The sequence below is a fragment of the Nitrospira sp. Nam80 genome (genome assembly GCF_965152575.1).
In genome coordinates, this window is sequence record NZ_OZ224216.1 from 345,108 (window position 1) to 459,562 (window position 114,455).

The following is a 114,455-nucleotide window of genomic DNA, read 5'->3' on the forward strand; positions in this document are numbered from 1 at the left end:
TAGCGACAAACGAGGAAAAAGTCACCCGGCGTCAGCGGCGGTCACTGCTCCATTTGGATGAGACCATGAGATCGATATTTCAGAACGACTTGAACATGTAACGGGTGCCGGCCTCCACAATCCAATTCATAGGCTCCGGCGAGATTCTTTCCCCAAATCCCGACCCCGGGAGGCAGATAGATCCCGCATCATCCCATCAGGTTCCGACCGACACAGTTGCCCCTGAACGGAACATCCACTCGAACGACGCTGTCGGAGAGGCGAGCCCCATGAGGCAGGTTCGCATATTGGAAGGAGGCCTGCACACGGCCCACGATCGCCGTCGGATCGGTGCCATATTTGGCGGCCAGTTTCCTCAGCCGCTCGGCTTCCTTTTCTGCTTCCGGTCTCAATCTGGGTCTCAGGATCGGCGGAAGGAACTTCGGTTCACCCGGCGAGCCTTCCGGTTTCGGCTCTGCTTCGGGTTCAGCCGGGCGGGCAAGATGCAATGGCGGTCATGTTTCTCAATGGGGGTCGGGATCAGTGGGATGTCTCCCAGATTCGGCGAGGGAAGGAGACTGTCAAAATTGACAGTCGGAAACTGGTTCAATCCATCTTCGGTAGACAGGGCGTCATGGTTGGGAGCGAATCAGTTCGTTACGAGAGGGTCGTGCCAGCCTCCGGCCGGCGCCACCCGCTCGTCGACATCGGGGGGTCCCCACGTCTGCGGCTCGTACTCGTAGACCGGCGTCCTCTGCTTCAGCACCGGGTCAATAATTCGCCATGCTTCTTCCACATAATCTTGGCGGGCGAACAAGGTCGCCTCACCGGCCATCGCGTCCGTCAGCACGCGTTCGTAGGCGCCCACCTCATCCGGCTGAGCATTGCGGCTCACCAAGGCTTCAATCACTTGCCCAACCGACTCGTCGCCGATTTTCGGGACCGTCATGCCCAAGGCGAAGGTCGTATCGGGATTGACGCGGAACCGAAGGTGATTCGGCGCCACATTCGTGGATAGGGATGTCGTCGGAGGGCGGTGGAGGCGAGCCAGAATCTCCGTGCACGTCACGGGCAGGCACTTTCCGGCACGGATAAAGAACGGTACCCCATGCCAGCGCCAGGAATTGATGTGCAGCCGCAGAGCCGCAAACGTTTCCACCTGCGAATCCGGGGCGACTCCTTGTTCGATCCGATAACCGCGGAACTGACCGCGTATGAGGCTGCCCTCGTCGAGAGACGGGATGGCCTTCAAGACCTTCACTTTCTCATCCCGAATCGATTCGCTGTCCATTCGGACAGGCGGCTCCATAGTCAGGTTGGCCAAGACCTGGAACAGATGATTCTGGATGACGTCGCGAATGGCGCCCGTCTTATCATAAAAGGCGCCTCGGCCCTGGATTCCGAAATCTTCCGCCATTGTGATCTGCACGCTTTGTACATGGGTCCGATTCCAGAATATTTCGGGGATCGCATTCGTAAAGCGGAAATACAGCAGGTTCTTGATCGGCCGTTTCCCGAGATAATGATCGATTCGGAAGATCGCGGTCTCCGGAAATATGCCGTACAGAAGCCGGTTCAGCTCCCGAGCCGAGACGAGATCGGTCCCGAACGGCTTCTCAAGGACGACGCGCGCGCCATGAACGCAGCCGGACTTCGCCAGCTGCTCCACCACCGTCGGAAACAGTCCGGGGGGAATCGCCAGGTAGTGCAGCGGCCGTTTCGCGGGACCCAGTTCTTGGCGCAGCGCCCGAAAGGTCGCGGCATCCTGATAGTCGCCGTCGACATATCGCAGCAACCGGCACAATTTCTCGAACGTTGCGGCATCGAATTCGCCGTGCTTCTCAATACTGTCCCGCGCCCGCGCGCGGAATCGGTCGATGTCCCACCCGCTTTTGGCCACGCCGATGACAGGGACATCGAGGCGGCCCCGTCGTATCATCGCCTGGAGCGACGGGAAGATTTTCTTATAGGCGAGATCCCCCGTGGCGCCGAAGAAGACCAGTGCATCCGATTGGACTGTCTCCACTACATGCTCCTCGTAACGCGGTGTTTCGAGAGGGCCGCCGAATGCGTGTGGCCGTCTGATCAGCGGGATTCACTGCGAAAGAAAGACCGACACTCCAAGCTAAGAGAGCCAGGCGTTGATGCCGGTGTTCCTCTCCCAAGATTTCCATTTGAAATATGGTGAAAACGAAATCCTGTCGTCAAGGCCCCTGTTTCCGAGACAAACTCGAACGGCGTGCTCTGTTCCGGAATGCGCGGCGCCAGGTCCGTCCAGATCATCCCTGCTCCGGCGTCCCAGAAGGGCATCCAACGGCCGAATGAAAGAAAGTTGTATTTCACGACAAGAGCCTCCGGCCGCTTCTGCCGGGAACGGCCTGGTGAAGCGAGCGAACAACGGTTCTACCACGACTTCGGCATTCCCTTGCCACCACCCGGATCCCAGCGAATCGGTCAGCACCATGCCCGCGCGCGGCAGGATGAAGACCGTGCTACGGTCGGATGAGAGAGCATCGCCCACCATGTTGCCTGCACGGCATCCGGCAGACTGCTCCATTGGCTTCTCGGTATTGCATCGTCCACGCATGACCTCCCGTCTCTTCAGTCCGCGCAATTCGCTGTCTTCTTCGTACGGTGCTCTCTTGAACGAGAGAGGGGCGATTACCATCGAAACCAGAAGGCCTTGAGAACCTACCCTCGGCGACGCGGATGGCGGATGTGGTGAAACGGGCCGAACGTCAATACACCAGCGGGATCTGCTGCGCCAATTGAGCCCGGATGGCCGCACGGATCTTGTTTTCGATCTGGATGAAGCGGGCGGTCTTGGTCGCAGGCAGCACCTTGCTGATCTTATCGGCGTACGAACGCTTCAGTTTCAGCTCCGATTCCTCCACGGAGAGGGCCTCATTCAACAGCTTCTTCGCCGTCTCGTTCGAAATGGTCCCTTTGCCCAGATTAAAGGCATCGGCGTACTCCTTGATGGTCCGGCCAAGTTGCTCGTTGATCTTCTCGAGCTCCTTCTGGTACTCGTTGTAGAGCGGCCAGAACTTCTTGCTCTCCGTATCATCCAGATCCATGTTTCCCGCCACAAGCAGTTTCTTGTCGGCTTCCACCTTTTGCATGAGGATTTCCATGTTTGTGTCGGCGGCACTGTTCGACGATTCCTGAGCCATCGCCGGCGCACTAAACACAACGATACCCACTATAAGCGTGATGAAAGCTTTCATGAGGTCTCCTCTCTGTTGGATTTCAACAGGTCCTTCTCACTGTGCCCGGTCGTTGAGCCGGGTCAACGGGAGGCACAGGATGCACTACTCTTCCGGCTTCGTGCAACCGGCATCGCCGCGGATCATACATCCCCGCCAGCGAAATTTCTTGGCCCAATAGTCCATGGCTTGCTCGACATCCTCCCACCGGTGCAACGGCTTCCAGGCATACTTCCCTCCGCCGCGCCAGACTTGGACCGGCTCCAGCAGCGCTTTGTCATAAGATTTGAACTTGTTTCGATCCGTGACGAAATAGACAAGAGTCGCCTCCGTCTCGTCTTTGGCTGGATGCAGCATCGAGTAATCCTTGAGAAATCCAGACGGCTCCGCCTTGCCAAAGCCGCCGGCCTGCTGGGAATGCGCGCAGGCCACGAGGCTTCCAAGACAGGATAGGATTACCAGCGCTCGTCGTACCATGGTATGCCTCCGTTTCTGTGATATCCGTCGCATGTCGTTCTCGATGTCCCGCGGCCTTCCGTCACACCCGTGCAGCGGATTGTGCCGCCATACGTGATCCGGCTCAACTGTCAAAACTGACAGGCATACCTCAATCTTGTTCCTTGTCGACTCGGAGAAATAAAGATCTTGAGTGAAATAAGAGTTTCAGATGACTGAGAAATGAATCATCCCCGTGGTAGCAGGAAACAGATATCGGCTGGTTGAAGGGCAGGCGGGACGCGCAGGGGACGAGGCGGATTTGTCAAAGGCCATACACAGGATGGCATAGGGGATTTGCGTGACTGGTTTCGCTGAACTGCGCCTGCAGCTTGCTGTGCCGGGACAGGTCGCGACAGAGCGCTCGTAACCGCATATACAGATGAATGAATCTGAAGTACGTAGAGTGCAGTGCACTATTTCATGCGGAGGGCGGCATGGCGCCGATTGTAGCTTTGAACGACTTGTATACCTAGAACCTCTCACGTAGAGTGACGGCAAGCGAATGTGCAAAGCGGTTGCACGGGTCTAGTGAATTACCATCCACTCCCGCGGGCATCGATGGACGAACCTATGTGTCTCAATACAGCTCGGTCGATGCGTGGCAGGGCGGTCCTGATCGTAATCCTCGTGATCGGTCTGGCCGTCGGAATCCTACTCGCCGTTCCGCTGATCCTCAACACGCAATGGGTCAAGGACGCCTTTCTCCAAGAGTTTGAACAGCGGACAGGCCATCGAATAGCGGCGGAAGACCTGGAACTTCATCTTTTACCTCGTCCCCGGCTGGACCTTCGAAAAATGGAAATCCTTGATCAACGGTCCCAGTTCTCTCTGTTCACGGCCGACCGTCTCGAGATCGCGTTTCAAGTCTGGCCGCTGATGGGAGGACAGACCGCGGCGGCCTATGTGGTCGTGGAACGTCCTCGCGCCACGATACGACGCGAGGAATCCGGGTGGACGCTCGGCGGCGGGATGCCGGTGGCCGCCGGTCAACGGACGGCCGCACCGCTGAATGTCCTGGCCGTTGCTCGAAACCTCCTGATCATGGACGGCATGCTCACGATGGTAGACGAGTCGCGGCCCGGGCAACCATCGCGTGTAGACCTGACGTCGCTGCTCTTCACCGTGAAGGAAGAAATACCGGGACGCAGGGCCAAGGTCCAGTTGTCCGGTGAAATGCTGCAGGATGCCGCCGGAAACGCCCTGTTCGCTGCCGACGCGTCCCTCGTAGTGCCGAACGGGACAGGAGGTGATGAGCCGCCGAACGCGGTTGTGCCCATGCAGGCCGAAGGAACCATCCGCCTCACGAATGTAAATCTTCGCCGCATCGCGGCCTGGGTCGGTTCGCTGCCTGTGCCGGCGGCATTTGTCCCGCCGGCACAAATTACCGCACACCTGCGCTTGGTCTCCCGCGCCGCCGGGTATGACCTCATCGTGAGCGATTGGAATGCCGGAGTGGCAGGCCTGTCCCTGCAAGGCACGACGACCCTGACCGGGCTGGGCACGGACGAGCCACGTGTAGACACGACCCTATCGGCCTCCTCCGTGCCGCTGAAGCAGGTGCTGAGTCAGGTGCCTCCCGAATGGCTACCGGTCGAGCTATCGAACAAGCTTGCGGAGCACGCCATTGATGGATTCCTCAGCCTCCACGACACCCATATAGAAGCGACGCTCGGAGACCAGGCTCGGTTTGTTGTTGCCGGCGCGGTCGAGATCAGGGACGGCCGTTTTCTGCCCGGCGGGGGCCATCCCGCTGTTCGAGATGTGTCGGCGACCGTGTTCTACGATCTTCAACAGATTCGCATCACCGGGTTTCGGGCCAATTATGGACCGGTCCGCTTATCGGATGGGACGGCGCTCGTCACCGACTGGAGAGGCGAACCGGTGGCCGATGTTCGCATTACGGGAGAGGCACGCGCCGGAGACACAATCGCCTTGCTCAATGACCGCAATAGATTCCCGCAGATAACCATGAGTCTGTCGCAGTTGGAGCAGGTGACCGGAGAGGTTCGGATGGCGGCACACTTGTCCGGCCCCCCCGGCGATCTAAGCCTGGTGGACATGTCGGTGATTATCCGCAACCTGGGATTTCGCCACGTGACTGTCGCCGTTCCCTTCCGGCAAATCCAAGCGACCATCAACTTCACCCCTACCGAGATCCTCGTGGATGAGCTGAGCGGTCAAGCAGGTTTCGCGCGAATCGAGGGCGCAGGCAAGGTCGCTCTCACCGGTGAGCCGTCGTTCCAGGGCATGCTTGTGAAAATTTCGGCTGATGGACGCGATATCCTTCCGATGTTGCAGCAGGCGGGCGCCGGAGAATTCAAGCCGCAGCTCGAAGGACCTCTCTTCATGACGACCTCCGTAACGGGCGCTGTTCGCATGCCTCGTTTCAAAGGGAGCTTGACATTGGATGGAGCCACCCTCGCCGTTCCACATGTGTTGATCAAAGACCAAGGCGCTCCGGCCGGCATTCGTTTCGACGGTGAACTGAATGAATCATACGTGCTCTCGCTTCGGAACTGCGAGCTGATCTTCCCGCCGATCAGACTTACCGGCAAAGGCCGCATCCGGTTGGACGAGGAGATGGATTTTCGAGCGAGAATCACGTCGGACGCGCTGTCGCTCGATAAACTTCCTACAGGTGTGTCTTTGGGGTCGATCAAAGCGGGGATTCTCAAGGCCGGACTCAAAATGGAAGGGAGAGCCGGGGACTCGGCGACATGGATCACCACCGGGCGGTTGTCTTTCAAGAACGGTGTGATGGAAGGCGAACAGTTTCAAGATCCTATCCGGAACATCGCCATGCGATTGCGTTTTGATGGAAGGAACATCGACATCCGGCGCCTGAGTTTCACCATCGGCAACAGCGATATGCGTCTCTCCGGATCGGTTGCCAACTGGATCGACATGCCACGGGCGAAGCTGGTCGTGGAGTCCTCTCAACTGAATGTCGAATCGCTGACGTTGATGCGGCCACAGGCCGGTTCGTCGTCATCCGTCTCAACGGATGCCTTTCCCATTCTGAGATCCTGGTGGACGAATGGTTTCGTCGAAGCCACGGTGCTGATCGACTACGCCTATTATGAGCGATTTCTCCTGTCCGGTTTTTCATGCCGGGTGAAGTTCGAACGCGGGGTGCTCACGATCGATCGGATCAGCGGTGATACGGACGAAGGCCACCTCGGGGGCCGCGTGGTCCTGAATATGCCGGAACGAGGCCCGCGTTCGATTCGAAGCACGTTCCGCGCGAGCGGTGTGCCGGTCGAGCGACTGTTTTCCCTCTTGGAGATGCGGCCTCGGATCAGCGGGTGGCTGGCGGCTAGCGGCAGGATTCAGGCGGAGTTCGGTCGCGAGCAGCTTCTTCGCGCGTCGATCAACAGCCGGCGGCCGATTTCCATTACCATTGAAGGGGGACGGCTCTTTTACGCGCCGGTGATTTCGAAGGTGCTGTCTGTGATGAATTTTCCCGCGCTGCTGAAAGGAAAGATCGACCTGACGAAGGATGGCATGCCGCTCAATCGGGTGAAGATCGTCTTCAACGTGGAGGACGGCATCATTCAAATCAATGAATTCATCATGGATAGTCCTATTATGAAAATGAGCATAACCGGCCGGTATGATTTCATCAGTGAAGAATTCGACGGGGTAGCAGTGACGAGTCCTCTAGGGGAATACTCGGATGTGCTCAAAAGCATTCCGTTGTTCGGCAAGTTGTTTGCCGGGGAGCGACAAGGATTTGATACCGCCATTTTCGAGATCAAAGGCCCCACGAAAGATCCCAATGTGGTGTACTTACCGGCCGAATCGCTGATGGCCGGCGCCAAGGGGACCGCGAGACTCGCCTTTGATCTCTTGGTCAATGCGATCACCCTTCCCAAAGAAGCTTTTGCGATGGCCGGAGATCTGTTCGTGGACGATGAGGAAGAGGGGCAGGGAGGGAATATGAGGAATGAGGAATGAGGAAGCACGCCTCATTCGGCTCGGGGCGGGCGGATATCCAGATCGTTCTTCACGCGTTTGACCCCTTTGACCTGGCGGGCCAGATCCGCGGCCCTCGCTTTCCGTTCCGCCTGTTCCACCGTCCCCACGAGCGTGACGACTCCCGCTTCCGTCGTGACCAGAATGTCGGTGAGTCCTCCGAACTGATCACCGGCCAGTTTGGCTTCCACTTCCTTGGAGATGGCGCTGTCGCTGTTGGCATCCATCAAGGCCGACCCGGTGGCCAGCGAACAGCCTGTGAGGATCACGCACAGCGCGCAGGCAATGGCCCACGATCCGGCGAGAATCCGGATGAGAGCGGCAAAGCCGGTCATGAGATGGAACGGGAAACGGATTGAAGTTCAAACAATGGAGGATCGAATACTGTCATAAATCGCTTCATAGGGTACATCCTGATCATTTCGACCGCCTCGCCTGAATCTAGCATTTCACCCAACTTTGTCTCAATGCAGTCAGGAGAACGCCCAGGGGCTTCTTGACAGTACAGCCTGCATTTCACAGAATCCCACTTCCGATCCTGTCAAGAAGGAGGCTCACTATGGCTCGACTGCGCGGACGGTTTACCAGCCGGTCTGATTGGCGGCAGGGTTCTCTATCATTGTCACCCATGCCGACCCGTGTCGTGTCGAATGAAGAGTTTGATCCCTATGAGCAGACCCCGGCGCAAGCGCGGGTCGAGCAGCTCATCGAGACTCATGGCCGGAGCGCGGCGCGGAAGTTGGGAATCGGCCGCCGCGACTTCCTGAGGACGACCGGAGGCATGGCGGCTGCCTGGCTCGCCATGAACAGCGTGTTCGGACGATTCTTCGACGTGCTCGATATCGAAATGGTTGAGGCGGCGGCGTTCACGGAACGGCAGGGCGAGCCATTTTTTATTTTCGACGTGCAAACCCATTACGTCGGGTCGCATTATGACCTGCAGGGTGACGAAGCCCGCCGGAAGGGAGCCGTGACGAAGGAGGCGTTGATGGCGCTCCGCCGGCGGGTCCGCGAGGCCGGGTGGAATCCGGCGCTCGTCGGGGATCGCGGTACGATCGACGATTTGTCCTGGCGGAACTTTTTAAAAGAAGTATTTTTAGACAGCGAAACCACCGTGGGGCTGATCAGCACGCCGCCCGGTCCCTATCCCCAGGAAGCGGTGGTGCCGCCGAAGGAAATGGTCCATATCCGCGATGAAATCAATCGGGTGGCCGGCTCGCAACGCATGCTGGCCCATGGATTAGCGACGCCCCAGCTCGGGCAGACGGATTTGGATTTCATGACGATGCAGGCGGAAGCGCTGAAGATCAACGCCTGGAAATGTTATACGGGTTCCTGCCCCGCCGGCTTCGAGCATGGCTGGTGGATGGATGACGAGAACATCGCCTATCCGATGCTGGAGCGAGCGAGGAAACTAAACATCCCGCGTGTCTGTGTCCATAAGGGCTTGCCGCTTGGCCCGGTTCCCGAGTACAACCATCCGCGCGACCTCATCAAGGCCGCCAAGGATTTCCCGGATATTCAGTTTCTGGTCTATCATTCCGGCCTGCGAAGTTCGGCCGACATCGACGCGGAGTTCGCCAAGACCGGCCGGATTCCCTGGACGACGGAATTCTGTCGAATGAAACAGGCCGAGCCGTCGATTCGGAACATCTATATGGAATTGGGATCGACGTTCGGGCAGTTGGTCACCACCGCGCCGGCCGTCTGTGCGCATCTCCTGGGCCAAATCATCGAGGCATTCGGCTCTGACCATGTCTTGTGGGGAACCGATTCCATTTGGTACGGGACGCCGCAATGGCAGATCGACTCGTTTCGCAGGTTCGAGATTCCCGACGAGATGATTGAGCGGCATCGCTACCAGGTGCTGACCCGGCAGATTAAAGAGCAGATCTTCGGGTTGAATGCGGCGAGGGTGTTCCAGATTGATCCACGGGCCAAGAGGCACGCGTTGCCACAGGACTCTCTTGAACGCATCAGAATGAGTTATCTGGAAGAGGGACCCTCGCCGAGCCATCGGCTGTATGGATGGGTGTCGGGATAGCGCACGTAAGGCCTGAAGCGGGAGCGTGAAGTTACACCTGGTAAGTTACATACAGCTCAGGTTCGAATAGTCTGAGGGAGGAAGCCTCACAAGAAACTGGACCTGTGGCATGCTGCGGTGAATTTGGCCGTCGTTCTATCAAGGCAAGAGTTGTCCAAACGAGGAACGTTTTCCCTGACGCCTAACGGAGGTATTGAACAGCATGAAGAGTGAGATTCTGTATCCCGGCGCATTTCCGATGGTCCGTGTGCATCTCACCGATGGAGAGGCCGTCAAGGCCGAATCGGGTGCGATGGTGGCCGCGTCACCGACCATTGATATTGAAAGCAAGATGGAAGGGGGCTTCTTGGGAGCCCTGTCGCGTAAGGTGCTGACCGGCGAGAAATTTTTCTTCCAGACCTTGCGGGCCGGCCGCGGGGCCGGTGAAGTCTTGTTGGCGCCGACCGTGCCCGGCGACATTATCATCATGGACCTGGACGGCATCAATGACTATATGGTGCAAAAAGACGGATTCCTGGCCGGATCCGAGGGAGTCAAAATCGAAAGTAAGATGCAGAGCCTGACCCGCGGCCTGTTGGGAGGGGAAGGCTTCTTTATCCTCAAGATCGGCGGGACGGGACAATTGATTCTGAACAGTTTCGGCGCGATCCATAAAACCGACCTCAAGCCGAATGAAGAATACATCGTCGATAACAGCCATCTCGTGGCCTGGACCGCCACAACCAGCTATAACATTGAAAAGGCCTCGTCGGGATGGATCGCCAGCCTGACCTCGGGCGAAGGATTTGTCTGCCGGTTTCGTGGACCAGGGGTCGTGTACATCCAAAGCCGAAACCCCGGAAGCTTTGGAACGTGGATACGGCAGTTCATCCCAGTATCCGAATAATTGGATCGTTGCACCATTTCATCAGAGAGTCATTGCACCAATGAACCAATGATCAATTGGTGTCTATTAAATGGTGCAATCCTCAAGAAGGACATTGATCATTGCATCATTGATTCAGTGAGGCATTGAACCATTGAGCCATTTTAAATGGTGCAATCTTAAATGGATCACTGATGCAATGAGGCTGATTCAATGAGCCACTCTCCCAACGCGCTCTGCTTCGGTGACGGCTTACCTGCGACCGGCGCACCCTGTTGTGTCGCGGTGACGCCGGAAGGGTTGTCGGTTGCTTCCAACGGGACGCCGGATGCCTCGTTGCCCGGCGTCATTCCTTTTGCCGCCCTGTCGGTTTCCGCCGGAGGCTTCGACCATGATCAATTGGTCGTCACGTGGGAACCGCGGGACTCTATTCGGACCCTGTATTTGAAGTCGCCGGATCTCATCATTGCTTTTCGGCGCGCAGCCCCGCCGGAGTTGAACGTCCATCTCGATCGCGCGGCTGAACAAGTGCGGCGGGCGCGGCATACGCATCGCGGGCTGTGGACGGCCGTAGTCGTATCGTTTATCGGCCTGGCATTGTTCCTATGGTTCGGGACCGACTTCATGGTCGAGTGGGCGGTCAAGCGGGTTCCCGTGGAGTGGGAAGAGCAAGTCGGAGCCGCAGCCTATCGGCACATGCTGTCGGGGAAGCCGATCATAAAGGAGGGGCCGGCCGTCATGGCGGTTCAAGAGATCACAAGCCGACTCACCGCGCAGGCGCCGGACAGCCCCTATCGATTTCAGGTCTCGGTCGTCCGGAACGACGTGGTCAATGCCTTCGCCTTGCCCGGGGGGTACGTGGTCGTCTTTACGGGGCTGATTCAAAAGGCTGAAAGCGGCGAGGAAGTGGCCGGCGTCTTGGGTCATGAGATCAGCCACGTGCTCGAACGGCACGGTATGGAACGGGTCGTGAAGCAGTTGGGTCTTGCCGCGATAGTGACCATCATTCTTGGAGATCAGCAAGGTCTCATCGGTCTCGCGCAGCAAGTGGGGATGGAGTTGGTGACGTTGAGGTTCAGCCGGGAGCAGGAGACGGAAGCCGATCTGTCCGGGCTGACGCTTCTCCGCAAGGCCGGCATTGCACCGGACGGCATGATCCGATTTTTCGACCGGCTTTCCGAGCAGGACAAGAATCAAGTTGAGCTGTTTTCGACCCATCCGATGAGCGCGTCGCGGGCAAAGCGACTGCAGACGGAGACGGCGTCACTGCCTGGAGGCCCGCGCGAACCGTTTACGTTTGACTGGAACCAGGTTCAGCAATCGCTAGCCCGCGCTATTGATGGCGGTTCGTGACGAAATCGCGGAGTTGCGTCGCGAGGTCCACGGCGCGAAGACTAATGAGGTGCGCCACGCGACGAAGAACGAGCGCCACGTTTGTGCGCGCCAGGCGGCGGAGAGGTACTTGGCCATCGACTTCGCGTATAGGTGCGTCGCCCCAGCGCTTGCGAGGTCGAGCGCCATCTGATTGATCTCGGGCGAGAGTAGACACCTTAATTGGGTACTTTCTCAGTGACCGTTCGAGTCGGCGATTGCAGTAGAAGCGTTCATGAATAGCGCGGGCTTAGCCCGTGATAGGGCGGAAGGTGCGAACTAATCCGAGGCTTCTGGCCAGGATCGGCGTCATCTCGGATACGCACGGCGTGTTTGACGATGCCGTCACCGAGCACTTTGCCGGAGTGGATCGTATTCTGCACGCCGGTGACATCGGCCGTGTGGCGGTCATTGACCGGTTGAAAGGCCATCGCGCCCGTGACGGCCGTATCCGGTAATGTGGACGGATTTGAGGCGAGCGGCTTTCCGCGCGAGCTGATCATCACGGTCGAAGGACGCCGGATTGCCCTGTACCATCGGCTGTATGAAGGCGGAGCGATGACCCGGGAGGGCCGCGCGTTTCTGGAGCGTGCCGGCGCGGACCTCTGCGTATTCGGCCATACGCATCGGCCGGCGATGGAACGCTTGGGCGACATGCTGCTGTTCAATCCGGGATCCGCGGGCCCGAAGCGATTCAGCCTTCCTCGCGGCATCGGATTGCTCTTGGTCTATCCAGACGTCATCGAACCGATGCACATCATGCTTCCGGATCGAGCGCGCTCCTCACTTGAATAGAATGTGGGACATGTAGAAAATGTGGTTCTATATCGCCGGGGCAGTAGCTATAATCGGTCCGTCACCGGTGGCCGACTGGTGGGATGCCTTATTCTTCAACAAGGAGGAGGATTTATGCTTAGACGCATGATGGTGTTCATGGGCGTGATGGTGATCGCGGCTCCGGCCGGCTTGGCATTCGCGGCAAATCCCGATACCGGTCCGGGATGCGGCCTCGGCAAGCTCGCGTGGGCGGACTTCAAGAACCAGAAAAACATCGCGCCTCAAGTCATGATGGCCACGACGAACGGCACGTTCGGCAGCGGCACGTTCGGAATCAGCTCGGGCACGTCGGGCTGCACGAATGACGGACAAGTCTGGGCCGATCAGAAGGTTACAATGTTCGCCTTGTTGAATTTCGAGAACTTGACGCAGGAAATGGCGCAAGGCAAAGGTGAACATCTCGTGTCGCTTGCCACTTTGATGGGTGTGCCGGAAGACCAGCATGGCGAATTTCTCGCCATGGCCCAGGAGCGGTATACCTCACTGGTTCAGGCTGGAGAAAACTCCTCCGCCGCGCTTGTCAAATCCTTGAATGACGCCATCGCGAAAAATCCCGTCCTCGCCCAAGCTTCCTCCCGCTAAGGAGCATCGAGGGGGCTTCGGTCATCGGACCGAAGCCCCCCCGGTTGTCGTCTTTTTTTTAAGCCTGTGCCTGTTCGGACCGGTGGCGGATCTATTCACGCTTATTGCCGAGGCCGGCGAGGACATGGACAAGGGGACCCTTTCTCGTCTCATCGCCCGCGCGCATGAATTGAAACTGGCGGAGCAACGGGAATGGCATCTGCTGCTGCACTATCGGGAGAATCTGTTCGGCGGTTACACCAGCGAACAGGATGATCCCGGTTTTTTCATGGCGGCGGAGGGCAAAACCAATCCGGTCGCCGAACTCGATGCGACGCTCAAACAGTTCCTTTCCCCCGAACTCGTCGGACGATCCGGGCAGCCGGCGCAATGCGCCTTCATTGCGCGCTACCATTGGTTGAAGGAGCATCTGGCGTTCAGCGATGGCGACATCCCTCCCTTCCGCTGCGAGCGGTTCGAACGGTGGTTTGCCGAGTTCGATACCGAGGCGATTTCGCTCATTTTCCCGTCCGCCTTCATGAACAATCCGGCCTCCATGTTCGGCCATACGTTTCTCCGGCTCGACCAACGGGGACAGACCGAGCAGACCCGCATTCTGGCGTACACGATCAACTTTGCCGCCGACGTGCCGCCCGGCCGCAATCTTGACTACGCCGTCAAAGGCATCTTCGGCGGCTACCGCGGCTACTTCTCCACGATTCCTTATTACATCAAGGTGCTCGAATATCGGGACATCGAGAATCGGGACATCTGGGAATACCGGCTGAACTTTACGCAGGAGCAGATACGGCGTCTGCTGATGCATGCCTGGGAAATGGGCAATGCGTCGTTCGATTATTATTTCTTCAAAGAGAACTGTTCCTACCACCTCCTGGCGCTGTTGGAATATGCCGACCCCGACCTCCATTTGACCGATCAGTTCCTTTTCTGGACGGTGCCGGCCGATTCGGTTCGCCTGATTGCGGAGCAGCCCGGCCTGGTGCGGGACATCGCGTACCGCCCGTCCCGCAGTACCCTGATTCGCCGGAAGCGCGAGCATCTCTCCCCCGGTGAATTTGGGCTTGTCCGCCGTCTGGTGAACGATGTGTCGCAGGTCGCCACCGCCCCGGATTTGAAGGCTCTTCCGGTGAACCGCCAGGCCTTCGTTCTCGATGTGGTCTCAGATTATCTTCGGTACAAGAGCGAATCGGATAAATCCGAGCACTCGCCCTATCGTGATCAAAACAGGACCGTGTTGGCGGCGCGAAGCAGTCTCAGAGTGCCGTCGGAGGATGTTCCGATCGCCCCGTTCGCGCAGCGGCCGGAGATCGGCCACCGCACCTCGCGGGTCAGCATCGGGGGAGGCTGGCGCAACGACGATACGTTCGAGGAACTGACGGCCCGTGTCGGCTATCACGATCTATTGGATCCGGAGCCTGGCTTTACGCCGGGAGCGCAGATCGAAGTGGGATCGGTGACCTTGCGGCACTACAACCGCGCCGATCAGACCAGAGTGGAGCGGGCCACCGTGTTGAACATGGTTTCTCTGGTGCCGGCCGATTCGTTATTTCTTTCGCCGTCCTGGAAGGTGAACCTCGGGATGAATACGATCCGGTACGGCGGCTGCGATCTCTGCAGCAATTGGAATTTCAACGCCGGAGTCGGGGCGTCGACCGTGACGCATATCTTGCGGCGTGAGTGGTACTTTGCCTTCGCCGAGGCCGATGCCAACTACAGCGACGTGTTTCAAGACAAACACCGCATAGGCGGCGGCGGAACGATTGGGATGCTGGGCGATGTGACCGAACGCTGGCGCATGTTGGTCTCGGGGAGTTACCTGCGCTATGCGCTCGGTGAGAGATCCGATGATTTTCGGTGGACGGTGGGCCAACGCTATACGCTGGCCCAGAATTGGGCGCTACGGCTGGAATATAATCATCGCGCGCACGACAACGACGTACTGTTCACCGTGCAGGCGTTTTTTTGAAATAACTCAGTGGTGGGCTAGTGGGTACGCTACGCCTGATGTGTGGTTGCATCTACAGATGCATCAGCAACCCTGTACACCATCCTTTTGTGTCACAGCGAAGGATTCGACCTTCTGAGACTGATCATAAGTTGCCACCGCGATACAGCTAGCACGCTCCATGACAGTTAATTCCAATGGCCATAGAAGAACTTCTGCGAGGCATAGCGTGAAAACGTCTGCCGCGATATAAAGTATAACCCTTGCCTTAGATGCTTGATGAAAACCCGATTGGAATTCGAAGGTATCCTGTTTCTGCCCGGTTGAATCGGTATCGGAGAATTTTGGTGCACCAAGTCGTGTTATAATCTCTGTGCGCCGCGATCCCACTCCTATACCCGTAATATCTGCCGGTCCTGGTTGAGACGCGGCCTTATAGACGGAACACCCAATCTCCGTGAGGAATACGACTGCCAGGCCTAAGGCTATAACATGTGATTTCATGCGGCGGACCTCACTGTGTTAAGATTTCTTTAGTGCATGTTCTGCATGCGCCAAGACGTGACTTCTTACAAAGCTAGCAGACATTTTTAACTTGGCAAGCAGCGATGTATGCCTAGTGTTTATACGTCCCCTATTCGACGCCATGCCTCTCCGCTAGTCTTAAACATTGACAAGGCTTGAGCCCTTACCTATACTCCGCCGAACAGGTCTCGGTTAGTGAGGTAGTTTCCCCAATCAATTCTTTTTAGAAGGAGGATGTATGAAGCGAATGCTGGTGGGCAGGGTTCTGGCTTCACTCTCTGTTGTGGCGTTTGCGCTCTCGCTATATGGATGTAGCGGACTAGGCGGGTATTATCAGCCGTCAGGTCTCTACCCAGTCGGAGGTGTCTACACCGAGACAACTTCCGGTAGCTTGATCATGGACAACGGCGCAACTCCCACGAAGGAAGGCAAAGCGTGCGGGCAGTGGATTGTCGTGGTGGGCACCGGAGATACCAGCATCGAAACCGCGATGAAAAACGGCGGCGTGAAGAAGGTCATTTTCGTCACCCAAACAGTCAAGAGCATCCTTGGACCGATCTATGGCGAAGTTTGCACGGTTGTGAAAGGCAACTGAGTGTAGGAGTTTCGCCCAGGCTGCGGGACATGAACGGTTTGTTCATGTCCCGCAGTGGAAAGCCGCTCAGCATTCGAGTCACATCCTGGAGCATCCCGAAGAAATCCAGCCTCCTTCTCTCTCCGCTGTATTAGTCCTGTTATTTCTAAGTTGCCATCTGCCGTTTGCGCCGCTTCAAGCTGCATTGGCGGCCGAGCAAGAGGATGTCTACATAGGGCTGTATTTCTTGAGTGGCTTTCCGATCGATCGGGATGCAAGGATGAAAGGGAATGCAGTTTCCGACACCGCCATCGCAAATGGATTTGGAGCCGGCCTCAAGGTGGGACTTTTCCCCGATTTCACCAAACGAATGGTTGGAATCGAATTAGAATCCCTCGGACATAGCAGCGAGATCTCATTTCAGCAATCATCTCAGCTCGCAACATCGCACACGAATCTTTGGATATTCGGCACGATGATCAATCTGGTGTTCCGTGTGCCCTTCGAGACCTTCATTCCCTATGTCGGCATCGGAGGTGGTTTATCCCAAGGGGTTCTGTCTCATGCCGATATTCCAGGCCGTGATGACAGAGACTTTGAAACATCTCCGGCACTCGGACATCAATTTTTCGCCGGAGTCCAGGCCAATCTGAACCAACGAGTATTCTGCTTCGGAGAATATAAGTACGTTGCAGCGAATTACCATTGGCAGGAGCTTTCGCTCGATTTTCGCGCTCAGTATGCTGTGATAGGCTTGGGTGTCCGCTTCTAGTCCCTGATATGAGTCTATTGGACCAAATCTTTGTCTATCATCCCCATCCCTGGGAGGATCGCAACTGGGCTCGCGCGATCGGCCTTCCCCTGCAAGACGTCTGGTTCGAATCAACGGATGGGACCAAGTTGTTTGGATGGTATGTGGAAGCCTCCAGGGCGTCGTCCGTGCTTATCTGGTGTCACGGGAACGCCGGGAACATCATCAACAGGTTGGAAAATCTGCGCGAGTTATACCGGATCGGACTCTCGGTGTTTCTGTTCGACTACCGGGGGTACGGGCGGAGCGAGGGCCGGCCGAATGAAGAGGGGTTGTATGGCGATGCGATGGCGGCCTACGACTATGTCATCCGGCAACGAAGGGTCACCCCGGACCGTATCGTGATATTCGGGCGGTCATTGGGCGGCGCGGTGGCCGGAGAATTGGCCGCCCATCGGCCTGCGTCGAGCCTGATCCTCGAGTCGTGTTTTCCCTCCATTGAAGCCGTGGCGAAGTACTACTATCACGGCATACCCGTGCATTGGCTGTTGGGCGCGTCCTTCAGACTCGTGGATCGATTGCCGGCTCTCTCCTTGCCGAAATTGTTTGTTCATGGGGACCGGGACGGCATCATTCCGTTGTTCTTGGGTGAGGAGACGTTTCAAGCCTCAAAGCCTCCCAAGGAGTTCTATCTCGTCAAAGGGGCCGACCATAACGACGTACCCTTTGTCGGCGGCCGCGCCTACTATTCCAGGTTACGCGACTTTATTTCCGCTGCACGAAATCAATAGGCCCGCTTCACGGACTGGCAAATCGGTTGGATTTTTTCGCCTCTCATCATCCCTGTCTTGCTCCGGATCGCCTGCCATTTTAACAGTCCACATCGTGTCTCCCGCGGCTTATATTTCCGGAACCCTGTGCCGACTTCCTAAACGGAAAGTAGATGACTGTCTCTGCATCCATAAGTAAAATGCGGAGGAAAAGAAAACCGGAAGTGACGAGACCGGTCTCGTTTTGATATAAAGTGCGGCGATTCTTTCGCGCCACTAGAGGACTTGGGTTGGCGCATGAAGACCAACCGCGAGTGGGAGGGATTGTGCAGCCAAAGCCGTCGTGGTTTGTCAGGTTCTGTGCGTGTGTCTGGGCGGTTGCAGTTGTCGGTTGTTCAAGTATGGGTTCCTCGACCATGCCGGTCGAGACGGCAATCACCGGTTCGACATCCCCGATCTATGGGCCGGCAGACGTAGAATCTCCGCCATCATCTCCGATCCACCTTGTCGCCGACCGCTCCACATCTCAAGTCAAAGCGCCGCCAAAGCCGTCAGCCGAACCGGAGCCTTCGTCCGAGCCCGACGAGTTCTACGATCCGTTTGCCAAAGAAGACGAAGGGGGCGGCGAGGAGGAATACGATCCCTGGGAGCCGTTGAATACGAAGATCTTTGAGTTCAACAGGCAAATGGACAAATGGGTTCTGAAGCCGGTGGCGCAGGGGTATAACTTCGTGATGCCGGATCGGCTCCAGGTCGGACTCCATAACTTCTTTAATAACGTGCGATTCACGCCGCGATTTTTCAATAACGTCTTTCAGGGCAAATTTAAGGGAGCCGGCATCGAGGTCGGCCGGTTTCTTATTAATTCAACCATCGGGCTTGCCGGATTCATCGATGTGGCCGAACGCATGAACCTCACGACACCGGAGGAGGATACCGGACAGACCCTCGGCGCATATGGAATCGGGCCGGGACCGTACCTCGTCATACCGCTTCTTCCACCGTTCACGGTTCGTGATTTTATCGGATACCTTGGAGACATTGCCTTGAATCCGATCAACTGGCTGGTCTTTCCCATTATTGAAGTGGAGGGTATCCCGTCGGTGGTCTCCCACCCCAATAGGAACTTCACAACCTTCGCGCAGCTCACCTGGAGGGTCGCCGACATTGTCAACGAGCGGTCGTTGAATCTCGATAAGTTCCAGGGAATCGAAGAGGCGACGCTGGATCTCTACGCGGCGGTGCGGAACGCGTATCTATCGAACCGGCGAAAGCAGATACGGGAATAGATCATATAGATAATGAGGAATGAGAAATTAAAAATTAGGAATGGCGGAGGGGTGTGAGGCTTCAATTCTCATTCCTAGTTAATTATTTTCAACTCCCGCCCGACGTTCGCGAAAGCGGAAGCAGCCCGCTCGAGTTGCGGGCGGGTATGCGCGGCGGACATCTGGATTCGGATACGAGCTTTCCCTTTCGGCACAACCGGATAGCTGAATCCCACCACATAGATACCTTCTTCCAATAGTCGATCGGCCATTTTCGTCGCCAGGGAAGCATCGCCCAACATGACCGGAATAATCGGATGCGTGCTCGGCACGAGCGTAAATCCCAAGGAGCGAAGCCGGTCGCGGAAGAAAGCGGTATTGTCGTGCAGCGTGGCTCGCAACGCATCGCCGCGGACGACCAGATCAAGCGCCTTCATGGCGGCGGCCGCAATCATGGGAGGCAAGGAATTCGAAAACAGGTAGGGCCGGGAACGCTGCCGCAACAGCTCGATGATCGCGTTGTGCCCGGTCGTAAAGCCTCCGGTCGCGCCGCCCAACGCCTTTCCCAGTGTGCTGGTAATCAAATCGACTCGGTCCGCCACCCCGAAATGGTCCGGCGTGCCCCGTCCGCGCTTTCCCAGCACTCCGGTGGCATGACTATCATCTACGACCACCGCCGCGTCATATCGGTCAGCCAAATCCACGATCCGGTCCAACTGTGCCAGATCGCCGTCCATTGAGAACACCCCGTCGGTGACAATGAGCCGCAATCGGCTCGACATCCCTTCTTCCAGCCGCGCTTCCAAATCATCCATGTCGCTATGGGCGTAGCGCAGGCGCTTCGCCTTGCAGAGCCGGATGCCGTCGATCAAACTGGCATGATTGAGCGCATCGCTGATGACGGCATCGCGCTCGTCGAGCAGCGGCTCGAACAGCCCCGCGTTGGCGTCGAAGCAGGAGCTGTACAGGATCGTGTCGCCGGTGCCGAAAAATTCAGAGAGCGATCTCTCCAGGTCCTTATGAAGTTGCTGGGTGCCGCAAATGAATCGCACCGACGCCATGCCGTACCCGGAGTCTTCCAGCGCGCGGCCGGCCGCCTCCTTGACGTCCGAGTCATTCGCAAGCCCGAGATAGTTGTTGGCGCAGAGGTTAATGACGTCGCGGTCGCGTACCCGCACGTCCGAGCCTTGAGGGCCGAGGATGTGGCGCTCGCTCTTGTACAATCCGGCGGATCGAATGTCCGCCAGGACTTCATCGACCGCCTTTTTGAATGAGCGATAGGCCATGATACGGGTCAGGCGCGAGGCATCACACGAGGCATGAGGCGTCGGGTCCTCGATACATCGATCCTCACGGCAAGAGCACCACTTTGCCGCATTGACCCGTTTGGATCAACTCAAATCCTCGAGCGAAGTCCTTGAGAGCAAATGTGTGAGTTATGACGGGCCTGATGTCGAGACCGGCTTTGAACAGCCCGGCCAATCGATACCATGTGCTGAACAGGCGCCTTCCGGTAATGCCGTACACTCTGATGCCCTTGAAGATAATGTCGTTGGCCAGATCACAATGGACCGGGCCGGACGGAATGCCGAACAGGGTCACCCGCCCGCCGTTCTTGACCGACTGAAACGCCTGATGCAAGGCCGTAGGATGGCCGGACATCTCGAGCGAGGCGTCCACCCCTTCGCCGTCCGTGATGTCCCTGATGGCCGCGGTGATTCGATCGCTCCTGTCCGACCGGGCATGCAAGACATGGTCGACACCGAGCTGCGTGGCGATGGCCAGGCGATACTCGCTCGTGTCTGTGGCGATGATACGCGCCGCCCCCGCGATGCGTGCCACGGCGGCGGCAAAGAGACCGGTCGGCCCGCATCCCGTAATCAGCACCGTGTGGCCGGTAAGATCTAATGTCCGCCAGGACTTCATCGACCGCCTTTTTGAATGAGCGATAGGCCATGATACGGGTCAGGCGCGAGGCATCACACGAGGCATGAGGCGTCGGGTCCTCGATACATCGATCCTCACGGCAAGAGCACCACTTTGCCGCATTGACCCGTTTGGATCAACTCAAATCCTCGAGCGAAGTCCTTGAGAGCAAATGTGTGAGTTATGACGGGCCTGATGTCGAGACCGGCTTTGAACAGCCCGGCCAATCGATACCATGTGCTGAACAGGCGCCTTCCGGTAATGCCGTACACTCTGATGCCCTTGAAGATAATGTCGTTGGCCAGATCACAATGGACCGGGCCGGACGGAATGCCGAACAGGGTCACCCGCCCGCCGTTCTTGACCGACTGAAACGCCTGATGCAAGGCCGTAGGATGGCCGGACATCTCGAGCGAGGCGTCCACCCCTTCGCCGTCCGTGATGTCCCTGATGGCCGCGGTGATTCGATCGCTCCTGTCCGACCGGGCATGCAAGACATGGTCGACACCGAGCTGCGTGGCGATGGCCAGGCGATACTCGCTCGTGTCTGTGGCGATGATACGCGCCGCCCCCGCGATGCGTGCCACGGCGGCGGCAAAGAGACCGGTCGGCCCGCATCCCGTAATCAGCACCGTGTGGCCGGTAAGATCTTCCGCGAGCGCGGCATCCACCGCATTGCCGAGCGGTTCCTGAACCGAAGCCAGCTCCGGCGGAATCTCGGCCGCCGTTTTCCACAGCACGCTTTCCGGCAGGACGACATACTCGGCAAAGGATCCATCGCGATCCACGCCGAGAATGCGATAGTTTTTACACACATGCGCCTGTCCGGTCCGGCATTGAAAACAGACGCCGCACGTGAGGTGAGATTCGGCCGCAACATAGTCGCCCGTTTTGACGAGCGTGACATCGGAGCCGATCTCCACGACTTCTCCGCACATTTCGTGGCCGATGATACGCGGCGGCTGAATGCGGCTATGCGCCCATTCGTCCCAATTATAAATGTGGGCGTCGGTGCCGCATAATGACGTGGCTTTGACCCGGATCACGGCCTCGCATGGCCCGGGCCGCGGATCGGGTCGCTCGGTGTGGGTGAGACCGGGACCGGAGGATGTTTTTACCAATGCGCGCATGGGCCATTATAGCAAGATCGTTCCAATGTCATAGCCATATGGGAAAAAACGAGTTGAACTGCCTGAGGGCACTGGGTAGGATGCCTCCATGTTTCCGGGGCGGAATACGGGCCTGGCAACGCGGGCGATGTTCGTGTGTCTCGCCACGGCTGTTTTCTTGGGCTCCAGTCTTCCCCTCTCATCCGGCGCCGCCAAGCAGACTTCCACACCGCCGCCGAAGCGGTGGATGCAGTTCGAATTGATGGAATCCGAAGCAAGCGGAGTGGTTCGCGTCGATAAAGATCTGGTACTTTCCATTACCGTCGGCGGCATTACGACGTCGTCCGACTCGATCCTGGCCATCATCGAATCGGCCGCTTTTCAAAGCCAGACCGTATCCCTTAATCAGGACTCAGACCCGACGACGTATCAGGGAACGGCGATTCTCGAACCGAATTTCGCCAACAAGAGCCTGACCACCGTACACCCCAAGGCGACCCGCATCCGTGTCACGCTGGCCCGCACGAAATCGACCGGCGTCGAAGAGTTCATGAAGCGCGATGTGTACATCACATTGGGTGAGCCGGCACAGGACGATGGAGACGGCGAGGACGATCCGGCGCCGCCCGTCGCGTCTGAGCCGAATGAGCAACAAGAGGGCTCGTCCTCGTCCAAACCGCCGGAGACAGGCCTGGTGTTCAACGTCACGATTGCGGAAGAGGATTTATTGCCGCTTCCCGAACCGGCCGAAGCGGAAGCCTATTGGAAGCAGGTGAGCGGTCTCATCAGTCGAAATTGGAGCCGCCAAGTGCGGCAGATCCGCCGGGCCCCCAGTGGAGAGACCGTGCGTGTCCGCTTCAAGCTCTACGGCAGCGGCGTGGCCCAGTTGATCCAAGTCGAGAAGGGATCCGGCGCGCGGGACATCAACGAAGCGGGCATTCAAAGCATCATCCATGCCCAGCCGTTTCCGCCCCTGCCGGCCGATATGAGCGGCGAACTCGTGGATGTGCATGTCCGCATGCGCACGGGAGTACGCATCGCGCCGGAAGATGTCCAGACGACGGTCGAAAGGAAACCGGCGAAGAAGCCGCCTGCCCCGAAAACTCAGGCGCAGCAATGATCGATCCCGCCCGGTCCCGCGCTTCGTAAATCCACCATAGAGGAGGACCTAATGAAGAAAGCTCTGTCCCTGTTCACGCTATTGTGCGCGGGCGCCTTCGGCTGGGTCGGTCTGACCCAAGCGGAAATGGCGCGGTATGATGTGGATCCGGAACATTCGACGATTGAATTTCGAGTGGCGCACATGGTCATTTCCAAAACCACCGGCCATTTCAAAGACTACACCGGGTTCATCGAGATGGACCCCGACGCGCAGAAAGTTCAGACGATAGAGGCGACCGTCAAGACCGCATCAGTGAATACCAATCATGAAAAGCGCGACACGCATCTGCGTTCGGCGGATTTCTTCGACGTGGAGAAGTATCCGACCATGACGTACAAACTCAAGCAATACCAAAAGAACGGGGATCACTATAGCGCCACCGGTGACCTCACTCTGCGCGGTGTCACCAAAGAGATCACTCTAACAGGCAACTTCAACGGCGTGACAAAAGATCCCTGGGGCAATGTCCGGGCCGGGTTCAATGCCGAAGGCAAAGTGAATCGCAAGGATTTCGGCATGGTGTGGAACAAGGCGCTGGACAGCGGAGGATTGGTGGTCGGCGACGACGTCTTCATCAAATTGGACATTGAGTGCATCAAGGCCAAGCAATAATCGAGGAATGATGTGCCATGCGGGCGATGGTGCTGGCGCATCCGGCGGCGGTCACGACCAATCCGTTGGTTCTTCAGGAGGTCACTCCGCCTGAACCGGGTCCGGGTCAGGTCAGGGTCCGTATCCATGTGTGCGGCGTGTGCCGGACGGACCTTCATGTCGTCGAAGGCGAGCTGCCTCACGTCCCGCCGAACATCATCCCTGGGCATGAGGTGGTCGGCATCGTCGAGCGGTTGGGCCGGGACGTGAGGGATCTGAAGGAAGGCGATCGGGTCGGCATTGCCTGGTTGCAGGCGACCTGCGGCCGATGCGAGTTTTGTCTGAACGGCCGGGAGAACCTGTGCCTGAGCGCGACCTTCACCGGATACCAGGTCAACGGCGGCTATGCGGACTATGCGGTCGTGGCGGCTCGTTACGCGTATCCACTGCCGCCTCGGTTCACGGACGAGGAAGCGGCACCGCTGCTGTGTGCCGGCATCATCGGGTATCGCGCCTTGCGGCTCAGCGGTATCAAGCCGGGCCAGCGCCTCGGCCTCTATGGGTTCGGCGCGAGCGCGCATATCGCGATTCAGATTGCGCGTGCGTGGGGTTGTTCGGTGTATGTTTGTTCGCTCAAGGAAGAGCATCGGACGCTGGCCCATGAATTGGGCGCGGTGTGGGTCGGCGGCTCGATGGACCAGCCGCCGGACAAATTGCACGGAGCGATCATCTTTGCACCGGCCGGCGAGATCGTGCCCACGGCTCTGCGCGCGCTGGACCGAGGCGGAACGCTCGCCCTGGCCGGGATTCATATGAGCCCTATTCCGGTCTTGGACTATGACCGGGACATATTCGGCGAACGGGTCATGCGAAGCGTGACCGCCAACACGAAACAGGATGGAGTGGACCTTTTGCGCGAAGCCGCCGCCATTCCCATCCACACGCATACCAGGCGGTTTGGGCTCGCGGATGGCAATCTTGCCTTGCAGGCATTGAAGGCCGGAACCATTCGTGGGGCGGCCGTTTTGACCATGGAGTGAATGGGCATTCCGTGACGCCTGGAAAGTGACCGCCTCGGCTATGTTAGGATAGCCATCATGCGATCTCCGCTTATTCTTGGGTTGACATTCTGCCTCTTTCTCGCATATCCCGTTTCCGGCCAGGCGCTTGAATTTACCGCGGATCAAATCACCAAGGCGGATGGCCGAACGCAAAAGGCTCACATTTATTACCGCGACAACATGTGGCGGATCGAGCACCACAACATGGGGCCGGTCAATGTGACGATCGTCCGGAAGGACAAACACCTGGTGTGGCTGTTGTTGTCCAGGATGAGACACTTCAAAACCGTGCCCTACGGGCCGGATCATGATCTTCAAGTATACGAGCGGTTGGATGGCGAGGTGTCGCGCGAAGAAATCGGAAAGGAAATACGGGAGGGCCACCCGACGGTCCTCTATGAGGTCACCGCGAAGCATGGAGAACGGACGGACGTGTACTATCAATGGGTGGCCATGGACATTCATTTCCCCATGAAATTGGCGCGCAAAGACGGAAGTTGGATCATCGAGTATCAGCATGTGAAGATGCGACCGCTTTCGGATTATCTCTTTCAGCTGCCGGTCAATTTTCAACCGCTCGAGGAGTTCGACCGGCCTTCCGACACAACACAATCGCCGGAGCCGTCGTGAAGGCATCGGCCGGTACGCCACCGTTACAGAGGAGGACATGAAGCCGTGCAAGTGATGAGAAGACTGTCGCCTGTTTTGATGTCCGGGCTGGGAATCGTGACCGTGTGGGGGGCCGTGTTCGCGTTGGACGTCAGCGACGTCACCAGGGAATGGACCCCGGAAGGGAAGAAGATTGCGGCGGAACGGGTCAAGCACCGGCCCTATGACGAGATGGTCCGGATCCCCGCCGGCGAATTTCTCATGGGCAGCAATAAGAAGGTCGATCGGAACGCCTATCCGGCCGAAATGCCGCAACGGAAGGTTTATCTGGATGCGTATGAGATCGACAAGTACGAAGTCACTACGGTGCAATTTCTCAAATTTGTCCTGGCTACGAATCGTGATCCGCTCATTGACTGGCAGTATGACGGCGGCAATTTTCAGGAAGAGATGGCGAGCCATCCGGTCATGCATGTGTCCTGGTTCGATGCGGATGCCTATTGCAAGTGGGCGGGCAAGCGGCTTCCGACGGAAGCGGAATGGGAAAAGGCGGCGCGGGGTGAAGACGGACGTGTTTATCCCTGGGGAAACCAGATGGCGGGCTTGTCACGGTCGAACTTCGGGCGTACGGGGTTGTCCGGTCCGGTGCGGGATCGCCCAGAGCGTCTCCTGCTGTACCCGCCGATTATTTCCGTGGATAAGTACGACAATGGCGTGAGCCCGTATGGAGTGTTTCAGATGTCCGGCAATGTGTCGGAATGGGTGGCTGATTGGTACGACCCGAAGTACTACGCGACCGCCCCGGAGAAGAACCCGAAAGGTCCGGAGACGGGCACACAGCGCGCCTTCCGCGGCGGTGGATGGATCGACAGTACGCCGACTGTTCGGGCGGCGCAGCGCAACGGCACCGACCCGGTCACGAAGATGAACTGGATGGGATTTCGGTGCGCCCGGGATGTAAAAGACGGGGGAGCGGAGCCGAAGCCCGACGAGCCAAGCAAGCAAACAAGCTTGCGGTAAAGATCCTTAGACCTACGCTTCGCTCAGTGCTTCGGCTCGACCGCGCTCAGCCTATGTCTTTGTTCGTTTGCGTTCGAGAATTGCTGCGGCCTGCTCGCTGGCTTCTTTGACCAGGATACCCATTTTAGGATGGGTCGGTTCCAAATCGACCGGAAGATCGTACTCGCGCAAGCGCTCGCTTGCGGTTGGACCGATTGATGCAACCACCATCCGGCCGCAGGCCTTCTTGAACTCTTCTCTCTTTCTATCTTGTTCCACCAACTGCATCACATGATCGATTTGAGCCGCATTCGTCACCAGCATCACATCCACCTGGCCTCGAAGGATCGAATCGATGAGCTGTTTGAGCGGAGCCGTGTCTTCCGGAAGAGCCCATTTATAGACAGGCACGGCGAAGACGTCCGCGCCGCGTTCCCGCAGCGCGTCGAGCAACTCTCGGTTTGACACGCCGTACTCTTGCACCGCTACACGGAGCCCTCTTACCGGTCGATAGGCATCCAACGTCGCGATCAAATCATGCCAGGTATTCGGCTCCGGGACTGTGAGGGTGGGCGAGAGCCCGAAGGCTTTCAGCGCTGCGACCGGCTTGGGCCCGCGCGCGATCAGCGCGGTATGGCGCAAGGCTTCGATAATATCGGGAAGAGCATGGCGCGTCTGCACAATTTCAAACAGGGTTTTGGCGCCGACCCCGGTGAGAAGGATCAGAATGTCGATCCGGTCCGTAAGCAGCCGCGCGCCGAAACGCAGGGCGGCGGAATTATCCTCGAGTGGAATCTCCCGGAGGGCCGGCGCGACGAGCGGGTTCCCGCCATAGCGACGAATCAGGCTTTCCATCTCGTTGGCCATGCGGCTCTCAAAGGCGGCGACGGCGAGACCTTGTAGGTTGGATTTGGTGGTTTGGTGATTTGGCGAAGTCATGATACTTGACGAGTTTTGGCGGTCTTGCGGGCCGTTGAGAATATTGCCAGAATCTCCCTCGCTTCTTTCATGATGTCCTTAATTTCTGCAGGTACGATTCCGGCTTCTTCAAGGAGTTCACACCAAAATAACGTCTCGTCTGCTTCTTCAACAACGATTCCAAGCTTCGCAATAAACTCGGCTCTGCATCGTCCTCGACAGGCTGCTCGTTAATTGCAGCAACAGCGGTTGCTGCTCGAAGCAACTGATCGCCAAGAATCTTTGCCTCCCTTCCATTCGTGAGCCGCTGGCCTAGTTCTTATTATGAGGAGCGCGAACCGTTTAGTTCACCGTCTCAGATCCTCCGCTCGAATGCTCTGCATACTTTACCAAGTCAGAAATCACCAAGTCTTACTTTGTCGCGCCGTCCGCGGCGCACCGGAATCCTGTTGACTCGTTTCTCTCCGTCGGGTCGCTCTCGACACGGGTGAAGATGCGGACCAGCGGTGTTTCCACCTGCCAGCCCGAACTCCGCAGCACTCGGCCTTTGCCGGTTTCCGGACCTTTCGGATTCTTCGCCGGGCTTTTTTCATAATAGTGAGCGTCATACCAATCATTGACCCATTCCCAAACATTCCCGGCCATATCATACACCCCATAGGGACTCTTGCCCGCTTCATAGCTACCGACGGGCATCAATGTCTTTTCTCCGATCCACCGTTGATTGTAGTTGAGATGTTTCGATGTCGGCTCGACATTTCCCCAGGGAAAACGCCAATCGTGGTTGCCTTTGGCGGCTTTTTCCCATTCGGCTTCGGTCGGGAGCCGGCGGCCGGCCCATTTGCAATAGGCGTCGGCATCTCCCCAATCGACATTGACTACCGGCCGATCGGTCAGCGATTCCGGTATAGCGGTTCCCTCCCACAGATTGCGAGTGGGATTCCTAGGATTCTGGGGCACCCGGTGATCGGTGGCCTTCACGAACGCCAGATACCGGCCGTTCGTTACCTCATATTTATCCATATAGAAGGCATCGACAAATACTTCATGGCGGGGATATTCATCCCGACCGCCGTCACGGTCGCCCGGCGGCACGCCCATCGGAAAAGAACCGGCCGGAATCAGAACCATCGAGGCGCCGTCCTTGCCTGTAATCTCCGCCGGCGCCGCTTTCGATTCTTCTGCATCAGAAAAGCCGGGGCTCATAATCATCAACAAACCGGTCAGCGCAACCGCGGCACGGCTTCGAAAAACCATAAAACATGACTCCTTCGTTAAGTAGACTGGAAAAGCAGATCGTACCACAGGCCCTCGGCCAAGTAACATGCCGAGATTCCGCGATTGGAGTCTGAAGAAGGAAAGCCTGCCGGCCGAGGAAAATCACTTTGGCGGCTGGCAGGTGTTTTCAACATCCTGCTACTATACGAGCGCTGCCATGGCGACACCGGCTCATCGTGGGTTACGACATCTGGCGCTTCGCGTGATCGACTTGAATCGGTCTCGTTTGTTCTATGAACGGTTCCTCGGGATGAAAGTAGTGTGGGAACCGGATCCCGAGAATGTGTATCTCAGTTCGGGCGCCGACAACTTAGCGCTTCATCAGATTCCGGCCTCCCAGCGCGATCGTTATCAGGCGGGCAGCGGGCAATTTTTGGATCACTTCGGCGTAATCGTGGAGAGCCGGGAGATTGTGGACGAGATGTTCGCCGACGTCGAGCGTGAAGGCGTTCGATACGGAGCCGTGATTGCCAAGCCTCCCAAACTGCACCGGGACGGCAGTTATTCATTTTATTTCACAGATCCGGACGGCAATGTGATCCAGGCCTTGTACGAACCGGACATCAGCCGTCTCGAATGGGTCAGGCGTCAAACGTGAGCGGTGAATGACGGGCTAACTCCGGACGCCTTCCTCCGAACGATTATGAGTATCTGGGACAAACTTTCTCGCGACCAGTATGTGGGGCTTGCACCCTGGGTTTGGGTGCAGCTGGAAAGCAATCAGCCCCCGGGGCCTTTTCCGTTCATCGGGGGGATCGCTCCGGAGGTCGTCGCCGCTCTGCAGGAGACACACGGTCTCTTGTTGAGTTGCGTGGAGACGGCGATCAGCGATGTGTTCGCGCGGCGGGCGCAACTCGATGATCCGCACACGAGGGAGCATCTGGAAGACGCCTATGCCGAATTGGTCAATTCCCGGCCGCATCTCGCCGCGCACATCCGGTGCGGTCGCAAGCCCGACGGCACGTTTCAGTGGGAATTCCCCCACGATCTCACCAAGTCGTCCGCCGTCGTCAATACCGGCCTACGAATCTTCCATGCGGTGAAGCGGCAAGCGATTCCGGTGGCGTTTGACCGCCCAATGGGTCCGGTCGTCGGAAAATTTTTAGGGATGCTGACAGGAACGCATCGAGCCGGTGAGCTGCGCACGGTCGTGTCCTCGGCCGGCCGTGAAGGGGAGCGGCTGCTGAGCCGCCTCATGGAGTTGTTCGTTCAATATGATTGTTTCATGGTGTCGGACCAGGCCGGCATCCGGGACCGCTGGCTGGAACTGACTAAGGATCGGGATACGATTCATCTCGGCCATGCCGCGGTCATGTATCGCCACAAGGAATCATTTTTTCTTTTCGACCCCTGGTTGCTGCCTTGGTTTGCCGAGTCGAACGTGCCCTCTCTCTGGGTGTCCCAATTGCCGAAGCCGGCCGGTATTTTTCTGACCCACGACCACGACGACCATGTCGATCCGCGCACCTTGCTCCATATGCCGAAGGATGTGCCGGTGACTATTCCGAGCCGGCGGAACCGCAAACGGCTCTTCTATGATTATGTGCCGTTGCTGAAAGAGTTGGGATTCTCGCGCATCATCGAATTAGCCCATGGGGAGGCCTGGCCTTTCGAGGGTGGGGCGGTCGTTTCCGTCCCGTTTTTTGGAGAAGACCCCTGTGATCTCGAAATGCCCCGTAACTGTTACCTGATTGCCGATCGGGGGCGCAATGTGCTCGTCCATGCCGACAGCGGCCCGACAAATAGCGGGCGCTCGGCCCTCAAAGATGGGGTGATCCAGCGATTGGTCCAAGAATTCGGCCCTATTCCATTGGTCTTGGCTTCGCAACAGCAGCTCTTGGAGGTCCGCACTTATGCCGCGCATGCCGCTCTGTCTCATCCCGGGCAATGGCTCGAAGTCGGCGAGAACGGCTATCTGACCAACGGATACCTGGCCGAACTATGCGCGACGGCGCAGGCGCAACTCTTCGTGTCGTATGCGACGGGAGGCGCCGATTGGTATCCGGATCATCTCTCCTTTATGTTCAGCCGGCGCAATCCGGCCCGAACGGCTCTCCTGACCGCCCATTGGGAACCGCCCGAAAAATTGAAAGAGCTTCTCGCTCCGCGAGGTTGCGGCTATCATTACACGCATGCTCTGGATCTCTTTCGGTTTTCCGACGGCGGTCAGGCCCAAGTGAGTTCGCTGGCCGACTCTCTCGCGCCGCTTTCTCTCTACCGTCTCGACCACGGAGATCCCCCGTTCCTCACGCAGGGCGGGCGCGCTTAACCGGATGTTCGTGAGGTCCGCCGGCTTCGTTCTTGCCTCTCAGTGCGACGCGTGAAGCGTCATTCGTGAATTCTCTCGCCGGCTCATGCGAAGACAGACGGCCCTCACCAATCACACCAGGAGTCATATGAGAGAATCGAATCGGATTGCTCCGTCTGTGCCCCGTGTCGCCGTGGTCGGCTCCGGCTATTGGGGAAAGAATCTCGTGCGGAACTTCCATGACGTGGGGGCATTAGCCGGAATCTGTGACAGTAATGATGAAACGCTGTGCCGGTTTGCCGAACAGTATCCCGGCTGCCGGATGTATCGGTCATTCGGCGAGGTGCTGTCCGATCCGTCCGTCCCGGCGGTCGCCATTGCGACCCCGGCCGAAACCCATGCAAACCTGGTGAGGGAAGCGCTGCTGGCGGGGAAGGATGTCTGTGTGGAGAAACCGCTCTGTCTCTCCGTGGAAACCGGCGAATCCCTGGTGGCATTGGCCAAAACCCAGGGCCGCATTCTGATGGTCGGGCATCTGCTCTGGTATCATCCTGCCGTTCTTCGGCTCAAGGAACTGATCGATGACGGCGAGTTGGGGCGGATTCAGTACATCTATTCCAATCGCCTGAACCTAGGAAAGATACGCCGGGAAGAAAACATTCTCTGGTCATTTGCGCCCCACGATATCTCCGTGATTCTGGGTTTGCTCGAGGACATGCCGGATGCGGTGCATGCCCAGGGTGGGAATTATCTCCACCAACGCATCGCCGACGTCACCGTGAGCTTGTTGTCGTTCCCCAGCGGCGTCAAGGCCCATGTCTTTGTGTCCTGGCTCCATCCCTTCAAGGAGCAGAAATTGATCGTAGTCGGGGATCGAAAGATGGCGGTCTTCGATGATCTGGACAAACAGGATAAATTGACGCTGTATCCGCACTCGATCGAATGGAAACATCAGCTGCCTGTGCCGAGCAAGGCGGAAGGACAATCCATTCCTCTGGACGCGCTTGAACCGTTGCGCGCCGAATGCCGGCATTTTATCGACTGCGTGACGACCAGGCGCACTCCGCGGACCGATGGTGAGGAAGGATTACGCGTGCTCCGTGTCTTGCAACAATGCCAGGATTCGTTGGATGTCCGGCCGTTTCTTTCCTCTCCGGCGGAACCATCCGTTCGCCGTGTGGCTCAGCCGCCGGGGTACTTCGCGCATGAATCGGCGTTCATCGATGAAGGCGTGGAAATCGGAAAGGGAACGAGCATTTGGCATGTCTCCCATATTTTGAAGGGAACAAAGATCGGCAAAGGGTGTAAGATCGGCCAAAATGTCGTGGTCGGTCCGAATGCCGTGATCGGCGACGGCGTGAAGATACAGAACAATGTGTCCGTTTATGAAGGAGTGACGCTGGAAAATGGGGTCTTCTGCGGCCCGTCGATGGTATTCACCAATGTCTTGAATCCGCGGAGCGAGATCCCGCGAATGATGGAGCTGCGTCCCACCTTGGTGAAACAGGGGGCCACGTTAGGCGCGAACTGCACGATTGTTTGTGGACACACCATCGGACGATATGCCTTCGTCGGGGCCGGAACGGTCGTGACGAAAGACGTGCCTGATCATGCGCTTGTCATCGGTACTCCCGGCCGCGTCGCCGGGTGGATGTGTCAGTGCGGCGTGCGATTGAAAATGAAGGGCGCATCTCTATATTGTGTGGAATGCAGGAAGCGGTACCGCAAGGGCGGCACCGGCCTGAAGTTGCTGACGGCGGATGCCGTGGCGGTCAAGAAATCGGTGGCATAGCAAGCGGGAACGAATGAATATGGCGGACTCACAGCACCTCACCCTGGTCACGGGCGCAGCAGGATTCATCGGATTTCATTTATGCCGGCGCCTCTTGGAGCGAGGCGATGCCGTGCTCGGGCTGGACAATGTCAATCCGTATTATGATGTCCGGCTCAAAGAGGCTCGTCTCGCGCAGCTTACCTCTCATCCGCGGTTCCGGTTCACGAAGCTCGATCTTGAAGACCGCGCCGGCCTCGAAGCACTCTTTGCCGCCTACCGGTTCCCGCGGGTCGTTCATTTAGCGGCACAAGCCGGTGTGCGTTACTCCTTGACCAATCCTCATGCCTACACGGGCAGTAATGTGGAAGGATTTCTCAATATCCTGGAAGGATGCCGACACACGAAGGTGGAGCACCTGGTCTATGCCTCGACCAGTTCGGTGTACGGAGGCAATACTCACATGCCCTTCTCCGTTCACGATAATGTCGATCATCCCGTGTCGCTCTACGCCGCAACTAAGAAGGCGAATGAGTTGATGGCCCACTGCTACGCCCATCTGTACCGCATGCCTTGCACCGGCCTGCGATTTTTCACGGTCTACGGACCGTGGGGACGTCCCGATATGGCCCTGTTCCTCTTTACGAAAGCGATCCTGGAGGGGCGGCCGATCGAGGTGTTCAATCACGGAAGAATGCAGCGCGATTTCACGTACATCGATGATATTGTCGAAGGGGTGATTCGCGTGCTGGATCGGCCGGCCGCTCCGGATGCCGAATGGATTGGCGACCGCCCGGATCCGAGCAGCAGTTCGGCACCCTACCGGCTTTACAATATCGGCAATCATCAACCGGTCGAGTTGTTGCGATTCATCGAGGTCTTGGAGCAGGCGTTGGGGAAAACAGCCGAGAAGAAGTTCCTGCCGCTTCAGGCGGGCGATGTGCCCGCCACCTATGCCGACGTTGCTGATCTGACACGTGATGTGGGATTCAAACCTGCGACGCCGATTGAAGTCGGCATCGAACGCTTCGTCGAATGGTACCGCGGTTACTACAACATGTGAGTGATCGCAATTCGTCCGTCTAGCGCGACAGGACCTCCGACACCCACCCCGTTCGATAGCGTGAAAGGAACCGGCAGAGGTCTTCGAACGCCTGCATCCCGTCCGCCACATCCATGCACAGGGGATGGGCCAGGATCGTTGCAATCCCGCCCAGGTTGTCGATTGCCCGCACGTTGTCCTGAACGATCTCCAACCAGTCATGGATGCTCACGCGTCCCGATAGTCGCTCGGGCGTCGTCCGTCCTGGCAGATACTTTCCGTGCAGCAGATGTTCATGGTCCGGCGCCGTATTAATGGGCAGTGAAAGCAGCATTTCGCTGAAGCGTTCCGGCGCAGTCGCCGTCGCCGACACATGGTCCGAGACGATTTCGATGCCCGCCTTCGTCAACAATGTGTAGGTATGCTGGTCATGCCGGTACGCATGGTTTCGCCACACGCGGATGCGTTTTCCGGTCAGGCGCTCGATGGCCCGCACGGTTTTGGCGATATCCCGTGCTTGGAAGAAAACCGGCCCGGTGACGCCGAGTCCGATCCGTTTCCACAACCAATGCATGGGCGAACGGAACGCGCAGTACGTATGGCCGCCTACCTCGCAATTCGGCATTCGGCTCAGTTCGGCGACGAGGGCCGGCTCTTGGCGGCAGGTTTTGCCGGTAATGAACAGCGTGACTTTCACGCCATGGCGTGCGGCAATCTCGCCATACCGCAGAGCAAGCCGGGCTTCAGAATAGGGGGAATACCACGTATCGACTCCTCGATAGGAATGATGATGAACGTCCCCCGTCAGGCAGATCATAGAAGCTCTCGATAGACCGCAACCGTGCGATCGACGGCACGGTCAAGGGAAAAATTGCCCACTACGTTCTCCCGGCCGCGTTGCGCCATGAGTCGCGCTTCGGACGGATGATCCAGCAGCCAGTGAATGGCCCGGCTCAAGGCATCGGTATTTTGCGGTTCGACGAGAAGACCGGTCTCCTGGTTGGCGATCAAGTTCGGAATTCCACCCACGCGGGTGGCGATGATCGGTTTTTCCATGGCCAGGGCTTGCAAGAGGACCTGGGGTGTCCCTTCGATCTTGAAGGATGGAAATACGAGGCACGTCATGGCGGCCAGGAGTTCCGGAATATCGGTACGGAAGCCGGTGAGGATGGCATGCTTCCGCAATCCATGCGTCTCCAGCAGTTCATCGGCTGTCCGGCGATCCCAGGGTGGTCCGTCGCCGACGAACAGGAACCGGGCATTCGGCCACCATTTCAGCACAGAAGGCGCCGCTTCCATGAGATAGCGGAAGCCCTTTCCCCTCTCCAGCCGGCTGACATACCCGATGATCGGAGCACCCTCTTCGAGATTGAACTCTTTGATGATGCGGTCGCCGCTCGTAAGAGGATGAAAGCGCGTGACATCGATGCCCGCAGGAATTTCGACCACTCGTTGGGGAGGGAGCCGGGGGATCCGGAGAAGGTCGTCTCTGATATCAGCGGAGGACGTAAGCACACGATCGGCCAAGCCGGTGTAGATCAAGCTTGAAAGAACGTTGGTCTTGACTGGTGTGCCGATGTGCCGGCTTCGGATGATCGGGATGCCGCGCAGCCTTGCGGCCGGCCCGCAGATCCAATGATCTTTCGACGTGTGAGTATGCAGGATATCGACATGATGGCGCCCAAGCAGCGACCAAAATCGAATCGTCGAGGGCAATTCGTAAGATTGGCGCATGCGGAGTGGGACCGTCGGGATGCCCTGTGCCGCCGCACGCTGTCCCAACGGAGCGCCGGGGTTACAGACAAAGGTCGATTCATAACCGCGCGCCCTGAAAAACGACGCCTCTTCCAGCATGCGGATTTCCAGCCCACCGTAGCCCATCGACGAGCAGGTATGCCACACGGCGGTCGATGAAGCGGGATCAGTTCGCATCCAGATAGTCGTGTCGGGAGATCGGGAAGCACATGCCGGCATCAGCGCCGACCTGGCGTCGTAGCGCCGATGCTATGAATAACTTACCGATCGCCGTACTGCAAGTGTCCTGATGTCCCTGCGCGATGGAGGTGACGGCAGAACATGCGCATGTTCTCCGCTGCGGGCCTTGCATCGGATCAATGGAAATGTTCAAATGGCAGAGACACAAAGAACTGGTGACGCCGGTGGATCAACATTGCAGAACAATACATGGTGTTCTATTGATCGGCTGCTTCGTGCTCGTGCTGTGCGGCACCACGGTCTCATCGGCAGAAGACACCTCTACCGATTCTCCGTCGTGGTCAAGCCTCCGTCAGAACGGCGGCAGTGGCAGTCCGTCGGCCATCGAACCTCTCTCTTTTCCCGACCAGAACCGCAGCGTCATCCGACAGGCTCCGGCCCTCACCGGTCGATTTCAACTCAAGGACCAGACCATCATCCCGTTTATCGGCGCCGGGTTCGGGGGCGGATACACCAATGACCGTGACCGGGCCTTGGGGTCCAATGGACTCTTTCACAATCCCGCCCAATCCGGGGATCTCGGTAAGAACATGATGCCGAACGAATTCAACCTCGGCGTGCGAATCCCCTTCTAGTGACTCATCAGTTCCTTTGCTCTAATTAGCGTCTTTTCGACCCCGTCCGCTACATGGTCCTTTTTCAAGACATCCTTGTCCGGCGATATCGGCTCAGGTATGCTGCGGCACGATCGTTGGAGATGACCGCCCTACCGAGGCTCTTAGCGAAAGGGGTGTATGACCGATTACGAGGTGCTCGGAGATCTGCTGATCATCTTCACCGTTTCCACCGCGGTCGTCTTTGTCTTCCATCAATTTCGATTTCCTTCCATCGCAGGTTTTCTGGTCGCGGGCGCCTTGATCGGACCGCACGGTCTGAATCTTATCCCCGACACGACGAAGGTACAGGTTCTGGCCGAGATCGGCATCGTTCTGCTCCTCTTCACCATCGGGATCGAATTCTCTTCCGTACAGTTCGCCTCGGCCCGCCGGATTCTGGTGGTGTCGGCGCCGATTCAGGTCGGAGGGACGCTGCTGTTGGCCGTTTTCGGGGCGTTGGCCGCCGGGCTCAGTTATAAACAGGGCATTTTCTGGGGATTTTTGGTTTCGCTGAGCAGTACGGCCATTGTCTTGAAAAGTCTGGCTGAACGAGGCGAGAGCGATTCGCTGCATGGACACGCCACCATCGCGATCTTGATCTTTCAGGATCTGGCCATGGTTCCCATGATGTTGGCCACTCCGATCCTGGCCACGCAGGACAGCAGCGCCGCCGGCGCGGTGGTCTTGACGCTTCTGAAGGCCTTGGCGGTGGTTGCGCTCATCGTCACGGCGGCCTGGCATCTGGTTCCGACTCTCTTGCAGCATATCGTGCGCAGCCGGAGCCGCGAACTTTTTTTGCTGACGATTATCGTGCTCTGTCTGGGCATCGCTTGGCTGACCTCCCTTGGGGGGCTCTCACTTGCACTGGGAGCCTTTATCGCCGGTCTGGTCATCGCCGAATCCGAATACAGCCACCAGGCCTTGGCCGAAGTGCTGCCGTTCAGAGATAGTTTCAACAGCTTGTTTTTCGTGTCGATCGGCGTCCTCATGGATTGGCATATCATTTTCGAGTATCCGTTCACCGTGCTGGGATTGTTGGCGGCGATCATCGTCGGCAAATTCGTTACTGGCACGGGGGCGGTGCTGGCGGCCGGCTCCGCCCCGAGAGCCGCGGTCTTGGCCGGCGTCGCCTTGGCTCAAGTCGGCGAGTTCAGTTTCATCCTGGCCCAGGAAGGCCTCGAAGTCGGATTATTGCCGGAGAAACCGTATCAGCTTTTTCTCGCCGTGTCGGTCCTCACAATGACCATCACGCCGTTTCTCATGCAGTGGTCGCCCCATTTGGCCAGGCGGGTGGAAGCGATTCAACGGCTGCGTCACTGGTTTCCTGAGCGGACTGCCGCGCATCAGGCCCAGGCGGAAAGTAGGCAGATTCGGATCAAGGACCATGTCATCATTCTCGGGTATGGGCTCAACGGCAGAAACCTTGCCAGGGTGTTGGGAGAAACGGAGATCCCGTACATCGCGCTGGACTTGGATGGAGACACGGTGCGTCGGGAGTCCAAGCACGGTATCCCCATTTATTATGGCGATGGGGCGAACGCGAATGTGCTGCGGCACATGAAAATCGACGACGCCAAGGTCCTCGTGGTCGCGATCTCGGACCCCTTCACGGCCCGCCGCGCGGTGCAGGTGGCGAAGGGGCTCAATCCTCATATTCATGTGGTCGTGCGCACCAGATACTTGCGCGAGCTGGAAGAGTTGCACCAGCTTGGCGCCGACGATGTTGTGCCGGAGGAATTCGAAACGTCGATCGAAATCTTTGCGTTGGTCCTAAGAACCTATAATCTGCCGCCTGAATTCGTGACGCGAAAAGCGGAACAAGTCCGCCGGGAAGGGTACGCGCTGCTGCGGCGCAGCGAAATGCCGGAATTGGCGCATCATTTGCGAGGGGGAACGCTGACGGATGTGGAGGTGGAGATGTGTCGCGTGGATGAGGATTCTCCGGCCATCGGCAAATCACTCGCGGACCTGTCGATCAGGCCGCGGGCCGGCGCGTCGATCATTGCCTGGACCAGGAATCAAGTAACGCAATCCAATCCATCGGAGAAAGTTCGCTTGCAAGCCGGCGACGTTGTGACATTGCTCGGAAGCCGCGAACAAATCAGGCGGGCCATGTCGCTGTTGAACGAACCAGGCGCTGGAAGCAATGAGCAGGTAGGCTGACGCTTTGTGCGGAATAGGGCTCGATCGACGATTCTTCCATTGAACCATCGACTCAATGACCATATGTGAACTGAGTCAATCCGGTGTTCGGGTTAACTTCGCCAGCGCAGGGTGACGGGGCCCTTCAGCGGATGCTCCAAGGGCCGGCCCGTTTGTACCGACGCGAGATAGGCGGCCTTGAGTTTGTAATACCATTTGGCCGGGGTATCGGCATCGTCGATCAACATGAGTGCCGGTTTGTAGCGAAGGCCCACCGCTTGGCGTTCCATCGCCTCCTTGTCCTGCTTGAGAAAAATATTGGCAAAATAACGGAACAGCGCCGTGGAGAAGGGCAGCCACCGCAAGGCGTTCCAGGCCGCACAAAAATCGATGCGGCATTGCTGCTCGCCGACCGGGGTGACGGTCGCGCGGGTCGAGACAAACATGGACCCGCATTGAACGAACTCGAACCGCTGGTTCGGGAGTACGAAATCGATGGTCGTGGTCAGCGGTCCGCCGTAAAAGAGATTGAGCAATTTATAAGGGCCGCTGTTCTTCGACGGGGCGTGGGCGACCATGCGAAAACCGTTCGGAATCGGCTCGAACGTCTTGGCTTTCTCATGCATGCTCGCCGGCGTCCTCCACCAGGAGGACTGATGCACAAAGGGGCCGTGGGCCGGATCCATCAAGCCGACGATCCCATCGTCAATCGTACAATTCAATAAGGTGGAAATCTGGATCATGCGGTACGGTTCCGAGGGAAGTGGGAGACGAGGAAGTTCCGGGAGAGGTCGATTGAACGGCGTGTCGTCCGCAAGAAAAATCCAAATGTACCCGTCCTGGTCCTGACAGGGGTATGTCGTGAGTCTGATCTTTTCCGCATGGATCGGCGAACCGTCTACAAGGGCGGGAATGTGGCGGCAGCGGCCGCCCGTGTCGAATTGCCAGCCATGATAGGCGCAGGCGACTCGCTCGCCGTCGAATCGACCGAACGAGAGCGGCATCCCTCGATGGGGACAAATATCGCGAAGGGCCGACACGGTTCCATTGCGGTCACGGCAGACCAGGATCGGTAGGCCAAGAAGCACCACCGCCCGCATAGCGCCGGCAGCGAGGAAAGAGCTGGTGAACGCCGGATACCAGAACCCCCAGAGGGGCGTGTTCTTCGAGGGCTTCAGTTCGGTGATTGCGTCCGTACCCATGTCATGAGAGAGACTTAGAGAGGAGAGCCATGTCGGTTAGAAATTCAGACTATAACGATGGCCTTCTGCGGCGTCAAGCAACGTGTCGGGTCGGCTTGGCGGATCGACACCGGCGCGAGTCATCGAAGCGTGACTTCAGGCCGCCCTCGTTACCTTGACAAGAAAAAGAATCACATAATATAGTGATTTTCCAAGTATTCGAGGCTCCTTCTCGCTCTAGAATCAGCGCCACCAGAGGAAGAGTATGACCGCCACGCAGATCCAACCGGCAGCGGCGCTGGAAGAATTGCGCGAATCCAAGCCGGACCGGGTCACCATCGTCCTTTTGAGCGGAGATTTGGATCGGGCCATGGCGGCTTTCATCATCGCGACCGGTGCCGCGGCAATGGGCATGCAGGTGACGATGTTCTTTACGTTCTGGGGGCTCAATACGATCCGGCGGAAAGGGGCTTCCAGCTCCGCCGGAGATTGGCTGCGCCGGATGTTCGGTTTCCTCAACAAAGGCGGCGCCGATCGGTTGCCTCTTTCGCGGTTTCACTTCGGCGGCCTCGGTACAAAAATGATGCAGAGGGTCATGAAGCAGAGCCGGATGCCCGGCGTGCCGGAATTAATGCAAATGGCGCTGGATCTCGGTGTCCGATTCATTGCCTGTACCACGACGATGGGGCTCATGGGAATCGGCAAAGAAATGCTCATCGAAGGCATCGATCAATTCGCCGGGGTCACCACCTATCTGGCCGAAGCGAAACAGGGCAGCGTAAACCTGTTTATTTAGAGAACAATTAATGATACAGGCCGATATCAAGCTCGATACCCTTGGCTATTTCTGTCCGATGCCCATCATCCTGACATCGAAGAAAATTAAAGAGCTTCACACCGGTCAGGTGCTCGAAGTCCTGTCGGATGACGAAGGTATTAAGAAGGACATGCCGGCCTGGTGCCAGACCACCGGACATGAACTGGTGGGGTTGGAAGAGGAACAAAGCCAGGCGAAACGGATTTACAAGGCATTTGTAAAAAAGACGAAGTAGCGAGGCGCTTCCAATGGCGGAGGGGCCCTGGGCGAGAGCCGGAGGTGTGGTGATCCTGCCTCCGGCTTTTTTATTCATGCATCATAGCACACCATGCGACTAGGGGATGCCCTCAACTGATCGGGTAAGTGCGGGTGCGGTGAGAAGTCGATGAACCAAATTGTCGAATGCGTAGCCAATTTCAGCGAGGGCCGAAATCAGGACATTCTCCGGGCCTTAGTGGCGGCCGTACAATCCGTGCCGGGGGTGGCGCTGTTGGACGAGACGATGGATCGGGACCATCACCGTTCTGTAGTCACCTTTGCGGGACGGCCATTTTCCGTCGCCGAGGCCGCGTTCCAAGCAGCACGGGTTGCGACCGAGCTGATCGATCTTCGGTCGCATGAAGGGGTACATCCGCGGGTTGGCGCGACGGATGTCGTACCGTTTGTGCCGATCCAGGGTGTCACGATGGAGGAGTGTGTCCAGCTTGCCAGGCTCGTGGGGCAGCGTCTCGGCAATGAGTTGCATATCCCCGTCTTCCTTTATGAGGAGGCAGCCACGAGACCGGATCGCCGGCGGCTCGAAGCGATTAGGCGGGGAGAATTGAAGGGATTGGCCGCGCGCATGGAATCCGAACCAGGTTGGGCGCCCGATTTCGGCCCCAGGTGCCTGCATGAAACGGCCGGGGCGACGGCCGTCGGCGCCCGGCCTCCTCTCATTGCATTCAATGTCAATCTACAAACACGCGACCTTACCGCGGCGCGGGAAATTGCCCGTGTGGTGCGCGAATCCGGCGGGGGACTACCCTATGTGAAGGCCATTGGAGTGGAATTGGCGAGTCGCGGCCTGGTTCAGGTTTCGATGAATCTCACCAACTATGAGAAGACGCCGATTCATGTCGCATTGGACGCCGTGCAGCGGGAGGTACAGCACCGCGGGGTCGGCATCGCGGGCACGGAAATTGTGGGACTGGTGCCCCAGCGAGCGCTGATCCAGGCGGCTGAACAGGCCCTCAAGCTCGAACGTCTCGACCGGCAGACGATTATCGAGACGAGGCTGGAAGCACCCGAATCGCGGGAAGCGGTCAATCGGGTGATGTCCGCGCCGCAGAAGCCTTTGGCCGCTTCCTTGGCCGAGGTGTCTGAAGCGGTGTCCGCCAAAGCGCCGGCGATCACAGGAGCGGGTGCCGCGGCCCTCGCGGCGGGCCTTGCCGCCACCTTGGGGGTCATGATCGCGCGATTGAACCGCTCGCGGATATCGGAGAAGTGTCTCCGAGAAATCCGCACCAGGCTTCATGACCTGGTGCGGATCGATCGCGAGGCCTATGCGGCGGTCCTACAAGCGCAAAAGAATTCGGATGCAACTGCAGATAGCGCAACAGGTACGGCGGGCTCATTGGTCATGGCGACTCAGGTGCCATTGGAGATCGTGAAGCTCTCCTCTGAGGCGACGGTATTGTTGCGGAACCTGCTCGCTGAGGCCAGAGTCGATGTGCAGCCGGATCTTCGTCTGGGGATGCATTTGTCACGCGCCATTATCGATGGCTGCCTCGATATTGTGAAAGAAAACATGAAAAATCAACCGGATCGGGAGATCATCCGATCGTTCCGTGGACGGATCGCGGCGGCCGAACAAAAACTTGTGGAACTCAAAGGCCTGTGTTACACTCCGCCGTCCAAGCCTTGGTCCCAGACAATCCTGAACAAACTGAAAATCCGGTAGAGGGGAAGTCGAAGGTCGTCAAGAATGGAAATCAAAGTTTTCAATAATAATGTCGAAAAAGCTCTCAAGGTTGCGAAGAAGAAACTGGCCGGTGAAGGGTTGTTCCGAGAACTGAAGCGTCGGCGGTACTATGAGAAGCCGAGCGTCAGACGGAAAGCAAAAGAACGGGAAGCCCAACGACGCCGGCAGAAGTGGCTTGCAAAACGCCGTCCGGAATAAGCTCCTTCACTGCAGTTGCTCCCTCCATAGCTTGTTGTATTCCTCTCTCTCGGATTGAGAAGCAGTCGCAGGGCGATGCGTTCATCGGATATCCACGCCGTCATCCGCATTCTGAAACGGGAAGTGCGGCAATGGCAGGAGCCGGTGGTCGGGGTGGTCGCTCGTGAATCGGGACACGATCCCTTCAAAATCCTGATCTCCTGCCTGCTGAGCCTCCGAACCAAGGATCGCACGACCGGCGAAGCAAGCGCGCGCCTCTTTGCCCTGGCAGCCGATCCTCGGGCAATGCTTAGGCTTTCGGCCGACCGCATCGAGCGGGCCATCTACCCTGTCGGGTTCTATCGGACCAAGACCCGGCAGATTCACAAGATCTGTCGCCGATTGTTGGACGACTACAGCGGACGGGTCCCTGATTCAATCGACGAATTGATCACCTTGCCGGGAGTCGGACGAAAGACCGCCAATTTGGTCGTCACGGTCGGATATGGCAAGCCCGGCATCTGCGTCGATATTCATGTCCACCGTATCAGCAATCGCTGGGGGTATGTCAGAACGAAGAATCCGGAAGAAACAGAAGAAGCCCTGCGCGAGAAGCTGCCGCCCCGATACTGGATTATCTACAACGACCTTCTGGTTCCCTATGGACAGAACATCTGCCAGCCGGTCTCGCCATTCTGCAGCCGCTGTAAACTGATTCCCTATTGCGACCGGGTTGGAGTGACGACGTCGCGGTAGGTTTAAGCGATGGAGCGTGGAGGACGGGTAATGCTCCGATCAGATGAGGAGCTTGGCTCGGCCGGCGCTATAGGCGGTTCAGGCGAAATCGTCAGGGTTTCTGCCGTTTCACTCTGACGTGGTTGATAAAGTCCGTAATGGCGCCGTCCACTTCCGCCGCGGTCATTGAGCGGTCGTGGGTTTCGCTCTCGTCCACCAGGTATCGTTCGCCCTGTTTCTCCTGCCGCACGACGACGGTGTTTTCCGGCGTCACCTCGACTCGCATGAACCATTCCATCGGACCCTGGGTGATGACCACTTCCTTGCCCAGGCCGATCTTCGTAATCTCTATCTGCATCTCTTCCGTCCCTTGGCCGGATGCCGGACTGGCAGCAAGCGGGAGAACCGCCCAACATGCCCAGAGAAGCAGGACCAGAGCGAACTTGCCATGCGCGGGATCGTGATGCAAACCAACATTCCCGTCGATTTCTTCGATTCCTTGGGCGCGTGTGACGAACCGGCGCATGGGCGGCATTATATCGCGACGGCTTTCAGGAGGTAAACCCGACTCGGCACTCTTCCCGCCGCCGCAAGCGCCATGCTAGGATGCAGGGCCGATGACTGATTGGCTTGTGCACATCGCTTCGTTGTTTCCGCCGCAGCTTCTGATCTCGCTGGCCGTCTCTTCGATCTTTATGTTCGTGGGCACGCTCATCGCCATCCCGATCATTTTGGTCCGGTTGCCGGCCGACTATTTCGACGTACGTATCCCACGGCCCTGGATGGAGAATCATCATCCCGTGCTCAGAGTCGTCGGCCATCTCGTGAAAAATCTGGTTGGAATAGTGTTTCTGCTCGCCGGGCTGGCAATGCTGGTCTTGCCGGGCCAAGGCATTCTCACCATTCTGATCGGACTGTCTCTGGTCGAATTTCCGGGGAAACGGCGATTGGAGGCGAAGCTGGTCGGACAAGCGACCGTCCTCAGCACGATCAATAAGATGCGGGCCAAGTTCAACAAACCGCCGTTGATTCTCGCACCCGAGAAAAATCCAAAGTAACGGTTGGAATACTCGACTATGTCGACGCTCTATCTCATAGACGGCAGTGCATACATCTATCGGGCGTTTTTTGCCCTGCCGCCGTTGTCCAACTCGAAAGGTTTGCAGACGAACGCGGTGTATGGATTCACCACGATGCTGCTGAAGATCCTGCGCGATCACAAGCCGGATTATGTCGCTGTGGTGTTCGACGAGAGGGGCCCTACCGTTCGGCATGAAGAATACAAAGAATATAAGGCGCAACGGCCGCCGATGCCCCAGGGGATGCAGACGCAGGTTCCCTACATCCATCGAATCGTCGAGGCCATGGCGGTTCCCTGCATCCGCCAAGCGGGCCTTGAGGCGGATGATTTAATCGGAACGCTGGCTCGTAAGGCGGAGGCGCAGCGGATCGAGGTGGTGATCGTCACCAGCGACAAGGATATGTTTCAACTGTTGACCCCGAAGACGCGGATCTATGATCCGGTCAAGGACAAATGGTTCGGCGAGGCCGATGCGCTGGCGCGCTTCGGCGTGGAGCCGGGCCGCGTGGTCGAAGTCATGGGTCTCATGGGCGATGCGACCGACAATATTCCGGGCGTGAAAGGCATCGGCGAAAAAACCGCGGTGAAACTCATTTCGCAGTTTGGGACGATTGAGGAATTGCTTGCCCGTATCGCGGAAGTCGCTCCCGCCAAGACGAAGCAATTGTTGGTGGATCAGGGAGCGAATGCCCGCTTGAGCAGGCGCCTCGCGACTATTCAGATCGATTGCCCGATTGAATTCGAGCCCGGGCGATTCAAGGCGACGTCGCCCCATACGGAAGAACTCAGTTCGCTCATGCGCGAACTGGAATTCACGGCATTGGCCAAGACTTTCCAACCGCTGTCGGCGTCGGTGCCCCGGGTCGAACCAGCAAGATTGTACGATGACGAGGGAGTAAGCCGGTTTCTTCGCTCATTGCCCAATAAAGACCCCGTCGGCTTGCATTGCCTGCTCGGCGAGGGCTCCGGCATTCAGGCGAACATTCAAGGCCTGGCTCTGGGGACGACGAGTGCCCAAGCTGCGTACATTGAGCGGAGCGGGTCTGAATGGTCATCATCGGTGAAGGTATGGTTAGGCAATACAGAAGCGCTCAAGGCGGCGCACGACCTGAAACCGGTGTTGATCGCATTTCATCGTGACGGTTTGACGCTGGACGGCCCCTGCTTTGACACGATGATTGCCGACTATCTGCTCAATCCGAACCGGCGCGGCCATAGCTTGGACACGATCCTCATGGATACCCTCGGATACCAGCTTGGCGGCAGCGAAGAAGCTTCGCCGGAGGAGGGGCCCAAGACCTTGTTTGACGGCGATCAGGCGATTATCCGGCAAGCGGGAGCGGCGGCTGTTGCGGTGGCGAAGGCGGTTCCGATCTTGTCGGAGCGCTTGAAAGAGCAGGGGAGCCTCGCGCTCTTTCATGATGTCGAAATGCCGCTCGTTTCGGTGCTGGCGGAGGTGGAGCGAAACGGCTTTCTGTTGGATGTGGCGGGCTTGGCGCAACTCAGCAAGGAACTCGATCGCGAATTGGATACCATGGTCCGCGGCATCTCCACCCTGGCCGGAGGAGAATTCAACATCAATTCACCCAAACAATTGGCGACCGTGCTCTTTGAGAAGCTCGGACTCAAGCCGGTCCGCAAAACGAAGACGGGCTATTCGACGGATGAAGAGACGTTGACACAGCTTGCCGCTCAGCACGAACTGCCCGCGCAGATTCTCGCTTGTCGCACGCTGACCAAACTAAAATCGACCTATGTCGATGCTCTGCCGCAACTGGTGAATCCCGAGACGGGGCGGTTGCACACCTCCCTGAATCAAACGGTCGCCGCGACCGGCCGGCTTTCCTCGACTGATCCGAATCTCCAGAACATTCCGGTCAAGGGGGACTACGGCCTCCGGATTCGAGAAGCGTTCATTGCTCCGCCGAACCACACGCTGCTCTGCGCCGACTATAGCCAGATCGAGCCTCGTATTCTGGCGCACCTGTCGCAGGATGAACGATTAGTGCGTGTGTTCTCCGAAGGCGAAGACATTCATATGGCGACCGCCATGGAGATCTTTCGCCTGCCCGCAGACCAGATTTCCAAAGAAATGCGCCGTGCTGCCAAAACCGTCGTGTTCGGCATCGTGTATGGCATCAGCCCCTTTGGGTTAGCGGGGAATATCGGCGTCTCGCAAGCCGAGGCGAAGAAATATATCGAGACCTTCTTCGAGCGGTTTGCCGCGGTGAAGGCGCTGATGGATCGAAACATCGCCCAGGCGAAGGAGAAGGGGTATACCACCACGATTCTTGGTCGGCGCCGACCGATTCCCGAATTGCAGAGTGCGGACCCGACGCAGCGGGGCTTCGGCGAACGGATGGCGGTGAACAGCCCCATTCAGGGTTCTGCAGCGGATTTGATCAAGGTCGCGATGATCAATGTGAATCGCCGATTGCATCAGGAATTGCCAGCCGCCAAGATGATTCTCCAGGTTCATGATGAACTGATCTTTGAGGTGTCGGATCAGGACCTCGAACGGGCGAAACAGCTCGTCAAATCCGAAATGGAGGCGACGGGGACGCAACTCGGCCTGTCTGTTCCGTTGAAGGTTGATCTGGGGACCGGTTCGAACTGGCGAGCGGCGCATCCATAAGAGAGATGATGGTCATGGCACGCCGGTCTTTATGCGTACCGGAGACCGAGTTTGAAGAGTTGGTCCGGCAAGCGCTGGATACCCTCCCCGAACCCTATGCCGGCCTGATGGAGAATGTTGCGGTGGTCGTAGAGGACAAGGCGTCGCGAGAAGTATTGGCGGATTTGGATATTGATGATGAGAACGAGTTGCTGGGACTGTACCACGGCCTTTCAATGGACAAGGAATCTTTTTTTCAGGTAGGCGGCAACCTGCCGGCCCGGATCTCCATCTATCGCAAACCCATCCTTCGCATCTGCCGCACCAAGGAAGAAGTTGTCCGGGAAGTCCGCGACACCGTCGTCCACGAGATCGGGCATCATTTTGGTTTGGACGACGACGAGATGCCGTATTGAGTGACCTCGCGCACCATGGTGTCGATCGTCGAACCAAACGGCGGTCGCTGATAGGGTAGGCAGTCTCGCATGAGAAGATAAATGGACGGTGTGTTCATAAGTCGAACGGATGCGGCAGGCCCCATCGCTTCCGCGCCTCTCGGAGCGACCCTTCCGGGTTCTTCGAGCCAAACTCGGCGTCCGCAAGCCTGACGCTCATTATTCTTCGCGTCGTGGACCGCTTCTGGAATTCCTCGCGGCTATGGCTGTAATCCGTCATGGTGCCTTAGTCGCTTCCAGCTTTCCTTCTTAACTCACTCTCGGTGGGGCCCCGCTCCTCCGGCAAAGCGCCGACAAGTTATCTTCGCCTAATCAAATAATACGGCGTCCGGCCTGCAAATGCCTCGGGCGGCTTTTCGCCGGTCCTGATCCACTCCCATATCGCACTCGCTTTCAGCGGCTCGTACGCCGCTCCGCATTCTTCGAACGCATACTCGTTCAATCCCACCAGCGCCTCTTTGGTTCGTTCAGATCCCAGGATGATCGAGAATTGTCCGAGAGCTTCCGGGGTCGCTTCATGGCGAAACTCCTGTACGATGAGCCGTCCGCCTGACAGGAGCCGGATCAGATTGCTCATGGATTGGCGGACGTCGACGGCCGCGATCCGAGCGGGAACAGGGCCTAATTCCAACAGCCGGCTGGTAATTCCTCCGGCGGGCAACGTAATGAACACCGGCTTCATGGCCTGTTCGAGCACGCCGAATGAAGTCATGACGGCGAGGCTCAATGCGACGAGAGGAGGAACCAGGCGCCGGCGAAATGACAGGACATACAACCCCGCCATGAAGCCCATGAAGATTAAGCCGCCGGCGAATAGACTCATATCGATCCGAATCCCGGCTATCGCCACGATCATGCCGGCGCCCGCGCCTCCGATGACGAGCCATCGAAGCGGGCGTTCCAGCAAAGAGGGTATCGTGCCGGTACGAAGGCAATAGCCAAGCGAGTCGGCCAGCAGTACGGCGGTCAATGGGTACGTGGGAAGCAGATAGCGCGAGCGGATCAGATTGCCGAATGAAAAAATCACCACATTGACGAGCAGCCATCCGAGAGCAAACCAGACCAGCGATTTTCGCTTCTCCATGTAACCGGTGAGCAGGTGGCGTTGTGCCGACAGCGCGATGACGAGAAGCAGGATCCAGGGCGCGAAGAATCGCAACGGCGTCAAAAGATATAGGACCAGATTGGGAACGATCAACGGAGGGACACCCTCCAGCCGCTCGCCGATCTGATCCTCGAATAACATAGAGAGCGCCACCGTTCCCTGTAAAAGCGTAGAGGTGATGAACCAGGACAGCGGAATCAGGAGTCCGACGGCCAACCAAACCCGGTGCACGATGAGGCTCGCGCCCTCGGCCCTCGCCCAGAACCGAGCGAATCCCCACACGAACAATACCAACACGATCGCCAGCATCCCCTTGGTCGCCATGGCGAGGCCGGCACCGACATAGAGCAGGGCGTACCAATGGGCCTCGCGGCGTTGCCGGAACAGAATCTCAACGGCGCCCCAGAGACTGAGGGACATGAAGAGGCATTGCAGGATGTCCGGCGTAGCTTTGGTTGACGACTCCATGAATTGAATGTTGGAGGCGAGGATGGCGGCGGCGAGGACAGCGGTTGATCGGTCGTTCGTCGCCGAGCGGGCCGTACGATAGGTTACATAGAGCACTGCCGCGCCGGCCAGTAGGAACGGCAGGCGCGATGAGACGAGTCCGATGCCGAACGCGGCATAGCTTGTCACGAGCATCCAATAGGTGACAATCGGTTTACGAAACCGGAGAGAGCCGTCCGGATAGCGGGGGGTCAAATAGTCGCCGCTCCGGACCATTTCGATCGCGGCATTCGTATACCAGCCCTCATCGAAATGATAACGGGACAAGAGCGACAACGAGCCGAACAATGAGACGAGAAATATTGCGATGACGATGGATAGAACCGGGAATCGACTGGCGGGAGTATCGTCGCCAGCCGTGGCAAGGGATGGACGATCGCGCGACAGATTCAATATCACCGCGAGAACGTCGCACAGGTGGGAACAAGGTGGCAAGTATTAGTCGGCATGCGAAAAGGGACGGAGACGTTTTTTGCGGACAGCAGATCAGCTGTACAGGCGGGTCACGATCTCCGTCGTGTTGAACAGCATCATATCAAGGCGGGTGTAGGCGGCGTGCCCGTAATAGTGGTCGCGGACATTGGTCGAGCCTGTGCAATCCTTATAATCCATCAGTAGGCACAGCCCTTCGCCGGGGCATCGCACCGCGCGGCGCGCGCATTCCACCCAGCGCTCGAATCCATCGTATGGTTCCACCAATTCCCAAATTCCTTTGTTGCATGCCTTGCCCGCCTCCGAGGACGGGATCGCGTCGGTTCCGGCGACAGCCAGTTGCTGAACATAGTCGCCTCCCCAGGCGATCGGCATTTCCACGGTGATCTGAGGAAGTTCCATCTTCGAGAGCCATGTTTTTCCGTCGGTGCGAAGCATGCGATGGTTCACGATGTGCAACAGCTTGCCGATTCCCGAGGGGTCCCATCCGTACCGGACCGGCATGCCGAAAGTGACTACATCCAACGCTGCTCCGTTCAGAAGCGCCCCGGAGGCCAGCAAGGGATCGATCCGTTTGATGGTGGCGCCGAGTTGAGCGTGACTGGTCGCTTCCGCATAGGCATTCAGAATGTCGAACATGGTTCTGCGGCCGGTGATCGGCGAAGGACATAGCAGATTGGATGCGAGCGCGACCACCAATCCGGCTTGTCCATGGGCCTGGATCAGCAGACGATTCCCCGGTCCGAGCCGGTGAGCGGTCACCAGATCGGAAAGTCGGCTCAATAATAGACAAGCGGCCACCGCACGGCCTACATGATGATGTTCACCGGACCACAGCTCGCGGACGCATAGAATCGGTTTAGATGATTTTTGATTCACCGCCTTATTGAATAGATCGATATAGGAGGCGGTGAAGTTTCCGGCATCGCCGACCTGCTGATCGAGCAACGCTTTGGTGGTCTCATCATTCCGGAGCGGCGGCGTCAGGCCGCCTGGAAGCGGCGGGATGCCGTTATCGCTCTCCCGCATGAAAGACAGGAGGGAATCCAGGCCTGAAATGCCTCGAGAGTAGCCGCGCTTGAGTCCGCCGGCTTCGTCGAGCCTTTGGAGCCCAAACACATCCGTGCCCGGGATGGACCCATGGAGGAAGAGGACGAGACCCAGGCCGGCGTCCGTCAATCGGGAGCCAAGAGCTCCCATGGCCTCGTTCCAAGCCGGTGTCCCGGGCGAGGCGGCGGTTCTCAACTCGCCGTACGAGAGGCGGTCGCCGGGATTCTTGCGCGAGAGTTCGTCATGATGAAAATTATTCTCGGTCGGCATGGAATGCTTTCATACCCCGAGCGTGGGTCCGACTTCAACCGGGGAACCGCAGCCCTGCGATCCGAATGGGTAGGAATCTATCAGCGGGTTGTGGTTGCAGCCGGGGACGGAATTGGGGATGGAATCGTAAGAGCCGGATGTGTAGGCATGACGGCCGTCGCGGAGCACGTCTTCTGAGCTTCGTCGACTCGGCGATCCGTGATCTTCACGCCCTGCAAGTATTCCTGAACCAGTTCTTCGCGGACCACCTCGATGTCCTGTTCCGGCTCGCGACCGGTCCGTTCCCTGATCCGATCGGTTGCATGTTCTTTGATCAACACCCGGATCTGTTTTGCCAGATCCGCTCGCGCGGCGAGTTCCGAGACCCGCTGGCAGACGAGTTTCCCTTTGGAGAGATCACCCTGGCCATGCCCAATGAGAAGATCCTGCTGGACCTCGTTCTGTAAGTTATTGGGAAGGGTGGTGGCGGATGAAGCGGTGGACATGTCGGCCCGGCCGGAGGTGAGATCTCCGGAAGAACCGCGCTGTTTCCCCAGGCGCTGAAACGCTTCATCGGCATGGCGTTGCACAGTCGCCTGATCCGTCCGGAGATCTTCGGCAAGCACGATGCCTCCCATCGAAACAGCGCCGGCCAACATGACGGCCCATGACCAGGTTTTGGCCCGCCGCGGATCCATAGTTATTTGCCTCCTCCCGTCGGAACACCGGGCGACATGTGACCGGGTCGCTGAACCGATTGCTGGGATTGCAGGTCCTGTGAAGAAGAATTTCGGGAAGAAGTGAGCGGCTGCGACGGCCGTGGAATGTTCTGTTGGACGACCGACGGTTGAGAGATGCTCTCACGGCGGCGTTCGGCCGGCGGCGAATCTATCGATGGATCGGTGGATTGATCGCCGGGCGCCTCGGGCGTCGTAGATGGCCGCGGAACAACTTGATAGGTCGGCATGCGCGGCAGAAACGGCACGGTATGCGGCACGGGGGCGGTCGGCGGCCTGGGTGGGGCAAGCGGCTGGTTGGCCACCGCTTGCTGCACGGCATTCAGATGAGGATTGTTGGGATTCAACTGCCCCGCAACCGAGATCAGGGCTTGTATTTGCGGCAAGCCGCTGCTCCAGGCAGACGGATAGGCCAGCGAGCCCAATACAAGCCAATTTGTCCAGGCTTGGGCCACCATGGCATTGGATTGTGCCTGGCTCAGCAATGTTTCGCGTCGATGACTGGATTCCCGCGCTTGCTCGGAAGTGGTTGCGGCTCCCAACGCTTGATTCGCCGTATCGAGCTCGAGATGAAGTTGATCGATCTCTTGTTGGAGAGCCAGCAGTTCGCCGCGCGCCTCTTCATGTTGTTTGACGGCTGCCAGCGCCTGGACCACTTCATTCGTATCGACCCGTGCCGTGAGTGTGACCTGAACGACGACGGCCTGATCCTCCAGGCGCAACGCAATTCGTTGATCCTGAACCGTGACGACGCCCGCCGTATAGCTTCGGATTTCGTCCTGCGTGACATCCAAATCCCTTACGACCGTGATGCTTTCCAGATAGAATGCGACCTGCTCCAGCGCATGGCGTTTGGCCTGTTCCGCCGCCAGTCGGATACCATCCTCCTTGGTGTCGCGATCGCCGAGGCGATATTCCCCTTGAGCCGTGACGGTTCGTATTTCGGCGGCAACGTGGTCGGGCAAGAACACGGAGAGCATGCATCCAGAGCAGAGCAGACCCACAGTGACGTTCTTGAAGGATAAGGACAACGAAAATGAAAGCCGGGGCTGGATCATTCTTTGATAACTGAAATCAGCCATCTGCAGCCGTGGCATTTAAAGTGAGCGGATCAGCGGCGCCAGGCTCTATGAGGATAACACCGATCCGCCATCCGCGCCAGGCTGGAACTGGATCAGCGCGGTGCCTTGCCTTGGCGGAAAATGGCATGTTAACTTACCTATCCCCTTGCGAACGAAAGGAAAGCCCCTGTGTTTATGCGACGATCTTCTCGATTCTCTCTCCTACAGCTGTTTCGCGGCCTGGCGATGATTTTAATGCTCTTGTCGGCGCCGGCCATGGGCCCGGCCGATCTGTTTGCCGCGCGCGGCGGCGGAGAAATCCCGCCCCCGACGGTGGCAGAAACGGAACATGTGATCCTCTTCGTCCTCGAAGGAATCGGGCAGGATTCCTTGAAGGGCGGGGCGATGCCGGTGTTGAGCAAATTGATCAGCGACGGGTCCGTGACATGGTCGGCCACGTCCGTGAAGCCGGCTCTGCGGCTTCCGCTCATGACGTCGATCATTACCGGACTTCCCGTCGATCGCCACGGCATCACCTGGAACACCTTCGAGTTTAGCCGAGGCTACCCGCGTGCCCCGACGGTGTTCGATTATCTCGATCTCAGCGGGGGGCGGGACAGCGCGATCTTTTTCATGGACGAGTCGTTGTATCAGCTCGCAAAACCGGAGCCCTACACGGACTACCAGATGTGTGGGCCGCTGCGGCCGGAATGCAACACGGCCAAGCTGATCAGCTATGTCCGTGACTATTTCAAAAAGGCGACCAGCGGGCACGGTCACGGCCATGCTATTTTGTCCCTGCCCCATTTCCTGGTGATCCATTTGCCGGCGGCAGGCCGGGCCGGAGAAGCCCAGGGATGGAACTCGCCGGACTATCGCGAATCTGTGAAGACCGTGGATAAAGCCATGGGATCCGTGTTGGATTTGTACCGAGAACTGGGGCTCTTGAAGCGGACGACGGTCTTCGTCACCTCGTTGAGCACCAAGGGTGAAGCGAGCATTTCGGCGGGTGAAGTACAGGGCGATCAGAGCGGGGAAGCGGCGCGAATCCCCTGGATTGCGTCGGGTGTAGGGATCAAGAAGGGACATTCGATCAGCCAGCCGGTCTCCATCATCGATACCGGGGCCACCGTCATGCGGGCGCTCGGTCTTGAAACCCACACCGAATGGGACAGTCATGCCGTCGAAGAAATTTTCAAAACCGCTTCATCGAATCATGGGTCAGCCAAACATCCTTGAGAATATGACGACATGGATTTTTTTGTTATGAGCATGAAAAAAGCTCGACGGATTTGTTTCTTAATCAGCGTATTGGCCTTGCCTAGCCTGGCGGCGGAAGCGGCCCCCCCCGCCACCTATACGCGGGAGCATGCGATCGTATTCGATGCCACGGCGTTGACACCCCCGACATGGTGGCAGGTGCCTGGTGTGACGCCGATGATCATGACCTTGGATCCGGAAAGCTCGGATGCCTACCGCACGACCGATCGCCGAGAACTCAAACTCAAACCGGGTCAATACAAATTCGGCACCTTTACGTTCGACTTTCCCTTCACGGTGTCGCTCGATGGAAAAGTCGATTTCGCCAAGTCGTTGGACCAGTGTGTCGAGGGACGGGGCACCCAAACCCTGACGGTCCGCTGCAGCCGCACGTATCCGTATGGGGGCAAGCGCGACAATTATTACAAAGAAGCACCGAGGTGAACTATGGCGCAGGCTCTTGATGATTTACTGGAAGCGCTGGAAGACGTGGACGATGCCACCCGCGAGGAGGCTGCCAAAGCGCTTGCGGAGCGAGCCGAGCCCAGCACGCTGGATTCTTTGGTGAGCGCCTGTGGGGATGACTATTGGTCGGTGCGGTCCCATGCCGGGTGGGGAGTCGCGAAGATCGGCGGCCAGAAGGCCATCGAGGCCTTGATCGGCTTGTTCAATGACCCGATCATGGAGGTCCGCAACGAGGCTGTCGCCGCGACCGCCCATATGGGAGCCGCGGTGGTGGATCGGTTGATCGTCGCCATGAAGGATGAGCGGTGGCGGGTTCGTGAACATGCGGCTAAGGCTTGCGGCGATCTCCGTGATCCGCGCGCCGTCGAGGCGCTGCTGTTCGCCTGCCGCGATCGCGACGGCGCCGTCAAAAGCGCCGCGGCCGAGGCGCTGGGAAAAATCGGAGATCCTAAAGCGGTGCCGGCGTTGATCAAATTGTTCCGCGACTCCTCCAAAACGGTGCGTGAGACCGCCGGGACGGCGCTCGTCTATATCGGGCAAGCTTCCGTTGATCCGCTAATCGACAGCTTGAAGGATAAGGATTTCGTCGTGCGCTGCCACGCGGCCCGGGCGCTTGGAGGCATGACGACCGACTACCAGATCGGGCGAAGCTGGGTAAGGGAGCCCAAAGTCGTGGACGCCCTGATTGCCATGCTGAAAGACCCCGATCGAGCCGTTCGAGAAGATGCGACCATTGCGCTGGGGATGATCGGCGACCCGCGCGCGATCGATGCCCTCATGGAGGCGATGAAAGACGGAGCCGTCAAGCGCCATGCGATCGCCTCGCTAGGCATGATCGGAGATCCACGGGCGCTGCCGGCGGTGTTGGACGCGTTGAAAGGCAAAGGCATCAAGCAAGCCGGAACCCCGACTCCCGGCTGCATCGTGAGTGAGGACGCCTTTATCAAGGAAGCGGCGGCCACCGCCTTGGGTCATTTCCGCGATCCCCGCGTCATTCCGGATCTGATCATGCTGCTCAAAGACGGGGTTCTGCGCGAGAAGGCTGCCAGCGCGCTTGTCCTGATCGGGGACACCGCGATTGAACCGTTGGTGTCGTTCCTTCACGATCCAAAAGCCTCTGAGGTGGAAAGCGAAGGGGAACGGGTGCTGTCGTACGCCTCCGTTCGCCTGAGCGCCAAGGACGCGCTTCGGTTGCTCGTGCTCGAAACGTTGGAGAAATTAGGTTGGACCCCACCGCTGGATGAATCGTCGATCGATTCGAGCCAGGCAGATAACTTGCGGGTGAATCAACCGCTGGGAGATACCGGCCGTTTTGGTCCGAGCGGCGACATCGCCCGCGGCGGCCGGCCGGGTTGACGATACGTGCCCTGCAATGCGAGACGGGAAAAGGTGAACTCGTGGCCGATCCGGTGGTCGAGCAGATCTCGGCGTTACAGGATGAAGATTGGGCCGTTCGAGAGGACGCGGCGGCGGCCCTAGGCCGGCTGAAAGATCCGCGGGCGGTTCTTCCTCTCACGTTCATGCTTGGCGACGAGGACCGAGCTGTCCGGCAGGCGGCGATTGGCGCGCTGACCTCCATCGGCGAACCGGCAGTTGAGGCGCTCGGTCGCTGTCTCGACGAGACGCCGTTACAGGTTCAGGAGGCAGCCTCGGAAATTCTCGCCGGCATCGGTGACGCCCGCGTCTTCGATCCCCTGGTGAAGGCTCTGGCCAGCTCCGATTGGATCGTTCGGATGCATGCGGCTAAGGCATTGGGGCACATCGGGGACGCGCAGGCGGTCCCATCGCTGGTGCCGCTGTTACAAGACAAGGTCAAAGCCGTCCGGGAAGAAACGGCCGGTGCGCTGGCTGCGATCGGTGCGGCTTCGATCCCCTCTCTAGTGCAGGCGCTCCGGCATGAGGAATGGTTGGTGCGGCTTCATGCGATCGAGGCGCTCGGCAAGCTGAAATCGCCGGATGCAGTCGAGCCCTTATTGTTCGCGCTGTTCAATGACCGTGATTCCGCGATCAGGGAGGATGTCGTCAGGGCGCTGGGGGACATCGGCCATGCCGAAGCCGTAGACTTTCTCTTTCAGGTCATCGAGGAGCCGGGTTTGCGACCTCTCGTAGTGGAAGCCCTGGGAAAAATCAAGGATGGCCGGGCTGTCCCAGTATTGCAGGAGATTGTGGCGGGCAAATGCCGGCCGGAAACAAACCGCTCCGTGACGGGCTGCGGCGACCAGTGGAGTGAAGAGATGTTGACGATGGGCATCGCGGTGCGCGCCTTAGGACTCATTCGCGACGAGGGGACGATTCCGACATTGGTCGCCGCGCTGGGGAATACGGTGACGCGGGCGGAAGCAGCGGCTGCCTTGACGCGATTCGGACCAGTGGTAATTCCCTCGCTCCTGCCCATGCTGGCGCGGGAATCCGATGAGAATATTCGGTACCATGTCAGGGAGACGTTGACGGCGATCGGGTGGCGACCGGGACGGGTATGACCAGGATTGATCTCGCAATTTGGTGATCTGGTAATTCCTCGGCGGAGGCGGTCTTCATACCGCAGAATCACCAGGCCACAAAATCACTCAATCACCGCGTTCTTTTAAGATGTCTAAAGAAACGATTGAAACACTGGTTCTCGAACTGGTCCATGAGGAGGAATGGCGCCGCATGCGGGCCACCGCCGCCTGTCTTGCCGGGGGGCCGCGCGCCGTTCGTGCTTTGGTCCAGGCGCTGGGAAACGGGCCTGCGCCGCTCAGAATTGAAGCGGCCGGGATGTTGGCGCGGATGAAGGATCCGGCGGCGGGCGTGTCTTTGGTCCAATTACTCAATGATCCGGAAGAAGGGGTTCGTCAGGCAGGAGCGGCGGCGCTGGAGCAGATGGCTGGCGTGCTGGATGCTGCCACCGGCGCGGCGCTGGTGCAACAGCTCTATGCCTCGTCGAGCGAGGAAGGCAAGCAATTGGTGAGACAACTGCTTGGGGTCGTTCCGAACGCGATTGCGCCCTTGTGCGACATGCTCAAACATCCCGAGCCGGATGCCCAACTGACGGCCGCCACGATTCTTGAGCATCTACTCGATCCCCGGTCCGCCGACGGATTTATCGATGCCATGAGCAACCCGCATGTGCGTGAAATCGCCGTTCGGACCTTGAAGAAACTGGGCGCCATTCGGGACCGTATCGATTCGGCGTTCAATGCCTTGCGCGATGTCGAGGGAGCCAGCGAGCGAGAGGAGGCCCGCATGGCGACCGTGATCGATCTGCTCAATATCGGCCGGCCCAGCGTCGAAATTTTGATTGAATATCTGGAGGATGAAGACTGGGTCGTGCGCGAGGCGGCAGCGGATCTATTGGGCATGATCGCGGATGTTCGCGCGGTCGTCCCGCTGATGAGGCGCATGGAGGTGGACAAGGATACGGGCGTGAAGGAGTACGCACTCAAATCATTGGGGTTGATCGGGGATCCTCGGCCGGCGCAACTGTATCTGGAGGCTATCCCGATTCGTCCGCTTCGGGTCTTCGCCATGGAGGCCTTGGCCAAGGTGAAAGACGTCGAAGTATTGCGGCCCCACGCGGAATTGTTCAACAAATTGCGCACCGACCGCGACGGCCTCGTGGCCTATAGCGCGGGACTGATCGCCGATAAACTGGCGGCATTGGAAAGCATGGAGGCGGTGACACCGTCGGGACAGGATGAACATGAGTGACACCGATCGTATTGAACAATTGATTTCGGCATTGCGGGACGAAAATGAAGCCCTGCGAGATCACGCAGTGGCCAGCCTCGGGCAAATGGGGGAAGGAGCCGTTCCCCAATTGATTGGGTTGATGGCCGATGAAGATGTCGTCATCCGGGAGGCGGCGGCCAATGCGGTGGTGCGAATCGGGCTTGGGGCGTTCAATCAGTTGGTCGAGGCCCTTACGGACGACGAGTGGGCGATTCGCGAGCAGGCGGCGAACGCGTTGGGGCGGCTGCGCGATCCGCGGGCCGTCGCGCCGCTGGTCCACGCATTGAAGGATCGAGACGGCGCCGTCCGCACCGCTGCAGTGTGGGCCTTGGAACGGATCGGCGATTCGGCTGCAGTTCCCGGCTTGATTGACGCGCTGGGAGACAGCACCGTACGGGAGGATGTGGCGCGGGTGTTGAAGAAAGTCGGCGACCGGCGGGCGGTCGATGCGCTGATCGAGGGGTTGCTGGGCAATAATTGGATGGTCCGGCGGCATGCTGCCGAAGCATTAGGTAAGATCGGCGACGTCCGAGCCAGCGACGCCTTGATTCACTCCCTGAAGGATGAAGATTGGTTGGTTCGCCGCAATGCCGCTGAATCGCTTGCGCGATTAGGCGCGAAGCAGGCGATTGATCCGTTGCTGCCGTTGCTGGAAGATGAAAATACGATGGTGCAGGAAACCGTGGAAGGGGTCTTGGCAAGTCTGGGTTGGAAGCAGAATCCCGCCACTTAACCGGATAAAAGGAACACATTTATGGCAGAAGAGACGCCGACGAAGTTGATTCAAATCGGTCCGAAGGGCGGGCCAAAGAAGGACGGGTTCAATCTCGTGACGGAACGGGTTGTAGCGATCCACCCGGAGGCCAAGCAGATTGAAGTGGAACTGCTGGCTTATGACGGCAAGACGGTCGTGCTCGATGTGGGAGAGGAAGCCCTGGAAGACTTCGCAAAGCTGAAAGTCGGGGACGGCGCCACCATTCGCGTCGTCGAAGAGGGCGGCAAGCGCATCGCGAAGAGCTTCAGAGTCCGGGCGAAAGATCCGAATACCGCCAAGGCGGATGCCATGTTGCTGGATTTGAAGGATTCGCATTGGCTGAACCGCAAATATGCGGCGGAAGTGCTCGGGGACCTCAAGGATCCCCGGTCCATCGGCCCTCTGGTCGAGGCGTTAATGGACGACGTGGGCGATGTGCGCCAGCGGGCGTATGATTCGCTGATTAAAATCGGCGGCCCTACGGTGTCGTCGCTGGTTCCGCTTCTTGTCTCAGAAGAGGACGAGCTCCGGCAGTCGGTGACGGAGATTATCCGAAAAATCGGCAAGCCGGCCGTCGAACCGCTGGCCACTGCGCTGGCCGAAGCGGATGATCGTCTGAAAACCAGAATCATGAAGGTGTTGGATCGAATGGGCTATAAGCCCAAAAAGACGGAGGCGAAGGCTGAGGAGACAAAGCTCCTCAGCTAGTTCGCAGAGCGGCTCCTCTCAGCAAGCCGGACCCTTGGTGGGACGACCCACCGAGACATGCTGGAAACCGAATCCCACGACCCGGTCCGTGTCATAGACATTTCGCAGGTCGAGCAGCAGCGGGCGGCGCATCGAGTTCTTGAGCCGCTCGAAATCAAGATTTCGAAACTGGTTCCATTCCGTCATGATGATCAAGCCGTCGGCGCCGTCTGCCACATCATAGGTGTCTTTGCATGCGATCAGGCCCGGCAGCAATTTGATGCTTTCTTCCATGGAGGCCGGATCATAGGCCTTGACGGTGGCTCCTTCCTTCATTAGCTCTCTCAATATCGTCAATGACGGCGCTTCACGCATGTCGTTGGTGTTGGGCTTGAAGGAGAGGCCCAAGCAGCCGAACGCTTTTCCCTTCAGTCCGCCCGCTGCATCGCGAATCTTCTCGATCATCCTGAGATGCTGCTCGTAATTGACCTTGGCCGCTGCGCCGGCAATCTGTAACGGATAGCCGACCCGCTCGCCGGTCTGGACCAAAGCGGCCAGATCTTTGGGAAAGCAGGAGCCGCCGAATCCCGGGCCCGCATGGAGGAATTTCGAACCGATCCGGTTATCCAGCCCCATCCCTCTGGATACGACCTGCACATCGGCTCCCACCCGCTCGCACACGGTCGCAACCTCATTGATGAACGAAATCTTGACCGCAAGGAAAGCGTTCGAAGCGTATTTGATCATTTCAGCGGTCGGGATATCGGTCACCACGAAGGGGGTCTCGATAAGGTAGAGAGGCCGGTAGAGGTCCTTCATGATCGCCACGGCCTGTTCGCTGTCCGCGCCGATCACGACACGATTGGGGCGCATGAAATCTTCAATGGCGGATCCTTCTCGGAGAAATTCGGGATTCGAGACAATATCGAAGCGAGACCGGCCGGATTGATTGGCTCTGATCACTTCCCTTAATTTCTCACCGGTGCCGACGGGGACGGTGGACTTGGTCACAATGACCTTGTATCCATTCATGTGACGGGCTATGCCTCGTCCTACCTCTTCGACAAAGGAAAGATCCGCGGAGCCATCCGCCCGGGGAGGAGTGCCGACCGCGATAAAAATCACCAGCGCTTTGTCGACCGCTTTCGCCACGTCGGTTGAGAAGGTCAACCGATGCTCCTTGATGCCTTTGGCAACCAACTCCGTGATGCCGGGCTCGAAAAATGGAACTTCGCCTTTTTCCAGCATGGCGATGCGGCTGGCATCGGTGTCCATGCAGGTGACGTTCACGCCGAATTCTGCAAAACAGGCCCCGGTCACAAGTCCGACATATCCGGTCCCAATTACGCTGATGTGCATGGAGCCCGACCCTCCTCAATAAATATGGACGCATGGGCGAAAAACCGTCGTCAGTATAGCAACGCCCACCCGGCCGGGCAATCAAATCTGCCCTATTCGGCGTGGAGAAGAGAATTGCAGATTGCCCGGCGGCTCAGTAGAATTGTGCGCTCTGACCACGGAGGTCTAGAAATGGCCACACAGACCGGTCCAATTCTGCGTCCGCTCGCGGTTATGATGCGGCCGGTCAGCAAGACCGTCGGCCCCGATGAAAGTCTGCTGATCGCAGCGCAACACATGCGGGATGGTCGTGTCGGCGCGCTGTTGGTGATTGAGGGGGGCCGTTTCATCGGGGTAGTCAGCGAGGCGGACTTGGTAAGGAAAGCGATGGCGAACGGATTTCAGGCGGGCGAAGTACTGGTCCGGTCGGTCATGAGCGCTCCTGTCGTGACGATAGATATCAGCCGTTCCGCCCACGATGCGAGTGATTTGATGGCCGAGCGGGGTATCCGGCATCTGGCCGTAAGTGAGGAAGGCGTCATCGTGGGGATGGTTTCGGTCCGTGATTTGTTGCGGTATTTTAAGAATTGGGGGACTCTGTGATTGACTCCATCATGCTCCGGTCGACCATCCGATCCGCCCGTCGAGCCTCCTTATCAGCTCCGGTATGAGCCGCTTAGCTGCGTCTTCGTACTCCCGCATCTTTCTTCTTCTGACAGCGATGATCACCGGTGGGGTCGTCATGGCGCTGGAGATTTTGGGGAGCCGCCTGCTCGCTCCGGTCTTCGGCAATTCGTTGTTCGTATGGGGTGCGTTGATCGGCGTCATCCTCGCCGCCATGAGCTCAGGCTATGCGTTCGGCGGCTGGGCCTCCGATCGATACCGGGTCGGCAGCGTGCTCGCCGGATTGTTGCTGTTTTCAGGTTGCTGGACTCTGCTCATCGCGTCGGCCGGTCAGACCGCCATCCTGTGGGTGTCCCAAATGATTGAAGATCCGCGGTGGGGCCCCAGCGTGGCGGCCAGCGTGTTATTGGCGCCGCCGGCATTCGGATTGAGCGGGGTGTTGCCCGCGCTCTTACGGTTGTCGGTCCTCGACATCGGACATCTCGGACGGCACAGCGGCAGCCTGATCGCCCTATCGACCCTCGGAAGTTTGGCCGGCACCTGGGGCACCGCATTTTTCCTGCTGTCCTGGCTGGGGACGAAGTCCCTGGTCGCCTCGCTGGGCGGCATTCAACTCATGCTGGGGCTCACTTGGCTCTGGATCGGCACATCGATCAAATCGAAAGTAACGCTGTCGCTTGTTATCGGGTTGTTCCTGATCGGCTGGCAATTATCGGTTCCTGCGCCCACCTCATCGCGTGTGGTGCATCAGGAAGACAGCCCATACCAGCAGGTGAGAGTGCGCGACGATGACCTTTTCCGCTATCTCGTTCTTGACCGCACCTGGCATGCCGTCATGTGGAAATCGGATCCTGTGACGTTGTTCTTGCCCTACAGTCAGATGATGGTTGCGGCGCTTGCATTGACTCCGGAGCCGAAACGAGGCCTGATTCTCGGACACGGAGGGGGGTCCTTGGCGAAGTGGCTGGCGCAATACTGGCCGGAATTGGAACTGGATATCGTGGAAGTGGACCCGGCGGTGGTTCGTATGGCTGACGAGTATTTTGGCTACCGGGCACCGGCAAACCATCACGTCTTTGTCAAAGACGGAAGGGCGTTTCTCAACGGGACCGCCCAGAAGTATGACGTGATCTGGGCCGATGCCTTCGCGAGGCATCTCATTCCGTTTCACCTCACCACCGTTGAATTCTTTTCTGAACTACGTTCGCGACTGAATCCGTCCGGTGTCGTGGCCGTCAATATGGCCTCTTCAGGAGAAGGCGGCGATCTGGTGCGCGCCAATGCGGTAGTGGAGACGCTGAAGACCGCCTTTCCGGTGCTTGAAACATATGCGGTCAAGGGGCCGTGGCGTACCAGGCATCAAGGAGGCGAGAATCTCATCTTCCTAGGCGGAGAGCCGGTTGAGCAGGCTTCGCATAATGAGTTTATTTTGCGGGTCCAATCACTGGTTCAGGCTCGGCGGCTTCCGCCCGAGGCCATCAGCCTGCTGGCATCGCATCGAACTAACCCATGGCCGCCCGGCCTGATCCTCACCGATGATTTTGCGCCTTATGACCTGCTGGTCGGTTCAGTCGTTCCGGAAGAGATGTCAGACCATGGCCCTACGCTCCGAGCACATTGAATATTATGGGAAACTAGAGATCGAATCCGACCGGTTCGCACCGCTTGTCAAGCTAAGAACTGTCTTGCTTCCATTTTCATCCCTGTGTTATAAGGGGCCCTCATTGTCTTCCTGTTCGGATATACAGTCCTCATTACACACGTGCGGCGAAAACGGTTATGCGAAGTTCCCTCAGCGTGGTGGTTATCATTTACCAATCTAATCACATCTCTTCTTACATCTCTTAAGGAGGTAAGTCATGGGTAAGACGATGTTGGCGGTCTTCTTCGGCCTGGGCATAGTGGTGGCTGGGGCGTCTGGCGCATGGGCGCTGCAAGCCGGCGGAGTCGAAATCGGCGATCTGGAGACTGGGTCGGTCGTGGGTCAGCCGTTCAAGGAGCTGGACGTTGATGCTCAATTGTTCGCATTAGAGATCGGCAATACCAAGGTTTGGTATCCCCCGGTCACCGTCATTGATTTCAAGGTGCGGCCGGGACGTCCAGTAGTCCTGAAGGTAACCAATAACTCAGCCGGTGAACATGGGTTTCAGCTCACGGATGCCGTGAATGCCAGCGCCCCGACCGTGCTGAAGGCGGAAGTCGTGCTCAAACCCGGTGAAACCAAGTACATCGGTATTCCGACCAGCGACCTCTTTTATGCGACTCAAGGCAACACGCTGAGCTATCGCTGCCATCTCCATCCAGCGCACGTGGGTGGTACGCTCGTGATGTGGAAGTAGCAGCCGACTAGATGTAAGCTGCTGTCTATTTTTGATCAGGAACGACAACGCCCCGTCCATCGAGTGATGGACGGGGCGTTGTCACGTCAGGCGATCGGTGGGATGGGATACCGTTCTCCTGATATCACGTTTCTTCTTGGCGACAGTCCGGTTCCGCTTCAAGCGGAATGTTTTGCGCGGCTTCAATCTTGCCCGACACGATCAGCAGCAGGAAACGGTTTGCAATCGGTTGCTGGCGTTGTACCACGACGGTATTCACATCGACAATCATTTCATCGCCGTCCCATTGGGTGTCGTTCACCACCCAGAAATGGCTGGAGGCGTCGGGAAAATGGCGCGTAACAAACCCTTCGATGAGGATGCCGATATCCCCTGTGCTGGCGGAAACGAAACCCGGCAAGCAGAGCGCGAGGCAGAAGACGATGAGAGTAAATCCATTTCTGAGCGTCATAAGTGCACCTCCATGCGGAGATGGATTTTAATTGACATCAATACAAACAAGGAGAGAACGAACGAGAACGAGCGGGGATACCCGTTCCTCTCCTGATCTTAGAAAGATAGTACTGCGGTTTCCAGAGGAAAGCTAGTGCGCCGTTGTTTGCGGGAGCGCGGTGGGAGTTGGGCAAAGGAAGGCGTGAAAAAAGGAGGCTGCCATCAGGCAGCCTCCTTTCGCTGACGATAATGCAGGAATTCAGTTCCGAACGCCGCTCCAGACCTTGTTCGCATCAATTTCTTTGTCTGGATTGAGCGACTTGGCTTTCTCCAGAAGCACATCGGTGGTTTCCGGATAGGCCGGGTCCGAAATACAGCAATTGTCCACTGGACAGACCGCCGCGCACTGTGGCTCGTCAAAGTGGCCCACACATTCCGTGCAGCGATCATGGGTGATCACATAGATGTTATCGCCCACTCCCTGGCCGTCTCCCACATGGTACCCTTTGCCTTCCGCATCGCTGCGTGTCTCAAAAATCGCTTCATTCGGACATTCCGGCAGGCAAGCCCCGCAAGAAATACATTCATCGGTAATCAGAAGTGCCATGACCCGCGCCTCCTTCTCAGATCTCGTATGGACGGATAAACAGTTGACAAGTTCAAGCTGTCACGACCATATTTCAAACAATGAGGAGCGCATTCTAAGCCGTGATTCTTCGCCAAGTCAACAGAAGTGCCGCTGTTCAGAAGCCCTAGAATCGCGAGTATCGATGGGCCATTGGGCCCAATCATCGAATCGTGTAGGAGAAGAAATTCTGTGGCATCCGATGCGGAACAAAAGCGAAATCGAGTCATTACCCTTGCGTTGCTGGCGGTTCTCTTGATGAGCGTCAGCGTGTTTCTTACCAGTCCCAAAGAGTCGGACACGATCATCGTGACCTTTCCAAGCGGAGCGACGTTAGAGACGGAGGTGGCGGACACCCCGGAAAAGATGCTGTTTGGGTTGGCGTTTCGCGACGCATTGCCCCCGAATACCGGCATGCTTTATATCTTTGAAACGACGGGAACACATCGATTGAATACGAAGCAATATAAGATGGCGGTCGACATGATCTGGCTTGACGAAAGCCGCCACGTTGTTCAGCTTTATGAAAATGTACCGCCCTGCTCACAGGAGACCTGTCCGATGTATGGTCCTTCCTCCGAGCCGGTTCGGTATGTCATACAGACGGCGGCCGGATTTCTGCGGCATGAAAGTCTCCCGGCCAATGCCGAACTCAAATTTGCGTTGCGCATGTAGGAAAGGCGATCTCATCAATGGAAGGGTTTCAGTTTGTCGCACGGACCGAGGATATTCCTCAGGGACAAGTTAAAGTCGTCACGTTGAATCAAAAGACCATCGCCGTCTTCAACGTAGAAGGCACCTTTTATGCCATTTCCAATCTTTGCCCCCATGAAGGAGGGCCCTTGAGCGAAGGACGAGTGAAGGGTCATGTGGTCGGTTGTCCTTGGCATGATCTGGCATTTGATCTTCGCACTGGACAAGGGACGGATGGAGGCGGGTACTGCGTGGGGAGTTATGAGGTACGGATTGAAGGGGGAGAAGTATTCGTCGGCGGCCGGCGGAAATGCTGACTCGCGATCGAGTTGCCGCGAATAACGACTTCGGCTAAATAAACAAGAGGCGCGTCATGTCTTCTCTGTCTGGTTGTGAAGTGTCCACATCAAATCAACAGCAGAACCTGCGCAGGCTGGCCGGCCGTGTAGAAGTACCGTTTCAGATTCATCTGTGGGAAGACCGCACCAGGGGGGAGTTATGGGTGCCTTCCTATGACCCCACCTGCCTGGTTTTGCTCAGCGATGATTATCTCCGGATTGCGAGCGGGAATGCCGTCGATTCCGGGCAGCGGACGTTTGAATTCAAGCCGGTCATCTCCGGTAGTCATCGTATTCTGTTTGAAAAGCGCTTGGGATGGAAGTTTACCGCTGAGGATCGGCACGTGTATGAGGTCACCGTGTCGGCCTCGCTTCCCGGCGAGGCTCGCTGATCGTGCCGGATATCGGATATGTCAATGGCCGGTTTAGTGCGTTGTCCGATGCAGTCGTGTCCGTGGAAGACCGGGGGTTCCAGTTCGGTGACGGCGTGTATGAAGTGATCCGGACCTACGGCAATCGTCCGTTTCAACTCGATGCGCACCTGGCCCGCTTGGAACAGAGTGCGAGCGCGCTGAATATTCGAGTGCCCGTCTCGAAAAGCGAGTGCCGCCGGCTCATAGACGAGGCCGTCTCGAGGGCGGCGTACAAAGAAAGTAAAATTTACATACAAGTCACGCGCGGCGTCGCGCCGAGGGATCATCAGTTTCCCAGCGATGCCGGGCCCACCCTGGTCATCACCGTCCGGGAAATGCGGTTATTGCCGGATTTGATCCGGAACAACGGGGTCGAGGCCATCACGCTCGATGATTTTCGATGGGGGCGATGTGATGTCAAGAGCGTCAATCTGCTGGCGAATGTGTTGGCGCGTCAGCAGGCGAAGGAGGCGGGTGTCTTTGAGGCTCTTTTTGTACGGCACGGAGAAGTCCTCGAAGGCTCGGTCAGCAATGTGTTTGTCGTAGCAAATGGTCGGCTTTTGACGGCTCCCGAAGGACGGCATATCCTATCGGGTGTGACGCGATCCCTGATTCTGAATTTGGCTCGGGAAGCAAGCCTCCCGGTTTATGAACAAGCGTCATCGAAGGATTCTCTCTACGCGGCATCCGAAGTATTTCTGAGCGGCACCACCGTCGAGGTCCTCCCGGTCGTGCGCATTGACGGCCGCCCTATTGGAACGGGCTCGCCCGGTCCCATTGCCCGGCTGCTCGCCGGCCGGTTTGAAAAGTTGGCGACGTGAGGCCTTGCTTTGCCTGTAACGACGTGGTATCGTTCGTCGGATTTAAGTGGGCGCAGGCCCACTTTTTTGTTTGAGCCGCTTGACGAAGCGCGTCTTGCATCTCATCAACCGCCATGGTCCAAGCTGTGAACGCCGAACACAATGTTGCGCCGGAGCGTGTCCAGAATCCGGTGGACCAAGTCGATCGGGTTGCGAAACCGATTCTTTGGTCGCTGGGGCTGGAACTGGTCGAAGTGTCGATCGTCGGCCGGCATTCTCGAACGGTGGTCAGAGTCTTCATCGACAAGCCGGAAGGCGTGACATTGGAAGACTGCGAGCGCGCCCATCGAGCGCTGAACCCGGCGTTGGATGTAGCTGATCCCTTTCCCTATGCCTACACGCTCGAAGTCTCATCCCCCGGTTTGGACCGCCCGCTGAAGCGCGCGGAGGATTACCGCCGGTTGCAAGGGAAGCGTGTCAGCCTTAAGCTGAAGGACCCGCATCGTGACCAATGGCGGATCACCGGCAAGGTTGTCGCCGTTGATGAAAAGGCCGTCACTGTGACTGTGGAAAGTACGCAAGCGGAAGAGTCGGTGCGCTGTGAATTCGATCGCATCATCAAGGCGAGGCAAGAAGTGGAGTTTCGCCGGCCGCGTCGAGAGAGAACTGATACAGTCGGGTGAGGGGTATCTGGTATGAATAGAGAATTGATCGCGGTCATTGACGAAATCGGTCGTCAAAAAGGGATCGATAAGGCAAGAGTAATCGGGGCGATTGAGTCCGCCCTCCAAACGGCCGCGAAGAAGCGATTTGGTCAAGCGGAAAATATCCAAGTCGAGATCGATCCGAAGACGGGTGAGATTTCAGTCGTCTCCAAAAAAGTAATCGTGGACACGGTGACCAATCCCAAGGCCGAAATCTCCCTGAAGGAGGCCCGCGAGTTCGATGACGGCGCCGAGGTAGGGGATGAGATCGGATCGCTCATCGAAATGGATGAATTGGGACGGATCGCCGCGCAGACCGCCAAGCAGGTGATTTTTCAGAAGGTGCGCGAGGCGGAATGGGAGGCGGTGCAAAAGGAATATTCGACCCGGCAGGGTGATCTGGTCAACGGCATCATTCTAGGGATGGAGCGGCGCAATTATCTCGTCGATCTGGGAAAGACAGAGGCCGTGCTGCCCATTCAGGAACAGATCCCGCGGGAAACGTACCGGCGAGGCGACCGTGTGAAAGCCTTGCTGCTGGAAGTGCGGCGGACGCCGAAAGACGTCCAGGTCATCCTTTCGCGAAGCCATCCACAGTTTGTGGCAAAATTATTCGAGATGGAAGTGCCGGAAGTCGGGGAAAAAATCGTCGAGATTAAATCAATTGTGCGAGAGCCCGGGGACCGGACCAAGATCGCTGTTTCGTCCCGTGACAAGGCGGTCGATCCGGTCGGCGCGTGCGTCGGCATCAAAGGATCCCGCGTGCAGGCGGTAGTTCGGGAATTGCGCGGCGAAAAGATCGACATCATCACGTGGACGTCCGACCCCCGGGTGTTTATCGCCGAGGCGCTGAACCCTGCGACCATCGAAAAAGTCGGCATCGATGAGGACAAGAAATCGGCTCTGGTCGTCGTGGCGGATTCGCAGTTGTCGCTCGCGATTGGAAAGAATGGTCAGAATGTGCGGCTGGCGGCTCGTCTCACTGGATGGAAAATCGACATCATCAGCGCGACGGAGTACGAAAAAGAGAAGGCCGAGCGAGACAAGGAGATCAAGGCCGCCTTGGCGGAGGAGGCCGAGGCCCAGCGGCAACAGGAAGAGGCTCGGCTGGAGGCGCGAAGTCAAGCCGGACAGACGGAGTAGGTCACTATATTCCTCTAGAGGAGCGAGGCGAACTGAGCGCAATGCGTGTGTATGAACTAGCAAAAAAACTCGGGATGGAAAATCGGGATCTCATTCCGGAACTCAAGCGGCTCGGGATCGCTGTGGCGTCGCACAGCAGCGCGCTCGATGATGATGCGGTTCGTCTGGCCCTTGAGAAACTAAGTTCCAGACCGAGATCCACCAAGGCGGAAGACGCCGGCGCATCGCAGGAAGGCTTCGGGCATGGTCAAGATGGAAAACGGCCGGCAAAGGGCAGGGACATGGGAGGTCCTCACGAACCCTCCGCAAGAGCGCACGGCGTCCAGCCGGACGAATCCGCCAAACCGGATAAGAAGAGAATTCTGATCAAGAAAAAACGAGAAGAGGGTAACGAGGAAATTGCGCCGCTTGTGGCGACGCCGGAGCCAAGCCATGCCGCCTCCTTGTTGAACCAGCCTTCGCGGCCGCCGTCCGTTCAACCTATCGTTCCGCCGATTCCGACCGAGCCGGTTGCTTCCCTTACCACAGAGCCTCCCGCTGCGGAAGTCAGCGCTCCAGAGGTCGTTCCGCCTTCCGTGACGGTAGAAGCCAAGGTGCCGGCGACCCCGGCGACCCCGGCGCCGCCGAAGTCGGCAGCCATGGATACCCTGGCGCCCGTCGGAAAGAAGAAGAGCTTTTCCATCGAGAGCTTGGAGGCCGAAGGGCGCGACAAGGCGAAAAAAGCTCGGAAGGGACCGCGCCAGCGTGAAGAAGAGGATATTCGATTCCGCGACGATGCCACCCGCTGGCAGGATCTCCGGGCGATTCCGGTTCAGCGGCGCGAGGATCGATCCAAGCATGCACACCATAGTCCCCCTACAGAAATCACGAAACCGAGGAAGAAAAGCGTGAAACTGACGGCCGGTGTAAGCGTGAAAGATTTTGCAGAGTTGATCGGTCAGCGTCCTACGGAAATTGTGAAAAAATTGATGGATATGGGGCAGATGGTCACCTTTAACCAGCCGATCAATCTTGAAGCGGCGGCCTTGATCGCCGAGGAATATGGGGCGAAGGTCGAAGTGGCGGTTGAAAAAGCCGGAGAGGAGTTGCTTGAAGAGGCGGTGCGCACGGAGGGAGAGGAAGATTTGCAACCCCGTCCGCCAGTCGTGACGATCATGGGCCATGTCGATCATGGAAAAACGTCGCTGCTTGATGCCATTCGAGAGGCGAAGGTCGCGGAAGGCGAAGCGGGCGGCATTACTCAGCATATTGGCGCTTATACAGTCAGTGTACGAGGTAAGCAGGTCACATTCCTGGATACCCCTGGACATGAAGCCTTCACCGCCATGAGGGCCCGAGGTGCAAAGGCGACGGACATTGTCGTGCTGGTCGTGGCCGCCGATGACGGCGTGATGCCCCAAACGGTCGAAGCGATCAATCATGCCCAGGCGGCCAGCGTGCCGCTGGTCGTCGCCATTAATAAGATCGATAAGCCGGGCGCCAATCCGGACCGGGTGAAAAATGCCCTGTCCGAGCATGGGCTGATACCGGAGGCCTGGGGGGGAGAAACGATCATGGTGGAGGTCTCCGCCAAGCAGAAAATCGGGTTGGATCAGTTGCTGGAAATGATTTTGCTGCAGGCCGAAGTGTTGGAGTTGAAGGCGGATCCGACGAAGATGGCAAAAGGGCTTGTCATTGAGGCGAAGTTGGAGCGGGGGCGCGGCCCCGTCGCGACCGTGCTGGTGCAAAACGGGACTTTAAAGGTGGGTGATGCCTTCGTGGTCGGAACGTTCAGCGGGAAGGTCCGTGCGCTCAATAACGACACCGGCACCAAGGTTGCGGAAGCTGGGCCCTCTATCCCGGTGGAAGTCATCGGCCTACCCGGTGTTCCGCTTGCAGGAGACCCGTTCATTATCGTGAAAGACGAGCGGATGGCTCGTGACATCGCCGAGGCGCGGGCGCAGAAACAACGGGCTGCGGAGTTGGCCGGATCAGCCAAGGTCAGCCTTGATGATCTGTTCGCCAAGATTCAGGAAGGAGACGTCAAGGAGCTTCCGATCGTGATCAAGGCCGATGTGCAGGGATCGGCCGAAGCCTTGGCTGCGGCGGTGGAAAAGATGCCGGGCGGAGCCGTGAAACTGAAGGTCATGCATAGCGGCGTCGGCGGCATCACGGAAACCGATGTCCTGCTTGCGGCGGCATCCAAGGCGATCGTGATCGGCTTCAATATTCGCCCCGAACCCAAAGCCGCAGCGCTGGCCGAGCACGAAGGGGTCGATATCCGGCTGTACAACATTATCTATGACGCCTTGGCCGATATTAAGGCCGCCATGGAAGGCCTCCTGGAGCCGACGTTGAAGGAGCGTGTCCTTGGGCGGGCCGAAGTCCGTCAAGTCTTTACGATTCCCAAGGCGGGCGTGGTCGCCGGCTCCTATGTGCTCGATGGAACGATTACCCGCGCGAGCGCGGGCGCCAGAGTCATTCGAGATCATGTTGTGGTTTACGACGGGAAGTTGGGTTCCCTTCGAAGATTCAAAGACGACGTCCGCGAAGTTCAGCAAGGCTATGAATGCGGGATTACCATTGAGAACTTCAATGACATCAAGGCCGGCGACGTCATCGAAGCCTATGTCATCGACAAGATTGCCGCCAAGCTTGAGACGGCCGGTCGGTCCTCAACGCCGCAAAGCCAACGGGCATGATCGTTGGTGTCTGTACCGTTGAATTATTCATTCCTGAAGGTCATTCCCTGAAAGGAAAACGACAGGTTCTTCAGAGTCTGAAGAATCGGTTGCGCGAAAAGTTCAATCTCTCGGTGGCGGAAGTCGGCGAGCAGGATCTGTGGCAAAAGTCGATCCTGGGGTTGGCTTGTGTGGCCAATGAATCGGCTCATGTCAATCAAGTGTTGGAGCAGGCGCTCAACGTGATCCGGGGGATCCCGACGATCGAACTGGTGCGGTCCCGAATTGAGTTACTGTAGCGGGTTTTTCATGTCCAAGACGACCTATAAACGGGCCGAGCGGGTGGCCGATCAGATCCGTATGGAAGTGGCGGATATTTTGATGCGCCGTATTAAAGATCCGCGCGTGCGTTCCGTCACGGTGACCGACGTGGAGTTGACCAGCGACCTTCGGCTTGCCCGGGTCTATGTCACGACCATGGAGCGAGATGAAGCCGAACGGCAGGTCTTTGACGGGCTAGCGAAAGCAAGCGGATTCATTCGGGCGGAATTGGGCAAGCGCCTGTCGTTACGATATTTACCAGACTTATCGTTTATCAAAGATATCAGCGGCCCGAGAGGCGATCGCATTCTTCAGTTGTTGGACAGTCTGCATGACTCAGCCCAGGAATCGCCGGCCTCACCGGCTGATTCCGTGGAGACCCGAACGGATTCGTGATGATTGCTATTAATCTACCGTCCGAGAGCAGTTTAGTCGGCGACGGTGTCCTCAACATCAACAAGGAAGCGGGATGGACCTCGCATGACGTGGTTGCCCGTGTGCGGAGGTCATTGCGTGGCATTAAGATCGGGCATGCGGGAACCCTCGATCCGGCGGCGACCGGCGTCCTGCCGATTTTGATCGGGAGAGGGACGCGCATCGCAGAGTATTTGCTTCATTGGGATAAGGAGTATCGAGCCGTTCTTCGCTTGGGCGAAACGACGGACACGTTGGATGCGACGGGGACTGTCCTTGATCGCCGCTCCTTGGATCAGGTGACCGAGGACGATATCCGGCAGGCGGTTGGGGCGTTCAAGGGGCGGATTCAACAAGTTCCTCCCATGTATTCAGCGGTAAAAATCCAAGGGGTTCCACTCTATAAGACCGCTCGAGAGGGGCGAATCATCGATCGGACAGCGCGAGAGGTCGTCATTCAGGAACTCCACATCGACCGTATCGACGGCCGGGATATTCATCTTCGTGTCCTCTGTTCGAAAGGGACGTATATTCGGACCCTCTGTGCGGATATCGGAGCCAAATTAGGCGTCGGGGGACATTTATCGGCATTAGAGCGGAGTAAAGCGGGGCCGTTGACGGTGGAGCGATCCATCACGGTGGAGGAATTTGAGCGGCAGTTGCAAGCCGGCAAAGTGAGTTCGTCGATGATGCCGATTGATGCCGCTTTGGCGGGATTCCCTGCCTGCCGCATCGGTCCCGAAACCGCGCGTACTGTGTTGCACGGTGTGCCGGTGCCTCTCAACATGGTCATGAATTGGGATGGTCAGCCCGACTGCCACAAGCTGCAAGAGGAGCCGATTCGTATTAAAAATATGGCGGGGCAGCTTCTCGCGATAGGCAGTCTCCGCGGGACAAACGATCTGAATTCTGGAGGACAACTCAATGAGCGGATCGCGATTAGGAAAGTATTGATGTCACAGGAAACCGCAACGTGCGTGTCATGAAATCAAAAAAGGAGAGGACAGTATGGCCTTGTTGAAGGAAGCCAAGGACGAATTGGTCCGGCAATATCGGCAACATGATCAGGATACCGGCTCGCCGGAAGTGCAAATTGCGATATTGACGAACCGCATCGGCTATCTCACCGACCATTTCAAGCTTCACAAAAAAGATCACCATTCCAGACGAGGGCTCCTGCAATTAGTCGGGCGTCGCCGCCGTCTGCTGGACTATCTCCGCCGCATCGACGAAGCACGGTACCGGTCCACCATTGATCGTTTACGGATTCGTAAATAACCGCTTCCCTCGGCGCCTTGCGCCGGGGGCGATAGTGTTCCGCCGCGCAGGTGAACACGGATATGGACTCACCTTAGCCCAATGATGAATTAGGAATGAGGAATGGGAATAGAGAGCGCCGGCTTCCGGAGAACAATTCCTCATTCCAAATTTCTAGTTCCTCATTTCTGTACAGTGAGTCTATTTCTGTGGGCATCTGTGGGGCATAATCAAGAGGAGACCATGAGATGGCACACATAGTTGAGTTGGAATTGGCCGGTCGCCGGCTGAGGTTGGAAACGGGACGCGTTGCCAAGCAAGCGGACGGAGCGGTGTGGGCTTCCTATGCCGATACGGTTGTGCTGGCGACCGCCGTGGCATCCCAGAATGCGAAGCCCGGCATCGACTTCTTGCCGCTGACCGTCGATTATCAAGAGAAGGCCTATGCGGCGGGGAAAATCCCCGGCGGATATTTCAAGCGTGAGGGGCGGCCGTCTGAGAAAGAGGTGCTGACCAGCCGCCTGATCGATCGGCCCCTGCGCCCGCTGTTCCCAGAAGGCTACTACAATGAAACGCAGGTCATCGCGTCGGTGCTTTCGGCTGATAAGACGGGATCATCGGATGTGATCGGCATTACCGCGGCATCGGCCGCGCTGGCGATCTCATCTATCCCGTTCGGAGGCCCGGTCGCCGGTGTGAAGGTCGGCCGCGTCGACGGCCAGTTTGTCGTCAATCCGGACATGGATCTGCTTGATCGCAGCGATCTACATTTGGTCGTGGCGGGGACGGCGGACGCTGTCATGATGGTCGAGGCCGGCGCCAATGAATTGCCTGAGGCGACCATGCTGGAAGCGATCCAGTTGGCTCACGCCGAAATCAAAAAAATCGTGGCCAAAATCGTCGAGCTTCAGGCCATGGCCGGCAAGCCGAAACGGATCGTTCCGGTGGAAGACATCGATTCAACATTGGCCGGTGAGGTGCGCGTATTGGTTGCCAATCCGATCCGTGAAGCCATTCTCATTCCGAACAAAACGGCCCGGCAGGAACGACTCGATCAGATTTTGGCCGAGGCGGTTGAGAAGTTTAAAAATGACGACCCGCATCGCGAGCGCCACGTCCGGCTCACGTTCCATTCGCTTGAATATACGGAAGTGCGCAGCATGATCCTGGAGCGCGGTGTGCGCGCGGACGGGCGAGGCCCGTCGGACATCAGGCCGATTACCTGCGAGGTCGGCGTGTTGCCACGGACCCACGGGTCGGCATTGTTTACGCGCGGCGAGACACAAAGTCTGGCCGTTGTGACATTAGGGACGACGGAAGACGAACAGCGAATCGACGCGCTGGAAGGAGAATATTCCCGCACGTTCATGCTGCATTACAATTTCCCTCCGTTCAGCGTCGGAGAGGCCAGACCCCTACGCTCGCCGGGACGCCGGGAAGTGGGGCACGGCGCGTTAGCCGAGCGGGCGCTGAAGTGTATCGTGCCCGCAAAAGATAAGTTTCCTTATACCCTTCGCATCGTGTCGGACATCCTGGAATCCAACGGTTCGTCTTCCATGGCGACCGTGTGTGGTGGGACGATGGCCTTGATGGACGCCGGAGTGCCGATCAAGGAGCCGGTGGCCGGTATTGCCATGGGTCTGATCAAGGAAGGCGAGCGGGTCATGGTGCTGTCCGATATCCTCGGTCTGGAAGACCATCTAGGGGATATGGATTTTAAGGTGACGGGAACCAAACGCGGGGTTACCGCCCTGCAGATGGATATCAAGATCGGCGGGATTACCGCACCTCTGATGCAGGAAGCGTTGGAGCAGGCCAAGGCCGGGCGTTTACACATCTTGGATCGGATGCTTCAGGCGTTGGGCGCGCCGCGCACGAAGCTTTCACCCTTTGCGCCGCGGATTTTCCCGATGAAGATCAAACAAGACAAGATCCGCGATGTCATCGGCCCAGGCGGGAAGACAATCCGCGGGATCATTTCCGAAACCGGCGCCAAGATCAATGTCGAGGATACAGGGGATGTGACGGTGGCTTCATCTGACGAGGCCTCCGCGCAGAAAGCGATCGAAATGATCAAGCGGCTCACCGAGGAAGTCGAAGTCGGCAAGATCTATCTCGGGACGGTGCGCAAGATCATGGATTTCGGCGCTTTCGTCGAGGTGCTGCCCGGTACGGACGGGCTCGTGCATATCTCGCAGCTGGCACATCATCGCGTGAAGGCCGTCTCGGACGAAGTAGCGGAAGGCGACCAGATCATGGTGAAGGTTCTTGAGATTGATAAGCAGGGAAAGATCAGGCTCAGCCGCAAGGAAACCATGCCGGCTCCAGCTCCTGCCGCCCCCAAAGAACCCACAACCGCAGGGTAAATGCTGTGTATCGCAAGATCGTCCTTGATAACCGCCTCCGCATCGTGGCCGAGCATATTCCCACACTCAAGTCGGTCACGATCGGCATTTGGGTGAACGTCGGTTCGCGGGATGAACAGCAGGGGGAAGAGGGGCTCTCCCATTTCCTCGAACACATGTTCTTCAAGGGGACCAAACGGCGGTCCGCTACACAAATTTCACGCGAGATCGATGCGCTCGGCGGTGAAATGAACGCCTTCACTACCCGCGAGACCACGACCTTCTACGTCAAAGTTCTGGATCAACAGCTTGAAGCCGCGCTCGAACTGCTGTCGGATCTTTTCTATCGCTCCCGTTTTGATTCAAAGGAAGTGGAAAAGGAAAAACAGGTCGTCCTGGAAGAAATCCGGATGGTCCAGGATGATCCGGAAGATCTCGTGCAAGAGCTACACATGAAACACATGCTTCGCGATCACCCGCTCGGGCGGCCGATTCTCGGGAATGCGACGCGTGTCGAAAACCTTGATCGTAAAGATCTGCTGGCCTACATCCGAGCACACTATGATCCGCGGCAAACCGTCATTGCCGTGGCCGGTAATTTCAGCTGGAAACGGCTCGAGCAGCTTTTGTTGCGGTGTTTCGGTGGGGGGCGTCCCGCCACCGGGGTGATGCCTCACCGATGGCCGCCTGAAGTATCTCCTGGATTATTGGTTCAAAAGAAGGCCTTGGAGCAGGTTCACCTCTGCCTCGGCCTTCAGGGCGTCGCCGCGGGACATAAAGATCGATACGCGGCTCATGCCTTGAACGGTGTCTTAGGCGGCAGTGTGAGTTCACGCCTTTTCCAAGAAGTTCGGGAAAAGCGAGGACTGGTTTATTCCATTTACTCATTCCTCTCGACCTATTCCGACGGAGGAATGATTACGATTTATGCCGGAACGCGTCCGCGCGAAGTTGAGCGGGTCATTCAACTCGTGCAACGTGAACTGAAGCGCATGCGGTCGAACGGCGTGGAAGCGAAGGATCTGGCCCGCGTGAAGAACCAGATGAAAGGAAGTTTAATGCTCAGCCTGGAAAGTTCACACAGCCGGATGAGCAAACTTGCCAAAGATGAGCTTTCCCAAGGCTGTCATGTGTCACTCGAGCAAATGGTTGGCGAGATCGATCGAGTGACGACTGAACAAGTGTATCGGGTCGGCCGTGAACTGCTGAACCTCGATCAACTCTCCATTACCGCGCTTGGGCCCATCACACCGAAAAATCTCCAGGATTTTTCTCCGCAATAGCGGTTATTGCCGGACGTCAAAGAGCCGGCTTTAGGACCGCTATTCCCGCCGAGGTAACCGCTGCGATCGTCAGTCTAAGTCATTGACAGAACGATGCTTTATCCTATTACGATACAAGGAAAACAGGAGAAAACATTTCCTTGACACAGTTTCCTGATTTCAGTACGATGAGCGCGTTTTTACCGCGTGGATACGTATTCTCTGACTCAAAGAGAGGAAGTAAGCAGGGCGAAAGGGGGTGTCGAACGCACTTCCTCTGCTGGGGCGTTCTCTCAAATGTATGTATTTTTGAACTCTTGCTTGTTTTGTTCTTTTAGGGTTTCTTGGTCATCATCATCTTTTCCAAGGAGGGATAGGGTTATGAATAGGGTCGTAGCAGTAGCCGCTTGCGCAGTGTTCTCTGTGGTCGGCTTCCTGACGGCCGGATTGGTCGCTGCAGCCGATGATCCCCCAGGTAAAGTAACAGGGCCGGCCGAAATCACGACTGGTGGAGGTAAGAACTTCAAGGGGGAGGCTGTTAATACTCTCAAGGGCCGTGTGTGGTCGCAGTGGGCCGACAATCCGGACAGCGAAATTCTCTTCGGCATCCAATACTGGAACACCGCTGAACCAGCCTCGGGCACCCCAGCGGGTCGATCATCTACCCAGATGGACGTGAAGCCGCCGGATCCCTTGTTTACGTGTTGTGCTTGGGGTTTCGTCGGGGGAACTGATAAGAACAATCCCTATTCAGGCTGGTACCATGCCGCAACGACCGTTCGTTTGGCGGTAAAGGATAAAGCCCTGATGGATCAAATCATCAAGGCATCCCAGGATTTGGTCGCCATGGAAGTCACGCTTGACGGGCGGACGATCACGGGATTTAAAGTTTTGAAGGCAGATTAATTGGCGTCCACTCCTAATCATTCATAGCTTTCTTTTGAGGAGGATACATGATGAAGCTTCATAAGCAGGGCTGGGCCTTCATGGCTGCCGTGGCTTTGGTAGTGGGGTTGTCCTCCACTGCGCTGGCCATTGAAGCCTTTCAAGAACGGTTCGAATGGGGAGATATGAGCAAGCCGACCACGCTGCAAGGGCGCGTTATCATCCTTGACCCGTACGATGAAGCGGTGTGGATCAACATCGCGGTGTTCGGCGGCAATGCCGAGAGCGGTCTGTTCTGGCAGAAGATCCATCCCGGCAAGAATGTAAAGTTCTATGCAGCCGACAAGAATGTCTGGGAGCAGTTGAAGTCGATGGCCCGCCCGCATGCGGGGCCAGCCGCGGCGAAGGAAGTGCCGCCCGCTTCGGCTACGACGCTCGTTGAGTTCACGGCTCAGGAGACGGAGCAGAACCATCGAGTCATCACGGCAGTGAAGAAGCTCGATGAGAATGCTGGGTCCATTGGTCATCCTCGCAGCATCAGTTCCTTGCGCTTAAAGGACTGTGTCGGCAAGGATGAGATGGACAAGGGATGTGCGGCGGCTAAGCAGGCGTTGAACACAACTCCAAAGGGTGAGGGTACGCTCCCATTGCAGTATGATGTGATGGCTCCAAGTGGGAAGCCATTGGCTGGGTTGGTTCCCTGGACGGCGCAATACAACACCGGTAAGCACTGAGTCGAAGCGTTCAAACGCTACGGAGTTTCGCGGAAAGGCGGCGTCCATTGGACGCCGCCTTTTCTTTTTGAGCTACCCCGAGGAACTCTCTTCTTCATCGATCTCCAGACGGCGCCGGATGTCGGCCAGTTTATTCAGCGCGTCGAGCGGCGTAAGCGAGAAGATATCGAGCTGCCGGACTTCCTCAAGCAAGGGATGGGAACGGGGAGCCGAAGGATCAAACGAGAAGTGTTGTTGGGCCGGTTCCCGGATCGGAATGGTGGTCGGTTGCTCCAGCTGAACAAGTACCTGTTGTGCTCTAAGAATGACAGCAGGCGGAAGGCCGGCCAATTTCGCCACATGAATCCCATAGCTTCGATCCGCGCCGCCCGCCACGATCTTTCGCAAGAATAAAACCTCGCCATCCCGCTCCTGCACTGCAACGCGATAGTTGCGGATGCCTTCTCGCAGCGTCTCAAGTTGCGTCATCTCATGGTAATGGGTGGCAAAGAGCGTCCGTGCGCCAAGCCGTTGGGTATCCTGAATATACTCGGCCACGGCCCAGGCAATGCTCAGCCCGTCATAGGTACTAGTCCCCCGCCCAATTTCATCGAGAAGAATCAAACTATTCCGTGTCGCACAATTCAGAATCTGGGCGGTCTCCGTCATCTCAACCATAAATGTACTTTGGCCGGCGGCGAGATTATCGGACGCGCCGACCCTGGTAAAGATGCGGTCTACCAGGCCGATGCGGGCCTCTTTGGCCGGTACAAAACTTCCGATTTGAGCGAGAAGCGTAATCAGTGCGACTTGTCGCAGATAAGTACTTTTTCCGGCCATATTTGGTCCCGTCAGTATCACCAGACGATGATCCTGGAGGTTCAAGCGGGTGTCATTGGGCACAAATCCATCGAAGCCATCCAATTGTTCGACGACCGGGTGTCTGCCTTCCGCGATGGCGATCGAGCCCGATTCATCGACGATCGGACGGACATATCGATTGAGCGCGGCTGCTTCGGAGAGAGCCGCCAGCACGTCCAGCAGAGCAAGCCGCTCGGCGATCTTCTGAAGCCTCGCCGATTCGCATGCCAGGCGCCTGCGCAAGCTTTCGAAGAGTTCGTGCTCGAGCGCTTTGAGCTTTGCTTCCGCTCCGATCACGCGTTCTTCGAGTTCTTTGAGTTGCGCAGTGGTGAACCGCTCTGCATTGGCCAGCGTTTGTTTACGGATGAAATCGGCGGGGACCTTTGAGAGGTGCGGTTTGGTAATTTCGATGTAATAGCCGAACACGTTATTGTAGCGCACCTTCAAAGAATCAATGCCGGTGCGTTGGCGCTCCTGCGCCTCCAGTGAGGCGATCCATCCCCGGCCTTCGCGTCCGGCCTTGCGGAACTCATCGACGCCGGGATGATAGCCGTCCTTGAAGAGATTGCCGTCCCGGCTGGAAATCGGCGCTTCCGAGAGTAATGCCCGCTCGATCAGATCATAGATATCCGTCGCGAAATCCCAGGAAGACCGGATATCTTTCAAGAGCGAAGCCGCCAGCCCATCCAGGCAGCCCACTATTTCGGACAGCACGGAAACGGATTGGCACAGAGCGACGAGATCGCGCGGAGTCGCGACACCGAGCGAGATTCTGCTGCTCAAACGCGAAATGTCTTGGACGGTCCGTAAGCAGGACCGCAAGGCCGCGCGGGAGGCGTGATGCTCTTTGAGTTCGGCGACGGCGTCCAATCTCAATTGAATCGAAGCGCAGTTCAGGAGAGGACGCAGCACCCATTCCCGCAGCAGGCGGGTTCCCATGGCCGTCACCGTATGATCCAGCACGCTCAAGAGAGTACGGTCCCGATGCCTCGCGGCAGGTTCGGTATTGTGAATCGTCCGGACCAGTTCAAGATTGTGAATCGTGGCGGCATCCAGAGCCATCGCATCCTGCGCGCGGCGTACTTTCAAGCAAGTAATATGGTCGAATGTGGATGAGGGCTGGCTTTCGTACAGGTAGCGGAGCACCGCTGCCGCCGCTTCAATGCCCAATGACAAAGACGCGCAGCCGAAGCCGTCAAGCGAATGGAGTTTGAAATGTTCAAGTAAGAAGCGGCGGGCTTCGTGGAAGCGGAACCAGGATGCCGGCCGTTCGTTGAGGCGAGGACCTTTGAGGCCGTTTAACCACTGTTTTGCGTCCGGCGGGGCGGCATCCGAGAAGAGCAACTCCTTCGGTTCGATCCGCGCCAATTCATCGGTGCAGCCGGCGATGGCCTGCTTTCCAAAGAATTCTTCCGCATAAAAAGAGCCGGTGGAGACCTCGATAACCGCGAGTCCGATGACACACACTCCTGGACGCTCGTTTGGTGAAGGGTGTGTCGCCACAGCGGCCAGAAAATTGGCCTGTGAGGGAAGTAGAAATTCACCGTCAACCAGAGTGCCCGGAGTATAGAGACGCACCACTTCCCGGCGCACCAGCCCTTTGGCCGCGGCCGGATTTTCGACTTGTTCGCAAAGAGCCACCGTGCGCCCCGCCTTGAGCAGCTTGGCGATATAGCCGGTGGCTGCGTGATACGGGACGCCGCACAGCGGAACCGGCTGCTCGGAGTTCTTATCACGGGAGGTCAATGCGATCGACAGAAGAGCGGATGCTTCAACGGCGTCTTCATAGAACATTTCATAAAAGTCGCCCACGCGAAAAAATAAGATCGCATCGGCACATCCCTGCTTGATGTCGCGATATTGGCGCATCAATGGGGACAGGTCGGCCTCACCCATTGGACTGGTCCTCGGAGAACGCGGAGGATGGGGAAAATTCGGATGGGTGGGCGGCTTTGTCTAAGGACTGCCTGAGTCGTTCGAGATCGACTTCCGCTTCCTGCAAGGCTTTTGTCTTCCGTCTCAATTCGATTCGTCCCCGAATCCATGCGGGGAACAGAAGAATACCGGAGACGAGGAGACCGATACCAAACGCGGCGAGGATCGGCTTATAGATCGGCGTGGAAGCCGAGCGTAGCCCGAAAAAATATCGGAGGGTGACTTCCTGCTCTTGATTCTGCAGAAAAAACGACAGGGATAGCAGCAGGAGGGTTCCGACAAGAACGAGCCGTATCACGACCGGGGCCTCCGGGGAGAGGCGGATTGTACACGCTTCCGGGATGGATGGCCATCGGCAGGCACGGAATCGAATGCGGAACGGAGAGCTCTTAAGAGGCGGACAGACAGGGGCCCCAGGGCTCTTAATGAAGCGGCACGCGATCGCACGGTGCGGTGTTCCAGCCGGATTTCCAATCTGTCATGCGGGAGAGACCGGGGAGCCTTGTCCGCCCATTCGATTGCAGTGACCGTCGCGTCGTCAAAATATTCGTCGAGGCCCAATGACAATATGTCCTCATCGGATTGCATGCGATAGAGGTCGGCATGGACCAAAGGGAGACGCCCCCGGTAGGCCTGGATCAGCACAAAGGTAGGACTGGCCACGATGTTCGGGTCGGCTCTTAACCCTTCTGCAATCCCTTTCACCAAGGTCGTCTTCCCTGCTCCCACGAGGCCGTATAAGGCAAGGACTTCTCCACCCAGAAGCGCCTGACCGATGGCGCGTCCGAGGCCGAGGGTTTCGCCCATGGATCGTAATATCTTCTTCCAGTGCCAAGAGCCTGCGGCGATGGGATGGAAGACGTCCGAAGGCGCGTTGTCCGGCGGTTGAGGCTTACGAGCCGGTCGCTTGCGCGAAGGCCGCGAAGGCTTTGGGGATATGCTCAATGAGATCACCAGCCGTCATCGCCGCTTGCCCAATCTGGGCGGCGGCGAAATCACCCGCGAGTCCGTGGAAGTAGGTGCCGGTGCATGCGGCGTCCCATGGGGTAAGCCCTTGCGCCAAGAGACCCACAATCATGCCGGTCAGGACATCCCCCGTGCCCGCTGTCGCCATACCGGGATTCCCCGTGGGGCAGACTGCTATCATGCCGTCGGGCCTGGCCACGACGGTGCGCGCGCCCTTGAGAACGATTAATACCCCGCGCTCCCTGGCAAACCGGCCGGCAATTCCGATGCGGTCCGCATTGATTGACTGTGGGGACGCGTCGATTTCCAAGCGCGCCATCTCCCCCGGGTGCGGCGTCAAAATAGGCGGAAGTTTGCTCTCTGTGAGCAGGGAGGCCTTTCCTGCCAGGGCGTTGAGCGCGTCCGCGTCAAGGACGCACGGTTTGTCCACTCGCTTGATGAGTTCCTGAATCAATTCGACGGTCTCCGGATGGGTCGTCAATCCGGGACCGATTGCGACAGCGGTCCGTGCCCGCGCGAATGCGAGGAGGCGATCAAGTCCGGAACGCGCCAGGGTACGGGCTTTCGTCTCCGGCATCGGCATGGTCATCGCTTCGAGCAACTTGCCTTCCAGCGTGTCGTTCACGCTGGATGGAATGGCCACGGTCACCAGCCCGGTTCCAACCCGCAAGGCCGCCTTGGCGACCATGGCAGCCGCTCCGGTTTTACCCACTGAACCCGCAATGATCGCTGCATGCCCGTACGTTCCTTTGTGAGACGAAGGGGTACGGCGAGGCAGCGAAGCCTTTGCCACGGCATGCGTCAATAAGACAGTCCGGCTTTCAATCTCGTCCGCCATAGAGTTTGGAATGCCGATATCCACCACATGGGTCGAACCGGCATGATCAACTCCTTGGCCGATGTAGAGCCCGATTTTCGGCAATCCGAACGTGACGGTGAGGTCCGCACGAACTGCGGCGCCCAGAACGGCGCCTGTGTCAGCGTTCAGACCCGACGGAACGTCAACGGAGACCACCAAACGCCCCGCGTCATTTATCGCCTGAATGATCTGCTCATACGCCCCGGAAACGACAGTGGAGAGCCCTGTGCCCAAGATTGCATCGACGATGATGTCACTCTCTCCAAACAGGCCACGGAGACTTTGTGGATCATAAACAGATCGAATCGCGCTCTTGTTCGCAACGCGCAGCAACCGCGCATGCATCACCCGTGCGTCCCGGCTCAAATCAGCCGCTTTTGCCAGGCATAGGACCTGAATTGCGACACGTTTCCGCGCCAACAATCGGGCGACAACAAATCCATCTCCGCCGTTATTCCCCTTGCCGCAGACGATCGTGATGCGTTTGTCGTTCAGGGGCGCGAAGTGGTGCTCGAGCTGATGGACGACTCCGGCCCCGGCCCGTTCCATGAGAACGAGGCTGGGAATACGTGCCTCCGTGATCGCCCGCCGATCAAGCAATTGCATTTGGGAGACCGTGACAATTTTCATGATGCCGTCAAGCCGGTGAAGGGTGCCTGTCCATGAGGATGGCTGTAGAGGGCGGCGTGCACGCTCAGGATCAGCGAAGGAGTTCTTTCATTTCTCGGACCGCCTGTTCCATGCCGACGAGAACGGCCCGGGCGATGATACTGTGCCCGATGTTGTACTCCACGATTTCCGGAATGCGCACCAGCCGCCGGATATTCTTATAATTGAGACCATGTCCCGCGTTCACGCCGAGACCGAATTTATAAGCTAATTTAGCCGCCTGGGTCAGCGCATCGAATTCCTCGTCTTCATCCTTCGACTTTTTTGCATTGGCATAGCGCCCGGTGTGGAGCTCGACATAGGTGGCTCCGACTTTCTGGGCGGCTTTAATCTGGTCCAGATTCGGTTCGATGAACAGGCTGGTCGGGATCCCACCGTCACGAAGCAGTTCGATGATTCGCTGGACCTTCTCCTTATGGGAGGCAACATCGAGACCACCTTCCGTCGTCAATTCCTGCCGGCGTTCAGGAACGAGGGTCACCAGATCCGGCTTCACATTGAGGGCGATTTTTGCCATAGTCTCGTCGGCAGCCATTTCAAGATCGAGTTTGGTAGTAATTATTTCTCGAAGTAACGTAAGGTCTCGATCCTGAATATGGCGGCGATCCTCCCTCAAATGAACCACCAGGCCGTCGGCACCGGCCAATTCTGCGAGTACCGCTGCCGCCAACGGATTGGGATCCTTGCCGCCGCGGGCCTGTCGCAAGGTTGCGACATGATCGACATTCACGCCTAAACGGGCCATACGGTTAGACAACTTCTCGATGGGCAAATGGGGCGCAACAGATCGAAAATCAGAGATAAATGGATGAAATGGATCGAGCATTATTAGCAGAAAACAACTCGGTGAGCAAGGAGCATAGGCGAGAGCCATCATTGGGACACATTGAATAATGTGAAAAAAACATAGCCTGGGCTGCCGATTCGAACCCCATAGAATCACGGGGAAATTGACTCAATGACACGCCTCTATTAGAATACGTTCCTTTCCAGCCGTTCGGACTCCAAGCCCGCCGACAGGAGTGACGATTCGTTATGGGTATGGCAGAAGGGTTTTATCGACTCAAGCGGCTTCCCCCGTATGTCTTTGCGCAGGTCCAGGCGCTCAAGCTGGAGGCCCGACACCGCGGTGAAGACATCATTGATTTTGGGATGGGGAATCCAGACCAACCGACTCCCCCTCATATCGTCGATAAGCTGATCGAGTCCTGCAAGAAGGCCAAGAACCATCGCTATTCCGCCTCTCGCGGTATCACGAAGCTTCGTCATGCCATCGCCGGCTGGTATCGGCGAAACTATGATGTTGAATTGGATCCTGAAACTGAAACGATCGTTACGATTGGATCAAAGGAAGGTATCGCGCATTTGGCGCTCGCCATGATCGGTCCCGGCGACGTCGTGCTCACGCCGACTCCGACGTATCCCATTCATATGTACAGCTTCATTATTGCCGGCGGCGAGGTGCGCGGCATCGAACTCCGTCAGGACAGCGATTTCTTTGATGACTTGATGCGGGTCTACCGGCAGACGTTACCCCGCCCGCGGATTTTGGTCATCAATTTCCCGCATAACCCCACCACCGCCGTCGTTGATCTGGAGTTCTTCAAGAAAATTGTCGCCTTCGCCAAAGAGCATAACGTGATCGTGATTCATGATCTGGCCTATGCGGATATCGTGTTTGATGGATACCGCGCGCCGAGTTTTTTACAAGTTCCGGAAGCCAAGGATGTCGGTGTGGAGTTTTACACGTTATCCAAAAGTTACAATATGCCGGGATGGCGGGTCGGATTCTGCGTGGGAAACCGGGAAGTCGTGGGCGCGCTGGCCAAAATCAAGAGTTATCTGGATTATGGCATCTTTCAACCGGTTCAAATCGCCAGCACAGTGGCGCTCAATGGACCACAGGACTGTGTCAAAGAAGTCGTCCAACGGTATCAAAGCCGCCGCAATGTGCTGGTCAACGGGCTGAATAGAATCGGCTGGCCGGTCGCATTGCCTCGAGCGACCATGTTTGTGTGGGCGAGAATCCCCGGCGCCTATCGCCATATGGGTTCGCTGGAGTTCTCCAAACTCCTATTGGCCGATGCGAAGGTGGCGGTGTCGCCGGGCATTGGGTTCGGTGAAGGAGGAGATGAGTTTGTGCGGTTTGCCTTGGTCGAAAACGAGCATCGCACCCGGCAAGCGATTCGCGGGATCCGCAAGGCGTTGAAGCTCGATGGTGAACCTGCATGAGGGCTGAGATCGGAGTCGGCATCATCGGATTCGGCACGGTGGGAACCGGTGTCGCGCGCATTCTGCTCGACAATGCCGCGCTGATTCGCCGCCGCCTGGGCGTTCCCGTGACTCTGATAGGCATTGCTGACCTTGACGTAACCCGTGACCGAGGCCTGCAGCTTCCTCCGGGATTGATGACGACCCATGCCAGAGACATTCTAGAGAATCCCCGTGTGGATGTCGTCGTGGAACTCATGGGCGGATATGATGCCGCCAAGCGCGTTCTCATGGACGCCATGGCGAACGGTAAACAAGTGGTGACCGCGAACAAGGCCCTGTTGGCCGTCCACGGAGAGGAAATTTTCGAGGCGGCGGCCCGATACGGCGTGGACATAGGATTTGAAGCAAGTGTCGGCGGAGGGATTCCGGTCATCCGCACACTGACGGAAGGATTGGCCGGCGACCACATCCAATCGATTTACGGAATCATCAACGGCACGTCGAACTATATTCTCAGCCGGATGACCAGCGAAGGACACCGGTTTGAGGTGGTGCTCGAAGAAGCGAAGCGTGCCGGCTATGCCGAGGCGGATCCTACGTTCGACATCGCCGGGACGGATTCTGCCCATAAGCTTACAATCATGGTGTGTTTGGCTTACGGCACGCCGGTCAATTTCAAGGATGTCTATACGGAAGGCATTACCCGCCTGACTCCGCTCGATATCGCCTACGCGAAGGAGTTTGGATTCACGATCAAGCTCTTGGCGATTGCGAAGTACTCCGATGGCGAGGTTGAGGCGCGCGTTCATCCCACCATGGTGGCGTCTTCGTCCCAGATCGCCAAGGTGGAAGGCGTATATAACGCCATTCAACTCGTCGGCGCCGCCGTAGAGGATGTCGTCCTGTATGGACGAGGGGCCGGGTCATTGCCTACCGGCAGCGCCGTGGTGGGCGATATCATCGCGGCGGGGAGAAATCTCTTGAAAGGTGCCACCGGGCGGGTGCCACCGGCTTCGTTCCGGCAGGATCACCGACGTCCATTGCGAATGCGACCGATGGAAGAAATTTCCTCGTTGTATTATCTTCGTTTTATGGTGTTGGACCGGCCCGGTGTGCTGTCCCAGATCGCCGGCGTATTAGGGCAGCATGGGATCAGCATTTCGAAGGTGCTCCAGGAAGGACGGAAAGCAGGCCAAACCGTACCGGTCGTGATCATGACCCACACCGCTCGTGAACGCGACGTGCAGTTGGCTCTGCAGGAGATTGACCGGATGTCATTTATCTCGGAGCCGACCACTCTTATTCGTGTTGAAGGAACGGACGATTGATCGCCGCTCGTGTCCTCATAAAACGGCCGAAGGTAAACCACTTCCAATGACTCGCTGGCGCGGCATCATCGAAGAATATCGAAAATTCCTTCCCGTTACCGCCGCGACGCCTGTCGTGACGCTGGGTGAAGGCAATACGCCGCTGATCCGCGCGTCCCGCCTGGCGAAGAAAATTGCGCCCGGTGCAGATCTGTATCTGAAATATGAAGGGGTCAATCCGACCGGCTCCTTCAAGGATCGCGGCATGACCATGGCTATTTCCAAGGCTCTTGAGGAAGGGGCCCAAGCGGTCATGTGTGCCTCAACGGGAAACACCTCCGCGTCGGCCGCCGCGTATGGGGCGCGGGCCGGCTTATCCGTCTATGTTTTGATTCCTGCCGGCAAGATCGCGCTCGGCAAATTGTCACAGGCCATGATGCACCAGGCGACGGTCATCCAAGTCGAAGGAAATTTTGATCAGGCGCTGACCATCGTCAAGGAACTTGCGGTCGCCTATCCGGTAGTCTTGGTCAATTCCATCAATCCCTTTCGTATCGAGGGACAAAAAACCGCGGCGATGGAGGTCTGTGATCAATTGGGAGATGCGCCCTCAATCCATGTACTTCCGGTAGGGAATGCGGGTAATATCACCGCGTACTGGAGGGGGTATCGAGAATATCGGGCCGCGAATCAGGTCACGCGCGTGCCGCGGATGGTTGGATTTCAGGCGGCGGGCGCCGCGCCGATTGTGCTGGGCCGGGTCGTCGAGGAGCCACAAACAGTCGCCACGGCGATACGTATCGGTAATCCCGCCAGTTGGGAGGCCGCTCTTGAAACGGTGGCAGAATCGTCGGGCATGATCGATATGGTGACCGATGAGGATATCTTGAGCGCGTATGCGCTTGTGGCTGCTGAGGAAGGCGTCTTTTGCGAACCGGCTTCCGCGGCTTCGGTGGCCGGTGTGGTGAAGATGAGTCGGGCCGGCTTGCTGAAAGAAGGAGAAACCATCGTCTGTACATTGACCGGTCATGGCTTGAAGGATGCCGACACCGCCATTAGTATTTCCCGCCAACCCAAGACTGTGAAAGCGACTCGAGAGGATGTTGCTCGCCTGCTTAATGTGTAGCCGATTCATGATGATCCGATGAAATATGTGATTTTGCACGCAGACGGCCTGACCGATATGCCGCGGCCGGAACTAGATGGACGGACGCCGCTTCAAGCAGCCGACACGCCGAATCTGGATCGTATTGCGCAGAGCGGCGAGTTTGGCCAGATCGTGGTTCCGAATGAAGCTCATCAGTTCGGCAGTGAAATGACCGGCATGGCTTTGCTGGGCTATGACCCGCGAAAATATTACACGGGGCCGGCGCCTTTGGAGGCGGCCAGTTTGGGTGTCTCCGTCGGCGAACATGATGTGGTGTTTCGCTGCACTATGGTCACTTTTGGTGGTGATTCACCGCCGAATGGTTCGAACCGCGATTTTGACGTGAAAAAGCTTGGTCCCCATGTCGTGATGGAAGATGCGACGGCCGGGTCGATTGAAACCGAACAGGCGCGCGAACTCATTGACATCATGAATGAGCAACTGGGATCGGAGACGATCCAATTCTATCCCGGCTCGGGCCATCGGCATCTCATGGTATGGGTCGGTGGGAAGGCGCGCTCGGTATGTGCGGATCCGCAACAAGTTGTGGGACGTGCGGTTGCCGAGTATTTGCCTTCGGGAGACGGCGCCGATACGTTGCGTAAACTGATGGAAGCCTCTCTTGTTATCCTCCGCGATCATCCCGTGAATGATGAGCGGCGCGCCGAGGGACTCAACCCGGCCAATTGTCTTTGGTTATGGGGCCAGGGTCGCGCGTTGGAATGGCCGTCGATTGCGGAGCGTTATTCGTTGACGGGAGCCGTCATTTCGGCAAGCGAGGCGCATCGGGGGGTCGGCATTTGTGCGGGGCTGAACATGGTCGATTTATCGGCCGAGCAGGAAACGGACGCCTCGCAATACGGGGCGTATTCGACAAGTGTCGAGCGCGAATTACACCGCCGCGATCTTGTCTATATCCATGCCGGTCTTCCGGATGCTGCGCTTCACGACCGGGATGTCAAAAACAAAGTGGGAGCGATCGAAAAGTTTGATCGAGACTTGGTGGGACCGTTACTGCACCTTTTAGAGAACCGAGATGCATTCCGCCTGCTTGTTGCTTGTGATCCCGGTTCATCTGTCGGCCGTGAACAGATTGCCGGTCCACTTCTGTATGCCCTGTGCGAAGGGCCCCTACATGTGCGAACCGCCGGCAAGCGGTTCAATGAGGCGGATGCGGCTTCGGAGGGAACCCCGGCGCGGGATGCGACGAAATTGACCGCCAAGTTTCTGTCGCGGGGAGCGTGACGGCAATGGCCTTGATGGTGCAAAAATATGGCGGGACGTCGGTGGGAACGATCGAGCGCATCCATCGGGTTGCCGATCGTGTGGAATGTGCTTGCAAGGACGGCCATCAGGTCGTTGTCGTGTTGTCGGCTATGAGCGGAGAAACGGACCGATTGCTTAAGCTGGCGCACGAGATGGCGCCCGCGCCGGATGAGCGTGAATTAGACATGCTGCTGTCGACGGGTGAACGGGTCACTATCGCGCTGCTTGCGATGGCGCTCCGCGGCCGCGGCGTGAAGGCACGTTCATTCACCGGCCGCCAAGTCGGCATTCATACAGATAATGCGCACACCAAAGCCCGGATTTCACGTGTCACTGCCGATCGAATCAAGGAAGCCCTCGCTGACGGGATTGTCCCGGTCGTCGCGGGGTTTCAAGGGATTAACGAGCGTTCCGATGTCACCACGTTGGGACGCGGCGGGTCGGATCTGACGGCGGTGGCGCTGGCGGCGGCATTAAAGGCCGACCGGTGCGTCATTTACACGGATGTTGACGGCGTGTATACGGCCGATCCGAACATCGTTCCCTCGGCACGCAAGCTTGAGAAGATCTCGTATGAGGAAATGCTGGAAATGGCCAGTTTGGGCGCCAAGGTGTTGCAGAGCAGGTCCGTGGAATTTGCGGCCAAATACGCGGTTCCGATCGAGGTGAACTCGAGCTTCAAAGAAGGAAAGGGGACACTCGTGACACGTGAAGACGCGGACATGGAAGGCGTCATGGTTTCCGGCGTGACGGGCGATCGAAACCAGGCGAAACTCACGATCATCGGGGTGCCCGACCGTCCTGGAATCGCGGCCAAGATTTTCGGAGCGGTCGCGGACGCCAATATCGTCGTTGATATGATCATTCAGAACGTAAGTCAGGCCTCATTGACCGACATCTCGTTCACCGTGCCGCGCGCCGATCTTCGGAACGCGGTCGATCTGGTCCAACGGCTGGCCAAGGAGATCGACGCCAAATCCGTCGCGGTGACGGAATCGATCGCCAAGGTCTCGGTGATCGGGGTCGGGATGCGGTCACATTCCGGCCTTGCAGCCAAGATGTTCGAGGTGCTTTCCCGCGAAGGTGTGAATATCATGATGATCAGCACATCGGAGATAAAGATTTCATGCGTCGTGGATGAGAAGTACCTCGAATTGGCCATGCGCGCACTCCATTCCGCCCTCGGCTTGGATCGAACTTCGGCCACGCCATTAGCGTAACCGTCCCCCAGGGCTTCCGATGCGCTGTACCAGGGACTCGACAGGCCTGGGTTCATCCTGATACCCTTTCCTACCCATGCCACGTATGAAAAAGAAAACCGAAGTCTCTCCGACTCGCCCCGGGTCCTCCGAGGCCCCGCTCCATGGCCTGGAAGGGCAAGGTATGCCATCTCACCTGGAGATTTACGACACGACATTGCGGGACGGGGCGCAGGCCGAGGATGTCAGTTTCTCGGCCGACGACAAAGTCCGCGTCGCCCAAAAGCTTGATGAGTTGGGCGTACATTTCATCGAGGGGGGATGGCCGGGCGCGAATCCCAAGGATATCGAATTCTTCCGAATGATCAAGGCGATCCCCCTTCAGCATGCCACGGTCGTCGCATTCGGCTCGACACGCAAGGCGAATAACCCTGTCCAGAAGGATGCGACGCTGCAAGCGTTGTTATCCGCGGAAACGCAGACGATCACGATTTTTGGAAAGAGTTGGACGTTCCAAGTCACCGATGCGTTGGGCATCTCGCTGGCAAAGAATTTGGAACTGATCGGCGATTCTATTCAGTATCTTCGGTCCAAAGGCCGGCGGGTCTTTTACGACGCGGAGCATTTTTTCGACGGCTTTAAGGCTAATCCTGAGTATGCCATCGAGACCATTCGGAGAGCGGCGGAGGCCGGCGCCGAGCGGGTCATCCTCTGCGACACCAATGGCGGGACGATGCCGTGGGACATCCGCAGGATTTGTGACGCCGTCAGGCAAGAGCTTTCCGTCCCGCTCGGTATTCATGCGCACAACGACAGCGAGATGGCGGTGGCCAATTCTCTGGTCGCAATCGAGACGGGGATTTTGCAGGTCCAGGGAACCATCAATGGAATCGGCGAGCGATGTGGAAACGCGAATTTGTGCTCCATCATCCCGAACCTCCAACTGAAGATGGGGCGGCCTGCGCTCGGTAAGCGGTTGCAACATCTGAAAGAAGTTTCCGGATTCGTCACCGAAATCGCCAATCTGATGCCGAACAAGCATCAGCCCTATGTGGGGGATGCGGCGTTTGCGCATAAAGGCGGCGTTCATATTCACGCCGTTTTGAAGAATGCGGCGACATATGAGCATATCGATCCGGCGGCGGTGGGGAATCGACAGCGCATGTTGGTATCCGATTATGCGGGACGGAGCGGACTGCGCGACAAGGTGGGCGCCTACGGGATCAAGCTATCGAAGGACCAAGCCAAGCTTCAAGAGTTGGTCGATACGTTGAAGGAGCGGGAAAACCAAGGATATCAATTCGAAGGGGCGGAAGGATCATTTGAGCTCCTCATGCGAAAGGCGATGGGCACACATCGGCCGTCGTTTCAATTGCTGGGGTTCCGAGTGATCGTAGAAAAGAAACAGGACGACGGCCGCCCCCTGTCCGAGGCGACCGTCATGGTAAAAGTCGGGGACGCCGTCGAGCATACGGCTGCCGTGGGGGCCGGTCCTGTCAATGCGCTGGATCATGCCTTGCGCAAAGCGCTGGAAAAATTCTATCCGCAACTGCGCGAAGTGAAATTGCTCGACTACAAGGTGCGTGTTCTGGCCGCCAATCAAGGCACTGAGTCGAAAGTCCGTGTACTCATTGAGTCGGGCGATCATAAGGATAAGTGGGGCACGGTCGGGGTCTCGGAGAATATTATGGAAGCCAGCTGGCAAGCATTGACCGACAGCATCGAATATAAACTCCTCTTGAAAGATCAGTGAGTCCGAACGGGCTGCTTCTTCCTCCTCTGCACATAGTCCTTGACAGCGGCGATAACCTCACGTAACTTATAGGGAAATCGTGCATGTAGTTATGGAAGGACAAGAAGGACTTCCTAAGCAACGGTTCTAGTAGCGGCAGGGGGGGAAGCATGCGAAAGGCCGATATCGCGAATGAAATCTTCAAGCAGGTCGGTGTATCGAAAAATGAAGCGTCCGATATCGTGGAACTGGTGCTGAACCTTCTTAAATCGGTCTTACAAAAGGGAGAGTCGGTCAAAATTGCGGGTTTCGGAAATTTTGTCGTGCGCAGCAAGGGAGCACGAAAAGGGCGCAATCCACGCACTGGCGAAGAGATCGGCATTACACCCCGACGAGTCGTTACATTTCGACCAAGCCAGGTGTTTAAGAAGTACGTCAATTCCTAATCGCTTCCTTGTCCACACCGATCGTTGCGAGGGGGCCGGTCATGGGGAATGAACCCAGACTGGGCAGTAAGGTTTTTTATAAGATCGGAGAAGTGAGTGATCTCACCAAACTGCCGGCGTACGTGCTGCGCTTCTGGGAGTCCGAATTCAGCTTTCTCAAGCCGAAAAAAAGCCGCGGGAATCAACGGCTATATGTGCAACGGGACATTGAAACGGTGTTGGAAATCAAACGGATGCTGTATGACGAGGGCCATACCTTGGCCGGCGTAAAGCGTTATTGGGCTCGTCGCGGCCGCGCAGCAAGCAAACACGGGACGCGCAAGGATTTGACCCAGCGGATGCGCGGAGATTTGCAGGCGATTTTGCGTATGATAGATTCATATTCGACATAGTCAGGGGCATAACAAGGATGGCCTCCGGCCGGTCCAGGAAGCCGGAGGGAAGATCGACGGCGTCGGGGCGTAGCGCAGCCTGGTAGCGCACTCGCTTGGGGTGCGAGTGGTCGTGAGTTCAAATCTCGCCGCCCCGACCATTTTTCGAATTACAATCGGAGTGTTCCGTTCACATACGCTCCCCTGAAGATCCCCGTTGCCTACCTTCTCTAAGCCGCTCTCTTGTGCGGTTCGTGTTCCGCTGGAGCGGTATGCTCTTGCCACGCCGTCGCGAAAGGATGGACTTCACTGTGGCGTCAGTGCGTATCCTGGTCACAAATGACGACGGCGTCATGTCTGCCGGCATTCAAACGCTGGCGAAGCGTTTGGAGGATCTTGGGCAAGTGTGGGTCGTGGCTCCCGATCGCGAGCGAACCGCGGTCGCGCATGGTGTGACGTTGCACAAGCCGCTTCGCATTCATGAGGTGGGAAAACGCATGTACACAGTCAATGGAACCCCGGTGGATTGCGTCAACCTTGCGCTTGCCAAGATTCTTCCCGGGACACCGACCGTAGTCGTGTCCGGAATCAACAAAGGCGTCAATCTGGGAGATGATGTGATGTACTCGGGGACCGTATCGGCCGCGCTGGAAGGCGCGATTTTGGGATTGCCGTCTATTGCGGTCTCCCAAGAAGGAGATGAGCGCTTTCATTTTGAAGCCGGTGCGCGCTATGCGAAGCGCGTGACCGCCTTAGTGGTGTCGCGGGGATTGCCGCCGGAAACCATTCTCAATGTGAATATTCCCGACTGCCCCCTCGCTGCGATCAAAGGGGTCAAAATCACGTGTCTCAGCCGGCGGCGCTTCGAGAATCCGATTATCGAGAAGGTTGATCCTCGAGGAAGGAAGTACTATTGGATCGCCGGCAGGAGGATGTCCTGGAGCCGGCGTCAAAATGCAGACCATGAAGCGCTTGAACGGCGCATGGTCTCTATCACCCCGATCCATCTGGATACGACGCACTACGCAGTTATGGATCAACTTTCAGCCTGGGAAGGAATGATCAGCGTCGGAAGAACAGGCCGCGGGATGCGTTCGCGCCTGCGCACCAGAGAGGTTCGAAAAAAATGACGGCACTTATTGAACAATTGATTGCGGAACTCGCCCGGTTCGTCATTGCCGTGATCTCCAGATTAGGATACACGGGCATCGTCGTCACGATGGCAATTGAGAGCGCGTGCATTCCTCTTCCCAGTGAAATCATCATGCCCTTCTCCGGCTACCTCGTTTCTACGGGCCAATTTTCCATGCTGGGTGTGACGCTCGCCGGTGCCGTCGGCAATGTGATCGGCTCGATTGTGGCGTACTATGCCGGCGTGTGGGGCGGACGTCCGTTCGCCGAACGGTACGGCCCGTACATGCTTATTTCGCGCCGGGATCTGGAACTCGCGGATCGGTGGTTCCTCAAGTACGGTGAAGCGGCCGTGTTGGTCAGCAGGATGCTGCCGGTGGTGAGGACGTTCATTTCGTTGCCTGCGGGAGTGGCGCGTATGAACTTTCCCCGATTTGTGATCTTTACGTTTATCGGCGCGCTGCCATGGTGTTATCTGCTCGCGTATATCGGATTGAAGATGGGCGAGCGATGGGACGCATTGCGGGATTACTTTCATGGGTTCGATATCGTGATCGGTGTCCTGTTGGCCGCGGCCTTGGGATATTTTCTCTGGTCGCATTGGCCGAGAGAAAAGACTCAGATGGAATAGTTGCGATTGATGAAGCTCTATAACACGCTGACCGGCGGCAAAGATCTGCTGGCGCCGATTGAGGCAGGCAAAGTTCGCATGTACGTCTGCGGCGTCACGGTCTACGACTATTGTCATATCGGCCATGCGCGCAGCGCGCTGGTCTTTGATGTATTGCGGAACTATCTCGAATATCGGGGGTTGACCGTTGAGTTTGTGAAGAACTTTACCGACGTGGATGACAAAATCATCAAGCGGGCTCGCGAAGAGGATTCGACGTGCGAAGCCGTCGCGGCGAAGTACATTGACGCTTACTACGAAGACATGGCACGCCTCGGCATCCGTCCCGCATGGAAAGAGCCGAGAGCGACCGAACACATGGCCGACATCATCGGACTGGTGGCGAAACTGATGGAGAAGGGCGTGGCCTACCGGATAAACGGCGACGTCTATTTTTCAGTACAGGCGTATCCGTCGTACGGGAGACTTTCCAAGCGACGATTGGACGATTTGCTGGTGGGCGCGCGTGTGGAAGTGGATGAACGGAAAAAGCATCCCATGGATTTTGCCCTATGGAAGAGTAGCAAGCCCGGTGAACCGCACTGGGACAGTCCCTGGGGGCCAGGCAGACCCGGATGGCATATCGAATGTTCGGCAATGGCCATACGTCATCTGGGCCCCACCTTGGATATTCACGGGGGCGGCATGGATTTGATCTTTCCGCATCATGAAAACGAGATGGCTCAGTCTTGCGCCGCCACTGAGCAGGAATTCGCCCACATGTGGGTGCACAACGGCTTTGTCCAGATCAATCGGGAGAAAATGTCCAAATCGATGGGAAACTTCTTTACCATTCGAGAGATCTTCGAAAAATGTGAACAAAACAACGGGTGGAGAAGCCCGGTGACCGCTGAGGTGCTCCGCTATTTCTTATTGGCCACGCACTACAAAAGCCCGCTGGATTTTTCGGACTCGGGCCTCTTGGATGCGAAGAGGGCTCTGGATAACGTCTATGACCTCATCTTGCGGCTTGAAGAGCAGACGGCGAAAGAAGGCCTTGGAGATCATCCAGTGGACGGCGCGATCGAGCGATTTCATGCGGGATTCACTCGTGCGATGGATGATGATCTCAACACCTCCGTGGCCTTGGCCGAGTTCCAGAGGCTACGGTCAGATGTAAATAGAGGAATCGAGATAGGTTTGTCCGAACGTGCTTCCGCTCAAGTACGCGATACGTATCGCATCGTCGGCCGTATCGTTGGCTTGTTCGACGTGCCGGCGAGAGAGTGGCAGTTCACGAAGAACGTCTCCGCCACCGCGGCGATTCCTGTCGAGGCAAATCAGGGAATCGCGACGGAACTTGCACCGGCTGAAATAGAGGATATGCTGGCCGAGCGGCGGGAAGCGAGGAAAGGAAGAGATTTCAAGCGCGCCGACGACATTCGCCGGTTGCTGCTCCAACAAGGGATCATGATCGAGGACCGGCCCGATGGCACCAGCCGATGGAAGCGATGAAGTCCTCTATGGGATCCATGCCGTGCGTGAAGCGCTGCGATCGGGCGCGCGTCCGCTCCAACGCCTCATGGTGGTGCGGACAGACGGCCGGTTTGCTGAATTGGTCGCGCTTGCACGAATCGTACAAGTGCCGATACATGTGGAACCACAGGCTGCCCTCGATCGACTCGTCCGACATGCCCGCCATCAAGGGGTGGTCGGTATCGTCTCTACCAAGCATTATGCCGAATCGGATGAAATTCTTTCGTTCGCCGGCTCACAGGCCCAGCCGCCGTTCGTGGTCCTCCTCGACGGAGTGGAGGATCCGAATAATCTCGGCGCGGTGATCCGCACCGCCGAAGCGGCGGGCGTTCACGGAATCTTCCTGCCCGACCGTCGATCAGCCGGCTTGACGAGCGCCGTGGCGAAGGCGTCGTCCGGCGCACTCGCTCATATGCGGATCGGCCGCGTCACGAATCTTTCGCGCCTGATTGAGTCACTGCAGCGAAACGGCTTCTGGGTCTATGGGCTCGACCCCGGGTCGTCGACCTGCTATACGGCCGTCGATTATCGCGGGCCGATTGCCCTGGTGTTTGGCGGAGAGGGGAAGGGCATCCGCCCCGGCGTGCTGGAAAAGTGTGATGAAACGGTACGGGTTCCTATGCTAGGGAAGGTGGCTTCGCTCAACGTGTCTGCCGCGGCCGCGATCGCCTTGTTTGAGGTGGTGCGCCAGCGAACCGCGGCCGGAGCATGATGCGATGACTATCGGAGCCTCAGCATCTTGCCTTGGATTGCAGCTTTGAGCAGTTGCGCCGTATTTGAAACTCGGATCTTTTTCATCATATTGGCCCGATGGGCCTCAACCGTTTTCACGCTGATTCTAAGCCGGTGGCCGATTTCTTTGTTCTTGAATCCGGACCATATCAGTTCGAGAATCTCCTGTTCCCGTCCGGTCAGCGATTCCGGCCGCTTTTTTCGAGCCGGTGGTTCCGCGGGACTTTTTTTCATCCGATTAGTTTTTGACGCGGTTGTAAGAGCCATCTACTCACCATTCCATTTTAGTAAAAGCGTATAATAAGCGTTTCACCAACAGTACTCTCGCCTAGGTGAATTATAAGTGATCGCCCCTGCACTTGTAAATGACAGTTTCATCCGTAGGCCAATTTCTTTTTCGAAGGGCATGCATCGCTTTGCGTGCCGCAGAATCTCGTGTGCAAGCGGGTGAAGGACTTCACGCGATGACTCTCTCCGCTGAGGCAATGATCGCCGGCTTGTTCGGGGCGTTGATCGGCAGTTTCTTGAACGTCTGCATCCATCGGTTGCCTCGAAAAGAGTCGATCGTGTGGCCGGCATCCCATTGTCCGGCATGTTCGGCGGTGATCTCTTGGCATGATAATGTTCCGTTAATCAGTTATGTCTGGTTGCATGGCCAATGTCGAGCGTGCCGAGCGCCGATTTCCTTGCGTTATCCTTTAGTTGAAGCCGCCAATGCCGTGGGATACGCCGTTATATTCTGGCATTTTGGCGTAACCCCGGAGGCCTTTGTGTACGCAGCTTTGTATTCTGCGCTGATCGTGATGACGGGGACGGACCTGTCCCATCAAATCATCCCGGACGCGATTACGCTACCGGGTATTGTGATCGGCCTCATCAGCGCCGCCCTTGTGCTGCCGCTAGGTATTATGGACTCCATGGGTGGGTTGTTGGTCGGGGGCGGTATTTTATGGGGCCTGGCATGGATTAGTCCCTACTTGTTCGGGAAAGAGGGTATGGGTGGAGGCGATATTAAGATGATGGCCATGGTCGGTGCGGTCCTGGGCTGGAAGCCGGTGTTGCTCGCCATTATGATCGGTTCTCTTATAGGCTCAATCGTCGGAGGCGGCCTCATTGCCGCCCGCATGATGCGCCGAGACGAGTATCTCCCCTTCGGTCCTTTCCTGGCGATCGGCTCCATCACTGCACTCTTCTTTCACGAGCCCCTACTTAGTTGGTATTGGTCCTGGTTTGATCTTGGGCCGTGAATCCCGCGAACCAAAGCCAGAAGCCGATTTGTGCTCCATCATGATGCGTCGATCTGTATCTGTTTGGATGCGTCATTGTATCTGATTCGGAACAGTTCAAAACTGTCCGCCTTCTTTGCCGCCCTCTTCCTTCCTGCTTCATGACTCACATCCTCCTCGATTGATTGATTTGGCGTAGGGTTTGAGGCTGCCGCTCGTGCACCTGCGCTGATTCGCATTCGATTGCTCTGCGAAGAAATGTCGGCATGGAACTTGGAATCGACACCGCGCACGACGGTGGAGGGCCAACGATGAATCAACAGGGAGCAAGCCTGATCGAACTTCTTGCGGTAGTCGCGATCCTGACCATCATGGCGGGAATCTGTGGCCCGCCATGGTTGGCGCTGGCTGCGCGACAGGAGGCCTGGACGGTGACGCGCCAGATCGCCGGTGAATTGAGAACGGGAAGACAACTGGCGATGTCGCGCCATGCTCGCGTCCGTGTCGTCATCGATGCGGATCACAGCGCGGTGCGAATAGAACCGGCCGATGGATCCGGTGTCCCCCTTCGCACGTATGAGTTCGCGGCGAAGCGAACCGCCGTCGAATCCTTGAGCAATGGAGGGCACATCGTTTTTCATCCCAACGGCCGTTCCGCCACCGCGAATACGATTGTGTTGCGGGACCGTCAATACAATAAGCGAACGATTACGGTCAGTATAACTGGAAAGGTGACTGTTTCATGAATCGGCGCCATGAGCAAAACCGTACTCGCTCGGGAAGGAGTCCGGCAGCCGGGGGCTTCACTCTTGTGGAAGTGATGATCTCCTTGGTGGTGTTGTCCGTTGGATTACTCGGGGCCATAGGCGTGCTGCATTGGACGGAACGCAGCCTGCAACAGAGCCTGCGCGCCAATCGTGCGTTGCTATTGGCCGAGGCGCGGATCGAGGCGAAGCAGGCGGGGCTGTGGGAGCATTTATTACTCGACGACATGGACCATGATGGGGCACCGGACATTGCGATGCAGGACAATGGCCTTCACGAGGATGCCATGGCGCACGATGGGATATTTACTGCGGGGACTGACGAGGGTGGAATTCGTGTCGTGTGGACTGTGGAAATACCTAATCGGACGGGACCGATTGTGTCTGCGGGAATGGTGTGGATAGATGTGCGGGCTCGTTATGAGAATCAGGCCGGTCAGCTACAAGAAGTTCATCTGCGTACCATGCGCGCCAATCCGCGCTATACCGGAGCTCTGTAAATGAAACATGGCAAGCGGGCGCTCCACGATGTGCACGGTGCGCAGCCTAGGCGATGCCGCGGGCAAGCAGGTGCCAGCCTATTGGAAGTGCTCATTGCCGTCACGATCAGCGGGGTGGTCTTTTCCGCGGCCTGTGAAACTTTGGCTCGGTTCGGTGAACGGTTTCGAGTCCAGCATAACGTGACGGGGCTCCGGCAAGAATTACGTATCGGTGTTGATGTCCTCAGCAGCGAACTGAGGCTGGCCGGAACCGGTGGTGTCCCGGGCCAGCCTGCCTTCTTGAAAATCGATCCGACTGAAATAGTGTTTTACGCGAATCTTTCAAGTTTTCAGACCGTCGTCAAGGAGTCGGCGCAGCCGGGCCAGCAAGACGTGGCCGTCGAAGACGGGACAGGTTGGCCCGAAGGGAAGCAGGTACTTCTCTGCTCTATAGAGCGCTGCATCTTCAATAAGTTGGCGCGAAATGGGCGGTCGGGCTCCTTGACTTTAGTCACGCCTTTAGCGGTGCTGCTTCCCGCCGGTAGCGCCATATTCGTCTCAAACCGGGTTCGCTACTATGTCGGCCGCGACAGTAATGGCCTGCCCCGTGTGATGCGGGACGTTGATGGCGGCGCCAGCACGTTGACCAGCGGGATCAGCGACTTCCGATTGGACTACTTCACTAAGAGCGGTTTGCCGACAACCGACCCTGCGCTGGTCGCCCGGGTGCGCGTTTCAGCGCGGTTACAAGGGGGCGGCGGGGCCGTCGTTCAAGAAACTGGCATACGTCTGTGACCATGCATAGCCATTCCAGCAACGGAGGGAGCAATTCAATGAAATCCGAACAACGACAAAGCGAACGAGGCATGGCCTTACTCGCCGCGCTGATGATGGTGTTCATATTTTCGCTATTGGCAATGGCATCGCTGCAATTTGCCAATCAAGAAACAGTCGGAGCTAAGGCGATGCAAGATGATCATACGGGACGTCATGCCGCTGAGGCCGCCATTCAATTGGTCATGAACTGGTTTCATCAGCCGGCTTCTCTTTCTCACATGCCGGAAGCGCAATTGTTCTCGAAACGAGGCATCGATGCTCATGGGCAAGCGGCGTTCTTTGATGCGCAAGGGCTTTCGCAGTTCAAAGGCACAGCCGCGGCTCCGGACATCCTGTTCGATGCCGGCAATCCTCGGCACGATCAGTTGATGAACGATCCCCAAACAGGATGGTTTCGTTCATTGCGGGGATTGGCACGCATCCTCAAACTCAAAGTCTATGGTCCCGTTCATCCGGGACTCTTGTGTACCGTCGAAGTGGTGGTGGCCTCCGGCCAAGGCGGCACGGCAAGAAACACAGTCTCAATTGAACTGGGAACGTATTCAATCCCGCCGTTGACGGCGCCGGTGCAGACGGCGGGAATCCGATCCACCCTCCAGCCCGAGGGCGTAGTCCCAATGTTGGTGCATTGGGGAGCCTTGAAGGCCAACGGCGATGTCGTATTGCTTAGTGAGCATGACGTGCCGGAGAAAACCTACCTCGCCTCCGTAACCGGTCAGTCCTACCAGGAGATGGATCATCGACAGGACCGATGGTTCGACCTCATGGCTGGCGGAAAAGTTGTATTCACCCGACCGGTGCCGGGTGGAAATGACACTCCGCTGCAGAACGTTTACCAGGGGCAGGAGCCGATACCTGGGCTGAAAATGGATCGCTGGCAGTATGAGACGTTGAAGCGCCTGGCTATGTCGTTTGGGACGTATTATGGAATCGACGATGAGGGGCGTTTGCATCCGGGCGGAACCGTGCAGCCGGGACGAGGGTTATTGCCGGACGACGTATTGGCCTCGCTTGCAGTAGGGGAACATCGCGGTCTCGTTTTCATTGATACGCTGGATCAGCAGCCGCCCCGCCTTGACAATATGGGAACACTGACGTTGACGAGCGAGTACCTAGAGGGACTGTTCGTGATGAATGCCCATGTCTTGTGGCACCCCAAAGAGTCCGTCAAGGCGCTGCCTGCACTGAGTCCGCCGCCGGACAACAAGAATGTGTTGGGACTTCGGGTCCCCGTTCAGCTCGCCGGAATCAATTTGCGGGGTGTGATGTATTCGGCTGGGAACTTGACCTACTGCGGAAGGCCAAGAATCTATGGCGGATTGCTGGTGGACGGTCTCATTATGATCTGTCCGAATCAGGCGGCCGTGATGGAGGTGTGGTACGACTTCGATCTCAAGGATGGCTTGCATCGCGGCGTTCCGATTGTCTACATCGCCCCGGGCACATGGCAGAATAAGTCTTAAGCAGCGTTCGCTCACAGCGACATTGAACAGAGGGCCGCTCATTGAAGCCGGACGACAATTTCCCAGGAGGCGAATGATGATGCCCATGCCGGGTGTGACTGTTGACATGAAGAAGAGGCGGGTGCCGGAGCGGCGCGGGGAGATTAGAACTTTGTTTGCAGAGGCGTTTGCCCCGTTGGTCAGCCATGGCTTTCTCCGGATCGAGGAATTGAAGCTCGCCATTGCCGACTCGCTTCGAAATGGGGTGGAGCTGGAGACTCTGTTGATCGATAAATTCCGTATTCCCAAGGAAATGTTGGGGCGACTGCTGAGCGAATATTTTGATTGCCCCTATCAAGGATACGACAGCCGTACACCCATTGACGCGGATCTGCTGAAGAATCTGAGTCTGGACTATCTCAAAAAGAATCGCTGGATTCCGATGCAACGGCGAGAGAACATTGTCGAGGTGTTGACGGATGATCCGCACAATGTGGAAAAACGACTTGATGTGCGCCGCGCATTTCCCGGTATGACCGTGCGCTATATGGTCGGCTTGCGACGGGACATCGATCAGTTTCTGTCTGTCGTGAGCGGAGATCACTCGGGAGACGTCATGACGGACATCCTGGGAGAGCTGGTCAGCGAGTCCGAATGGGAGGAACAGCAAAATGCGAACGTGGCTTCAATCAACGAAAACGATTCCGCGATAGTCCGATTGGCCAACCAAGTGATTGCGGAGGCATACCGGCTGGGTGCTTCGGACATCCACATAGAACCGTACGCCGATCGCAAAGAAACGATGGTCCGCTTCCGTGTCGATGGAAGTTGCTTCACTTATATGAAGATCCCCGCGGCCTACCGGCGGGCGGTAGTGTCGAGAGTCAAAATTATGGCCAATTTGGATATTGCCGAACGGCGCAAACCGCAGGACGGAAAAATACGATTCAAGCTGGCGATCGGAAAGGAGATTGAACTGCGGGTTGCGACACTGCCGACGGCCGGCTTGAATGAAGACGTTGTGATTCGGCTGCTAAGTACGAACGGGCCCCGATCGCTTCACGGAATGGAATTTCATCCCCCTACGAGAACCCTTATTGATACATTGGCTCAGCGCCCTCACGGGATCTTTTTGTGTGCCGGACCGACCGGATCGGGAAAGACCACCACACTGCACGCAATATTGGCCTCCATCAACACGGACGAGCGGAAAATCTGGACTGCGGAGGATCCGATAGAAATCACGCAAGAAGGATTACGGCAGGTCCAAGTGCATCCCAAAATCGGACTCACCTTTGCGGCGGCCATGCGGGCCTTTCTCAGAGCCGATCCCGATGTCATCATGATCGGGGAAATGCGGGACAAGGAAACCGCCGATATCGCCATCGAGGCATCGCTTACCGGCCACCTCGTGTTCAGTACGATACACACGAATAGCGCCGTTGAAACCGTGACGCGATTGCTCGATCTGGGATGTGACCCGTTCAATTTTTCGGACGCCATGCTCGGTGTGCTGGCTATGCGCTTGTGTAAGAGAATTTGTCAAGATTGCAGAGAGGCGTATGAGCCGACCGATGAGGAGTATAAGGAATTGAGGACGGGGTATGGGGCCGGTGACTGGCCGAAATTGATTGAGGAGTACAATATTCCTTTCCAACTCTATCGCGGGCGTGGTTGCGCCTCCTGTGCTGACACGGGCTTCAAAGGGAGGGTCGCGCTCCACGAGTTGATGGTGGGGTCTGAAGCGATTCAAGGGCTCATCCAAGGCCGTGCTCGCACAGCGGAGCTGCTTCAGGCGGCGCGACGTGAAGGAATGACCACATTGATTCAAGATGGAATCCGCAAGGTTGTGCAAGGCTTGACCACCTACAAACAAGTGAGAGCCGTAGTAGTCAAATAGCGGCGGGCTCGGCGGCGTAACTATGGACGCCGTTGAAGCCGTCGCCCTTCCGGTTGCCCTACCTCAAATCCCATGATCCGGTTCGTATCCTCGCCATGCTATGTACAGAAAGATGCGTGGCCGGTGACGAAATTTGTCGCAGGCGTCCGCGAAAGCGACTTGATTCTGTACCGGTCTTGATCGGTTAGAGATCGTAATTTCAATGTATTTCGGACGGCTGGCGTGAATGGCGACTCGGCATGGCCCTTGCTCCATCCGGCGTCGCCATGTGTGTGCATCCTAAACACAATCGATCCACACCCCGTCACGGATCCAACGGCTTTACGCTCGTGGAAGTCATGACCGTCAGCGCAGTGATCAGCATTCTGACGATGATCGCCATGCCGGCGTATCAACAGTGGAACGCGCGCTATCAACTGCGGCAAGCGACTGAGGAAGTAGCAGGCAACCTCAAGTTGGCGAGAATGGCAGCCATGAGTCGAGGGACCAGCGTCGTTGTGACGTTAGCAGTAGTGGGGGGAAAGGGGAATCTATCAACGGGCGGAGTATTTCCGCCAATTACACTCTCTGAAGGCGTCGTCGGTCTTACATCGACCACCGTGGGTTTCAGCCAGTTGGGCCTCCGAACCGGAGGCGGAGTAGGCAATCAAGTAATCCAGCTTACTTCGAACAGGGGGACGGTCTATTCCGTAGTCGTGACTCCGAGCGGAAAGATCAATTGGTGCAGGAATGCGACCTGTGCATGAGCAGTGTCATCGCCGGGTACTGGAAATGATCGGGGTACGAAGAAGCATTACGCACGAGATCAACAACGGATTCTCGTTGTTGGAAGCCATGGTCGCGGCAGGAGTGTTGTCGGTCGGGCTCTTAGGATTGGCGGGTATGCAAGGATTATCGCTGGGGAAAAATGTCGATGCCAATGAAATAACACGGGTAACGAACCTAGCCACCGATATTATGGAACGGATCCAGAACAATCGTCAGCGGGTCATCGAGTATTCCGGAATTGATACGGCAGCCGCCTGTCCCGTCACCTATTCGGATCCTGCCCCGCTCGGGCTCGGTACGACGATGCCCGTCGCGGCGGGCGCTCAGGGAGATTGTAATCAATGGCGGGCGGTCGTCGCTGCCTCCGGTTTGAACAATGTACGTGGAGCCATACAGGTGGCACGTCTCGATCCGAGCGTCACGATGAACGCTCAGACGATGCAGCGCGTCTCGGTCACGGTCAACATCAACTGGACAGGAACGCGAAGCGACCTCAGCACGCAACGGTCGAGATCCGCCACATTCGTCAGTATCATTGCGCCCGAATGACGGAAGAACGGTCACAGTGACGAACGGACATCCATATCATGGGAGAGTGATCGGAAACGACCGGGGATTCTCCCTTGTTGAGCTGTTGGCCGCGGTAGTCATCACAGCAGTTGTCGTGGCGGCGGCTCTCACCACCGTGGTATCGAGCAACCGCGCGAATCAAGTCAATAGTCAGGTCGCCGATACGCAGCAAAATGTTCGGGTCGCTATGGACATCATTTCCAAAGACATTCGTATGGCCGGTTTTAACTACAACGCGACCGATCCAACGACGCCGATCATAGGGGGATGCAGTTCCGGGGGGCGCCCGGTTGGACTTCTCCCTCAGGATCAAAATCCGGCGGGCGCCGACACCGGTCCGGATCGGGTGTCTCTCGTCGTGCCTCTTCTGACGGATACAGCAGCCCCATGGGGCCTCTCCGCAGCGGCAGGATCTGTACCGCCCAATCCCGTCGCTCCTTTTACGGTCATCACCCTGGCCGACGCGGCGATCACCGACATGGCGGCGCACGGCCTGGGAGTCGGAACAGTTGTATCGATCGGTGGAGCCGTGTCCCGACGGGTTTCCTCTACGACCGCCGGGACAATTACCCTGGATATGGCGGTGGACGGGCAATTTCCGATCGGCACTCCTGTGTATCTCCTGCAATGTATTCAGTATCAGATTGTCGCCAGCACAGCGACATGCGGAGCAGACAGCGCACCATGCTTGGTTCGCAATGGAATATCGATCGTTGATGGAGTTGAAGACCTTCAACTGGCCTATTCCTGCGATGGTTGCAATACCGCTCCGCCGAATCCAGCAGGGCCCGATGGTGTGATCGATGAATGGGACTCGCCTGCAAACGGGTTTACCAGCGGAGATTTTGTCTCCAACAGCACGTGGTCCGGAACTGCTCCGCTTATCAATATGACTCCGAATACGATCAAATTGGCTCAAATCAGCATTGTGGCGAGACAGACTCGAAATGATGAAGGAACTTCGGAGAGAGGCATGCGCGGGCAGAATTCATCAGGCCCCATCGTGGTCGGCGACCATGATCCTTCAAATCCCGGTGATCCCGGCTACAACTTTGCCAGCTATCAGCAGCAGCGACGCCGCGTCCTCACGCGGTCGGTCCAGCCACGAAATCTGTAGCGAGCAATGGAAGAGAAGTGATGATGAGCCTCTTTGGAATTGATCATCGGTCGTCAAACCAGCACGGCATCGCGCTCCTCACTGTCTTGCTCATGATTCTTCTACTGACGGTCCTTGGGGTTGCAGCAATTACCGTGACAGGGTTGGAAAACCGCATGGCCGGATTCTTCAGGACGACTGAAGCCGCCGCCGCTGCCGCTCAATCATGCGAAGGAACCGCCGCGAACATTATTCAGCAGACAATTGTTCCGCCGGGGCAGCTGCCGGCCAGCTTTCTGAATTCTTCCGTTCCTCCCGGTCCGGTACCAGCGGGTAATGGCCCTACCTTGCAGAGCGAGATCACCGGAGCGACGCTTCCATCTCCTCCGGCAGCAAGTGCCGGATTACCATCCGAGAATAGTCCAGACACAGCGTCGCCTGCGGGAGCCAATCTTATTCTCAACAATATCAACGGATTTACCGTCTATGGCGATATCGATCGTATGTACATTCATAACAAGCCCGGCATGGATCCGACCAAAGAGGGAGGCCAGGAGATCCTATATCGAATCACGTGCGTGGCGACCAATGCCGCGACCGGCGCCAACAGTACGGTGACTTCGGTCTATGGGTGCACGCTCTATTCAACCGGCTGTTACAAGAAGTTATAGGAGCGAAACGATGATGCTTCGAAAGCATTCGCTCGTCGGATGGCTGTGGACGATGGCTCTGTTCATGACGGCAGTGAGCCTTCCTTCATTTGGGTGGCCTCAAAGCCAGTTGCCGTTTTCTACCGGTGGATTCGAGCGGGGAATGGTTACAGAGATTCATCAGACCACTATAGAAATTGACAATAAGACATACGGCCTGAAACCCGAGGTGGTGATTGTGGATGACCAGGGGCAGCCGATCGAAATCGGCAGCGTGGTGACGAATGCGGAAGTGAAATTTCATGTGAAAGAGGGCCGCATTGATAAGATGGTCGTGAGCTTGCCTCGATAAGGGTCGGGCGAGTGCTCGATTTGAGAATGACGGAGGAACGCACCATGAAACCTCGGCCACTAACAAGCTTCTCGGCTCTTATCATATGCCTGGTGGCGACTCTCTGTGTTCCCATTCACGCGCGTGCGGTCGTCTCAAATGCTGACTACTCTTCGGTGCCTCCATTCGTATCCAGCGTCACGACTCCGAATATCCTATTGTTGCTCGATAACTCGGGTAGTATGGCCGGCCTGGCTTGTGATCCGAGCAACTGCGGCGTCCATGCCGACGGCACCATTGCGCCGGTCGTTCAAACGTACGTAGTCGATACGAAATATACCGGCTATTTCGATTCTATGACGTGCTATAGCTATGATCCCAGCGCAGGAGACACTCGGTTCTCCGTATCTTCCACGAAGGGGGCGATGACGACAGCCTGTGGGAGTACGGAATGGGACGGCAACCTTCTGAACTGGGCGACGTTTCGACGGTTTGATGCATTGAAGAAGGCTATGACGGGAGGAGATTGTGCCGTTGTCCGGGCGGCTGATGGAACGTGCCCGCCTACCGGTACACCGGCAAAGATTACGATCAAGGCTCAAACAGTCTTCGATTCGTCCAGCCGCGGTCATTTCACTATGACCATCCCAAAGACCGGCGCAAACGGCTATGTGGGACGGATTCCAACCGCTGCTACGCCGGGTACGCCCGCGAACATTCGCATACACATGCGGGGCGGAGTTGATAATATGGGAGGGACGTTTTGCGTGGATGATGATGGAACCGCCCCCTCCGACACCGCTTCTTCCTGTAACGACGGAGACGGCTTCACAGAATCGCAGTACCAGGTCAGGCTTGTGGTCAATACCGAGCCGACAGGCGTCATTCAACAGATTGGAAGTAAGGCCAGGTTCGGACTCTTTGAGTTTAAGGGCGCCGGGGATGGCGGTCGGGTGCTAGTGGGATTAGGGGGGCGACAATCGATTAATTTTTCCGATAACAACGTTGAAACATTCGGTACGAATACGGCTGCGATGCTGGATGCCGTGGGAGAATCCTATCCGTCCACGTGGACCCCGCTCTCAGAGTCTCTGTACGAGTCCGCTCGCTATATTGCGCAAATCAACTCCACTTTCTTAACGAATGCCTACGTATATCCGATCGCATTTTCAGGAGGAAATTCCAACGGGGTTGCGTTTCAAGCCACCGGAGCAGGCAGCATCGGAGCCCCGGAAATTTCGGCATTGACAGGTAGTGAAGCCTGTCCCGCAGGTTACATCACCAACGCATGCGGCCGAGATCCCTATTTCTTTGGAAGCAATCATACCCCCGCCTGGGCCACTAAATCTCAGGTGGCGACCTGCTGTCAGACGTTTGTCGTCATTGTGACGGACGGAGAGCCCACGCAAGATACCAATATACCGGCCGCATTACAGGATTATGCACACGGGGCGACTCACGGCATGCATTGCACCGGCGGCAGCACAACCATTCATACGGCGAACGGAACCTGTAATACGAATGCAGCTACTCCGGCGACGACCCTACTCGGAGAACACAAGACGGACTATGCCTCAAATGGAAGTCACTATCTGGATGACGTCGCCTACTGGATGCACACTGTGGATTTGCGTCAGGCGACGATTCCCGTGCTGAACGTGGCGGGACACGATATTCCAGGCACGCAGAACGTGACCGTGTACACATTCTTTGCATTTGGAAACATAGCCGGACGTGAAATCTTGATGCAGACAGCTAAAATGGGGGCTTTTGCCGATTCCAATGGAAACAACCGGCCGGATCTTTCGGCGGAATTTGACAAAGAGAACAACCTAACCGGCTCAGCGACACCGGATGGCCAGCCGGATGCCTATTTTGAATCGTCCAATGTTGACGACATTCAAGATAAGCTGCTGGCAACAATCGCGAGCATCCTTCGAAGAAGTTCTTCCGGCGCCTCTGTGTCGGTTCTTGCGACCGCTTCGACAGGAGAAGGAGCCTTATACCAATCATATTTTTATCCGACGACCTTGGAGCCTTCGACGCTCAACGATGTGAAATGGACCGGATACACGCAAAGCTTATTCATCGACACGTTCGGGAATCTTCGAGAAGACACGGACGGGAACAAGAAAATGGATTACAAGAACGATCGGATCGTAAAGACCCGGTTCGATACGGCGGCTAATCTTGTCAGGGTGGACAAGTTTGAAGATTTGAACGGAGACGGTCTCCCGGACGATAAAAACAGTGACGGTGTGGTTCGCTATCCCGAAGACTGTAATCCTTGCGATCGCCTTCTCAGCGATATTGTTCCCATTTGGGAAGCCGGAAAACAGTTGGCTTTAAAGGATGCAAGTACCAGAACGATTCTGACATGGGTGGATTCCGACCATGATGGTGTCGTCGATAACGGTGAACAAATCGACTTTACCACGGCCAATTCGGCAACGCTATATCCATACCTTCGCGCGGCCGATTCGACGGTAGCCAATAAAATCATTAATTTCATCAGAGGATGTGATGTCACGACGTGCCCGGATCAGGCTGGGCTCAGAGACCGTCGTCTACAGGTCCCTCCTCTAAGCGGAACGCTCAAGATCTGGAAGTTAGGGGACATTATTCACTCGACTCCTACCGTGGTCGCTGCCCCGAGGGATCGCTATGACGTGAAATTCGGCGACTCGACATACGGGGCCTATCTTCAGAAATGGTTCGATCGCCGGCAGGTCGCCTATGTGGGCGGCAATGACGGGATGCTCCATGCCTTCAACGCCGGGTATTACCATACCGGCGACGATCCCAGTACGGGGACAAGTTCCTCACCGGTCATTGAACACGGATATTTCACGCGAACCAAAACAGACAATTCGGCAGGACCGCAACTGGGCGATGAATTGTGGGGATTCATTCCCTATCAATTGCTCCCGCAATTAGCGTTTCTCGCCCAGCCCGATTATCAGCACGTTTATTATGTCGATCTTCCGCTGACAGTGGCGGACGTTCGAATCTTTACGCCGGATGCCGACCATCCTAACGGCTGGGGAACGATTCTGATCGGCGGCTTCGGTTTAGGCGGAAGCTGCGGAGCCTGCGTCGCCGGGACCGGAGCGCCTTCAATGACCGTCAACATCAGCGGGACCAACTATAACTTTTACAGTGCGTACTTTGCGCTCGACGTCACAAATCCTGATGTGGCTCCCAAACTGTTATGGTCTTTTTCCGATGCGGGGCTGGGTCTTTCAACAAGCGTACCGACCATCGTGAGAGTCAATCCGACCGGCGACACCAAGGCGAGCAATACGAATGCGAAGTGGTACATGGTAGCCGGGTCGGGGCCCACAGGGTATGGAGCGACCGCCGCGCAGAGCGCGAAGCTGTATGTGGTGGATCTGGCAAGCGGGCCAGGCGCGAACAATAGCCTTGTCACCACATTGGGGGTGGGAACATATAACTCCTATATAGGAGACCTTGTGGCCTTCGATAAGAATCTGGACTTTCGACACGATGCCGTCTATTTCGGGCGGGTCATCGATGACGGGACGTCGCCCTGGCGAGGAAAGGTCTACAGGCTGACTACGGCGCAATCAGCTCCATTTGGGGGAGCCACGAGTCCTACGGCGTGGGGCATTGCCTCCGGGGGCAACAGGGTGCCTACAGAGATGTTGGATACGTTCCCATCAGGCGCCAGTCCAGCCATGGAGATGGGACCGGTCGCCGCAGCGCCGGGATTGGCCATAGACGATGCGGCGAATGTGTGGGTCTTTGCAGGAAGTGGACGCTATTATTCCGCATCCGACAAAACTGATCTTTCCACACAGTATTTCGTCGGCTTGAAGGATTCGGTTCTGAACAATAATTGCAACCAAGCCGTCGGCGTTACGAACTGCATGGAGGACGATCTGGTGGATATGTCCGCCGCTAAAGTGTGCGTGATCGGTATCGGTGATTGCGGACAATCAAGCGGGACGAATCAGATTACCGGTGTGGCATCGGGAGTCAACACTTTCAGTCAATTGATCAACTACATTCAAAATAAGGACGGATGGTTTGTGCGTCTACTGGAGCCAGCCAATCCTCCCGGCCAACCGGCGCCGTATGGCATTGGTGAACGAGTCGTCAACCCACCCACGGTATTTGGCGGCATCGTCTTTTTCCCGACCTTTACGCCGACTAACGACGTGTGCGCCTCCTCTGGTACCAGCAAGCTGTTTGCACTCTTTTACAAAACCGGCAGCGCCTATCAAGAGCCCATTCTAGGGACGTCAGCATCCGGTGCGAATCAGAATGTCAGTGCATCCGTTTCGATCGGCACGGGATTGGCCTTCGGAGCGGTGGCTCACATTGGATCAGGGTCTGACGGGAATAGCCCCTTCCAGCTGCTCATTAATATGAGCCAAGGAAACTTTGCGACATGCGCAACATGCGCAGGCGGATGGGATGTGAGTGTGGCGGTTGACCCGCGTAGTCGGTATTTCTCATGGATCAACATGTGAGCACCGACGATTGCAAGAATCAGGATGGATTAGTATGGGAGATCACTCTCCCGCTATCCAGGATATTGTTGTATGCCTGTTTCCCGGTGGCCTTTATGGGCGGTTGTTCTCCGGACTCGCATACAACCTCACCTCTGACACCCGGAGAACCGTTACATGTGAACCATGCGCCGGTCATACGATCTGCTCGCGTCGTGCCCGTTCCTCCTAGTCTCGATGGCCCGGTATTCGTGGATATCGATGCAGAGGATGCGGATGGTGACTTTCTGAAATACGAGTATCGCTGGTGGGTGAATGATGCTGTTCTTCGTGATGCCACCACGTCAACGATTTCTGCGGGACTCCTGAAAAAGGGTGACAAAGTTACGGCGGAGATCGTGGCATTTGACGGAAAGGAAAGAAGCCCGGCTCTGACGACTGAGCCTGTAGTCGTTCAAAGTGGTAAGCCGGGTATCAGGCGCGTGAGTTTGGAATTTGAATCACGACCCGCCTCGGGTGCGCCTCGTTTGAGGGCCATGATGGATGCCGTGGAACAGGATCATGGAACGCCGGGATATACGTATCGCTGGTGGCGGAACGATACATTGGTAAAAGACGGCCATGAGGATTACCTTGATACCGCAGGGCTGGCTCGTAAGGATTCCATCTTGGTCGAAGTAATACCTGATGATCCGGATCTGAAGGGGACGATTTATAAATCGTCCCCCGCAGTCATCGGCAACGCTCCTCCGAGGATTCTATCCAATCCTTCCGCCCCGGATCGTCAAGGCCACTATGAGTACAGTGTGCAAGCACACGATCCGGACGGAGATTCACTCCAGTATGCTCTTGAAACGGCCCCACCCGGCATGATAATCGACAGCGCCTCAGGGCAAATCACCTGGACGGTTTCATCGGAACTGGCAGGAACTCATCGTGTAAAGGTAAGTGTTGATGACGGGCAGGGAGGGCTTGCCTGGCAAGAATTTGAAATTTCTATCCCCCCGGCGACCGAGCCTGTTTCCGTCCGGCCCGCCCGCACCTAGAACAGGGCGGACCGGTTCATTCCAATCCTATCGCACTGCTTGTCCACCTCTTTCCCGGTCTGTTAGAATTGCTTCAGACAATCGATAAAGGTGAAGAGAACGAGTGCGGAAAGTTAAACTACGCGAAGGAACGAATACCGCGGTCCTCTTCGGTCACCATGACCGGAATCTCAAGCTGCTGGAAGACGAATTCGGTGTACGCCTCTCGGCTCGAGGGGAAGAATTATCTATCGACGGCCTGTCGGAACCATCGCGACAGGTGGAGCGGGTCATAGTCGAGTTGGCTGCCTTGGCCAATGAGGGCTTTGATCTGACAGCTGAGGATGTCACTCATGTCCTCGCGGCGTTGCGACGCGAGCCAGACGCGTCAATAAAAGAACTGCTCTTTAATTCTGCTCCGATCGTCACGAAAAAGCGCTTCATCGTTCCGAAGACTCCCACGCAAAGGCGATACATCGATGCGATAGAAAAGTACGATGTCGTGATCGCCATCGGGCCGGCCGGGACAGGGAAGACATATTTGGCCATGGCCATGGCGGTCAGCGCTCTTATGAGAAAAGAGGTCAGTCGCATCATTCTCGCCCGTCCAGCCGTTGAAGCCGGTGAAAAACTGGGATTCCTGCCGGGCGATATGTATGCGAAGGTGAATCCGTACCTCAGGCCTTTATATGACGCGTTATTCGATATGATGGATATGGAACGGGCGAACAGGTTGATCGAACGGGGGGAAATCGAAATCGCGCCGCTCGCATTCATGCGCGGACGCACGTTAAATGACTCTTTTGTCATACTGGATGAAGCTCAGAATGCGACGGCGGAACAAATGAAAATGTTCCTCACTCGGCTAGGATTTCATTCCAAAGCCGTCGTGACTGGTGACATTACACAGGTGGATTTGCCGGCCGATCG

Annotated in this window: 111 protein-coding genes and 1 tRNA gene (1 of these 112 only partly in view); 83 read left to right on the forward strand and 29 right to left on the reverse strand. The window is 57.3% G+C overall.

The window, feature by feature from the left end; genetic code table 11:
* Positions 1-188: 188 nt before the first annotated feature.
* From ACWGXE_RS01625 to ACWGXE_RS01645, 5 genes are all read right to left on the reverse strand, one after another.
* Positions 189-392 carry a hypothetical protein gene (locus tag ACWGXE_RS01625; RefSeq protein ID WP_447600782.1) on the reverse strand — a complete coding sequence of 68 codons (204 nt, stop codon included), beginning with the start codon at positions 390-392 and terminating at the stop codon, positions 189-191.
* A gap of 236 nt (positions 393-628) precedes the next feature.
* Positions 629-2,005 carry a glucose-6-phosphate dehydrogenase gene (zwf, locus tag ACWGXE_RS01630; RefSeq protein WP_447600784.1) on the reverse strand — a complete coding sequence of 459 codons (1,377 nt, stop codon included), beginning with the start codon at positions 2,003-2,005 and terminating at the stop codon, positions 629-631.
* Positions 2,006-2,064: 59 nt separating this feature from the next.
* Positions 2,065-2,289: a hypothetical protein gene (locus ACWGXE_RS01635; protein WP_447603839.1), complete on the reverse strand. Its 225-nt coding sequence runs from the start codon at positions 2,287-2,289 to the stop codon at positions 2,065-2,067.
* Between the two features lie 428 nt (positions 2,290-2,717).
* Entirely contained in the window at positions 2,718-3,206 is a 489-nt protein-coding gene (locus tag ACWGXE_RS01640) for a hypothetical protein (protein ID WP_447600786.1), read from the reverse strand.
* A gap of 84 nt (positions 3,207-3,290) precedes the next feature.
* Positions 3,291-3,662, reverse strand: a complete 372-nt coding sequence (locus ACWGXE_RS01645) for a DUF3313 family protein (protein ID WP_447600788.1) — start codon at positions 3,660-3,662, stop codon at positions 3,291-3,293.
* Positions 3,663-4,253: 591 nt separating this feature from the next.
* On the opposite strand from ACWGXE_RS01645, the gene ACWGXE_RS01650 reads away from it, so the two are divergent.
* The gene (locus ACWGXE_RS01650) at positions 4,254-7,640 is read left to right on the forward strand and encodes a hypothetical protein (RefSeq protein WP_447600790.1); all 3,387 of its coding nucleotides are present in this window, start codon (positions 4,254-4,256) and stop codon (positions 7,638-7,640) included.
* Between the two features lie 11 nt (positions 7,641-7,651).
* Here ACWGXE_RS01650 and ACWGXE_RS01655 read toward each other — a convergent pair whose 3' ends face one another.
* Positions 7,652-7,993, reverse strand: a complete 342-nt coding sequence (locus tag ACWGXE_RS01655; RefSeq protein ID WP_447600792.1) for a BON domain-containing protein — start codon at positions 7,991-7,993, stop codon at positions 7,652-7,654.
* A 224-nt stretch (positions 7,994-8,217) separates the two neighbouring features.
* On the opposite strand from ACWGXE_RS01655, the gene ACWGXE_RS01660 reads away from it, so the two are divergent.
* From ACWGXE_RS01660 to ACWGXE_RS01710, 11 genes are all read left to right on the forward strand, one after another.
* Complete coding sequence (locus ACWGXE_RS01660) at positions 8,218-9,702, forward strand: amidohydrolase family protein (RefSeq protein WP_447600794.1); 1,485 nt, start codon at positions 8,218-8,220, stop codon at positions 9,700-9,702.
* A gap of 202 nt (positions 9,703-9,904) precedes the next feature.
* On the forward strand, positions 9,905-10,588 hold the full coding sequence (locus ACWGXE_RS01665; RefSeq protein ID WP_447600796.1) for a TIGR00266 family protein: 684 nt from the start codon (positions 9,905-9,907) through the stop codon (positions 10,586-10,588).
* Between the two features lie 192 nt (positions 10,589-10,780).
* Positions 10,781-11,920, forward strand: a complete 1,140-nt coding sequence (locus ACWGXE_RS01670; RefSeq protein ID WP_447600798.1) for a M48 family metallopeptidase — start codon at positions 10,781-10,783, stop codon at positions 11,918-11,920.
* A gap of 290 nt (positions 11,921-12,210) precedes the next feature.
* On the forward strand, positions 12,211-12,396 hold the full coding sequence (locus tag ACWGXE_RS01675) for a metallophosphoesterase family protein (protein ID WP_447600799.1): 186 nt from the start codon (positions 12,211-12,213) through the stop codon (positions 12,394-12,396).
* Positions 12,377-12,733, forward strand: a complete 357-nt coding sequence (locus tag ACWGXE_RS01680) for a metallophosphoesterase family protein (protein WP_447600801.1) — start codon at positions 12,377-12,379, stop codon at positions 12,731-12,733. Before ACWGXE_RS01675 ends, ACWGXE_RS01680 begins: the two co-directional genes overlap by 20 nt.
* A 114-nt stretch (positions 12,734-12,847) precedes the next feature.
* The gene (locus ACWGXE_RS01685) at positions 12,848-13,357 is read left to right on the forward strand and encodes a DUF3015 domain-containing protein (protein WP_447600803.1); all 510 of its coding nucleotides are present in this window, start codon (positions 12,848-12,850) and stop codon (positions 13,355-13,357) included.
* A complete protein-coding gene (locus ACWGXE_RS01690; RefSeq protein ID WP_447600805.1) occupies positions 13,308-15,323 on the forward strand; it encodes an Lnb N-terminal periplasmic domain-containing protein in 2,016 nt (671 codons plus the stop codon). The genes ACWGXE_RS01685 and ACWGXE_RS01690 overlap by 50 nt, the downstream gene beginning before the upstream one ends.
* A 742-nt stretch (positions 15,324-16,065) precedes the next feature.
* A complete protein-coding gene (locus ACWGXE_RS01695) occupies positions 16,066-16,422 on the forward strand; it encodes a TRL domain-containing protein (protein WP_447600807.1) in 357 nt (118 codons plus the stop codon).
* Positions 16,423-16,606: 184 nt separating this feature from the next.
* Positions 16,607-17,173: an outer membrane beta-barrel protein gene (locus ACWGXE_RS01700; RefSeq protein ID WP_447600808.1), complete on the forward strand. Its 567-nt coding sequence runs from the start codon at positions 16,607-16,609 to the stop codon at positions 17,171-17,173.
* An 8-nt stretch (positions 17,174-17,181) separates the two neighbouring features.
* Positions 17,182-17,943, forward strand: coding sequence for an alpha/beta hydrolase (locus tag ACWGXE_RS01705; RefSeq protein ID WP_447600810.1), 762 nt, complete (start codon positions 17,182-17,184; stop codon positions 17,941-17,943).
* A 380-nt stretch (positions 17,944-18,323) separates the two neighbouring features.
* A complete protein-coding gene (locus ACWGXE_RS01710) occupies positions 18,324-19,211 on the forward strand; it encodes an MlaA family lipoprotein (protein WP_447600811.1) in 888 nt (295 codons plus the stop codon).
* Positions 19,212-19,285: 74 nt separating this feature from the next.
* Here ACWGXE_RS01710 and ACWGXE_RS01715 read toward each other — a convergent pair whose 3' ends face one another.
* The 3 genes from ACWGXE_RS01715 to tdh form a co-directional block, all read right to left on the reverse strand.
* Positions 19,286-20,476 carry a glycine C-acetyltransferase gene (locus ACWGXE_RS01715; protein WP_447600813.1) on the reverse strand — a complete coding sequence of 397 codons (1,191 nt, stop codon included), beginning with the start codon at positions 20,474-20,476 and terminating at the stop codon, positions 19,286-19,288.
* A 64-nt stretch (positions 20,477-20,540) separates the two neighbouring features.
* Positions 20,541-21,116, reverse strand: a complete 576-nt coding sequence (locus ACWGXE_RS01720; protein ID WP_447600815.1) for a zinc-binding dehydrogenase — start codon at positions 21,114-21,116, stop codon at positions 20,541-20,543.
* A gap of 95 nt (positions 21,117-21,211) precedes the next feature.
* Positions 21,212-22,246, reverse strand: coding sequence for an L-threonine 3-dehydrogenase (gene tdh / locus ACWGXE_RS01725; protein ID WP_447600817.1), 1,035 nt, complete (start codon positions 22,244-22,246; stop codon positions 21,212-21,214).
* 88 nt (positions 22,247-22,334) lie between these two features.
* On the opposite strand from tdh, the gene ACWGXE_RS01730 reads away from it, so the two are divergent.
* The 5 genes from ACWGXE_RS01730 to ACWGXE_RS01750 are packed head-to-tail and all read left to right on the forward strand — an operon-like array spanning position 22,335 to position 26,668.
* Positions 22,335-23,345 (forward strand): energy transducer TonB family protein, encoded by a 1,011-nt coding sequence (locus ACWGXE_RS01730; protein WP_447600819.1) that lies wholly within the window; start codon positions 22,335-22,337, stop codon positions 23,343-23,345.
* Between the two features lie 51 nt (positions 23,346-23,396).
* On the forward strand, positions 23,397-23,999 hold the full coding sequence (locus tag ACWGXE_RS01735) for a YceI family protein (RefSeq protein ID WP_447600821.1): 603 nt from the start codon (positions 23,397-23,399) through the stop codon (positions 23,997-23,999).
* Between the two features lie 17 nt (positions 24,000-24,016).
* A complete protein-coding gene (locus ACWGXE_RS01740; RefSeq protein WP_447600823.1) occupies positions 24,017-25,018 on the forward strand; it encodes a zinc-dependent alcohol dehydrogenase family protein in 1,002 nt (333 codons plus the stop codon).
* A gap of 57 nt (positions 25,019-25,075) precedes the next feature.
* Positions 25,076-25,669: a hypothetical protein gene (locus tag ACWGXE_RS01745; RefSeq protein WP_447600825.1), complete on the forward strand. Its 594-nt coding sequence runs from the start codon at positions 25,076-25,078 to the stop codon at positions 25,667-25,669.
* 54 nt (positions 25,670-25,723) lie between these two features.
* Complete coding sequence (locus tag ACWGXE_RS01750; RefSeq protein WP_447603841.1) at positions 25,724-26,668, forward strand: formylglycine-generating enzyme family protein; 945 nt, start codon at positions 25,724-25,726, stop codon at positions 26,666-26,668.
* A 51-nt stretch (positions 26,669-26,719) separates the two neighbouring features.
* On the opposite strand, the gene ACWGXE_RS01755 is transcribed toward ACWGXE_RS01750, so the two are convergent.
* The 3 genes from ACWGXE_RS01755 to ACWGXE_RS01765 all read right to left on the reverse strand — a co-directional run bounded on the left by ACWGXE_RS01755 (position 26,720) and on the right by ACWGXE_RS01765 (position 28,822).
* Positions 26,720-27,586 (reverse strand): uroporphyrinogen-III synthase, encoded by an 867-nt coding sequence (locus tag ACWGXE_RS01755; protein ID WP_447600827.1) that lies wholly within the window; start codon positions 27,584-27,586, stop codon positions 26,720-26,722.
* Positions 27,583-27,759 (reverse strand): four helix bundle protein, encoded by a 177-nt coding sequence (locus ACWGXE_RS01760; protein ID WP_447603843.1) that lies wholly within the window; start codon positions 27,757-27,759, stop codon positions 27,583-27,585. Before ACWGXE_RS01760 ends, ACWGXE_RS01755 begins: the two co-directional genes overlap by 4 nt.
* A gap of 217 nt (positions 27,760-27,976) precedes the next feature.
* Positions 27,977-28,822, reverse strand: coding sequence for a formylglycine-generating enzyme family protein (locus tag ACWGXE_RS01765; RefSeq protein WP_447600829.1), 846 nt, complete (start codon positions 28,820-28,822; stop codon positions 27,977-27,979).
* Between the two features lie 67 nt (positions 28,823-28,889).
* Here ACWGXE_RS01765 and ACWGXE_RS01770 point away from each other — a divergent pair, with 67 nt between their 5' ends.
* The 4 genes from ACWGXE_RS01770 to ACWGXE_RS01785 all read left to right on the forward strand — a co-directional run bounded on the left by ACWGXE_RS01770 (position 28,890) and on the right by ACWGXE_RS01785 (position 33,925).
* Entirely contained in the window at positions 28,890-29,441 is a 552-nt protein-coding gene (locus ACWGXE_RS01770; protein ID WP_447600831.1) for a VOC family protein, read from the forward strand.
* 45 nt (positions 29,442-29,486) lie between these two features.
* The gene (locus ACWGXE_RS01775) at positions 29,487-31,112 is read left to right on the forward strand and encodes an MBL fold metallo-hydrolase (protein ID WP_447600832.1); all 1,626 of its coding nucleotides are present in this window, start codon (positions 29,487-29,489) and stop codon (positions 31,110-31,112) included.
* A 127-nt stretch (positions 31,113-31,239) separates the two neighbouring features.
* Positions 31,240-32,883: a Gfo/Idh/MocA family oxidoreductase gene (locus ACWGXE_RS01780; protein ID WP_447600834.1), complete on the forward strand. Its 1,644-nt coding sequence runs from the start codon at positions 31,240-31,242 to the stop codon at positions 32,881-32,883.
* 19 nt (positions 32,884-32,902) lie between these two features.
* A complete protein-coding gene (locus ACWGXE_RS01785; protein WP_447600836.1) occupies positions 32,903-33,925 on the forward strand; it encodes an NAD-dependent epimerase in 1,023 nt (340 codons plus the stop codon).
* Between the two features lie 19 nt (positions 33,926-33,944).
* On the opposite strand, the gene ACWGXE_RS01790 is transcribed toward ACWGXE_RS01785, so the two are convergent.
* Positions 33,945-34,721 (reverse strand): polysaccharide deacetylase family protein, encoded by a 777-nt coding sequence (locus ACWGXE_RS01790; protein WP_447600838.1) that lies wholly within the window; start codon positions 34,719-34,721, stop codon positions 33,945-33,947.
* Complete coding sequence (locus ACWGXE_RS01795) at positions 34,718-35,836, reverse strand: glycosyltransferase family 4 protein (RefSeq protein WP_447600840.1); 1,119 nt, start codon at positions 35,834-35,836, stop codon at positions 34,718-34,720. Before ACWGXE_RS01795 ends, ACWGXE_RS01790 begins: the two co-directional genes overlap by 4 nt.
* 188 nt (positions 35,837-36,024) lie before the next feature.
* Between ACWGXE_RS01795 and ACWGXE_RS01800 the strand changes: the two genes are divergently transcribed.
* Complete coding sequence (locus ACWGXE_RS01800; protein ID WP_447600842.1) at positions 36,025-36,474, forward strand: hypothetical protein; 450 nt, start codon at positions 36,025-36,027, stop codon at positions 36,472-36,474.
* 159 nt (positions 36,475-36,633) lie between these two features.
* Complete coding sequence (locus ACWGXE_RS01805) at positions 36,634-38,658, forward strand: cation:proton antiporter domain-containing protein (protein WP_447600844.1); 2,025 nt, start codon at positions 36,634-36,636, stop codon at positions 38,656-38,658.
* Positions 38,659-38,750: 92 nt separating this feature from the next.
* On the opposite strand, the gene ACWGXE_RS01810 is transcribed toward ACWGXE_RS01805, so the two are convergent.
* Positions 38,751-39,839 (reverse strand): Rieske 2Fe-2S domain-containing protein, encoded by a 1,089-nt coding sequence (locus tag ACWGXE_RS01810; RefSeq protein ID WP_447600846.1) that lies wholly within the window; start codon positions 39,837-39,839, stop codon positions 38,751-38,753.
* A 244-nt stretch (positions 39,840-40,083) separates the two neighbouring features.
* On the opposite strand from ACWGXE_RS01810, the gene ACWGXE_RS01815 reads away from it, so the two are divergent.
* The 5 genes from ACWGXE_RS01815 to ACWGXE_RS01835 all read left to right on the forward strand — a co-directional run bounded on the left by ACWGXE_RS01815 (position 40,084) and on the right by ACWGXE_RS01835 (position 43,528).
* On the forward strand, positions 40,084-40,614 hold the full coding sequence (locus ACWGXE_RS01815) for a DsrE/DsrF/DrsH-like family protein (protein ID WP_447600848.1): 531 nt from the start codon (positions 40,084-40,086) through the stop codon (positions 40,612-40,614).
* Positions 40,615-40,624: 10 nt separating this feature from the next.
* Positions 40,625-40,870 (forward strand): sulfurtransferase TusA family protein, encoded by a 246-nt coding sequence (locus tag ACWGXE_RS01820; protein ID WP_447600850.1) that lies wholly within the window; start codon positions 40,625-40,627, stop codon positions 40,868-40,870.
* 150 nt (positions 40,871-41,020) lie between these two features.
* On the forward strand, positions 41,021-42,574 hold the full coding sequence (ftcD, locus tag ACWGXE_RS01825) for a glutamate formimidoyltransferase (RefSeq protein WP_447600852.1): 1,554 nt from the start codon (positions 41,021-41,023) through the stop codon (positions 42,572-42,574).
* Positions 42,575-42,598: 24 nt separating this feature from the next.
* Complete coding sequence (gene rpsU / locus ACWGXE_RS01830) at positions 42,599-42,793, forward strand: 30S ribosomal protein S21 (RefSeq protein WP_447600854.1); 195 nt, start codon at positions 42,599-42,601, stop codon at positions 42,791-42,793.
* Positions 42,794-42,868: 75 nt separating this feature from the next.
* Positions 42,869-43,528 carry an endonuclease III domain-containing protein gene (locus ACWGXE_RS01835; protein WP_447600855.1) on the forward strand — a complete coding sequence of 220 codons (660 nt, stop codon included), beginning with the start codon at positions 42,869-42,871 and terminating at the stop codon, positions 43,526-43,528.
* A 91-nt stretch (positions 43,529-43,619) separates the two neighbouring features.
* Here ACWGXE_RS01835 and ACWGXE_RS01840 read toward each other — a convergent pair whose 3' ends face one another.
* Complete coding sequence (locus tag ACWGXE_RS01840) at positions 43,620-44,033, reverse strand: hypothetical protein (RefSeq protein ID WP_447600857.1); 414 nt, start codon at positions 44,031-44,033, stop codon at positions 43,620-43,622.
* A 91-nt stretch (positions 44,034-44,124) separates the two neighbouring features.
* Here ACWGXE_RS01840 and ACWGXE_RS01845 point away from each other — a divergent pair, with 91 nt between their 5' ends.
* The 3 genes from ACWGXE_RS01845 to ACWGXE_RS01855 are packed head-to-tail and all read left to right on the forward strand — an operon-like array spanning position 44,125 to position 47,618.
* Positions 44,125-44,565 (forward strand): PGPGW domain-containing protein, encoded by a 441-nt coding sequence (locus ACWGXE_RS01845; protein ID WP_447600859.1) that lies wholly within the window; start codon positions 44,125-44,127, stop codon positions 44,563-44,565.
* 18 nt (positions 44,566-44,583) lie between these two features.
* Complete coding sequence (polA, locus tag ACWGXE_RS01850) at positions 44,584-47,223, forward strand: DNA polymerase I (protein WP_447600861.1); 2,640 nt, start codon at positions 44,584-44,586, stop codon at positions 47,221-47,223.
* A gap of 14 nt (positions 47,224-47,237) precedes the next feature.
* The gene (locus ACWGXE_RS01855) at positions 47,238-47,618 is read left to right on the forward strand and encodes a metallopeptidase family protein (RefSeq protein WP_447600862.1); all 381 of its coding nucleotides are present in this window, start codon (positions 47,238-47,240) and stop codon (positions 47,616-47,618) included.
* A gap of 337 nt (positions 47,619-47,955) precedes the next feature.
* On the opposite strand, the gene ACWGXE_RS01860 is transcribed toward ACWGXE_RS01855, so the two are convergent.
* From ACWGXE_RS01860 to ACWGXE_RS01875, 4 genes are all read right to left on the reverse strand, one after another.
* Positions 47,956-49,668 (reverse strand): ArnT family glycosyltransferase, encoded by a 1,713-nt coding sequence (locus ACWGXE_RS01860; protein WP_447600864.1) that lies wholly within the window; start codon positions 49,666-49,668, stop codon positions 47,956-47,958.
* An 87-nt stretch (positions 49,669-49,755) separates the two neighbouring features.
* Complete coding sequence (locus ACWGXE_RS01865) at positions 49,756-51,021, reverse strand: hypothetical protein (protein WP_447600866.1); 1,266 nt, start codon at positions 51,019-51,021, stop codon at positions 49,756-49,758.
* An 80-nt stretch (positions 51,022-51,101) separates the two neighbouring features.
* A complete protein-coding gene (locus tag ACWGXE_RS01870) occupies positions 51,102-51,698 on the reverse strand; it encodes a hypothetical protein (RefSeq protein ID WP_447600868.1) in 597 nt (198 codons plus the stop codon).
* A 2-nt stretch (positions 51,699-51,700) separates the two neighbouring features.
* A complete protein-coding gene (locus ACWGXE_RS01875; RefSeq protein WP_447600870.1) occupies positions 51,701-52,717 on the reverse strand; it encodes a hypothetical protein in 1,017 nt (338 codons plus the stop codon).
* A gap of 276 nt (positions 52,718-52,993) precedes the next feature.
* On the opposite strand from ACWGXE_RS01875, the gene ACWGXE_RS01880 reads away from it, so the two are divergent.
* The 7 genes from ACWGXE_RS01880 to ACWGXE_RS01910 all read left to right on the forward strand — a co-directional run bounded on the left by ACWGXE_RS01880 (position 52,994) and on the right by ACWGXE_RS01910 (position 59,696).
* On the forward strand, positions 52,994-54,037 hold the full coding sequence (locus ACWGXE_RS01880) for an alkaline phosphatase family protein (protein ID WP_447600872.1): 1,044 nt from the start codon (positions 52,994-52,996) through the stop codon (positions 54,035-54,037).
* A gap of 12 nt (positions 54,038-54,049) precedes the next feature.
* Positions 54,050-54,502, forward strand: coding sequence for a hypothetical protein (locus tag ACWGXE_RS01885; protein ID WP_447600874.1), 453 nt, complete (start codon positions 54,050-54,052; stop codon positions 54,500-54,502).
* A 3-nt stretch (positions 54,503-54,505) separates the two neighbouring features.
* Positions 54,506-55,879, forward strand: a complete 1,374-nt coding sequence (locus tag ACWGXE_RS01890; protein ID WP_447600876.1) for a HEAT repeat domain-containing protein — start codon at positions 54,506-54,508, stop codon at positions 55,877-55,879.
* Complete coding sequence (locus tag ACWGXE_RS01895) at positions 55,876-57,003, forward strand: HEAT repeat domain-containing protein (protein WP_447600878.1); 1,128 nt, start codon at positions 55,876-55,878, stop codon at positions 57,001-57,003. Before ACWGXE_RS01890 ends, ACWGXE_RS01895 begins: the two co-directional genes overlap by 4 nt.
* Positions 57,004-57,112: 109 nt before the next feature.
* The gene (locus tag ACWGXE_RS01900; protein ID WP_447600880.1) at positions 57,113-58,213 is read left to right on the forward strand and encodes a HEAT repeat domain-containing protein; all 1,101 of its coding nucleotides are present in this window, start codon (positions 57,113-57,115) and stop codon (positions 58,211-58,213) included.
* Entirely contained in the window at positions 58,206-58,967 is a 762-nt protein-coding gene (locus tag ACWGXE_RS01905; protein ID WP_447600882.1) for a HEAT repeat domain-containing protein, read from the forward strand. The genes ACWGXE_RS01900 and ACWGXE_RS01905 overlap by 8 nt, the downstream gene beginning before the upstream one ends.
* Positions 58,968-58,988: 21 nt before the next feature.
* Positions 58,989-59,696: a HEAT repeat domain-containing protein gene (locus ACWGXE_RS01910; protein ID WP_447600884.1), complete on the forward strand. Its 708-nt coding sequence runs from the start codon at positions 58,989-58,991 to the stop codon at positions 59,694-59,696.
* Positions 59,697-59,714: 18 nt separating this feature from the next.
* On the opposite strand, the gene ACWGXE_RS01915 is transcribed toward ACWGXE_RS01910, so the two are convergent.
* A complete protein-coding gene (locus ACWGXE_RS01915; RefSeq protein ID WP_447600886.1) occupies positions 59,715-61,034 on the reverse strand; it encodes a UDP-glucose dehydrogenase family protein in 1,320 nt (439 codons plus the stop codon).
* Positions 61,035-61,205: 171 nt separating this feature from the next.
* Between ACWGXE_RS01915 and ACWGXE_RS01920 the strand changes: the two genes are divergently transcribed.
* From ACWGXE_RS01920 to ACWGXE_RS01930, 3 genes are all read left to right on the forward strand, one after another.
* Complete coding sequence (locus tag ACWGXE_RS01920; RefSeq protein ID WP_447600887.1) at positions 61,206-61,616, forward strand: CBS domain-containing protein; 411 nt, start codon at positions 61,206-61,208, stop codon at positions 61,614-61,616.
* Between the two features lie 64 nt (positions 61,617-61,680).
* Entirely contained in the window at positions 61,681-63,258 is a 1,578-nt protein-coding gene (locus ACWGXE_RS01925; protein WP_447600889.1) for a fused MFS/spermidine synthase, read from the forward strand.
* 238 nt (positions 63,259-63,496) lie between these two features.
* Positions 63,497-63,976, forward strand: a complete 480-nt coding sequence (locus tag ACWGXE_RS01930) for a hypothetical protein (protein ID WP_447600891.1) — start codon at positions 63,497-63,499, stop codon at positions 63,974-63,976.
* Positions 63,977-64,100: 124 nt separating this feature from the next.
* Here ACWGXE_RS01930 and ACWGXE_RS01935 read toward each other — a convergent pair whose 3' ends face one another.
* Both ACWGXE_RS01935 and ACWGXE_RS01940 read right to left on the reverse strand, forming a co-directional pair.
* Positions 64,101-64,427: a hypothetical protein gene (locus ACWGXE_RS01935; protein WP_447600893.1), complete on the reverse strand. Its 327-nt coding sequence runs from the start codon at positions 64,425-64,427 to the stop codon at positions 64,101-64,103.
* A 240-nt stretch (positions 64,428-64,667) separates the two neighbouring features.
* Positions 64,668-65,015 (reverse strand): 4Fe-4S dicluster domain-containing protein, encoded by a 348-nt coding sequence (locus ACWGXE_RS01940; RefSeq protein WP_447600895.1) that lies wholly within the window; start codon positions 65,013-65,015, stop codon positions 64,668-64,670.
* A gap of 210 nt (positions 65,016-65,225) precedes the next feature.
* Between ACWGXE_RS01940 and ACWGXE_RS01945 the strand changes: the two genes are divergently transcribed.
* The 15 genes from ACWGXE_RS01945 (at position 65,226) to ACWGXE_RS02015 (ending at position 79,002) form a co-directional block, all read left to right on the forward strand.
* Positions 65,226-65,708 carry a DUF192 domain-containing protein gene (locus ACWGXE_RS01945; RefSeq protein WP_447600897.1) on the forward strand — a complete coding sequence of 161 codons (483 nt, stop codon included), beginning with the start codon at positions 65,226-65,228 and terminating at the stop codon, positions 65,706-65,708.
* A 17-nt stretch (positions 65,709-65,725) separates the two neighbouring features.
* Positions 65,726-66,043, forward strand: a complete 318-nt coding sequence (nirD, locus tag ACWGXE_RS01950) for a nitrite reductase small subunit NirD (RefSeq protein WP_447600899.1) — start codon at positions 65,726-65,728, stop codon at positions 66,041-66,043.
* A gap of 56 nt (positions 66,044-66,099) precedes the next feature.
* Positions 66,100-66,456, forward strand: a complete 357-nt coding sequence (locus tag ACWGXE_RS01955) for a protease inhibitor I42 family protein (protein WP_447600901.1) — start codon at positions 66,100-66,102, stop codon at positions 66,454-66,456.
* A 2-nt stretch (positions 66,457-66,458) separates the two neighbouring features.
* Complete coding sequence (gene dat, locus ACWGXE_RS01960; protein WP_447600903.1) at positions 66,459-67,298, forward strand: D-amino-acid transaminase; 840 nt, start codon at positions 66,459-66,461, stop codon at positions 67,296-67,298.
* 113 nt (positions 67,299-67,411) lie between these two features.
* On the forward strand, positions 67,412-67,960 hold the full coding sequence (locus ACWGXE_RS01965) for a ribosome maturation factor RimP (protein WP_447600905.1): 549 nt from the start codon (positions 67,412-67,414) through the stop codon (positions 67,958-67,960).
* A gap of 12 nt (positions 67,961-67,972) precedes the next feature.
* Positions 67,973-69,124 (forward strand): transcription termination factor NusA, encoded by a 1,152-nt coding sequence (gene nusA / locus ACWGXE_RS01970; protein ID WP_447600907.1) that lies wholly within the window; start codon positions 67,973-67,975, stop codon positions 69,122-69,124.
* Positions 69,125-69,165: 41 nt separating this feature from the next.
* Positions 69,166-71,805 (forward strand): translation initiation factor IF-2, encoded by a 2,640-nt coding sequence (gene infB, locus ACWGXE_RS01975; RefSeq protein WP_447600909.1) that lies wholly within the window; start codon positions 69,166-69,168, stop codon positions 71,803-71,805.
* On the forward strand, positions 71,802-72,083 hold the full coding sequence (locus ACWGXE_RS01980; protein WP_447600911.1) for a DUF503 domain-containing protein: 282 nt from the start codon (positions 71,802-71,804) through the stop codon (positions 72,081-72,083). The genes infB and ACWGXE_RS01980 overlap by 4 nt, the downstream gene beginning before the upstream one ends.
* 10 nt (positions 72,084-72,093) lie before the next feature.
* On the forward strand, positions 72,094-72,501 hold the full coding sequence (rbfA, locus tag ACWGXE_RS01985) for a 30S ribosome-binding factor RbfA (RefSeq protein WP_447600913.1): 408 nt from the start codon (positions 72,094-72,096) through the stop codon (positions 72,499-72,501).
* Positions 72,501-73,505 carry a tRNA pseudouridine(55) synthase TruB gene (gene truB / locus ACWGXE_RS01990; protein ID WP_447603845.1) on the forward strand — a complete coding sequence of 335 codons (1,005 nt, stop codon included), beginning with the start codon at positions 72,501-72,503 and terminating at the stop codon, positions 73,503-73,505. Before rbfA ends, truB begins: the two co-directional genes overlap by 1 nt.
* A gap of 22 nt (positions 73,506-73,527) precedes the next feature.
* Positions 73,528-73,797 carry a 30S ribosomal protein S15 gene (gene rpsO / locus ACWGXE_RS01995; RefSeq protein WP_447600914.1) on the forward strand — a complete coding sequence of 90 codons (270 nt, stop codon included), beginning with the start codon at positions 73,528-73,530 and terminating at the stop codon, positions 73,795-73,797.
* Positions 73,798-74,024: 227 nt separating this feature from the next.
* Positions 74,025-76,142, forward strand: a complete 2,118-nt coding sequence (gene pnp, locus ACWGXE_RS02000) for a polyribonucleotide nucleotidyltransferase (RefSeq protein ID WP_447600916.1) — start codon at positions 74,025-74,027, stop codon at positions 76,140-76,142.
* A 5-nt stretch (positions 76,143-76,147) separates the two neighbouring features.
* Entirely contained in the window at positions 76,148-77,404 is a 1,257-nt protein-coding gene (locus ACWGXE_RS02005) for a M16 family metallopeptidase (protein ID WP_447600918.1), read from the forward strand.
* 360 nt (positions 77,405-77,764) lie between these two features.
* Entirely contained in the window at positions 77,765-78,289 is a 525-nt protein-coding gene (locus ACWGXE_RS02010; protein ID WP_447600920.1) for a hypothetical protein, read from the forward strand.
* A gap of 47 nt (positions 78,290-78,336) precedes the next feature.
* Positions 78,337-79,002 (forward strand): hypothetical protein, encoded by a 666-nt coding sequence (locus tag ACWGXE_RS02015; RefSeq protein ID WP_447600922.1) that lies wholly within the window; start codon positions 78,337-78,339, stop codon positions 79,000-79,002.
* Between the two features lie 72 nt (positions 79,003-79,074).
* Here ACWGXE_RS02015 and mutS read toward each other — a convergent pair whose 3' ends face one another.
* The 5 genes from mutS to ACWGXE_RS02040 form a co-directional block, all read right to left on the reverse strand.
* Positions 79,075-81,738: a DNA mismatch repair protein MutS gene (gene mutS / locus ACWGXE_RS02020; protein WP_447600924.1), complete on the reverse strand. Its 2,664-nt coding sequence runs from the start codon at positions 81,736-81,738 to the stop codon at positions 79,075-79,077.
* On the reverse strand, positions 81,731-82,075 hold the full coding sequence (locus ACWGXE_RS02025; protein WP_447600926.1) for a LapA family protein: 345 nt from the start codon (positions 82,073-82,075) through the stop codon (positions 81,731-81,733). Before ACWGXE_RS02025 ends, mutS begins: the two co-directional genes overlap by 8 nt.
* Positions 82,072-82,584, reverse strand: coding sequence for a tRNA (adenosine(37)-N6)-threonylcarbamoyltransferase complex ATPase subunit type 1 TsaE (gene tsaE, locus ACWGXE_RS02030; RefSeq protein WP_447600928.1), 513 nt, complete (start codon positions 82,582-82,584; stop codon positions 82,072-82,074). Before tsaE ends, ACWGXE_RS02025 begins: the two co-directional genes overlap by 4 nt.
* A gap of 85 nt (positions 82,585-82,669) precedes the next feature.
* Entirely contained in the window at positions 82,670-84,232 is a 1,563-nt protein-coding gene (locus ACWGXE_RS02035; protein WP_447600930.1) for an NAD(P)H-hydrate dehydratase, read from the reverse strand.
* 70 nt (positions 84,233-84,302) lie between these two features.
* The gene (locus ACWGXE_RS02040; RefSeq protein ID WP_447600932.1) at positions 84,303-85,016 is read right to left on the reverse strand and encodes a pyridoxine 5'-phosphate synthase; all 714 of its coding nucleotides are present in this window, start codon (positions 85,014-85,016) and stop codon (positions 84,303-84,305) included.
* A gap of 296 nt (positions 85,017-85,312) precedes the next feature.
* Between ACWGXE_RS02040 and alaC the strand changes: the two genes are divergently transcribed.
* From alaC to rlmB, 13 genes are all read left to right on the forward strand, one after another.
* Positions 85,313-86,503 carry an alanine transaminase gene (gene alaC, locus ACWGXE_RS02045; protein ID WP_447603847.1) on the forward strand — a complete coding sequence of 397 codons (1,191 nt, stop codon included), beginning with the start codon at positions 85,313-85,315 and terminating at the stop codon, positions 86,501-86,503.
* Positions 86,500-87,813 carry a homoserine dehydrogenase gene (locus tag ACWGXE_RS02050; RefSeq protein WP_447600934.1) on the forward strand — a complete coding sequence of 438 codons (1,314 nt, stop codon included), beginning with the start codon at positions 86,500-86,502 and terminating at the stop codon, positions 87,811-87,813. Before alaC ends, ACWGXE_RS02050 begins: the two co-directional genes overlap by 4 nt.
* A gap of 46 nt (positions 87,814-87,859) precedes the next feature.
* Positions 87,860-88,918 (forward strand): threonine synthase, encoded by a 1,059-nt coding sequence (gene thrC, locus ACWGXE_RS02055; RefSeq protein ID WP_447600936.1) that lies wholly within the window; start codon positions 87,860-87,862, stop codon positions 88,916-88,918.
* Between the two features lie 18 nt (positions 88,919-88,936).
* Positions 88,937-90,184: a 2,3-bisphosphoglycerate-independent phosphoglycerate mutase gene (gene apgM, locus ACWGXE_RS02060; RefSeq protein WP_447600937.1), complete on the forward strand. Its 1,248-nt coding sequence runs from the start codon at positions 88,937-88,939 to the stop codon at positions 90,182-90,184.
* Between the two features lie 5 nt (positions 90,185-90,189).
* Positions 90,190-91,425 carry an aspartate kinase gene (locus ACWGXE_RS02065; RefSeq protein ID WP_447600939.1) on the forward strand — a complete coding sequence of 412 codons (1,236 nt, stop codon included), beginning with the start codon at positions 90,190-90,192 and terminating at the stop codon, positions 91,423-91,425.
* 163 nt (positions 91,426-91,588) lie between these two features.
* Positions 91,589-93,157: a citramalate synthase gene (gene cimA / locus ACWGXE_RS02070; protein ID WP_447600941.1), complete on the forward strand. Its 1,569-nt coding sequence runs from the start codon at positions 91,589-91,591 to the stop codon at positions 93,155-93,157.
* Positions 93,158-93,306: 149 nt separating this feature from the next.
* A complete protein-coding gene (locus ACWGXE_RS02075) occupies positions 93,307-93,582 on the forward strand; it encodes an integration host factor subunit alpha (RefSeq protein WP_447600943.1) in 276 nt (91 codons plus the stop codon).
* A 41-nt stretch (positions 93,583-93,623) separates the two neighbouring features.
* Positions 93,624-93,974 (forward strand): MerR family transcriptional regulator, encoded by a 351-nt coding sequence (locus tag ACWGXE_RS02080; protein WP_447600945.1) that lies wholly within the window; start codon positions 93,624-93,626, stop codon positions 93,972-93,974.
* A gap of 63 nt (positions 93,975-94,037) precedes the next feature.
* Positions 94,038-94,114 (forward strand) — tRNA-Pro (locus ACWGXE_RS02085).
* 150 nt (positions 94,115-94,264) lie between these two features.
* Positions 94,265-95,083, forward strand: a complete 819-nt coding sequence (gene surE, locus ACWGXE_RS02090) for a 5'/3'-nucleotidase SurE (protein WP_447600947.1) — start codon at positions 94,265-94,267, stop codon at positions 95,081-95,083.
* Positions 95,080-95,715 carry a DedA family protein gene (locus tag ACWGXE_RS02095; RefSeq protein WP_447600949.1) on the forward strand — a complete coding sequence of 212 codons (636 nt, stop codon included), beginning with the start codon at positions 95,080-95,082 and terminating at the stop codon, positions 95,713-95,715. The genes surE and ACWGXE_RS02095 overlap by 4 nt, the downstream gene beginning before the upstream one ends.
* A gap of 9 nt (positions 95,716-95,724) precedes the next feature.
* Entirely contained in the window at positions 95,725-97,209 is a 1,485-nt protein-coding gene (gene cysS, locus ACWGXE_RS02100; RefSeq protein WP_447600951.1) for a cysteine--tRNA ligase, read from the forward strand.
* Positions 97,184-97,942 (forward strand): 23S rRNA (guanosine(2251)-2'-O)-methyltransferase RlmB, encoded by a 759-nt coding sequence (rlmB, locus tag ACWGXE_RS02105; RefSeq protein ID WP_447600953.1) that lies wholly within the window; start codon positions 97,184-97,186, stop codon positions 97,940-97,942. Before cysS ends, rlmB begins: the two co-directional genes overlap by 26 nt.
* 8 nt (positions 97,943-97,950) lie before the next feature.
* Here rlmB and ACWGXE_RS02110 read toward each other — a convergent pair whose 3' ends face one another.
* Positions 97,951-98,229, reverse strand: a complete 279-nt coding sequence (locus ACWGXE_RS02110; protein ID WP_447600955.1) for a LuxR C-terminal-related transcriptional regulator — start codon at positions 98,227-98,229, stop codon at positions 97,951-97,953.
* Between the two features lie 197 nt (positions 98,230-98,426).
* Here ACWGXE_RS02110 and ACWGXE_RS02115 point away from each other — a divergent pair, with 197 nt between their 5' ends.
* The 14 genes from ACWGXE_RS02115 to ACWGXE_RS02180 form a co-directional block, all read left to right on the forward strand.
* Positions 98,427-99,209: a prepilin peptidase gene (locus tag ACWGXE_RS02115; RefSeq protein WP_447600957.1), complete on the forward strand. Its 783-nt coding sequence runs from the start codon at positions 98,427-98,429 to the stop codon at positions 99,207-99,209.
* A gap of 290 nt (positions 99,210-99,499) precedes the next feature.
* Positions 99,500-99,934 carry a GspH/FimT family pseudopilin gene (locus ACWGXE_RS02120; RefSeq protein ID WP_447600959.1) on the forward strand — a complete coding sequence of 145 codons (435 nt, stop codon included), beginning with the start codon at positions 99,500-99,502 and terminating at the stop codon, positions 99,932-99,934.
* Positions 99,931-100,452, forward strand: a complete 522-nt coding sequence (locus tag ACWGXE_RS02125; protein ID WP_447600961.1) for a type IV pilus modification PilV family protein — start codon at positions 99,931-99,933, stop codon at positions 100,450-100,452. The genes ACWGXE_RS02120 and ACWGXE_RS02125 overlap by 4 nt, the downstream gene beginning before the upstream one ends.
* Positions 100,453-101,226, forward strand: a complete 774-nt coding sequence (locus ACWGXE_RS02130) for a PilW family protein (RefSeq protein WP_447600962.1) — start codon at positions 100,453-100,455, stop codon at positions 101,224-101,226.
* 38 nt (positions 101,227-101,264) lie between these two features.
* Positions 101,265-102,731, forward strand: a complete 1,467-nt coding sequence (locus ACWGXE_RS02135) for a hypothetical protein (RefSeq protein WP_447600964.1) — start codon at positions 101,265-101,267, stop codon at positions 102,729-102,731.
* A 73-nt stretch (positions 102,732-102,804) separates the two neighbouring features.
* The gene (locus ACWGXE_RS02140) at positions 102,805-104,610 is read left to right on the forward strand and encodes a GspE/PulE family protein (protein WP_447600966.1); all 1,806 of its coding nucleotides are present in this window, start codon (positions 102,805-102,807) and stop codon (positions 104,608-104,610) included.
* A gap of 239 nt (positions 104,611-104,849) precedes the next feature.
* Complete coding sequence (locus ACWGXE_RS02145; RefSeq protein ID WP_447600968.1) at positions 104,850-105,356, forward strand: pilus assembly FimT family protein; 507 nt, start codon at positions 104,850-104,852, stop codon at positions 105,354-105,356.
* Entirely contained in the window at positions 105,340-105,927 is a 588-nt protein-coding gene (pilV, locus tag ACWGXE_RS02150; protein ID WP_447600969.1) for a type IV pilus modification protein PilV, read from the forward strand. The genes ACWGXE_RS02145 and pilV overlap by 17 nt, the downstream gene beginning before the upstream one ends.
* A 16-nt stretch (positions 105,928-105,943) precedes the next feature.
* Entirely contained in the window at positions 105,944-107,065 is a 1,122-nt protein-coding gene (locus tag ACWGXE_RS02155) for a prepilin-type N-terminal cleavage/methylation domain-containing protein (protein WP_447600970.1), read from the forward strand.
* 20 nt (positions 107,066-107,085) lie between these two features.
* Positions 107,086-107,715, forward strand: a complete 630-nt coding sequence (locus ACWGXE_RS02160; RefSeq protein ID WP_447600972.1) for a PilX N-terminal domain-containing pilus assembly protein — start codon at positions 107,086-107,088, stop codon at positions 107,713-107,715.
* Positions 107,716-107,725: 10 nt separating this feature from the next.
* On the forward strand, positions 107,726-108,046 hold the full coding sequence (locus ACWGXE_RS02165; protein ID WP_447600974.1) for a hypothetical protein: 321 nt from the start codon (positions 107,726-107,728) through the stop codon (positions 108,044-108,046).
* Positions 108,047-108,201: 155 nt separating this feature from the next.
* On the forward strand, positions 108,202-112,521 hold the full coding sequence (locus tag ACWGXE_RS02170; protein WP_447600975.1) for a pilus assembly protein: 4,320 nt from the start codon (positions 108,202-108,204) through the stop codon (positions 112,519-112,521).
* 158 nt (positions 112,522-112,679) lie between these two features.
* Complete coding sequence (locus ACWGXE_RS02175; protein ID WP_447600977.1) at positions 112,680-113,546, forward strand: Ig domain-containing protein; 867 nt, start codon at positions 112,680-112,682, stop codon at positions 113,544-113,546.
* 103 nt (positions 113,547-113,649) lie between these two features.
* Positions 113,650-114,455, forward strand: the 5' portion of a protein-coding gene (locus ACWGXE_RS02180) for a PhoH family protein (protein ID WP_447600978.1). It continues 271 nt past the right edge of the window; only the first 806 of its 1,077 coding nucleotides appear in the window; its start codon is at positions 113,650-113,652; its stop codon lies beyond the right edge, outside the window.

Excerpts from the sequence above, each read along its gene's own strand:
- ACWGXE_RS01635 (WP_447603839.1), bottom strand. The coding sequence starts at position 2,289 with ATGCCCTTCTGGGACGCCGGAGCAGGGATGATCTGGACGGACCTGGCG.
- ACWGXE_RS01640 (WP_447600786.1), bottom strand. The coding sequence starts at position 3,206 with ATGAAAGCTTTCATCACGCTTATAGTGGGTATCGTTGTGTTTAGTGCG.
- ACWGXE_RS01645 (WP_447600788.1), bottom strand. The coding sequence starts at position 3,662 with ATGGTACGACGAGCGCTGGTAATCCTATCCTGTCTTGGAAGCCTCGTG.
- ACWGXE_RS01650 (WP_447600790.1), top strand. The coding sequence starts at position 4,254 with ATGTGTCTCAATACAGCTCGGTCGATGCGTGGCAGGGCGGTCCTGATC.
- ACWGXE_RS01655 (WP_447600792.1), bottom strand. The coding sequence starts at position 7,993 with ATGACCGGCTTTGCCGCTCTCATCCGGATTCTCGCCGGATCGTGGGCC.
- ACWGXE_RS01660 (WP_447600794.1), top strand. The coding sequence starts at position 8,218 with ATGGCTCGACTGCGCGGACGGTTTACCAGCCGGTCTGATTGGCGGCAG.
- ACWGXE_RS01665 (WP_447600796.1), top strand. The coding sequence starts at position 9,905 with ATGAAGAGTGAGATTCTGTATCCCGGCGCATTTCCGATGGTCCGTGTG.
- ACWGXE_RS01670 (WP_447600798.1), top strand. The coding sequence starts at position 10,781 with ATGAGCCACTCTCCCAACGCGCTCTGCTTCGGTGACGGCTTACCTGCG.
- ACWGXE_RS01685 (WP_447600803.1), top strand. The coding sequence starts at position 12,848 with ATGCTTAGACGCATGATGGTGTTCATGGGCGTGATGGTGATCGCGGCT.
- ACWGXE_RS01690 (WP_447600805.1), top strand. The coding sequence starts at position 13,308 with ATGACGCCATCGCGAAAAATCCCGTCCTCGCCCAAGCTTCCTCCCGCT.
- ACWGXE_RS01695 (WP_447600807.1), top strand. The coding sequence starts at position 16,066 with ATGAAGCGAATGCTGGTGGGCAGGGTTCTGGCTTCACTCTCTGTTGTG.
- ACWGXE_RS01705 (WP_447600810.1), top strand. The coding sequence starts at position 17,182 with ATGAGTCTATTGGACCAAATCTTTGTCTATCATCCCCATCCCTGGGAG.
- ACWGXE_RS01710 (WP_447600811.1), top strand. The coding sequence starts at position 18,324 with ATGGGTTCCTCGACCATGCCGGTCGAGACGGCAATCACCGGTTCGACA.
- ACWGXE_RS01715 (WP_447600813.1), bottom strand. The coding sequence starts at position 20,476 with ATGGCCTATCGCTCATTCAAAAAGGCGGTCGATGAAGTCCTGGCGGAC.
- ACWGXE_RS01720 (WP_447600815.1), bottom strand. The coding sequence starts at position 21,116 with ATGAAGTCCTGGCGGACATTAGATCTTACCGGCCACACGGTGCTGATT.
- tdh (WP_447600817.1), bottom strand. The coding sequence starts at position 22,246 with ATGCGCGCATTGGTAAAAACATCCTCCGGTCCCGGTCTCACCCACACC.
- ACWGXE_RS01730 (WP_447600819.1), top strand. The coding sequence starts at position 22,335 with ATGTTTCCGGGGCGGAATACGGGCCTGGCAACGCGGGCGATGTTCGTG.
- ACWGXE_RS01735 (WP_447600821.1), top strand. The coding sequence starts at position 23,397 with ATGAAGAAAGCTCTGTCCCTGTTCACGCTATTGTGCGCGGGCGCCTTC.
- ACWGXE_RS01740 (WP_447600823.1), top strand. The coding sequence starts at position 24,017 with ATGCGGGCGATGGTGCTGGCGCATCCGGCGGCGGTCACGACCAATCCG.
- ACWGXE_RS01745 (WP_447600825.1), top strand. The coding sequence starts at position 25,076 with ATGCGATCTCCGCTTATTCTTGGGTTGACATTCTGCCTCTTTCTCGCA.
- ACWGXE_RS01750 (WP_447603841.1), top strand. The coding sequence starts at position 25,724 with ATGAGAAGACTGTCGCCTGTTTTGATGTCCGGGCTGGGAATCGTGACC.
- ACWGXE_RS01755 (WP_447600827.1), bottom strand. The coding sequence starts at position 27,586 with ATGACTTCGCCAAATCACCAAACCACCAAATCCAACCTACAAGGTCTC.
- ACWGXE_RS01765 (WP_447600829.1), bottom strand. The coding sequence starts at position 28,822 with ATGGTTTTTCGAAGCCGTGCCGCGGTTGCGCTGACCGGTTTGTTGATG.
- ACWGXE_RS01770 (WP_447600831.1), top strand. The coding sequence starts at position 28,890 with ATGCCGAGATTCCGCGATTGGAGTCTGAAGAAGGAAAGCCTGCCGGCC.
- ACWGXE_RS01775 (WP_447600832.1), top strand. The coding sequence starts at position 29,487 with ATGAGTATCTGGGACAAACTTTCTCGCGACCAGTATGTGGGGCTTGCA.
- ACWGXE_RS01780 (WP_447600834.1), top strand. The coding sequence starts at position 31,240 with ATGAGAGAATCGAATCGGATTGCTCCGTCTGTGCCCCGTGTCGCCGTG.
- ACWGXE_RS01785 (WP_447600836.1), top strand. The coding sequence starts at position 32,903 with ATGGCGGACTCACAGCACCTCACCCTGGTCACGGGCGCAGCAGGATTC.
- ACWGXE_RS01790 (WP_447600838.1), bottom strand. The coding sequence starts at position 34,721 with ATGATCTGCCTGACGGGGGACGTTCATCATCATTCCTATCGAGGAGTC.
- ACWGXE_RS01795 (WP_447600840.1), bottom strand. The coding sequence starts at position 35,836 with ATGCGAACTGATCCCGCTTCATCGACCGCCGTGTGGCATACCTGCTCG.
- ACWGXE_RS01800 (WP_447600842.1), top strand. The coding sequence starts at position 36,025 with ATGTTCAAATGGCAGAGACACAAAGAACTGGTGACGCCGGTGGATCAA.
- ACWGXE_RS01805 (WP_447600844.1), top strand. The coding sequence starts at position 36,634 with ATGACCGATTACGAGGTGCTCGGAGATCTGCTGATCATCTTCACCGTT.
- ACWGXE_RS01810 (WP_447600846.1), bottom strand. The coding sequence starts at position 39,839 with ATGGGTACGGACGCAATCACCGAACTGAAGCCCTCGAAGAACACGCCC.
- ACWGXE_RS01815 (WP_447600848.1), top strand. The coding sequence starts at position 40,084 with ATGACCGCCACGCAGATCCAACCGGCAGCGGCGCTGGAAGAATTGCGC.
- ACWGXE_RS01820 (WP_447600850.1), top strand. The coding sequence starts at position 40,625 with ATGATACAGGCCGATATCAAGCTCGATACCCTTGGCTATTTCTGTCCG.
- ftcD (WP_447600852.1), top strand. The coding sequence starts at position 41,021 with ATGAACCAAATTGTCGAATGCGTAGCCAATTTCAGCGAGGGCCGAAAT.
- rpsU (WP_447600854.1), top strand. The coding sequence starts at position 42,599 with ATGGAAATCAAAGTTTTCAATAATAATGTCGAAAAAGCTCTCAAGGTT.
- ACWGXE_RS01835 (WP_447600855.1), top strand. The coding sequence starts at position 42,869 with ATGCGTTCATCGGATATCCACGCCGTCATCCGCATTCTGAAACGGGAA.
- ACWGXE_RS01840 (WP_447600857.1), bottom strand. The coding sequence starts at position 44,033 with ATGCGCCGGTTCGTCACACGCGCCCAAGGAATCGAAGAAATCGACGGG.
- ACWGXE_RS01845 (WP_447600859.1), top strand. The coding sequence starts at position 44,125 with ATGACTGATTGGCTTGTGCACATCGCTTCGTTGTTTCCGCCGCAGCTT.
- polA (WP_447600861.1), top strand. The coding sequence starts at position 44,584 with ATGTCGACGCTCTATCTCATAGACGGCAGTGCATACATCTATCGGGCG.
- ACWGXE_RS01855 (WP_447600862.1), top strand. The coding sequence starts at position 47,238 with ATGGCACGCCGGTCTTTATGCGTACCGGAGACCGAGTTTGAAGAGTTG.
- ACWGXE_RS01865 (WP_447600866.1), bottom strand. The coding sequence starts at position 51,021 with ATGCCGACCGAGAATAATTTTCATCATGACGAACTCTCGCGCAAGAAT.
- ACWGXE_RS01870 (WP_447600868.1), bottom strand. The coding sequence starts at position 51,698 with ATGGATCCGCGGCGGGCCAAAACCTGGTCATGGGCCGTCATGTTGGCC.
- ACWGXE_RS01875 (WP_447600870.1), bottom strand. The coding sequence starts at position 52,717 with ATGCTCTCCGTGTTCTTGCCCGACCACGTTGCCGCCGAAATACGAACC.
- ACWGXE_RS01880 (WP_447600872.1), top strand. The coding sequence starts at position 52,994 with ATGCGACGATCTTCTCGATTCTCTCTCCTACAGCTGTTTCGCGGCCTG.
- ACWGXE_RS01885 (WP_447600874.1), top strand. The coding sequence starts at position 54,050 with ATGGATTTTTTTGTTATGAGCATGAAAAAAGCTCGACGGATTTGTTTC.
- ACWGXE_RS01890 (WP_447600876.1), top strand. The coding sequence starts at position 54,506 with ATGGCGCAGGCTCTTGATGATTTACTGGAAGCGCTGGAAGACGTGGAC.
- ACWGXE_RS01900 (WP_447600880.1), top strand. The coding sequence starts at position 57,113 with ATGTCTAAAGAAACGATTGAAACACTGGTTCTCGAACTGGTCCATGAG.
- ACWGXE_RS01905 (WP_447600882.1), top strand. The coding sequence starts at position 58,206 with ATGAGTGACACCGATCGTATTGAACAATTGATTTCGGCATTGCGGGAC.
- ACWGXE_RS01910 (WP_447600884.1), top strand. The coding sequence starts at position 58,989 with ATGGCAGAAGAGACGCCGACGAAGTTGATTCAAATCGGTCCGAAGGGC.
- ACWGXE_RS01915 (WP_447600886.1), bottom strand. The coding sequence starts at position 61,034 with ATGCACATCAGCGTAATTGGGACCGGATATGTCGGACTTGTGACCGGG.
- ACWGXE_RS01920 (WP_447600887.1), top strand. The coding sequence starts at position 61,206 with ATGGCCACACAGACCGGTCCAATTCTGCGTCCGCTCGCGGTTATGATG.
- ACWGXE_RS01925 (WP_447600889.1), top strand. The coding sequence starts at position 61,681 with ATGAGCCGCTTAGCTGCGTCTTCGTACTCCCGCATCTTTCTTCTTCTG.
- ACWGXE_RS01930 (WP_447600891.1), top strand. The coding sequence starts at position 63,497 with ATGGGTAAGACGATGTTGGCGGTCTTCTTCGGCCTGGGCATAGTGGTG.
- ACWGXE_RS01935 (WP_447600893.1), bottom strand. The coding sequence starts at position 64,427 with ATGACGCTCAGAAATGGATTTACTCTCATCGTCTTCTGCCTCGCGCTC.
- ACWGXE_RS01940 (WP_447600895.1), bottom strand. The coding sequence starts at position 65,015 with ATGGCACTTCTGATTACCGATGAATGTATTTCTTGCGGGGCTTGCCTG.
- nirD (WP_447600899.1), top strand. The coding sequence starts at position 65,726 with ATGGAAGGGTTTCAGTTTGTCGCACGGACCGAGGATATTCCTCAGGGA.
- ACWGXE_RS01955 (WP_447600901.1), top strand. The coding sequence starts at position 66,100 with ATGTCTTCTCTGTCTGGTTGTGAAGTGTCCACATCAAATCAACAGCAG.
- ACWGXE_RS01965 (WP_447600905.1), top strand. The coding sequence starts at position 67,412 with ATGGTCCAAGCTGTGAACGCCGAACACAATGTTGCGCCGGAGCGTGTC.
- nusA (WP_447600907.1), top strand. The coding sequence starts at position 67,973 with ATGAATAGAGAATTGATCGCGGTCATTGACGAAATCGGTCGTCAAAAA.
- infB (WP_447600909.1), top strand. The coding sequence starts at position 69,166 with ATGCGTGTGTATGAACTAGCAAAAAAACTCGGGATGGAAAATCGGGAT.
- ACWGXE_RS01980 (WP_447600911.1), top strand. The coding sequence starts at position 71,802 with ATGATCGTTGGTGTCTGTACCGTTGAATTATTCATTCCTGAAGGTCAT.
- rbfA (WP_447600913.1), top strand. The coding sequence starts at position 72,094 with ATGTCCAAGACGACCTATAAACGGGCCGAGCGGGTGGCCGATCAGATC.
- truB (WP_447603845.1), top strand. The coding sequence starts at position 72,501 with ATGATTGCTATTAATCTACCGTCCGAGAGCAGTTTAGTCGGCGACGGT.
- rpsO (WP_447600914.1), top strand. The coding sequence starts at position 73,528 with ATGGCCTTGTTGAAGGAAGCCAAGGACGAATTGGTCCGGCAATATCGG.
- pnp (WP_447600916.1), top strand. The coding sequence starts at position 74,025 with ATGGCACACATAGTTGAGTTGGAATTGGCCGGTCGCCGGCTGAGGTTG.
- ACWGXE_RS02010 (WP_447600920.1), top strand. The coding sequence starts at position 77,765 with ATGAATAGGGTCGTAGCAGTAGCCGCTTGCGCAGTGTTCTCTGTGGTC.
- ACWGXE_RS02015 (WP_447600922.1), top strand. The coding sequence starts at position 78,337 with ATGATGAAGCTTCATAAGCAGGGCTGGGCCTTCATGGCTGCCGTGGCT.
- mutS (WP_447600924.1), bottom strand. The coding sequence starts at position 81,738 with ATGGGTGAGGCCGACCTGTCCCCATTGATGCGCCAATATCGCGACATC.
- tsaE (WP_447600928.1), bottom strand. The coding sequence starts at position 82,584 with ATGGGCGAAACCCTCGGCCTCGGACGCGCCATCGGTCAGGCGCTTCTG.
- ACWGXE_RS02035 (WP_447600930.1), bottom strand. The coding sequence starts at position 84,232 with ATGAAAATTGTCACGGTCTCCCAAATGCAATTGCTTGATCGGCGGGCG.
- ACWGXE_RS02040 (WP_447600932.1), bottom strand. The coding sequence starts at position 85,016 with ATGGCCCGTTTAGGCGTGAATGTCGATCATGTCGCAACCTTGCGACAG.
- alaC (WP_447603847.1), top strand. The coding sequence starts at position 85,313 with ATGGCAGAAGGGTTTTATCGACTCAAGCGGCTTCCCCCGTATGTCTTT.
- ACWGXE_RS02050 (WP_447600934.1), top strand. The coding sequence starts at position 86,500 with ATGAGGGCTGAGATCGGAGTCGGCATCATCGGATTCGGCACGGTGGGA.
- thrC (WP_447600936.1), top strand. The coding sequence starts at position 87,860 with ATGACTCGCTGGCGCGGCATCATCGAAGAATATCGAAAATTCCTTCCC.
- apgM (WP_447600937.1), top strand. The coding sequence starts at position 88,937 with ATGAAATATGTGATTTTGCACGCAGACGGCCTGACCGATATGCCGCGG.
- ACWGXE_RS02065 (WP_447600939.1), top strand. The coding sequence starts at position 90,190 with ATGGCCTTGATGGTGCAAAAATATGGCGGGACGTCGGTGGGAACGATC.
- cimA (WP_447600941.1), top strand. The coding sequence starts at position 91,589 with ATGCCATCTCACCTGGAGATTTACGACACGACATTGCGGGACGGGGCG.
- ACWGXE_RS02075 (WP_447600943.1), top strand. The coding sequence starts at position 93,307 with ATGCGAAAGGCCGATATCGCGAATGAAATCTTCAAGCAGGTCGGTGTA.
- ACWGXE_RS02080 (WP_447600945.1), top strand. The coding sequence starts at position 93,624 with ATGGGGAATGAACCCAGACTGGGCAGTAAGGTTTTTTATAAGATCGGA.
- ACWGXE_RS02095 (WP_447600949.1), top strand. The coding sequence starts at position 95,080 with ATGACGGCACTTATTGAACAATTGATTGCGGAACTCGCCCGGTTCGTC.
- cysS (WP_447600951.1), top strand. The coding sequence starts at position 95,725 with ATGAAGCTCTATAACACGCTGACCGGCGGCAAAGATCTGCTGGCGCCG.
- rlmB (WP_447600953.1), top strand. The coding sequence starts at position 97,184 with ATGGCACCAGCCGATGGAAGCGATGAAGTCCTCTATGGGATCCATGCC.
- ACWGXE_RS02110 (WP_447600955.1), bottom strand. The coding sequence starts at position 98,229 with ATGGCTCTTACAACCGCGTCAAAAACTAATCGGATGAAAAAAAGTCCC.
- ACWGXE_RS02115 (WP_447600957.1), top strand. The coding sequence starts at position 98,427 with ATGACTCTCTCCGCTGAGGCAATGATCGCCGGCTTGTTCGGGGCGTTG.
- ACWGXE_RS02120 (WP_447600959.1), top strand. The coding sequence starts at position 99,500 with ATGAATCAACAGGGAGCAAGCCTGATCGAACTTCTTGCGGTAGTCGCG.
- ACWGXE_RS02125 (WP_447600961.1), top strand. The coding sequence starts at position 99,931 with ATGAATCGGCGCCATGAGCAAAACCGTACTCGCTCGGGAAGGAGTCCG.
- ACWGXE_RS02130 (WP_447600962.1), top strand. The coding sequence starts at position 100,453 with ATGAAACATGGCAAGCGGGCGCTCCACGATGTGCACGGTGCGCAGCCT.
- ACWGXE_RS02135 (WP_447600964.1), top strand. The coding sequence starts at position 101,265 with ATGAAATCCGAACAACGACAAAGCGAACGAGGCATGGCCTTACTCGCC.
- ACWGXE_RS02140 (WP_447600966.1), top strand. The coding sequence starts at position 102,805 with ATGATGATGCCCATGCCGGGTGTGACTGTTGACATGAAGAAGAGGCGG.
- ACWGXE_RS02145 (WP_447600968.1), top strand. The coding sequence starts at position 104,850 with ATGGCCCTTGCTCCATCCGGCGTCGCCATGTGTGTGCATCCTAAACAC.
- pilV (WP_447600969.1), top strand. The coding sequence starts at position 105,340 with ATGCGACCTGTGCATGAGCAGTGTCATCGCCGGGTACTGGAAATGATC.
- ACWGXE_RS02160 (WP_447600972.1), top strand. The coding sequence starts at position 107,086 with ATGATGAGCCTCTTTGGAATTGATCATCGGTCGTCAAACCAGCACGGC.
- ACWGXE_RS02165 (WP_447600974.1), top strand. The coding sequence starts at position 107,726 with ATGATGCTTCGAAAGCATTCGCTCGTCGGATGGCTGTGGACGATGGCT.